Origin of the sequence: Sediminicoccus sp. KRV36 (assembly GCF_023243115.1) — a bacterium.
Taxonomy (GTDB): domain Bacteria; phylum Pseudomonadota; class Alphaproteobacteria; order Acetobacterales; family Acetobacteraceae; genus Roseococcus.
The window spans coordinates 1529820-1643642 of the sequence record NZ_CP085081.1 but is presented as its reverse complement, the minus strand read 5'-3'; the positions used below and the strand labels follow the sequence as shown (position 1 = coordinate 1643642).

97 protein-coding genes and 1 riboswitch (2 of these 98 running past the window's edge) are annotated in these 113823 nt (G+C 69.0%); of the genes, 50 read left to right on the top strand and 47 right to left on the bottom strand.

The window, feature by feature from the left end; genetic code table 11:
• A protein-coding gene (locus LHU95_RS07390; protein ID WP_248710721.1) for a LysR substrate-binding domain-containing protein crosses the window boundary here: on the bottom strand, nt 1-447 show its beginning. Its footprint begins 507 nt before the window's first position; only the first 447 of its 954 coding nucleotides appear in the window; it begins with the start codon at nt 445-447; the stop codon falls past the left edge of the window.
• Between the two features lie 128 nt (nt 448-575).
• On the opposite strand from LHU95_RS07390, the gene LHU95_RS07385 reads away from it, so the two are divergent.
• Together LHU95_RS07385 and chrA are read left to right on the top strand one after the other, a co-directional pair.
• The gene (locus LHU95_RS07385) at nt 576-1391 is read left to right on the top strand and encodes a sulfurtransferase/chromate resistance protein (RefSeq protein ID WP_248710720.1); all 816 of its coding nucleotides are present in this window, start codon (nt 576-578) and stop codon (nt 1389-1391) included.
• Nucleotides 1388-2698 (top strand): chromate efflux transporter, encoded by a 1311-nt coding sequence (gene chrA, locus LHU95_RS07380; protein WP_248710719.1) that lies wholly within the window; start codon nt 1388-1390, stop codon nt 2696-2698. The genes LHU95_RS07385 and chrA overlap by 4 nt, the downstream gene beginning before the upstream one ends.
• Here the strand turns inward: chrA and LHU95_RS07375 are convergent.
• The 7 genes from LHU95_RS07375 to LHU95_RS07345 all read right to left on the bottom strand — a co-directional run bounded on the left by LHU95_RS07375 (nt 2685) and on the right by LHU95_RS07345 (nt 10090).
• The gene (locus tag LHU95_RS07375; protein WP_248710718.1) at nt 2685-3620 is read right to left on the bottom strand and encodes a sterol desaturase family protein; all 936 of its coding nucleotides are present in this window, start codon (nt 3618-3620) and stop codon (nt 2685-2687) included. The genes chrA and LHU95_RS07375 overlap by 14 nt on opposite strands.
• On the bottom strand, nt 3617-4387 hold the full coding sequence (locus LHU95_RS07370; RefSeq protein ID WP_248710717.1) for a polysaccharide deacetylase family protein: 771 nt from the start codon (nt 4385-4387) through the stop codon (nt 3617-3619). Before LHU95_RS07370 ends, LHU95_RS07375 begins: the two co-directional genes overlap by 4 nt.
• A gap of 2 nt (nt 4388-4389) precedes the next feature.
• Complete coding sequence (locus tag LHU95_RS07365; protein WP_248710716.1) at nt 4390-5526, bottom strand: YncE family protein; 1137 nt, start codon at nt 5524-5526, stop codon at nt 4390-4392.
• A 73-nt stretch (nt 5527-5599) separates the two neighbouring features.
• Nucleotides 5600-6019, bottom strand: a complete 420-nt coding sequence (gene msrB, locus LHU95_RS07360) for a peptide-methionine (R)-S-oxide reductase MsrB (RefSeq protein WP_248710715.1) — start codon at nt 6017-6019, stop codon at nt 5600-5602.
• Nucleotides 6020-6022: 3 nt separating this feature from the next.
• Complete coding sequence (gene msrA / locus LHU95_RS07355; protein ID WP_248710714.1) at nt 6023-6577, bottom strand: peptide-methionine (S)-S-oxide reductase MsrA; 555 nt, start codon at nt 6575-6577, stop codon at nt 6023-6025.
• Nucleotides 6578-6852: 275 nt separating this feature from the next.
• Complete coding sequence (locus LHU95_RS07350; RefSeq protein ID WP_248710713.1) at nt 6853-8553, bottom strand: methyl-accepting chemotaxis protein; 1701 nt, start codon at nt 8551-8553, stop codon at nt 6853-6855.
• A 151-nt stretch (nt 8554-8704) separates the two neighbouring features.
• Nucleotides 8705-10090, bottom strand: coding sequence for an aminotransferase (locus LHU95_RS07345; protein WP_248710712.1), 1386 nt, complete (start codon nt 10088-10090; stop codon nt 8705-8707).
• Between the two features lie 172 nt (nt 10091-10262).
• Here LHU95_RS07345 and LHU95_RS23350 point away from each other — a divergent pair, with 172 nt between their 5' ends.
• Nucleotides 10263-10394, top strand: coding sequence for a hypothetical protein (locus LHU95_RS23350; RefSeq protein WP_283094296.1), 132 nt, complete (start codon nt 10263-10265; stop codon nt 10392-10394).
• A 32-nt stretch (nt 10395-10426) separates the two neighbouring features.
• Here LHU95_RS23350 and LHU95_RS07340 read toward each other — a convergent pair whose 3' ends face one another.
• From LHU95_RS07340 to LHU95_RS07320, 5 genes are all read right to left on the bottom strand, one after another.
• Nucleotides 10427-11077: a phosphoribosyltransferase gene (locus tag LHU95_RS07340; protein WP_248710711.1), complete on the bottom strand. Its 651-nt coding sequence runs from the start codon at nt 11075-11077 to the stop codon at nt 10427-10429.
• A 32-nt stretch (nt 11078-11109) separates the two neighbouring features.
• The gene (locus LHU95_RS07335) at nt 11110-18024 is read right to left on the bottom strand and encodes an autotransporter-associated beta strand repeat-containing protein (protein WP_283094295.1); all 6915 of its coding nucleotides are present in this window, start codon (nt 18022-18024) and stop codon (nt 11110-11112) included.
• An 84-nt stretch (nt 18025-18108) separates the two neighbouring features.
• Nucleotides 18109-19281, bottom strand: a complete 1173-nt coding sequence (gene hpnH / locus LHU95_RS07330) for an adenosyl-hopene transferase HpnH (protein WP_248710710.1) — start codon at nt 19279-19281, stop codon at nt 18109-18111.
• A gap of 93 nt (nt 19282-19374) precedes the next feature.
• Entirely contained in the window at nt 19375-20373 is a 999-nt protein-coding gene (galE, locus tag LHU95_RS07325; protein ID WP_248710709.1) for a UDP-glucose 4-epimerase GalE, read from the bottom strand.
• A gap of 55 nt (nt 20374-20428) precedes the next feature.
• Nucleotides 20429-21295 (bottom strand): squalene/phytoene synthase family protein, encoded by an 867-nt coding sequence (locus tag LHU95_RS07320; protein ID WP_248710708.1) that lies wholly within the window; start codon nt 21293-21295, stop codon nt 20429-20431.
• Nucleotides 21296-21391: 96 nt separating this feature from the next.
• Between LHU95_RS07320 and LHU95_RS07315 the strand changes: the two genes are divergently transcribed.
• Together LHU95_RS07315 and LHU95_RS07310 are read left to right on the top strand one after the other, a co-directional pair.
• Nucleotides 21392-23365, top strand: coding sequence for a methyl-accepting chemotaxis protein (locus LHU95_RS07315; protein WP_248710707.1), 1974 nt, complete (start codon nt 21392-21394; stop codon nt 23363-23365).
• 143 nt (nt 23366-23508) lie between these two features.
• Nucleotides 23509-24147, top strand: a complete 639-nt coding sequence (locus tag LHU95_RS07310) for a superoxide dismutase (RefSeq protein WP_248710706.1) — start codon at nt 23509-23511, stop codon at nt 24145-24147.
• 132 nt (nt 24148-24279) lie between these two features.
• Here LHU95_RS07310 and LHU95_RS07305 read toward each other — a convergent pair whose 3' ends face one another.
• The 3 genes from LHU95_RS07305 to LHU95_RS07295 are packed head-to-tail and all read right to left on the bottom strand — an operon-like array spanning nt 24280 to nt 27474.
• Nucleotides 24280-25017 (bottom strand): proteasome-type protease, encoded by a 738-nt coding sequence (locus tag LHU95_RS07305; RefSeq protein WP_248710705.1) that lies wholly within the window; start codon nt 25015-25017, stop codon nt 24280-24282.
• A 37-nt stretch (nt 25018-25054) separates the two neighbouring features.
• A complete protein-coding gene (locus LHU95_RS07300) occupies nt 25055-25993 on the bottom strand; it encodes an alpha-E domain-containing protein (RefSeq protein WP_248710704.1) in 939 nt (312 codons plus the stop codon).
• The gene (locus LHU95_RS07295) at nt 25987-27474 is read right to left on the bottom strand and encodes a circularly permuted type 2 ATP-grasp protein (RefSeq protein ID WP_248710703.1); all 1488 of its coding nucleotides are present in this window, start codon (nt 27472-27474) and stop codon (nt 25987-25989) included. Before LHU95_RS07295 ends, LHU95_RS07300 begins: the two co-directional genes overlap by 7 nt.
• A gap of 174 nt (nt 27475-27648) precedes the next feature.
• Between LHU95_RS07295 and LHU95_RS07290 the strand changes: the two genes are divergently transcribed.
• Nucleotides 27649-29265, top strand: coding sequence for a thiamine pyrophosphate-dependent enzyme (locus LHU95_RS07290; RefSeq protein ID WP_248710702.1), 1617 nt, complete (start codon nt 27649-27651; stop codon nt 29263-29265).
• Nucleotides 29266-29349: 84 nt separating this feature from the next.
• Here LHU95_RS07290 and LHU95_RS07285 read toward each other — a convergent pair whose 3' ends face one another.
• The 4 genes from LHU95_RS07285 to LHU95_RS07270 all read right to left on the bottom strand — a co-directional run bounded on the left by LHU95_RS07285 (nt 29350) and on the right by LHU95_RS07270 (nt 34127).
• On the bottom strand, nt 29350-29766 hold the full coding sequence (locus LHU95_RS07285; protein ID WP_248710701.1) for a DoxX family membrane protein: 417 nt from the start codon (nt 29764-29766) through the stop codon (nt 29350-29352).
• A gap of 67 nt (nt 29767-29833) precedes the next feature.
• The gene (locus LHU95_RS07280) at nt 29834-30580 is read right to left on the bottom strand and encodes an enoyl-CoA hydratase (RefSeq protein WP_248710700.1); all 747 of its coding nucleotides are present in this window, start codon (nt 30578-30580) and stop codon (nt 29834-29836) included.
• Nucleotides 30577-31821, bottom strand: coding sequence for a flavin-dependent oxidoreductase (locus tag LHU95_RS07275; protein WP_248710699.1), 1245 nt, complete (start codon nt 31819-31821; stop codon nt 30577-30579). Before LHU95_RS07275 ends, LHU95_RS07280 begins: the two co-directional genes overlap by 4 nt.
• Nucleotides 31818-34127, bottom strand: a complete 2310-nt coding sequence (locus LHU95_RS07270) for a bifunctional salicylyl-CoA 5-hydroxylase/oxidoreductase (RefSeq protein WP_248710698.1) — start codon at nt 34125-34127, stop codon at nt 31818-31820. The genes LHU95_RS07275 and LHU95_RS07270 overlap by 4 nt, the downstream gene beginning before the upstream one ends.
• Before the next feature lie 73 nt (nt 34128-34200).
• On the opposite strand from LHU95_RS07270, the gene LHU95_RS07265 reads away from it, so the two are divergent.
• The 10 genes from LHU95_RS07265 to LHU95_RS07220 all read left to right on the top strand — a co-directional run bounded on the left by LHU95_RS07265 (nt 34201) and on the right by LHU95_RS07220 (nt 42353).
• Nucleotides 34201-34929 (top strand): SDR family oxidoreductase, encoded by a 729-nt coding sequence (locus tag LHU95_RS07265; protein ID WP_248710697.1) that lies wholly within the window; start codon nt 34201-34203, stop codon nt 34927-34929.
• On the top strand, nt 34929-35411 hold the full coding sequence (locus LHU95_RS07260; RefSeq protein ID WP_248710696.1) for a MarR family transcriptional regulator: 483 nt from the start codon (nt 34929-34931) through the stop codon (nt 35409-35411). The genes LHU95_RS07265 and LHU95_RS07260 overlap by 1 nt, the downstream gene beginning before the upstream one ends.
• Nucleotides 35408-36214 (top strand): enoyl-CoA hydratase family protein, encoded by an 807-nt coding sequence (locus LHU95_RS07255; RefSeq protein ID WP_248710695.1) that lies wholly within the window; start codon nt 35408-35410, stop codon nt 36212-36214. Before LHU95_RS07260 ends, LHU95_RS07255 begins: the two co-directional genes overlap by 4 nt.
• A 147-nt stretch (nt 36215-36361) precedes the next feature.
• Nucleotides 36362-37513: an acyl-CoA dehydrogenase family protein gene (locus LHU95_RS07250; RefSeq protein ID WP_248710694.1), complete on the top strand. Its 1152-nt coding sequence runs from the start codon at nt 36362-36364 to the stop codon at nt 37511-37513.
• Complete coding sequence (locus LHU95_RS07245) at nt 37513-39075, top strand: AMP-binding protein (RefSeq protein ID WP_248710693.1); 1563 nt, start codon at nt 37513-37515, stop codon at nt 39073-39075. Before LHU95_RS07250 ends, LHU95_RS07245 begins: the two co-directional genes overlap by 1 nt.
• A 10-nt stretch (nt 39076-39085) precedes the next feature.
• A complete protein-coding gene (locus LHU95_RS07240) occupies nt 39086-39556 on the top strand; it encodes a thioesterase family protein (protein WP_248710692.1) in 471 nt (156 codons plus the stop codon).
• A complete protein-coding gene (locus tag LHU95_RS07235) occupies nt 39553-39951 on the top strand; it encodes a RidA family protein (RefSeq protein WP_248710691.1) in 399 nt (132 codons plus the stop codon). The genes LHU95_RS07240 and LHU95_RS07235 overlap by 4 nt, the downstream gene beginning before the upstream one ends.
• A 167-nt stretch (nt 39952-40118) precedes the next feature.
• The gene (queG, locus tag LHU95_RS07230) at nt 40119-41129 is read left to right on the top strand and encodes a tRNA epoxyqueuosine(34) reductase QueG (RefSeq protein WP_248711521.1); all 1011 of its coding nucleotides are present in this window, start codon (nt 40119-40121) and stop codon (nt 41127-41129) included.
• Entirely contained in the window at nt 41126-41824 is a 699-nt protein-coding gene (gene queC, locus LHU95_RS07225; RefSeq protein WP_248710690.1) for a 7-cyano-7-deazaguanine synthase QueC, read from the top strand. Before queG ends, queC begins: the two co-directional genes overlap by 4 nt.
• Nucleotides 41802-42353: a VUT family protein gene (locus tag LHU95_RS07220; protein WP_248710689.1), complete on the top strand. Its 552-nt coding sequence runs from the start codon at nt 41802-41804 to the stop codon at nt 42351-42353. The genes queC and LHU95_RS07220 overlap by 23 nt, the downstream gene beginning before the upstream one ends.
• A gap of 24 nt (nt 42354-42377) precedes the next feature.
• Here the strand turns inward: LHU95_RS07220 and LHU95_RS07215 are convergent, their stop codons facing one another.
• The 7 genes from LHU95_RS07215 to LHU95_RS07185 all read right to left on the bottom strand — a co-directional run bounded on the left by LHU95_RS07215 (nt 42378) and on the right by LHU95_RS07185 (nt 51884).
• Nucleotides 42378-43082, bottom strand: coding sequence for a TetR/AcrR family transcriptional regulator (locus LHU95_RS07215; protein ID WP_248710688.1), 705 nt, complete (start codon nt 43080-43082; stop codon nt 42378-42380).
• Nucleotides 43075-46233 carry an efflux RND transporter permease subunit gene (locus LHU95_RS07210; protein ID WP_248710687.1) on the bottom strand — a complete coding sequence of 1053 codons (3159 nt, stop codon included), beginning with the start codon at nt 46231-46233 and terminating at the stop codon, nt 43075-43077. The genes LHU95_RS07215 and LHU95_RS07210 overlap by 8 nt, the downstream gene beginning before the upstream one ends.
• 9 nt (nt 46234-46242) lie before the next feature.
• Nucleotides 46243-47457 (bottom strand): efflux RND transporter periplasmic adaptor subunit, encoded by a 1215-nt coding sequence (locus tag LHU95_RS07205; RefSeq protein WP_248710686.1) that lies wholly within the window; start codon nt 47455-47457, stop codon nt 46243-46245.
• Nucleotides 47458-47647: 190 nt separating this feature from the next.
• The gene (locus LHU95_RS07200; protein ID WP_248710685.1) at nt 47648-48361 is read right to left on the bottom strand and encodes a transporter substrate-binding domain-containing protein; all 714 of its coding nucleotides are present in this window, start codon (nt 48359-48361) and stop codon (nt 47648-47650) included.
• On the bottom strand, nt 48351-49961 hold the full coding sequence (locus LHU95_RS07195) for a thiamine pyrophosphate-binding protein (RefSeq protein WP_248710684.1): 1611 nt from the start codon (nt 49959-49961) through the stop codon (nt 48351-48353). The genes LHU95_RS07200 and LHU95_RS07195 overlap by 11 nt, the downstream gene beginning before the upstream one ends.
• Nucleotides 49962-49986: 25 nt before the next feature.
• Nucleotides 49987-50376, bottom strand: a complete 390-nt coding sequence (locus LHU95_RS07190; RefSeq protein WP_248710683.1) for a hypothetical protein — start codon at nt 50374-50376, stop codon at nt 49987-49989.
• 29 nt (nt 50377-50405) lie between these two features.
• Nucleotides 50406-51884, bottom strand: coding sequence for a D-aminoacylase (locus tag LHU95_RS07185; RefSeq protein ID WP_248710682.1), 1479 nt, complete (start codon nt 51882-51884; stop codon nt 50406-50408).
• A gap of 113 nt (nt 51885-51997) precedes the next feature.
• Here LHU95_RS07185 and dctP point away from each other — a divergent pair, with 113 nt between their 5' ends.
• The 6 genes from dctP (at nt 51998) to LHU95_RS07155 (ending at nt 57729) form a co-directional block, all read left to right on the top strand.
• On the top strand, nt 51998-52975 hold the full coding sequence (gene dctP, locus LHU95_RS07180) for a TRAP transporter substrate-binding protein DctP (RefSeq protein WP_248710681.1): 978 nt from the start codon (nt 51998-52000) through the stop codon (nt 52973-52975).
• An 80-nt stretch (nt 52976-53055) separates the two neighbouring features.
• Complete coding sequence (locus tag LHU95_RS07175; protein WP_248711520.1) at nt 53056-53646, top strand: TRAP transporter small permease; 591 nt, start codon at nt 53056-53058, stop codon at nt 53644-53646.
• Nucleotides 53643-54920, top strand: a complete 1278-nt coding sequence (locus LHU95_RS07170) for a TRAP transporter large permease (RefSeq protein WP_248710680.1) — start codon at nt 53643-53645, stop codon at nt 54918-54920. The genes LHU95_RS07175 and LHU95_RS07170 overlap by 4 nt, the downstream gene beginning before the upstream one ends.
• A gap of 63 nt (nt 54921-54983) precedes the next feature.
• Entirely contained in the window at nt 54984-56228 is a 1245-nt protein-coding gene (locus tag LHU95_RS07165; protein WP_248710679.1) for an ABC transporter substrate-binding protein, read from the top strand.
• Between the two features lie 14 nt (nt 56229-56242).
• Nucleotides 56243-57523 carry a serine hydrolase domain-containing protein gene (locus LHU95_RS07160; RefSeq protein WP_248710678.1) on the top strand — a complete coding sequence of 427 codons (1281 nt, stop codon included), beginning with the start codon at nt 56243-56245 and terminating at the stop codon, nt 57521-57523.
• A 53-nt stretch (nt 57524-57576) separates the two neighbouring features.
• Nucleotides 57577-57729 carry a hypothetical protein gene (locus LHU95_RS07155; protein WP_248710677.1) on the top strand — a complete coding sequence of 51 codons (153 nt, stop codon included), beginning with the start codon at nt 57577-57579 and terminating at the stop codon, nt 57727-57729.
• 53 nt (nt 57730-57782) lie between these two features.
• Here the strand turns inward: LHU95_RS07155 and thiC are convergent, their stop codons facing one another.
• The 5 genes from thiC to LHU95_RS07130 all read right to left on the bottom strand — a co-directional run bounded on the left by thiC (nt 57783) and on the right by LHU95_RS07130 (nt 65079).
• Nucleotides 57783-59588: a phosphomethylpyrimidine synthase ThiC gene (gene thiC / locus LHU95_RS07150; RefSeq protein WP_248710676.1), complete on the bottom strand. Its 1806-nt coding sequence runs from the start codon at nt 59586-59588 to the stop codon at nt 57783-57785.
• Between the two features lie 55 nt (nt 59589-59643).
• A riboswitch (TPP riboswitch) is annotated at nt 59644-59754 on the bottom strand.
• A 26-nt stretch (nt 59755-59780) separates the two neighbouring features.
• Nucleotides 59781-60467 carry an SDR family NAD(P)-dependent oxidoreductase gene (locus LHU95_RS07145; protein ID WP_248710675.1) on the bottom strand — a complete coding sequence of 229 codons (687 nt, stop codon included), beginning with the start codon at nt 60465-60467 and terminating at the stop codon, nt 59781-59783.
• Entirely contained in the window at nt 60460-62124 is a 1665-nt protein-coding gene (locus tag LHU95_RS07140; protein ID WP_248710674.1) for a hydantoinase B/oxoprolinase family protein, read from the bottom strand. The genes LHU95_RS07145 and LHU95_RS07140 overlap by 8 nt, the downstream gene beginning before the upstream one ends.
• 52 nt (nt 62125-62176) lie before the next feature.
• A complete protein-coding gene (locus LHU95_RS07135) occupies nt 62177-64294 on the bottom strand; it encodes a hydantoinase/oxoprolinase family protein (protein WP_248710673.1) in 2118 nt (705 codons plus the stop codon).
• On the bottom strand, nt 64291-65079 hold the full coding sequence (locus tag LHU95_RS07130) for an SDR family oxidoreductase (RefSeq protein WP_248710672.1): 789 nt from the start codon (nt 65077-65079) through the stop codon (nt 64291-64293). Before LHU95_RS07130 ends, LHU95_RS07135 begins: the two co-directional genes overlap by 4 nt.
• A gap of 115 nt (nt 65080-65194) precedes the next feature.
• Here LHU95_RS07130 and LHU95_RS07125 point away from each other — a divergent pair, with 115 nt between their 5' ends.
• Nucleotides 65195-66166 carry a D-glycerate dehydrogenase gene (locus LHU95_RS07125; protein ID WP_248710671.1) on the top strand — a complete coding sequence of 324 codons (972 nt, stop codon included), beginning with the start codon at nt 65195-65197 and terminating at the stop codon, nt 66164-66166.
• 338 nt (nt 66167-66504) lie between these two features.
• Here LHU95_RS07125 and LHU95_RS23345 read toward each other — a convergent pair whose 3' ends face one another.
• A complete protein-coding gene (locus LHU95_RS23345) occupies nt 66505-68766 on the bottom strand; it encodes a methyl-accepting chemotaxis protein (protein WP_283094294.1) in 2262 nt (753 codons plus the stop codon).
• Nucleotides 68767-68942: 176 nt separating this feature from the next.
• Between LHU95_RS23345 and LHU95_RS07115 the strand changes: the two genes are divergently transcribed.
• From LHU95_RS07115 to LHU95_RS07100, 4 genes are all read left to right on the top strand, one after another.
• Complete coding sequence (locus tag LHU95_RS07115) at nt 68943-69578, top strand: flavin reductase family protein (RefSeq protein ID WP_248710670.1); 636 nt, start codon at nt 68943-68945, stop codon at nt 69576-69578.
• A gap of 58 nt (nt 69579-69636) precedes the next feature.
• Complete coding sequence (locus tag LHU95_RS07110) at nt 69637-71298, top strand: iron ABC transporter permease (RefSeq protein WP_248710669.1); 1662 nt, start codon at nt 69637-69639, stop codon at nt 71296-71298.
• 68 nt (nt 71299-71366) lie between these two features.
• Nucleotides 71367-72956, top strand: coding sequence for a cisplatin damage response ATP-dependent DNA ligase (locus LHU95_RS07105; RefSeq protein ID WP_248710668.1), 1590 nt, complete (start codon nt 71367-71369; stop codon nt 72954-72956).
• Between the two features lie 113 nt (nt 72957-73069).
• Complete coding sequence (locus LHU95_RS07100) at nt 73070-73519, top strand: Rid family detoxifying hydrolase (RefSeq protein ID WP_248710667.1); 450 nt, start codon at nt 73070-73072, stop codon at nt 73517-73519.
• Between the two features lie 126 nt (nt 73520-73645).
• On the opposite strand, the gene LHU95_RS07095 is transcribed toward LHU95_RS07100, so the two are convergent.
• Nucleotides 73646-75643, bottom strand: coding sequence for a DUF4139 domain-containing protein (locus LHU95_RS07095; protein ID WP_248710666.1), 1998 nt, complete (start codon nt 75641-75643; stop codon nt 73646-73648).
• Nucleotides 75644-75753: 110 nt separating this feature from the next.
• Between LHU95_RS07095 and LHU95_RS07090 the strand changes: the two genes are divergently transcribed.
• From LHU95_RS07090 to LHU95_RS07055, 8 genes are all read left to right on the top strand, one after another.
• Complete coding sequence (locus LHU95_RS07090; RefSeq protein WP_248710665.1) at nt 75754-76542, top strand: aldolase/citrate lyase family protein; 789 nt, start codon at nt 75754-75756, stop codon at nt 76540-76542.
• A 120-nt stretch (nt 76543-76662) separates the two neighbouring features.
• Nucleotides 76663-77685: an extracellular solute-binding protein gene (locus LHU95_RS07085; RefSeq protein WP_248710664.1), complete on the top strand. Its 1023-nt coding sequence runs from the start codon at nt 76663-76665 to the stop codon at nt 77683-77685.
• Nucleotides 77686-77693: 8 nt separating this feature from the next.
• Entirely contained in the window at nt 77694-77864 is a 171-nt protein-coding gene (locus tag LHU95_RS07080) for a (2Fe-2S)-binding protein (protein ID WP_349292679.1), read from the top strand.
• Between the two features lie 21 nt (nt 77865-77885).
• Nucleotides 77886-78377: a bacterioferritin gene (bfr, locus tag LHU95_RS07075; protein ID WP_248710663.1), complete on the top strand. Its 492-nt coding sequence runs from the start codon at nt 77886-77888 to the stop codon at nt 78375-78377.
• A 104-nt stretch (nt 78378-78481) separates the two neighbouring features.
• Nucleotides 78482-81184, top strand: coding sequence for a DUF3141 domain-containing protein (locus tag LHU95_RS07070; protein WP_248710662.1), 2703 nt, complete (start codon nt 78482-78484; stop codon nt 81182-81184).
• Nucleotides 81184-81963, top strand: a complete 780-nt coding sequence (gene fabI / locus LHU95_RS07065; protein WP_248710661.1) for an enoyl-ACP reductase FabI — start codon at nt 81184-81186, stop codon at nt 81961-81963. The genes LHU95_RS07070 and fabI overlap by 1 nt, the downstream gene beginning before the upstream one ends.
• A gap of 67 nt (nt 81964-82030) precedes the next feature.
• Nucleotides 82031-82963 (top strand): phosphate acetyltransferase, encoded by a 933-nt coding sequence (locus LHU95_RS07060; protein WP_349292677.1) that lies wholly within the window; start codon nt 82031-82033, stop codon nt 82961-82963.
• A gap of 3 nt (nt 82964-82966) precedes the next feature.
• Nucleotides 82967-84139, top strand: a complete 1173-nt coding sequence (locus tag LHU95_RS07055; protein ID WP_248710660.1) for an acetate/propionate family kinase — start codon at nt 82967-82969, stop codon at nt 84137-84139.
• Between the two features lie 23 nt (nt 84140-84162).
• Here the strand turns inward: LHU95_RS07055 and LHU95_RS07050 are convergent, their stop codons facing one another.
• Nucleotides 84163-85179: an AraC family transcriptional regulator gene (locus LHU95_RS07050; RefSeq protein WP_248710659.1), complete on the bottom strand. Its 1017-nt coding sequence runs from the start codon at nt 85177-85179 to the stop codon at nt 84163-84165.
• Between the two features lie 373 nt (nt 85180-85552).
• Between LHU95_RS07050 and LHU95_RS07045 the strand changes: the two genes are divergently transcribed.
• The 4 genes from LHU95_RS07045 to LHU95_RS07030 all read left to right on the top strand — a co-directional run bounded on the left by LHU95_RS07045 (nt 85553) and on the right by LHU95_RS07030 (nt 90752).
• Nucleotides 85553-88063 (top strand): arylsulfatase, encoded by a 2511-nt coding sequence (locus LHU95_RS07045; protein ID WP_248710658.1) that lies wholly within the window; start codon nt 85553-85555, stop codon nt 88061-88063.
• A 76-nt stretch (nt 88064-88139) separates the two neighbouring features.
• A complete protein-coding gene (locus LHU95_RS07040) occupies nt 88140-88679 on the top strand; it encodes a hypothetical protein (protein WP_248710657.1) in 540 nt (179 codons plus the stop codon).
• Between the two features lie 163 nt (nt 88680-88842).
• Nucleotides 88843-89697 carry a hypothetical protein gene (locus tag LHU95_RS07035; protein WP_248710656.1) on the top strand — a complete coding sequence of 285 codons (855 nt, stop codon included), beginning with the start codon at nt 88843-88845 and terminating at the stop codon, nt 89695-89697.
• A 278-nt stretch (nt 89698-89975) separates the two neighbouring features.
• Entirely contained in the window at nt 89976-90752 is a 777-nt protein-coding gene (locus LHU95_RS07030) for a hypothetical protein (RefSeq protein ID WP_248710655.1), read from the top strand.
• A gap of 201 nt (nt 90753-90953) precedes the next feature.
• On the opposite strand, the gene LHU95_RS07025 is transcribed toward LHU95_RS07030, so the two are convergent.
• Nucleotides 90954-93344 carry a cytochrome c3 family protein gene (locus tag LHU95_RS07025; RefSeq protein WP_248710654.1) on the bottom strand — a complete coding sequence of 797 codons (2391 nt, stop codon included), beginning with the start codon at nt 93342-93344 and terminating at the stop codon, nt 90954-90956.
• Between the two features lie 203 nt (nt 93345-93547).
• Here LHU95_RS07025 and LHU95_RS07020 point away from each other — a divergent pair, with 203 nt between their 5' ends.
• Nucleotides 93548-93859, top strand: coding sequence for a hypothetical protein (locus tag LHU95_RS07020; protein ID WP_248710653.1), 312 nt, complete (start codon nt 93548-93550; stop codon nt 93857-93859).
• A 129-nt stretch (nt 93860-93988) separates the two neighbouring features.
• Nucleotides 93989-94960: an alpha/beta hydrolase gene (locus LHU95_RS07015; RefSeq protein WP_248710652.1), complete on the top strand. Its 972-nt coding sequence runs from the start codon at nt 93989-93991 to the stop codon at nt 94958-94960.
• 160 nt (nt 94961-95120) lie between these two features.
• On the opposite strand, the gene LHU95_RS07010 is transcribed toward LHU95_RS07015, so the two are convergent.
• Both LHU95_RS07010 and LHU95_RS07005 read right to left on the bottom strand, forming a co-directional pair.
• Nucleotides 95121-96077 (bottom strand): tripartite tricarboxylate transporter substrate binding protein, encoded by a 957-nt coding sequence (locus tag LHU95_RS07010; protein ID WP_248710651.1) that lies wholly within the window; start codon nt 96075-96077, stop codon nt 95121-95123.
• Complete coding sequence (locus LHU95_RS07005) at nt 96074-97135, bottom strand: alcohol dehydrogenase (protein WP_248710650.1); 1062 nt, start codon at nt 97133-97135, stop codon at nt 96074-96076. Before LHU95_RS07005 ends, LHU95_RS07010 begins: the two co-directional genes overlap by 4 nt.
• A gap of 97 nt (nt 97136-97232) precedes the next feature.
• On the opposite strand from LHU95_RS07005, the gene LHU95_RS07000 reads away from it, so the two are divergent.
• Both LHU95_RS07000 and LHU95_RS06995 read left to right on the top strand, forming a co-directional pair.
• Complete coding sequence (locus LHU95_RS07000) at nt 97233-99515, top strand: fused MFS/spermidine synthase (protein ID WP_248710649.1); 2283 nt, start codon at nt 97233-97235, stop codon at nt 99513-99515.
• A gap of 86 nt (nt 99516-99601) precedes the next feature.
• On the top strand, nt 99602-100312 hold the full coding sequence (locus LHU95_RS06995; protein WP_248710648.1) for a MarC family protein: 711 nt from the start codon (nt 99602-99604) through the stop codon (nt 100310-100312).
• A 7-nt stretch (nt 100313-100319) separates the two neighbouring features.
• Here LHU95_RS06995 and LHU95_RS06990 read toward each other — a convergent pair whose 3' ends face one another.
• Nucleotides 100320-100817: an MOSC domain-containing protein gene (locus LHU95_RS06990; protein WP_248710647.1), complete on the bottom strand. Its 498-nt coding sequence runs from the start codon at nt 100815-100817 to the stop codon at nt 100320-100322.
• Nucleotides 100818-101005: 188 nt separating this feature from the next.
• Here LHU95_RS06990 and LHU95_RS06985 point away from each other — a divergent pair, with 188 nt between their 5' ends.
• The gene (locus LHU95_RS06985) at nt 101006-102010 is read left to right on the top strand and encodes a tripartite tricarboxylate transporter substrate binding protein (protein WP_248710646.1); all 1005 of its coding nucleotides are present in this window, start codon (nt 101006-101008) and stop codon (nt 102008-102010) included.
• 138 nt (nt 102011-102148) lie between these two features.
• On the opposite strand, the gene LHU95_RS06980 is transcribed toward LHU95_RS06985, so the two are convergent.
• Both LHU95_RS06980 and LHU95_RS06975 read right to left on the bottom strand, forming a co-directional pair.
• Entirely contained in the window at nt 102149-103018 is an 870-nt protein-coding gene (locus tag LHU95_RS06980; RefSeq protein ID WP_248710645.1) for a metal ABC transporter permease, read from the bottom strand.
• 120 nt (nt 103019-103138) lie between these two features.
• Complete coding sequence (locus tag LHU95_RS06975; protein ID WP_248710644.1) at nt 103139-103873, bottom strand: metal ABC transporter ATP-binding protein; 735 nt, start codon at nt 103871-103873, stop codon at nt 103139-103141.
• Nucleotides 103874-104051: 178 nt separating this feature from the next.
• Here LHU95_RS06975 and LHU95_RS06970 point away from each other — a divergent pair, with 178 nt between their 5' ends.
• The 6 genes from LHU95_RS06970 to LHU95_RS06945 all read left to right on the top strand — a co-directional run bounded on the left by LHU95_RS06970 (nt 104052) and on the right by LHU95_RS06945 (nt 109586).
• The gene (locus tag LHU95_RS06970; RefSeq protein ID WP_248710643.1) at nt 104052-105320 is read left to right on the top strand and encodes a DUF445 domain-containing protein; all 1269 of its coding nucleotides are present in this window, start codon (nt 104052-104054) and stop codon (nt 105318-105320) included.
• The gene (locus LHU95_RS06965; RefSeq protein ID WP_248710642.1) at nt 105317-105763 is read left to right on the top strand and encodes a MaoC/PaaZ C-terminal domain-containing protein; all 447 of its coding nucleotides are present in this window, start codon (nt 105317-105319) and stop codon (nt 105761-105763) included. Before LHU95_RS06970 ends, LHU95_RS06965 begins: the two co-directional genes overlap by 4 nt.
• Before the next feature lie 218 nt (nt 105764-105981).
• Complete coding sequence (locus LHU95_RS06960; protein WP_248710641.1) at nt 105982-106539, top strand: hypothetical protein; 558 nt, start codon at nt 105982-105984, stop codon at nt 106537-106539.
• 188 nt (nt 106540-106727) lie between these two features.
• Nucleotides 106728-107285: a hypothetical protein gene (locus LHU95_RS06955; RefSeq protein WP_248710640.1), complete on the top strand. Its 558-nt coding sequence runs from the start codon at nt 106728-106730 to the stop codon at nt 107283-107285.
• Nucleotides 107286-107332: 47 nt separating this feature from the next.
• Entirely contained in the window at nt 107333-108277 is a 945-nt protein-coding gene (locus LHU95_RS06950; RefSeq protein ID WP_248710639.1) for an N-carbamoyl-D-amino-acid hydrolase, read from the top strand.
• 193 nt (nt 108278-108470) lie between these two features.
• Nucleotides 108471-109586 carry a hypothetical protein gene (locus LHU95_RS06945; protein ID WP_248710638.1) on the top strand — a complete coding sequence of 372 codons (1116 nt, stop codon included), beginning with the start codon at nt 108471-108473 and terminating at the stop codon, nt 109584-109586.
• Between the two features lie 4 nt (nt 109587-109590).
• Here the strand turns inward: LHU95_RS06945 and LHU95_RS06940 are convergent, their stop codons facing one another.
• The 6 genes from LHU95_RS06940 to LHU95_RS06915 all read right to left on the bottom strand — a co-directional run.
• Nucleotides 109591-110067 (bottom strand): MOSC domain-containing protein, encoded by a 477-nt coding sequence (locus LHU95_RS06940; protein WP_248710637.1) that lies wholly within the window; start codon nt 110065-110067, stop codon nt 109591-109593.
• Between the two features lie 13 nt (nt 110068-110080).
• Nucleotides 110081-111031 carry a tripartite tricarboxylate transporter substrate binding protein gene (locus LHU95_RS06935; protein ID WP_248710636.1) on the bottom strand — a complete coding sequence of 317 codons (951 nt, stop codon included), beginning with the start codon at nt 111029-111031 and terminating at the stop codon, nt 110081-110083.
• Between the two features lie 106 nt (nt 111032-111137).
• A complete protein-coding gene (locus LHU95_RS06930) occupies nt 111138-111890 on the bottom strand; it encodes a hypothetical protein (protein WP_248710635.1) in 753 nt (250 codons plus the stop codon).
• Nucleotides 111891-112021: 131 nt separating this feature from the next.
• Nucleotides 112022-112375, bottom strand: coding sequence for a YnfA family protein (locus tag LHU95_RS06925; RefSeq protein WP_248710634.1), 354 nt, complete (start codon nt 112373-112375; stop codon nt 112022-112024).
• Nucleotides 112351-113499 (bottom strand): DegT/DnrJ/EryC1/StrS family aminotransferase, encoded by a 1149-nt coding sequence (locus tag LHU95_RS06920; protein WP_248710633.1) that lies wholly within the window; start codon nt 113497-113499, stop codon nt 112351-112353. The genes LHU95_RS06925 and LHU95_RS06920 overlap by 25 nt, the downstream gene beginning before the upstream one ends.
• 68 nt (nt 113500-113567) lie before the next feature.
• Nucleotides 113568-113823, bottom strand: partial view of an NAD-dependent epimerase/dehydratase family protein gene (locus tag LHU95_RS06915; RefSeq protein ID WP_349292674.1) — the 3' end only. Its footprint extends 776 nt past the window's final position; 256 of the gene's 1032 nt are visible here — the last part of the coding sequence; its start codon lies beyond the right edge, outside the window; it ends in the stop codon at nt 113568-113570.

Genomic DNA, 113823 nt, shown 5'->3' with positions numbered 1-113823 from the left:
CAGCGCATCAAGCTCCCCTTCCTCCAATTGCCGGACCAGGGCGCGGGTATGCCCTTCGGTCAGCAGCAGCTTGAGCTCCGGGTAGCGGGCGCGCAGCGGCTTCAGCAGGAAGGGCACCAGATAGGGGCCAAGCGTGGAGATCACGCCCAGGCGCAGCGTTCCGGTCAGCGGCTCGGCACCGATGCGCACCACCTCGAACAGGCGGCGCGCCTCGCTGATGATGCGCTTGGCCTGGGCCACCACTTCGGCGCCGCGGCGGGTGACCAGCACGCCGCGCGGGCTGCGCTCGAAGATTTCCACGCCGAGGAATTCCTCCAGCTTGCGCAGCTGGCCCGAGAGTGTCGGCTGGCTCACCCCGCAGGACTGCGCGGCGCGGCCGAAATGCAGGTGCTCGGCCACCGCCGTGATATATTCCAGGTCGCGCAGGCTCAATCCGGCGAGGTTCATGCGAGTCCCCAAAGGCGTTGCTTGACAGGCAGCATTCGCGCCCGCAGGCTGAATCGCAAGGGGGCTGCGCGATCTCCCCGTGAGGTTTCGGCCCAAGCATCGCATCCTGTCTGACCGGATGCACGCCCATGCCCTCCCCCGATATCATCACCCCGAGCCAACTCTCCCGCCGCATCGGACTGCCCGATGCGCCCGCCCTGCTGGATGTCCGCACGGCCGAGGATTTCGACGCCGATCCGCGCGCCCTGCCCTGCGCCCTTCGCGCCTCCCACCGCGATGTCGCGGCCTGGGCGGAAAGCTGGCGGGGGCGCGATGTGGTGGTGATCTGCCAGAAGGGGCTCAAGCTCAGCCAGGGTGTCGCCGCCTGGCTGCGCCATCACGGTGCCCGGGCCGAGGTGCTGGAGGGCGGCTTCCTCGCCTGGGCCGAAGCGGGGCTGCCGCTGGTCTCGCCCGCGCATGTGCCGCCGCGTGACGCGCAGGGCCGCACGCTCTGGGTCACGCGCGCGCGGCCCAAGGTGGACCGGATCGCCTGCCCCTGGCTGATCCGCCGCTTCGTGGACCCCGCGGCCGTCTTCCTCTTTGTCGCCCCCGCCGAAGTGGCTGCCGTGGCCGAACGCTTCGGTGCGACACCCTTCGACATCGAGGGCGTCTTCTGGTCGCATCGCGGCCCGCTTTGCACCTTTGACGTGATGATCCAGGAATTCGGCTTGGCGCTGCCCGCGCTGGATCACCTGGCGCTTCTGGTGCGCGGCGCCGATACGGCCGAGCTCAGCCTGGCACCCGAGGCGGCGGGGCTGCTCGCCGCCTCGCTCGGCCTCTCGCGCATGTACCGGGATGATCTGGCGCAGCTTGACGCGGGGCTTGCCCTGTATGACGCCTTCTTCCGCTGGTGCCGCGATGCGGGCCAGGAAACCCATAACTGGCCGACGGGACGCCCCGCATGACTGGATTGCCGAGCTTCAACGAGGCGCTTCGGGTCTGGGCCCGCATCGGCTGCCTCTCCTTCGGCGGGCCCGCCGCGCAGATCGCCATGATGCAGCGCGAGGTGGTGGATCAGCGCCATTGGGTGAGCGACCGGCGTTTCCTGCATGCGCTGAATTTCTGCATGCTGCTGCCAGGGCCCGAGGCGATGCAGCTGGCCACCTATCTGGGCTGGCTGATGCATGGGGTGAAGGGCGGGCTCGCGGCGGGGTTGCTGTTCATCCTGCCCGGGGCGCTCGTCATGCTGGTGCTCTCCTTCATCTACGCGGCGCTGGGCGATGTGCCGCTGATCGCGGGGCTGTTTTTCGGGTTGAAATGCGCGGTGCTGATCCTGGTGGTGGAGGCGCTGCTGCGGGTGGCGAAGCGGGCGCTGAAGGGCGCCCTGCCCTGGACGCTGGCGGCGGCGGCCTTCGTGGCACTCTTCGTCTTCGGCCTGCCCTTTCCCGTGGTGGTGCTGGCCGCGGCCGCCATCGGCTATGCGGCGCCGGGCGCTTTCGCGGCCGGCGGCCATGGCAAGCCGCGTGAGGGCGCGCCGGCGGCCCTCGATGCCGCATTGGCGGCGGACCCCGGCCGCATCGCCGCCATGGCGCCCATGGCCCGGCGCGCCGGGCTGATCGCGGTGGCGCTGTGGGTCTGGCCGGTGGCGTTGCTGATGCCGCTGGGCGGAGTCTTTGCCGATATCGCCTGGTTCTTCTCCAAGATGGCCATCGTCACCTTCGGCGGCGCCTATGCCGTGCTGGCCTATGTGGCGCAGGAGGCGGTGGAGAATTACCGCTGGCTCTCAGCCCCTGAAATGCTGGCCGGGCTGGGCCTGGCGGAAACCACGCCCGGGCCGCTCATCCTTGTGCTGCAATTCGTGGGCTTCCTGGCGGGCTGGCGGGATTCCGGCGCTCTCGGCGCCGTGGCCGGTGCCACGCTGACGCTCTGGGTCACCTTCCTGCCCTGCTTCGCCTGGATTTTCCTGGGCGCGCCCTATGTCGAGAAGCTGCATGACGTACCACGCCTCAAGGGCGCGCTGGCGGGCGTCACGGCGGCCGTGGTCGGCGTCATCGCCAATCTGGCACTGTGGTTCGGGCTGCGGGTGATCTTCGGGCGGATGGTGGATGGCCCCTTGGCCCTGGCCCTGCCGGATGTCTGGAGCCTGCAACCCACGGCCCTGCTGCTGAGCCTGCTGGCAGGAGTGTGCCTGTTCCGCTTCAAGCTCGGCGTGGTGCCGGTGCTGGGTGTGACGGCCGCGGCCGGCCTCCTGCTCTCGCTTATCGGGCTTTGAGGGCGCGCCACACTTCGCGCAGCCCCACCACCTGCTGCGCGAACCAGCCGCCCGAGACATAGGCGGCGGGCGCGCCGGGGTCCCCGGTGCGGGGATAGCTGCCCCGGTTGAAATCCGCCGTGCCGAAGAGCCAGTCCCAGACCGGCAGCAGCACCCCGTAATTCTTGCCGGAATTGCCCACGCTCAGCACGCCGTGATGCAGCCGGTGGAAGCGCGGGCTGACCAGCAGCCGCTCTCCCAGCCGGCCGAAATCGAGCCGCACATTGGCGTGGCTCAGGCTCTCGGCCAAGCGCAGCACCAGCAGGATGACGGGGAATTGCCCCGGCGGCACGCCGATCAGCACGGCGATCACGCCGAACCAGGCGGCGGCGATCACATCATCCAGCACATGGTTGCGGTCATCGGTCCAGAAGGTCATCTGCGTCTGGGCGTGATGGATGGAATGCAGCGCCCACCACCAGCCGACGCTGTGCTGGAAACGGTGCCGCCAATACTCCGCGAAATCCAGGATGACGATATAGAGCGCCAGCGCCACCAGCGGCCATTCGCGCAGCCAGGGCAGGAAGGTCTCCAGCGTGGGGGGCACGAAGCCGGAATCGGCAATCCAGCCCTCGATGCGGGCCGAGGCCGCGAAGAAGACCAGGAAGCCCAGCAGCGGCAGGATGCCAAGCCGGGTCAGCAGCGTGTAGATGACATCGGTCCAGACGCGGCGCTGGCTGTCCCAATGCTCGACGGGGCGCCATTTTTCGAGCGGCAGGCAGACCACCGCCACGACGATCACCTGGATCACGCCAAAGACGAAGAAATCCATCCATTGGAAGGCCTCATCGGCCCAATCCATCAGCCCGGCCTCATACATCAGCGGCTGCAGCAGCGCTTCAAACAGCCAGCCGGTGAAGCGTTCATAGGCGTCGCTGATCATCGTACGCCCTCCGGCGGGAGGGGGGCGAAGCAGAAGCCGCGCTCCAGCAAACCGGTGATGAGCTGCTCGAAGATCAGGCCAAAGGGCTCGCGGCGGGAGCGCACGCCCCAATGCATCACCAGCACCTCGCCCGGGCGGATCCGCGCCAGGTTCTGCCGCAGCAGGGCAGCGTTGGACTGCGCTTCGGAGGCGAGTTCGTCACCCAGGAAGCCATTCGCCGTCCAGCCCTGGTGACGCAGGCCGCAGGCGGCGGCCATGCGCACCGCCCCCGGCGTCACGATGCCGCCCGGCGCGCGCCAGAGCGGCAGCACCTGGGCCTGGGGCACCATGGCGCGCAGCGCCTCGATGGGGCGCGAGAGTTCGGCGCAGAGCCCGGGCTGGTCCAGCACCTCCTGCCCCTCATTGCGGCGTGAGGCATAGGTGACGCGGCCGGGTGCGGGATCGCCACGGAAATACCAGTGCCGCCAGGTGTGGCTGGCGAAGGCGTGCCCCTCCGCCGCGCGCGCCCGCCAGAAGGGCGCCCAGGATGGGTCGAGGCTGCGATCCCCCCGGAAGGTTGGTTCCTGCGCGATGAAGAGCGTGGCGCGCACGCCATGCCGGGCCATGGCGGCGGCGATCACCTCCGCCTCGCGCGACCAGCCGGTATCAATGGTGAGGTAGAGCGTGCCCGTGCAGCCGCGCGCGATGGGCGGGCGGGCCAGCTGTGCGGCGGCAGGGCTGGCCAGCGCCGCCAGGGCGCCCAAACCCGCGGCACGGCGCGCGAACATGCTCAGCGCAGTGAGGGGCGGGCCGGATAGCTCGCCGGGTGCCCTGCATTCACACGCACCGCCATGTCACCACCCAGGCTGGGCAGGGGCGCCGGGGCCACGCGCGCCACGGCCCCGCCGCCGGCCACGGGCTGCGCCATGGGCCGGCTGCCACTGACCGCACCGGCCGAGGCAAAGACGAAATCAGCCCCCAGGCCCGGCCGTCGCGGCATCACGAAAATCCCGTGCGGGCTGCGCCCCACGCGGATCTGCGCCTGCTCCCCGCTTTGCGGATCCAGCACGAGGACCCTGCCCACCCAGCGCAGCGTGGCGTAGATGCGGCCATCGGCGTCAAAGGCGATGCAGTCGGGCCCGCCTGGAACGTCGAACACGCGCCGCACTTCAAGCGTCTCGGCATCCACCTCGGCGATGCGGCTATCCACGCGGGAGGTGGCATAGAGCGTGCGGCCATCCGGGGCGGGAAACACGTTATGCGCGCCCCGGCCGACCTGGAAGGCGCTGCGCACCTCACGCGTTTCGGGGTCCAGCGTCACGAAATCGGTGCGGCCCATCAGCCCGATCAGCAATTTGCCGCGATGCCAGATGATGCCGGCCGGTTCCGGGCCGACCTCCTGGATCCAGAGCGTGGCGCGCGTCACCATGTCCACCGCGGCCACCTGCCCGGTGCCTTGCAGCGTGACATAGACGAAGCGGCTATCCGGGCTGAAGGCGACGTGGCTGGGCTTGTCCGGCTGGCGGAAGCGCTGCAGCAGCGCCAGCGTCGCGGCATCATAGATGTCAATCTGGTCCCGCCGCAGGGAGGCCACCACGAGGTAGCGCCCATTGGGGCTGTATTCCAGGTGATAGGGGTTGCTGATGCGCTCCCGCCGGCGGATTTCACCGCTTGCGGGGTCGAGGAAGAACAGCTCGTTGCCGCCGCTGTCGCCCACCACCAGGTCCCGCCCATCGGGGCTGACCACCATGTGATGCGCCTCCCGCAGCAAGGGGATGCGGCGGGTTTCCGCGCGCGTCACCGCATCCACCACCGAAATCGAGGCATCCCCCGAATTCAGGACGTAAACCGTGTCGGAATGCGCCGGCAGGGTGGTGCTGAGCAGTAGAAGCAGGGCGGCGCGCCACATGGCGGAGGAGGCTTTCACGGGAAGGGTTACAGACTGCAATCAACTCCAGAAACCCGACCATTTCAAGGCGATACGCAGGCCCCGCCACAAATCACGCCGGCTTGAAGGCCAGCGAGACGCCGTTCATGCAGTAGCGCAGCCCGGTGGGTGCGGGCCCGTCGGGGAAAACATGGCCCAGATGGCCACCGCAGGCCGCGCAATGCACCTCGACCCGGCGCATGAAGAAGCTGTTATCCTCCGTCTCGCCCACATTGCCGGGGATGGGGCTGGTGAAGGAGGGCCAGCCCGTGCCGCTCTCGAACTTGCTGTCGGCGTCGAAGACCGGTGTGTCGCAGCCAGCGCAATGAAACACGCCCGGCCGCTTCTCGGCGTTGAGGGGCGAGGTGCCGGCCCGCTCCGTCCCGTGTTCGCGCAGCACCTTGTAGGCGGCGGGGGAAAGCTCCGCCCGCCATTCCGCCTCGCTGCGCTGGATCGGGAAATCCGTGGCGCTGGCCTTCTTGCCGAAGAACATGGCTCAGGCCCCCACTTTGTGGGTGGCCGCGCCGCGCAGGCGGTCCGCGAAGCTCTTGCGGAACTTGCTGACCTTCGGCGCGATCACGGCGCGGCAATAGCCGGACCAGGGGTTGAGCGCGAAGTAGTTCTGATGCTCGGCCTCGGCCGGGTAGAAGATGCTGGCCGGCACGAGTTCCGTCACCAGCGGCGCGCCCCAGATCCCGGCTGCCGTCACCTCGGCCATCACCTCGCGCGCCGTCTGCATCTGCGCCGGCGTCTCGGCCATGATGATGGAGCGGTATTGCGGGCCGACATCCGCCCCCTGCCGGTCCTTCGTCGTGGGGTCATGCAGCGTGAAGAACATCCGCAGCAGATCGGCGTAGCTGACCACGGCCGGGTCGAAGCCGATGCGCACCACCTCGGCATGGCCGGTGCGCTTGGCGCAGACCTGCTCATAGGTCGGGTTCACCTGATGCCCGCCAGCATAGCCCGAGACCACCTCATGCACGCCCGCGACGTCGCGATAGGCGCCATCGAGGCACCAGAAGCAGCCCCCACCCAAAGTTGCGTATTCCATCCGACCGCGCTCCCTGCTTTGTGCTGACACAGATAGGGCGCCGCACCGTCTTGCAGAAGATGGGCCTTGCAGAAGATGGGCCTTGCAGAAGATGGGCCTTGCAGAAGATCGGCCCTGCAGAAGGTGCCGGCGCGCCCCGCATGGAGGTTTCGCGCCGGGCGGCGAAAGGTAACGCGGGGGGCGCCCCTGGCGGGCCTCAATCCGTGGTCTGCCCCGTCATCGCAGAGAGGGGCGGGTCACCGGCTTTCCCGCCGGAGGCCCGCCGCCAAGGACTGCTAAGCGTTGCGCTGCCGCGCCGCGAGGGCGGTCACTTCCTCCCGCAGGAAGCGCCCCGAAGCATCGAGCTCGCCCGCCAGCCCGCGCAATTCCCGCGCGGCGCTGTCGGTCTGCGCCACATCATCGCTCAGCGCATGGGCGCCGCCCGAGACACCCGTGGTGGCCGCCGCCGCCTGGGCCACGCCCCGGGCGATCTCACGCGTCGCATCGCCCTGCTGGGCCATGCCGTCGGCGATGGCACTGGAGATGGCGTGCAGCTGCTGGATCGTCTCGCCAATGCCGCCAATGGCCTGGGCCGCACCTTCCGTCGTCGCCTGAATGGCACCGATCTGGCTGGCGATCTCCTCGGTCGCCTTGGCGGTTTGCAGGGCGAGGCTCTTGACCTCGCCGGCCACCACGGCGAAGCCCTTGCCCGCCTCGCCCGCCCGCGCCGCCTCGATCGTGGCATTGAGGGCCAGCAGGTTGGTCTGCGCCGCGATCGTCTCGATCAGCCGCACCACCTCGCCGATGCGCTGCGCCGCCGTGGACAGGCCGCGCACCGTCGCATCGGTCTGCTGCGCCTGGGTCAGCGCGCGGTCGGCAATGTTGGAGGCATCGGTCACCTGGCGGGTGATCTCCGCGATGCTGCCGGCCAGTTCCTCGGCTGCCGCGGCCACGGCCTGGACATTCGCGGTCGCTTCCTCGGAGCCGGAGCCCAGGGCCCTGGCCTGCCCCGTGGCGCGCTCAGCGAGTTCGGAAAGACGCGTCGCGGCCACGAGCGTGAGGGAGGCGCGCTCGCCCAGCTTGGCCGAAGCCTCGGCGAGGGCTGCCTCCAGCGCCGCCGCATTGGCCAGCGCCGCCTCGCGCCGGGCCAGTTCCATGCGGCCACGCTCCGCCTCCGCCTCGGCCCGGGCGGCGCGGGTTTCCAGCCGGGCCTGGCGCAACGTCTCGATCGCCTGGGCCATGGCGCCCAATTCATCGCGGCGGCCGGCGTGGGGCACGGCCGATTCCACATCGCCGGCCGCGATGCCGGCCACGCGGCGGCACAGGTCATCCATCGGCCGCAGCATGCGCCGCATCACCCACCAGCCGAGCAAGCCCATGACCAGCAGGGCGGCACTGCCCGCGATCAGCCCCTCCCGCACCAGCCGGGCCTCGATGGCGGCCAGCACGGCCAGCGACTGGCCGACGAAGAGGAGGCCGATCTGCTGGCCGGCGGCATCGCGGATGGGTTGGTAGATGGTGACGTGGTTGGTGCCGAGAATGACATTCTCGCCCCGGTAGGTCTGTCCGCCGGTCACCGCGGCGCTGTAGGCGGAGCCGGGGGCCAGCCGCGTGCCGGTGGCGCGCGTGCCGTCGGGGCGCACCACGCTGGTGGCCACGCGCTCATCGCCCTTGAACAGGGTCGCCACCCCGCCCCCGGCGCGGGAGACCATGTCCACCACATCATTGGCGCCATCGAGGACGCGCTCGCCCCGGGCGAGCTGGCCCGATGGCGTCAGCCGCCAGGCGGCGCCGCCCGAAAGCTGCGCCGTGACCGATTCCAGCAATTGCAGATCCCGCTCCAGCCGCTGCTGCAACCTGGCGGATTCGGTGGCGTGGAAGCTGTGCACGGACCAGGCCTGCAGTCCGAGCACGGCCAGCCCGATGGCAAGAACACCCGCGGCCGCGATGCGCGTCGCGAGAGTGAGCGCCGGCAGGCGCTGAAGGAGCGTTTTCATGCCCGCATCTTCGCCCGACCACATTACCGGCCGGTAAAGATGCGGCGATCGGGAACCTTTTCACCGATAGCAAAGCCGGTGAAACGCCCCCAGCGCCCTGTCCTGACGCAGCCCCGAACCGCCTTGCCAGGCCGCAAGGCGGGACCACGGCTTACGCCGGGACGCTGGCTTCCTCGCGCATCGCCATCCAGGCCGCGTCCAGCCCCTGGCCAAAGCGGCGGCACATCTCGGCGATCTCCGCCTCCGTCATGATGAGCGGCGGGGTGAAGGCGATGCGGTCGCCGATGGCGCGCACGACGAGGCCGGCCTCATGGCATTTCTGCTGCACCAGCACGCCGATCTTCTGGCCGGGCGCGAAGGGCGTGCGCGTCTTCCTGTCGGCCATCAGCTCTACGCCGGCGATGAGCCCCACGCCGCGCACATCGCCCACCAGCGGATGATCGCGGAAGGCGGCGAGGCCATTGAGGAAAGCGGGCGAGACGCGCCGCACATGCCCCACCATGTCCCGCTCGGCATAGATGGCCAGCGTTTCCAGCCCGACGGCGCAGGCCACCGGGTGGCCGCCATAGGTGAAGCCATGGCCGAAGCTGCCATGCTTCTTCGAGCCCTGGATCAGCGCCTCATGGATCGGGCCCGAAATCAGCGTGGCCGAAAGCGGCTGGTAGGCCGCCGTCAGCTGCTTCGCGCAGGTGATGATGTCGGGTGTCACGCCATAGGTGTCGCAGCCCCACATGTTGCCGGTGCGGCCGAAGCCGCAGATCACCTCATCGGCCACGAACAGGATGTCGTGCTGCTTCAGGATGGGCAGGATGGCCTGGAAATAGCCCTCGGGCGGGGTGATGGCGCCGCCGCCGCCCTGCACCGGCTCGGCGAAGAAGGCGGCGATGTTGTCCGCCCCCTCGCGCTCGATCAGCGCTTCCAGCTCGGCCGCGCAGCGCCGCGAGAATTGCAGCTCCGTCTCGCCTTCCTCATGGAAGCGGTAATAATTGGGGTTGGAGACGTGCAGGAAGCGATCCCCCAGCGGCAGGTCAAAATCCGCCTGCATGTGCGGCTGGCCGGAGAGCGAGGCGGTGGCGACGGTATTGCCGTGATAGCCCCGGATGCGGCCGATCAGCTTCTTCTTGGCCGGCTTGCCGCGCTGGTTGTTGTAATACCAGATCAGCTTGATCGCCGCGTCATTCGCCTCCGAGCCTGAGCACTGGAACAGCACATGCGTCAGGCCGGGAGGTGCGAGTTCGATCAGCTTTTCCGCCAGGCGCACGGCGGGCTCATGCCCCTTCTGGAAGAAGGTGTGGTAATAGGGCAGCGAAAGCAGCTGCTTGTAGGCCGCATCCGCCAGCCGCTTCTCCGAGAAGCCGAGCGAGGCGCACCAGAGCCCCGCCATCGCCTCGATATATTCGCGCCCTTCCGTATCGAACACATGCACGCCCTCGCCACGGGCCATCAGCACCGCGCCATGCTCGCCGTGATCGGCGAGGTCGGTCTGCTGATGCACGAAATGGGCGATATCGGCGGCGTGCAGGGAATTGGGGCGCATGGCGGGGAACTCCTGGGGAGGGGCGATGCGGCAGCTTACCGCTTTCGGCCGCGCGCGAAACGGCCAGGCTTTCAGGAATTATTAACCAGCGCATGTTGATTGAATGCCTATGACTGAAAATATGGGCTAGGCTGCGACCTGCCCCCCGGACAGACGAGACAGGACCCCGCGCATGGTGCTCCCCCCGAAAGCCAGCCCTCCCCCGCGCGGCAAAGGCCCCGATTGGGGCAGCATCATCGCCTATGGGCTGATCGCGCTGATGGCAGCACTCGCGCTGACGCCGCTCTTTTCGGCCCTGACCTAGTCAGGTGGGGAGCTGATCCGATGGGAGCGTGATCAGCCAGGCCCGGGCCACCATCCGGCCGGGGTCTGGCGAAAGCCTGGCGTCTCGCACACGCTGATCACCGGAATCTCCCGGGGCCAGGCCGCTGCCCAGGCGCGGGTCTGTACCATGGCCACGCAAAGCCCCACCGGGCGCAGCCCCGCCGCGGCCAGCAGCGCAAGCCCGGCCTGCGCCGAAGAACCGGAGGAGATCACATCATCCACCAGCAGCACGCGGCGCCCGGCCAGGCGCGGCAGCATGCGTGGATCGAGCCAGAGCCGGCGCTCGGCCGTCGTGGTGATGGAGCGCATGGGCACGCTCAGCCGCTCCTCGTACCAGAGCTTGCGCGAATAGCCGGCGGCGACCCAGTTCGCATGGCCCAGCCGCTCGGCCAGCAGGGGGGCGAAGACATGGCCGAGGGTGGGCAGGCCCAGCACCATCTCGGCGCCCAGGGGGGCCGCTGCCTCAGCCATCCAGCCGGCCAGCGCATGCACCACGGGAAAGCTCGCCTGGGTGGCGATCAGCCCGGCCACGCCGATCGGGCGGATGGGCAGATGCAGGAAGCGGCCATCCGGCATGCGCGCGGGGTAGCGGGCGCCGAAGGGCGGGCCCGGATCAGCGGCGGCGTCGAAATCCTGCCAGGGGTCCCATGCGAGGTCGGTCACACGGGATGCACTCCCATGCGCAGCGCGCGGCGTCAAAATTCATAGCGCAGCCGGGCCGTGCCGCCGAGGAGCGAGGTGCTGGCCGAAAGCTCCGCATCGAGCCGCCCGGTCAGGCTCCAGGCCGCATTCAGCCGCCAATCCAGCCCGGCGGAGAGCAGCGCCGCATGCGCGTCGGGCCGCGCCCCCGTGACCTGGAAGCCCGAGGCCGGCAGGCCCGCGAAGCGCGCGCCGATGGTCGCATCGCGTTGCAGATAGGCGGCCCAGGCCACCCGGCCGAAGGCGGAAAGCTGGGCCGAAAGCGGCGTCTGCGCGCGCAGGCCGAGCTCGATGCGCGATTGCGCCTGGGTCCGGCCGGAGAGATTCAGGGCGGCCGGCGCCAGCGGCCCCGTGGCGCGCTCGGTGAAGCCCGGCGTCTCGAACCAGCCGCCCTGGAAAGCGAGGCCGGGGGTGAAGGTCACCCCCATCGGCCCGGCCCATTCCCAGCCGGCCTCCAGCCGCATCGCGAGCCCGTGGGAGGTGTAGCGCCCATTCAGATTGCCCGCCCCGAGGAAGCCGGCCTGCCGCCGCGTGGTGACATCGGCGCCGCCATAGGCCAGCGCGGCGCCCAGCCGCAGCGGCCCGCGCGCGCCCGTCATGTAGAGCGCGCCATGCACCTGGCTGGATTCCGCCCTGCCCAGCCCGCCCGCCAGGCTCATCTGGGTGCCCGCGCCGGCCATGGCGAAGCCGGCGCTGAGCCCGGCGGCGAGCCGGATTTCCGCCCCCGCCGCCACGCCGCCGCCGCCCCCGGTCACGGCATTGCTGCCGGTGCCGCCATCGCCGCCGCGGCGCCCGCCGCCACCAAAGCCGCTGGCCCAGACCCGCATGCGCCCCGCTGCCTCGCCTTCGGCCCGCCAGGGGTCCAGCAGCAGGCCCAGCAACTGCGCCGAGGTCTCGATCGCCGCGCGCGTGCCGGATGTGTGCACCTGGCCCGAGAGCTGATCGAGCCCGCGCGGCATGGCGCCCGCCGCAAGATTATAGAGCGGGAACAAGGCCGAGACATCCGCACCACTGGCCACCGCCGCGTCGAGCCCCCGCGCCACGGCCCGCTGATTCGCCGTCCCGCCTGACAGCGTGGGTGCCGAAGCCAGCGGCGCGGGCGTCAGTTGCAACTCCACGGCATCGGCTGTGCTGGTCACCCGCGTCGTCACCCCCGCGCCGAAGCTGCCCTCGGTGCTGACCGTGGCGAATTGGCCCGTGACCGCGCCCGCCCGGATCAGCACATAGGGCGCGTTGAACACATAGGGGCCGCCCAGCGGCACCAGCCGCAACGCGCCCCCGAGCGTGGCGAGGCCAGCGACCTGGATGCGGTCGGCCCGGGCACCCTCCACCTCGATCACGGTGGTGGAACCGGCGGAGAGGGTCAAGTTGCCGGCGATGCTGATCGTGCCGATGGAATTCCCGGGCGAGAGGCTGCCCCCCGCCGCCACCATCAGCCCCGGGATCTGCCCCGTGCCGCCCAGCGCCCCGCCATTCACGATGACGCCGCTGGAACCGGCGATCGAGCCATTCACCGAGAGTGTGCCGGCATTGACGATGGTCGGCCCGGTATAGGTGTTCGCGCCGGCCAGGATCAGGTTGCCCGTGCCGTTCTGCTGCAGGCCGCCCGGGCCGGAGATGACGCCCGCGAAGGTCACAGTGTCGCTGCGGGCGAAGGCCAGCGTGCCGTTGTTCACCACGTTGCCAGCCAGGCTGCCCGTGGTGCCGCCATTGCCGATATTGAGCCGCGCGCCCGCGCCGATGGTCGTGCCGCCGGTATGGTCGAGAGCACCCGTCGCGGTCACCGTGCCGAAGTTCAGACGGAGCGCGCCCGTTCCGCTCATGGCATTGGCAAAAGTGACGGCATCGATCCGCTCAAAGACCAGCGTGCCATCGTTGATGACGGCACCACTGCCGAGCGAGCCCGAGGGCGTCAGCGCGCCGATCTGCAGTGTTCCGGCCGCGATGGTGGTCGTTCCCGAATAGCTGTTGGTGCCAGTCAGAATCAGCGTCCCGGGACCCATTTGGACCAGGTTTCCGGTGCCGGAGATCGAGTTGCCCGCGCCGGCGATGCCGCTCAGGTTGAAGGCCAGCGTACCGTTGTTCACGATCGCGGTCAGCGGCCCGAGCGAGCCATCGGTGCCTCCATTCCCAATCTGCAATGTGCCGGCGGAAATCGTCGTTGTGCCCAGATGCAGGCTGTTGCCCGTCAGGATGAGCGTGCCGGGCCCCTTCTGCGTGAGATTGTTGAAGCCATCGAGGGCGATATCGCTGGTCACCGTGTCCGAACGGTTGAAGGCCAGGGTGTTGCCGAAGCCGATCATGGTCAGCCCCGGCTGGATGCTGCCGGTGGTGCCGCCCAGGCCCAGCTGCAGCGTCGCGCCATCCTGCAGGACGGTGCCGCCGCGATAGGTGTTGTCAGCCCCGAGGGCGAGAGTTCCACCGGACACGACCAGTCGCCCGGTGGCGCCGGAGATCGGCCCCACGACGAAGCTTTCCTCCGAGCCGGACGCAACCTTCAGCTGACCAGGTGCCTCCGCCGTACCGCTCGGCAGGTTCAGCCGACCAAAGGCCCGGAGCGAGCCGATATTCGAGGTAACCCCACCGGTGATGCCGGAGAGGTCGAGCGTGCCGCCCGTTTGAATGATGACGCTGGTCCGCTGCGTGGCGAAAAGACTGTTGTTGGTGAAGGCCAGCGTGCCCGCCACGACCTCGGTCGGGCCGGTATAGCTGAGCTGGCCGGTGAGAGTGGTGGTCCCGCCTCCGCTGCTGCCCTGGATCAGCCGGCCGGTTCCGGAAATTGCGCCGGCAAAAGTGACCGAATCCTGGCGGTTGAAAAGGAGTCTTCCGTTATTCACGACATCGCCGGTGCCCAGCGTGCCCGAGGTCCCGTTATTGCCAATCTGTAGCGTGCCAGCGGCAATGGTTGTCGTGCCCGAGTAGGTGTTGGCGCCGGTCAGGCCGAGGATGCCGCCGCCCATCAGAGTGAGGTTGCCGGTGCCGGAGATGGCGTTCGCCACCGTCATCCCGCCGCTGGTGTTGAACACCAGCTGCGCGTTGTTCACCACAGCGCCCGTTCCCAGGCTGCCCGGCGCGCCGCCATTGCCGATCTGCAAGATGCCGGCGCTGATGGTCGTAGTGCCGGAATAGCTGTTGGCGCCGGTCAGGATGGTGGTGCCACCGCCCACCTGAACCAGCTGACCGCTGCCCGAGATGGCCCCCGGAACGGTCAGGATACCGGACCGGTTCAGGATGAGGCTGCCATCATTCACGATGGCCCCGGCGCCCACCGTCGCCGAACCCCCGCCATCGCCGATGCGCAGCGTGGCGCCCGCGCCGATCTCGGTAGATCCGGCATAGCTGTTCGCTCCAGTGAGGGTGACGTCTCCCGCGATCCGGATTTGACCGGTCCCACTGATCACGCCGCCAAAGGTCACAGGATCGCTACGGTCAAAAAACAGCGTGCCCCGGTTCAGGACATCTCCGCTCACGCTGCCGCTCGTACCGCCCCTGCCCAGTCTCAGGAGGCCAAACTCCGTGATGGTCGTACCACCGGTATGGGTGCCGGCGGCCTCCCAATACACCATGCCCGAGACGACGACGCTGCCTGAGCCACTGACCAAGCCCGACTGGGTGGTAAAGGAGTTGCTCTGGCGCGCGAAACGCAGCACACCCTCGTTGGCGACATCGGCGAACAGCCTCGCAGGCCCGCCACCGCGACCGAGCCCGCTGACCACCAGCTCAGCGCCGGTCGCAATCGTCACACCCGCGCCAAAACGGGAATCCAACAAAAGCGTCATGGAGCCCGAGGCCACGCGCAGCGCGCCCGGCCCTTCCACGCTTCCCGAAAAGAAAGTGCTGTCACTTCGGTTGTAGATCAGCGTCCCGCCATTCGTGACGAACAGGCTTGGCGGAGCGCCGCCGTCATTGCTTCCCAGGTAGCCCGCTCTTCCGCCGTCGCCGATGCGCAGGGCGGCACCTGCATCAATGGTGACCCGGTCCAACGCGTTGTCGCCCGTCAGAACGAGTTCGCCCGATCTGACTCGCAACGAGCCCTCGCCGGAGATGTCGCCGGATTGCACGTAGCGGTCGCTGCGGTTGAAACTCAGTGCGCCGGCAACATTCACCGGACCGCTGCCCAGCGAGCCTGTGCTCCCCCCCGCCCCCACCTGCAGCGTGCTGCCGGCCTGGATCGTCGTCCCGCCCGTATAGCTGTTATCCCCCGTCAGGATCAGCGTCCCCGGCCCCGCCTGCGTCAGGCTGCCCGTGCCGGAAATGGCGTTGCCCAAGGTGACCGCATCACCGCGATTCACCACCAGCGCGCCATTGTTCAGCACGGCACCCGCGCTGATCTGGCCCGAACCACCGCCATTGCCGATCTGCAGCGTGCCGCCGGCGTTGATCGTGGTCAGCCCGGTATGGGTGTTGGCGCCGGTCAGGATCAGCGTGCCGGCCCCCGCCTGGGTCAGCGTGCCGCTGCCCGAGATGGCGTTGCCCAGGGTGACCACATCATCCCGCGCGAAGACGAGTGCGGCGTTGTTGGTCACGCCGCCGCCACTCAATTGCCCGCCCGGGCCGATGCGCAGCGTGCCCTGGCTGATGGTGGTGACCCCGGCATAGGTGTTGGCGCCAGTCAGCGTCAGCGTGCCCGCACCCACCTTGTCGAAGCCGCCCGTGCCCGCGATCACCCCGGCGAATTGCCCCGCGGAAATCTGCGTGGGCGCCGTGCCGGTCAGCGTGCCCGCCCCCTGCAGGTTGCCGATGGTGCCGATGAAGCCGCCAAAATCCAGCGTGGCGCCGGCCGCGATGGTCACACTCGCCGCCCCTTGCGTCAGCTGGTTCAGCACCAGGTTGCCCGCCCGCAGCGTGCCGCCGGCGACGTTCAGCGCCAGCGTCGCGGGCGAGAAGAAATCCGACGCGGCAAGGCTCGCCACCACCGTGCCCGTCTCCGTCGCGGAGCCGATGGTGAGCGTGGAACCAGGCCGCAGCGACAGCCCGCCCGTGAGGGTGAGGGTCTGCCCGGTGGCCGCGCCGATCATCGCCGTCGCGCCATCTGTCAAGCCGATGGCATTGGCCAGGCTGCCCGTCACTTGGGAGACCAGGGCGCCATTGCTGATGCTGACCGCGCCGCTGCCCAGCGCGCCGATATTGCCGAGCGTGATGGTTCCGGCGGTGATCGCGGTACCACCCGTGTAGCTATTGGCGGAAGCGAGCGTCAGAACGCCGCCCATCTGCGTCACGCTGCCACTGCCGGAAATGACATTGGCGACGGTCACCGCATCAGCGCGGTTGAACACCAGCGCGCCGTCATTGATCACGGCGCCGCCTCCCAGCGTCCCGGTGGAGCCGCCATCGCCGATGCGCAGCGTACCGCCGCTGATTTCGGTGGTGCCGGTATAGGTGTTGGTGCCAGTCAGGGTCAGCGTGCCCGCGCCGAATTTCTCCAGGCTGCCGCCCGCACCGGTGATGGCGCCGGCGAAGCTGCCCGCACCGATGCGCACCAGGTTCGTATTGGTGAGCGTGCCGGCCCCCTGGAGGTTGGCGATGCTGCTCATCTGGCCGTTCAGGTCGAGCGTGGCGCCCGCACGGATCGTCGTGCCGGCGGCACTGGCGATGAGGGCGTTGAAGGCGAAGCCGCCCGCGGTCACCGTGCCGGCCGCGATCACCAGGGCGGCACTCGCGGCATCGGCCACATCCACGGTGTTGAAGCCGGCGATGATGTTCCCGGCCAGGCCGGCCGCGCCAAAGCTCAGCGTGGAGGAACCCGCGGGCGTGAGTGCCCCGGTCAGTGTCAGCGTGGTGCCGGTGGCGGCCGCGATGGTGGCGCCGGCGCCGAGGTTGATGCGCAGGTCATTGGCCAAGCTCGCGTCCAGATCGGCGCGCAGCGTGGCGTCGCCCAGCGTGACCAGGCCCGTGCCCAGCGCCGCCGCGTCACCCAGCGCCAGGGTGCCGGCGAGCAGGCTGGTGCCGGCGGAATAGCTGTTGGCACCACTCAGGGTCAGCGTGCCGGCAGTGACCTTGCTCAGCGAGCCCAGCCCCGAGATGACGCCGGAAATCGTGGCATCGGCGGCGGCCGCCACGTCCAGCGCGGCGAAGCCGCTCAGCGCAATGCCGCCCTCAAGCGCGCCCCCCGCCCCCAGGATCAGCAGGTTGGCCCCACCGGTCAGCTCCAGCGCGGAGGCCCGCAGCAGCCCATCGCCCGAAAGCCCCCCCGCGAGGGTGGCGCCGAGCGTGATGGTGAGGCTGCTCCCCTCGATGCCGGCGCCGCCCAGGCCGGGCGCGCCCGGCGAACCGCCCCCGGCGCCGGCCGCCCCACCCTGGCCACCGCTGACATTGGCCTGGATCTGAACGCTGATGCCGTCCGGCGCGGTGAACACGATGCCCGTGCCGCCCCGCCCCCCCTGGCCCCCCTGGCCCGCGGCGGTCGCACCGCCGGCGCCGCCCGCACCGCCGGTGATGCTGTCGAACAAGGTGCCGGCATTGCCGAAGGGGATGAAAACCAGGCCCGCGGCACCCGCGCCGCCGCCGCCACCACCGGCGCCAGCACCCGTGGCCGCGCCACCGGCCCCGCCAGCCCCGCCCGTGACCGCGCTGGTCGGCAAGGCGAAATCCACGAGGCCATGCGCACCGCCGCCGCCGCCCGCACCCGCATTGGTGCCCGGGGCACCCGCCGCACCGGACAAGCCGGGGCCCGTGCCGCCCGCGCCACCTGGCCCATCGCCCGCGCCGCCCGCACCACCGGTATCGCCCGCGCCGCCACCGCCGCCACCATTCAGAGCGTCATTCGTGCCGGGCGCACCCGCTGAAAAATTGCTGTTCGCCCCACCGGCACCGCCCAGCCCGGAGCCACCCGCCCCGCCCTGGGCCAGCGCGGCCCCGGCCCCGCCGATCAGCGCGGTGGTCGTGAGCAACGCAAGCAGAAATCGAGGCACGGCGACTCCTGCGATCATCCGGGTTGCATGCAAGCGCACGCAGGCTACCCAGGATGCCCGCTTTGTTACCAGCCCCTTAAGGGGTCATTCCGCCGCGGCAACAGGCGGTGCGGTATCGCCATGCTTGGCGCCCTTGCGCTTTGGCTCATGCGCCATTTCGCCCATCGCCTTCTGCACATGGGCGGAAAACACGAATTCCGCCGGGCGCTGCCGCGAGAGATCAATCTCGGGCGCCATCGGACCCTCGGTGCGCGGGCCCCGCAACTGGGCGGCCACGGCCTTCCAGGGCTTCTTGATGGCATCCAGCGCCGCCGTCGCCTCGAAGCCGGAATGCACCATGCAATCGGCGCATTTCTCGTAATTGCCGACGCCGTACTTGTCCCAGTCGGTGGTTTCCATCAGCTCGGTGAAGGACTTCGCGTAGCCCTCGCCCAGCAAATAGCAGGGGCGCTGCCAGCCGAAGACATTGCGCGTCGGGTTGCCCCAGGGCGTGCAGTGATAGGTCTGGTTGCCGGCCAGGAAATCCAGGAAGAGCGGGCTGTTGCCCATGCGCCACTTCTTGGTGCCCTTGTTCCGCGAAAACACGTCGCGGAACAATTCCTTGGTCTTCTGGCGATTGAGGAAGTGCTTCTGGTCCGGCGCCCGCTCATAGGCATAGCCGGGCGAGAGCATGATGTTGTCCACACCCATCGCCGTCACATCGTCGAAGAATTTCGCGGTGCGCTCGGCATCGGCATTGTTGAACAGGGTGCAGTTGATGGCGGTGCGGAAGCCCAGCGCGCGCACCTTCTTCAGCGCCTCGACCGCGCGCTCATAGACGCCTTCCTGGCTGACGGCCCAGTCATGCTGCGCCTTGTCGCCATCCAGATGGATGTCCCAGATGAAGCGCGGATGCGGCTTGTAGGCCTCCATGCGCTTTTCCAGCAGCAGCGCATTGGTGCAGAGGATGACGATGCGCCCCTGCGCCAGAAGCCCCTCCACGATCTGCGGCATTTCCTTGTGCAGCAGCGGCTCGCCCCCTGCGATCGCCACCACGGGTGCTCCGCATTCCAGCGAAGCCTCCAGGCATTCAGCGACCGAGAGGCGCTTGTTCAGGATCTCATCCGGGTAATCGATCTTGCCGCAGCCGGCGCAGGCCAGGTTGCAGCGGAACAGCGGCTCCAGCATCAGCACCAGCGGGAAGCGCTTGCGGCCGGCCAGTTGCTGCTTCACGACGTAAGCGGCGACCTTCGCCTGCTGCGCCAATGGAATACCCATGCCGAATCCACTCCGAACTGCACGAAGCCCGAGCGCTTAGCACGGGATAAAGCGTGACGCGAATGAGCTTGGCTGCCCCCTCAGGCCGCCCCCTCAGGCCGCCTCGCGCGCGCCATAGCCCTGGGGGTGCGCCGCATGCCAGTCCCAGGCCGTGCGCACGATCTCATCCAGCGCCGCATGCCGGGGCCGCCAGCCCGTCTCCGCCCGGATCAGCGCCGAGGACGCGACCAGCGCCGGCGGATCACCCGCCCGGCGCGGCCCGTTTTCATGCGGCACCGGCCGGCCCGAGACGCGTTGGATCGCCGCCATCACCTCGCGCACGGAATGCCCCGCCCCATTGCCGAGATTGTAGCGCACCGAGCCCTGGTCCAGCCGCGGCAACACGGCGATATGCGCGGCGGCGAGGTCCATGACATGCACATAGTCGCGCACCGCCGTGCCGTCCGGCGTGTCGTAATCCGTGCCAAAGACGTGCAGCGGCGGGGCATGGCCCAGGCTGGCCATGATGGCGCGCGGGATGAGATGCGTCTCGGGGTCGTGATCCTCACCCGCGCGGCCGGCCGGATCGGCGCCGGCCGCGTTGAAATAGCGCAGCGAGGCGGAGCGCAGGCCATGCGCGCTCTCGGCCCAGGCCAGGGCCTGCTCCATCATCAGCTTGGACAAGCCATAGGGGTTCACCGGGCAGGTCTCGGCCTCCTCCGTGATGGGCACGGATTTGGGCACGCCAAAGACGGCGGCCGTGGAGGAGAGCACGTATTTCAGGCAGCCCGCCTGCACCGCGGCTTCCGCCAGGTTCACGCTGTTGGAGAGGTTTTCCCGGCAATAGCGCAAGGGCTGCTGCATGCTCTCCCCCACCAGGGAGAGTGCGGCCAGGTGAAAGACGGCGTCGAATTTCCAGGCGGCGAAGATCTCGCCAAGCCGCCGGCGCTCACCCAGGCTCGCCTGGATGAAGGTGGCCCCCGGCGCCACGGCGCCGCGATGCCCGGTGGAGAGATCATCCACCACCACCACCTCATGCCCGGCATCGAGCAGGGTGAGGACAAGATGGCTGCCGGCATAGCCGGCTCCGCCCGAGACAAGATAACGCGCCATGTTTCACCTGATCCGATCGGGTCAGTGTCTGCACCCGGAATATGGCATGAATTCGTTACCGGCGGGGCATTTGCGCCGCAAGGATCACGGCCAGACGGTCCATCAAGCCGCGCCGCACCGGCTTGCCACGCGCAAGACGCCGCAGATCGCGCTGGGCCAGCACGAGCGGCAGGCCGGCGGCCTGGGCGGCGCGCGGCAGGCCGCTGAGATCGGGCTGGGCCGGCGCCTCGGCCGCCAGCCGGCGAATGACCGGTGCCGCGGCCTCGGGGGCGGCGATCACCGCCTCGGGCGGGATCAGCTCGCGCGGCAACAGGCAGCGGCCCTGGCCAGCAAGCACCGGGACCGCGCGCAGCACCCCCGCCAGGCCCTGGAGCATCCCCGCCTGCTGCAAGGCAGGCAGCAGCGCCACGGGCGCGCCCAGCAGCCGCCCGGCCACCACGGCGAAGCCACCTGCCGTGCCGCGCAGATAGGCGTGCAGCGCCGCGATGCTGGCAATACCCTCCTCCTCCGCTTCCATCTCGCGCGCTTCGGCCATGGTGATCAGCCCGGCGGCATCGAGTGATCCCGCCTGGATGGCGGCATGCAGCGGCGCCGCCACCTCATGCTGGCGGGCGGGCCGGCCTTCGGCCGCGTGCTCCACCACCTCCCGCCACCAGGTCATGCGCATCAGGGCGATGATCGGGTTGCTCGCGGCTTCGCGGGCGCGGGCCAGTTCGTGGTTGAAGGCGATGAGGGTGAACAGCGCCTCGCGCTTCGCCGGCGGCGCAAACAGCGCGCAGAGGAAGCGGTCCGGATCATGCCGGCGGGCGATGGCGCCGCAGGCCGAGAGCTGGGGGGCGGTTGGTTCGGGCACGCGCCAGCCCATGGCGTCATCCGGACCGTGGCGCAAGCGGCCTGTGGTGAGCCCGTCGGTTACCGCCACGGCGCGAAAATCATCACGGAGCGGGGTCAGCTTCAGGGTCCGGCAAGGATTGGGCAGGCAGAAGGGCGGAACTGGAGCCAAAATGGAGAGTGTGTCATGCAGAGATTCCGCTCACTTCAATCACGCCTGATCCTCGCCTTCGGCGCCATCGCGGCCGGCGTCGCCGGGGGCGTCATCAGCCTCGCCGTCCATCAGAAATCAGCGCAGGAGGAGGTGGCACTTCAGGCGGCGCTGGCGCGCACCGCCGCGACCACCACCTCCTACCTCAATGCCGAGTTGCTGCGGCTGGAAAGCCTCGGCCTGGCCCTGGCCGCCCAGCCCGCGATGGTCGAGGCGGTGCGCAACGCGGATCGCGCCGCCATGGGCGCGGTGATCGCCCCGATCTATGACGCGTTGCGCGCGCAGCGGCAGATTTCCACCTTCGTCGTCGTGACCCCGCCCGGGCTGCTGCAATACCGCGCGCATGAGGCAGTGGCCGCACCCGAGGACATCACGCACCGGCGCGGCGATGCGATGGCCGCACTGGCCGGCCGCACCGCGCGCGGGATGATCATGGCCGCCTCCGGGCTGTCACTGGCCACCGCGGTTCCGGTGATGGCCCAGGGCCGGCCCATCGGCACGCTGTTCGGTCAGTCCCTCGCGAATGAGGAGCTGCTGGGGCGGATCAAGGCCTCCGTGAATGCCGATCTGGTGGTTCACGCGGAGCGCGCCGGCCAGATGACCCGCATCGCCGGCACGCGCGCCCAGGGGCAGCTGGACGCGGCGGCGTTGCGGCAGGGGCTGGCCGGCCCGACACCGGCCATGCGCTCCATCCTGCCCTCGGCCAGCGGGGAGCAGCATTTCGTGGCCTTCGCCATCCCGCTGCTGGACCATGCCGGCCGCCCGGTGGCCGTGGCCGAGCTGATCCTGGACCAGACGGCCGTCGTGTCGGCCTCTCGCGCGAGTTTCCTCGCCCTGCTCGGCATGTCCGGGGCGGCGCTCATCGCCGTCATCATCATCAGCCTGCTGATCGCCCGCGGCATCGCCCGCCCGATCAACAGCATGACGGCGGCGATGAGCGGCCTGGCCGCCGGCCGGCTGGAGACGGAGATTCCGGCGCGGGACCGCAAGGACGAGATCGGCGCCATGTCGGCCGCCGTGCAGGTCTTCAAGGACAATGCACTGGCCGTCCGCCGGCTGGAGCAGGAAACCGCCACCCTGGCCGCCGCCACCGAAACCGAGAAGAAGGCAGCGATGGACCGCATGGCCCATGACTTCGAGGCGACCATCGGCGGCATCGTGGAAAATGTCGCTTCCGCCTCCTCGGAGATGGAAGCCTCGGCGCAATCCCTCACGCGGATCGCCGAGCGCACCAGCGGCCAGGCCGGCATCGTCCTGACCGCGACGGAGGAAGCCTCGGCCAATGTGCAGACCGTGGCCGCCGCGAGCGAGGAGCTGGCCTCCACCGTCAATGAGATCGCGCGGCAGGTCTCGGCCAGCAGCGACATCGCGCGCCGCGCGGTGGAGCAGGCCGAGAGCACCAATGGCCGCGTCCAGGGGCTGAGTGCGGCCGCGCAGGAAATCGGCGAGGTGGTGCGGCTGATCAACGATATCGCGGCCCGCACCAACCTGCTGGCCCTCAATGCCACCATCGAGGCGGCGCGTGCGGGGGATGCCGGCAAGGGCTTCGCCGTGGTGGCGGGCGAGGTGAAGCAATTGGCCGCGCAAACCGCGAAGGCGACGCAGGAGATCAGCGGCAAGGTGCAGGAAATGCAGACCGCCACCACGGCTTCGGTCGGCGCCATCCAGGCGATTGGCGAGACCATCGGCGAAATGAGCCAGATCGCGCTGGGCATCGCCTCCGCCGTGGAACAGCAGGGGGCCGCCACGCGGGAAATCGCCCGCAGCGTGCAGAACGCCGCCTCCGGCACGCGGGAAGTGGCCAGCAATATCGCCGATGTCAGCCAGGCCTCGGGCGAGACGGGGTCGGCCGCGGGGCAGATGCTCTCGGCGGCGGGCGGGCTGTCCCGCCAGGCGGATCAGCTGCGGCGTGAGGTCCAGGGCTTCGTGGCCAAGATCCGCGTCGGCTGAGGGGGCTGAATCACGGCCTGCGCCGGGGGGGGCGGGGCGTCGGGGCAGGTCAGCGGGAGGGGAAAGCGGGCCGGCTTGGTTGACGCTGGGCCCATCGCTGCTTAGCTCCCACTGACTAGATCCCCACCCACGGAGAAATCGCCATGGCCTTCAGCCTTCCCCCCCTCCCCTACGCCACCTCCGCCCTTGCCGCCCAGGGCATGTGCCAGGAGACGCTGGAGCTGCATCACGGCAAGCACCACAACGCCTATGTCACGGCGCTGAACGGCCTGGTCGAGGCCAAGGGCCTGGCCGGCAAGTCGCTGGAGACCATCGTGGCCGAAGCTGGCAAGGCCGGCGCCGATGGCCTGCCCGTGCTGAACCAGGCCGGCCAGCATTGGAACCACATGCTGTTCTGGCAGGTGATGTCGCCCAATGGCGGCGGCGACAAGCTGCCCGCCAAGCTGGCCGCCAAGATCGACAGTGACCTCGGCGGCCTCGCGGCCTTCAAGGAGGCTTTCAAGGCCGCCGGTGTCACGCAGTTCGGTTCGGGCTGGGCCTGGCTGATCATGAAGGCCGACGGCAAGCTCGCCGTCACCAAGACGCCGAATGGCTCCAACCCGGTGGCCACCGGCGAAGGCACGCCGATCCTCGGCTGCGACGTGTGGGAGCACGCCTATTACCTCGATTTCCGCAATGTGCGCCCGAACTACCTCGACAATTTCCTGAACAAGCTGGTGGATTGGAGCGTGGTCGAGAGCCTGATGGACCAGGGCGGGCTGAGCTCGGGCCAGAGCGCCTGAATCAGCCGCAAGGCTGAATGAAACGGGGCGCGGTCCAGCAGGGCCGCGCCCTTTTTTGTGCCCACCGCGAGAGAGCAGCGCGCGCGCCTGGCCGCCAGGACATGCGCTGCGTGGAGGTGCCGCTGCCCGCCCTCAATGCGGCACGAAATCCGGCCGTGGCAGTGCCTGATACGCATCCCGCAGCGCCTGGGACCAGCCATCGCGGATGGTGCGGTAATAGGGATCATCATCCGTGATCCGCCGCCGCGTGCCGATCCGCAGCTCATCCGTGCGCACCACCGCCAGATCCAGCGGCATGCCGACCGAGAGGTTGGAGCGCAGCGTGCTGTCCATGCTGATCAGCGTCAGCGCCACGCCCTCGATGAGCGAGGTCTGCGGCGTCAGCACGCGGTCCAGGATGGGCTTGCCGTATTTATGCTCGCCGATCTGGAGGAAAGGCGTGTCATCGGTCGTCTCGATGAAATTGCCGGCCGAATAGATCAGGAACAGCCGCGGCGGGCCGCCGGCGATCTGCCCGCCCAGCAACAGGCTGCAATCAAAGGAAATCCCCTGCCCCGCCAGGGCAGGGCCATCCTGCTGGGCCACCAGGCGCACGGCGGCCCCCACCAGCTGCGCCGCACTCACCATATCCGGCACATCGGTCAGCCGCTGCTGCAGCCCATTATGCCAGAGGCCGGCCTGCAAATGATTCCACACCGCCTGGGTGATGGCGAGGTTGCCCGCCGTCATCACCACCAGCGCGCGCTCGCCCGGCTGTTCCACCGTGAACATCTTCGAGAAGATCGAGATATTATCGAGCCCGGCATTGGTGCGCGTATCGGAGAGCATCACGATGCCCTCCTCCACCGAAAGCCCCACGCAATAGGTCACCGCTGCACCTCCGCCCTTTGAGGCGCAGGATGCCCGATCAGGGGCGGATGTAGAAGCTCTCCACCGCCTGGCCGAGTTCGGCGGCGCTGACGATCATCCCGGTCAGGTATTCGTGCAGCCCGGATGCCATGATGTCCTCGATGCGGCTCAGCTTCAGCCGCGCCTGGATATCGCCCGCCATGCGGTGCGGATCGCCCCGCCTTCCGCCCTGTTCCATGGCGATGCCGTCCAGCACCTCACACACACGGTTGTAGCAGGCGGCCAGGCTGCGCGGCAGTTCCGGGCGAAGGATCAGCAGCTCGGCGATGCGCGCGGGGGAGAGCCGGTCCCGGAACACCCAGTGATAGGCGCGCAAGGCCGAGACGGATTGCAGCACCGCCTGCCATTGGCCATGCGCCACGGTGTTGTCGGCCTCGCTCTCCAGCAGCTCGTGCTTCACATCGAGCAGCCGGGCCGTGTTGTCGGCGCGTTCGAGCGAGGTGCCGAGCTGCACGAACAGCCAGGCCTCGCCGCGCAGCATGGTGTCCATGGCGGCGCCATTGAACAGCAGCACCCGTTCACGCACCCATTCGAGGAAGCCGGGCAGCTTCTCGCCCTGGAAATCCCCGGGCTCGATCTGCCGCAGGTGGTTCCAGCTATCCGACATCGCACTCCACATATCCACCGTAAGTGCTGTGCGCACCGTGCGCGCATTGTGCCGGGCGGCGGCGAAGCAAGGGATGATACCCGAAGGGTTGTCCGGGTCCCGCACCAGGAAATCAATCACCGCTTCCTGGGTGACCACGTCGTATTTCTCAAAGAAGGCGGGCTCGCAGCCGGCGGCCACCAGCAGGGAGCGCCATTCATCGCCCTCGGCGTTCAATTCGGCGGTCAGCCCCGCCATGCGCGACGCCACGGCAAGGCCACGGGCGACATTGGCCGCGCGCTCGGTGTAGCGGCCCAGCCAGAAGAGGCTATCTGCGGTGCGGCTCAGCATGCGCCGGCACTCCCGGAGGACTGCCACTGGGATTGCGATTGGGACTGGGATTGCGGGGCGGGGTCGGCCTCCAGCACCCAGGTATCCTTGGTGCCGCCCCCCTGGCTGGAATTCACGACGAGCGAGCCTTCGCGCAGGGCCACGCGGGTCAATCCGCCGGGGACGATGCGCACCGCATCCTTGGTGCTCAGCACGAAGGGTCGCAAATCCACATGGCGGGGTGCGATGCCCTGGTCCACCAGCGTCGGCACCGTGGAGAGGGCGAGGGTGGGCTGCGCGATGTAATCCTGCGGCCGCGCCCGGATGCGCGCCGCGAATTCCTCGCATTCGGCCTTGGTCGCGTGCGGGCCGATCAGCATGCCATAGCCGCCCGAGCCCTGGGCCAGCTTCACCACCAGTTTGTGGATATTGGCCAGAACCTCCTTGCGATCCGCCTCACGCTCGCACAGCAGGGTGGGCACATTGGCCAGGATCGGCTCCTCGCCCAGGTAGAAGCGGATCATTTCCGGCACATAGGGATAGATCGCCTTGTCATCGGCGATACCGCAGCCCGGCGCGTTGCACAGCGCCACATTGCCCGCGCGATAGGCGCTGATCAGGCCAGGAACGCCCAGCATGCTGTCGGCGCGGAATGCCTCGGGGTCGAGGTAATCATCGTCAATGCGGCGGTAGATCACATCCACGCGCTTCTTGCCCGCAGTGGTGCGCATATAGACGATCTTGTCCTCGACAAAGAGGTCGGGGCCTTCCAGCACTTCCACGCCCATCTCATCGGCCAGGAAGCAATGTTCGTAGTAGGCGCTGTTGAAGGCGCCGGGGGTGAGGATCACGACGGTCGGGTTCGGGCCGGCGCGCTCGGGGGCGGCGGCCATCAGCGTGGTCAGCAGATCCTCGGGGTAGCGATTCACCGGCGCGATGCGGTGGCGCGCCAGCAGGCGCGGGAAAAGCCGCAGCATCGCCTCGCGGTTTTCCAGCATGTAGGAGACGCCCGAGGGGGTGCGGGCATTATCCTCCAGCACATAGAACTGGTCGGGCGCGGTGCGCACGAGGTCAATGCCGGCGATGTGCGTGTAGATGCCACCGGGCGGGGAAAACCCCTGCATTTCCGGGCGAAACTGGTCATTGCCCTGAATCAGGTGGGCCGGGATCTTGTCGGCGCGGATGATGTCCTGCTTGCCATAGACATCGCCCAGAAAGGCATTCAGCGCGCGCACACGCTGCGTGAGGCCGGCGGAAAGCCCCTCCCATTCGGCGCGGGCCAGGATGCGGGGGATGATGTCGAAGGGGATGAGGCGCTCGGGGTCGCCGCCCTCGCCATAGACGGCGAAGGTGATGCCGACGCGGCGGAACAGGACCTCCGCCTCGGCCCGCTTGGCCATCAGGTCGGCTTGAGGCGTCTGCCGCAACCAATCCGCGATGGCCGCATAGGCCGCGCGCAGCGATTCTCCCGAACCCATCTCGTCGAAGGCTTGGCCCGTCATGCAACCCGATCCCGGTCTTCCATGCCTGCTTTGCCAAAGCACAGCGTCCGGCACAAGCCAGCACAGCGCGGAAAGCGGGGCGGCGGGGTGGCGCCTGCACAAGCCCAAGGCAGGCCTCCCCGTCTTGGCGCATTTCCTCGCGCCCCTATGCTCGGCCCATCAAGGGAGAACGCCATGAACGACCAGCCGCATCTGACCACCGGCGCCGAGGCCATGGTGCAAAGCTTCGCCGAGGCCGGGATGCCGGCGATTTTCGGCGTCCCCGGCGGGGGTTCCAGCCTGGACCTGATCGCCGCGGCCAAGGTGGCGGGGATCCCCTTCCTGCTGACGCGCACCGAGAATGGCGCCGGCATCATGGCCTCCGCCCTGGCCGAACTGACCCACAAGCCGGTCGGCCTGCTGACCACGCGGGGGCCGGGTGTTTCCAATGCGGCCAATGGCATGGCCAATGCGGCGCTGGAGCGGGCGCCGGTGATCCTGGTCGCGGATGGCTTCGCGGCGCGGGAAAGCCGCTATGTCACGCATCAGCTGTTCGACCAGGCGGCGATGATGGCGCCGGTGACGCGCGCCCGGGGTGTGGGCGCCAGCGAAGCCCCGCGCGTGCTGGCCGCCGCGATGGGCGCGCCGCGCGGGCCCGGATACCTCGAACTGGCCGGCGATGCGGCGCGCGCCCCCGCGGCACCCGGCCCCGCCTGGGCGCCGCCCAGCCTCGCCGCCCCCTCGCCCTCCGCGCTGGCCGAGGCGCGCCGCATGGTGCTGGCGGCGGCGCGGCCCGTGCTGATCATCGGCCTGGAAGCGACGCACCCCGCCCGCGCCTCGGCCACGCGCCATCTGGTGGAGGCGCTGGGCTGCCCCGGCCTCGTCACCTACAAGGCCAAGGGCGTGCTGCCCGACTCGCATCCGCTGTTCGGCGGCATCTTTACGGGCGGCGAGGCGGAGGCTCCCCTGCTGCATGAGGCAGACCTGATCATCCTGGCCGGCGCTGATCCGGTGGAATTCGTCGGCCAGCCCTGGCGCTATGCGGCCCCCATCCTCGATCTCGCCTGTGCCGCGCGGGAGATGGTGTATCGCCAGCCCGAGCTTGCCATCATCGGCGCCTGGGAGATCGCGGCCGCAGCCCTGGCCGAGGACGCGCCCCGCCGGCCCTGGCCCGAGGGGCGGCTCGGCGCGCTGCGCTCGGCCTGGCTGGCCGGGCTGGAAAACGCGCCTGGCGGCAATCGCGGCATGGCCCCCTCCGACATCGTGCGCGTGACGCAGGATGCCTGCCGCCGCCTGGGCGCCGACCCGCGCGTCGCCGTGGATGCGGGGGCGCATATGTTCGCCGCCACCACCTTCTGGCAGGCGGAACGCCCCTGTGACCTGCTGATTTCCAACGGCCTGGCCAGCATGGGCTACGCGCTGCCCGCCGCCATCGCCGCAGCCTGGCATGATCCCGGGCGCGGCGCCGTGGCCTTCACCGGCGATGGCGGCCTGCTGATGGCGGTCGGCGAATTGGCCATGGCCGCCGCCATGGGCCTGAACCTGACCGTGGTGGTGTTCAATGACGCGACCCTCTCGCTGATCGACATCAAGAAGGGCGAGCGGGATTTGCCTGAGGGCGCGCTGGATTGGCCCATGGTGGATTTCGCGGCCGTGATGCGCGGCATGGGCGGCATGGCCTGGCGCGTGGGTGACGCCGATGCGCTGGATGCGGCCCTGGCCGAGGCCATGGCCAGCCCCGGTCCGCGCCTGCTGGATGTGCGCACGGACCCTTCGAGCTATCCGGCGCAGATCAAGGCCTTGCGCGGGTAGCGCAGGTCAGGGCCGCGCGCGGATGGCGCGGATTGGGGCCACGCGCGGGTAGCGCAGACCGGGGCCTCGCGCGGATGGCGCCGGTTACGCGCCGGCGCGCGCCCCGCCGCCGATCCGCCAACGATCCGCATCGCGCAGCAGATAGAGCGCGAAGAACGCCGCCAGCACGGGAACGCCGGCGATGAACAGATGGTTGCTCACCGGATTCCAGGGCGCCAGCAGCCGCGGGATCGTCACCAGCGTCGTCACGCTGTGCAGCAACAGCGCCACGCCATAGGTGACGCGCGGCTTGAGGCCCAGCAGCAGCGCGAGTGCCAGCAGGATCTGCAAGGCGCCCAGCACCGGCGGTGCCAAGGCGCCCGGATCAAAGCCGTAGAAGCTCCGGAAGATCGCCAGCGTGGTGCCGGGGACGACGAATTTCTCGACGCCCCATTGCAGGAGGAACAGGCCCAGCGTGAGGCGCAAGACCAGCAAGGCCAGGGGAAGCCGCGTTTCGAACATGGGTCAGGGAAACTCCTGCCGCCGGAATGGCAGCGTCATCCCCGCTTCGCCCGCAACCGGTCTATGGTTAGCGCTTGCGGCTGAGAAAATGCCCCATCATCGCGCCCGGCTCCTCGGTCTCCCAGGATTTGGCGAAGGCTGGAATGCCGGCGGCGATGGCCTGGCTCATGGGCAGATCCTCCCATTGGCGGATCAGCGCCTTCTGGTTGGCGATGGCCACCGGCCCCGCCTCGGTCAGCAAGGCCACCCATTCGGCCACGGCGCCATCGAGCGCATGGACCGGCACGACGCGCTCCAGGAAGCCCCAGGATTCCATCGTGGCGGCATCCAGCGTCTCGGCCAGCAGCAGCAGGCGGCGGGTGCGGCCCCAGCCGATCAGCCCCGGCAGCAATGCCGCCTCGACCACGGAAGGAATGCCGACGCGCACCTCGGGCATGCCGAATTTGGCGCCCGTCGCCGCCACGCGCAAATCGCAGGCGGCCGCGATTTCCAGCCCGGCACCCAGGCACCAGCCCTGGATGCGCGCAATCACCGGCACGCGGCAGGCGCGGATGGCTGCACAGGCGCCATGCACCCGCTCGATGAAGGCCTGGCCCTGCCCGGGCGTGGTGACGGCGCCCATTTCGCGGATATCGGCACCACCGATGAAGGCGCGCTCACCCTCGCCGGTCAGCACCACGGCGCGGATCTCGGGCTCCACGTCGAAGCTGGCCGCGAGCTGCAGCAGGAGTTCCGAGTTCAGCGTATTCAGCTTGGCGTGGTTGGCGACGGTGACGCGCCGCACATCGCCCTCGCAGGTGATTTCGATCTTCATCGAGCGAAGCCTGCCATCTGCGCATAGCCGCGGGCAATGGCGGCGAGTTCATCCGTCGCGATCACATCCTCCAGCCGCTCGAAGCCATTGGGCGCGCGCTCGCTGACCACATCCACCACGCGCTCCGGCCCGCCGCGCCGGTTGGTGAGCACGAGGTCGCGCGTGGCGGGCAGGCGCTCGGCCTCATAGGCGGCGAAGGCGTCCTCGATCGGGTGCGCCGCCAGCAGCCGGGCCAGGGCGCGCGCATCCAGGATGGCCTGGGAAGCGCCATTGGAGCCGACCGGATACATCGGGTGCGCCGCATCGCCCAGCAGCGTGACGCGGCCCTGCGTCCAGAAGGGCAGCGGGTCACGGTCGCACATCGGGTATTCCCAGAATTCCGGCGTGGCGCGCACCATCGCCTCGACATCCAGGCCCGGCACGCGGAAGCGCTGCACATGGGGCAGCACGTCCTCCAGCGTGCCCGGGCGGGACCAATCCTCGCGCCGGGGCGGCGGGCGCGTGGCATCGCCGATCTGCGCGCAGATCACCCAGTTGGTCAGGCGGGTTTCCGGCGTGCTGCCCGCGCCGATCGGGTAAAAGACCAGCTTTTCCGCCATGTCGCCGGCGATCAGCATGACATCGCCGCCCTCATGGGCCGGCCATTCGATGGCACCGCGCCACATCTGGATGCCGTTCCAGCGGATGCCGCCATCCTCGGGGTGCATGGCGTTGCGCAGCACGGAATGGATGCCATCGGCCCCGATCAACGCCGAGCCGCGAATGCTGGACCCATCGCTGAAATTCGCGGTCACGCTGCTGCCCGATTGCGCGAAGCCGACCATGCGCATACCGGCGCGGATCACCTGCGGCCCCATGCGCTCCAGTGCGGCCTGCCAGAGCACGCCATGCAGCTTCCCGCGATGGATGGAGAATTGCGGCGTGTCATGCCCTGCGTGCAGGCCGCGCGCCTCGGTCCAGATGCGGCTGCCGAAGCGGTTCAGATAGCGCAATTCGCGCGTGCGGATGCCGATGGCATCCAGGGCGGGCAGCAGGCCGAGTGCGGCCAGTTCGCGGATCGCATGCGGCAGGGTGTTGATGCCCACACCCAGCTGCTTCACCTCCTTCGCCGCTTCCAGCACGACGCAGGGAATGCCCCGCTCATGCAGCGAAAGCGCCAGCGTCAGCCCGCCCACACCGCCGCCGGCGATGAGAATGGGCGCGGGTGGCGCTGGCCTGCGGCGGCGGCGATGGTCGCTCATGTATTGTTGGCGCCTTGCGGCGCGTGGCTTGCGGGCTTGGCTTTGCGGCGCAGTTCCATCAGATCCTCCCGGCTGCGCTTCGCCATGCGAAACAGCGCATCCTTGCCATAGCTGTATTGCACGGGCGTCTTCACCCCGCGCGCGCCGTATTCTGCGGCGGCGTGCAGCGTGAAGGAAGGGTCCGTCAGATGCGGCCGCGCCAGGGCCACGAGGTCGGCCCGGCCGGCCGCGATGATGGTGTTCACCTGGTCGGCCGTGGTGATGGAGCCCACGCACATCACGGCGATCCCCGCCTCATTGCGCAGCATGTCGGCCCAGGGGAGCTGGAACATGCGGCCATACATGGGCTGCGCATCCGCGACCGTCTGCCCGGTGGATACATCGAGCAGATCGCAGCCCGCATCGCGGAAGGCCCGCGCGATGGCGAGCATATCCGCATCCGTGACACCCCCCTCCGCCCAGTCCGTGGCCGAGACGCGCACGGATATGGGGCGCTCCGCCGGCCAAAGCGCACGCAGGGCGGCGAAGACCTCCAGCGGGAAACGCAGCCGGTTCTCGACGCTGCCGCCATATTCATCGGCGCGGTGATTGGTGAGTGGTGAGAGGAAGCTGCCCAGCAGATAGCCATGGGCGCAATGCAGCTCCAGCATGTCAAAGCCGCAGGCGATGGCGCGCCGGGTGGCGGCCAGGAATTCCGCCTTGACGCGGTCCATGTCGGCGCGGTCCATGGCGCGCGGGATCTGGCTGTGCGGGTAATAGGGCAGCGCACTGGGCGCGATGATGGGCCAGGCGCCGCTCTCCAGCGGCTGGTCCATCCCTTCCCACATGAGCTTCGTGGCGCCCTTCCGCCCGGCATGGCCGAGCTGGAGGCACATCTTCGCCCCCTGGGCATGCGCATTGCCGACGATGCGCGTCCATTCCGCCTGCTGCGCGTCATTCCACAGCCCCGCGCAGCCGGGCGTGATGCGGGCCTCGGGCGCCGGGCAGGTCATCTCGGTGAAGATCAGCCCCGCACCGCCCATGGCGCGGGCGCCGTAATGGATCAGGTGAAAATCATTCGGCACACCCTCCGTCGCCGAATAGAGGCACATGGGCGAGACGACGACGCGGTTGGCAAGCTGCATCCCGCGCAGCACGAAGGGCTGGAACATGGGCGGGTTGCGCGCATCGCCGCCGGGCGCTTCCTGCGCCACCACATCCTGCACCTCGCCCACGAATTCGGGCGCGCGCAGCAGCAGATTGTCCCAGGTGATGGCCTTGCTGCGCGTCATCACGCCAAAGGCGAAGCGCGCGGGGTGGAAATTCCAGAAGCGCTTCACCTGCTCGAACCAGACGAGCGAGACATCCGCCGCATGCTGGATCTTCTCGACCTCCTCGCGCCGCCCCGTTTCGAAGCGGGCGAGGCAGGTGGCCACACTGCCGCCCGCCATGAAGGCGCCATGCAGCGCGATCGCATCCTCCATGGCGAGCTTGGTGCCAGAGCCGATGGAGAAATGCGCCGAGGCCTTGGCATCGCCCAGCAGGACGATGTTGTCCTTCACCCAATGCGCGCAGCGGATCATCGGGAATTGCCGCCAGAGGCTGCGATTGGTGATGAGCTTGTGGCCCTGCAGCGCCTCGGCGAACACGTCTTCCAGATAGGCGGCACTTTCAGCCTCGCTCATGGCACCCAGCCCGGCGCGGTCGAAGGTCGCGGGGTCGGTTTCCAGCACCCAGGTGCTGGCGCCCGCCTCATATTGATAGGCGTGGGCGATGAAGATGCCCTCCGCGCGCTCCTGGAAGAAGAAGCTGAAGGCATCGAGCGGGCGCGTGCTGCCCATCCAGGCGAAGCGGTTGGGGCGCAGATCCACCTCGGGCTGGAAATGCGCCGCATGCCGCGTGCGGATCGGGCTGTTCACGCCATCGGCGGCGATGATGAGGTCGGCGTCGGGGAAATCCTCGGGGCTCGCTTCGCGGCGGAATTCCAGCACCACGCCCAGTTCCCGCGCGCGCGCCTGCAACAGCCGCAGCAGCGTGCGGCGCGAACAGCCGCAGAACCCGTTGCCGCCGACGCGATGCTCATGCCCGCGCGCGATGATCGCGATGTCATCCCAATAGGCGAAGCTTTGGGTGATGGCGCGGTAGGAAGGTTCATCGGCGTCGCGGAAGGCATCCAGGGTCGCATCCGAAAACACCACGCCGAAGCCGAAGGTGTCATCCGCCTGGTTGCGCTCGACAACGATGATCTCGGCCGAGGGGCGGTCGCGTTTCATCAGGATGGCGAAGTAAAGGCCGGCGGGGCCGCCACCGATCACTGCGATGCGCATCAGACACTCCATCAGGCTGCATCGTCAAAATATGCTTGAAGAGGGGGCCTCCGCAATGCTTTAAGCTTAAAATATGCAGAACCTGGCCGGACAGTTTGCCCTGGTGAGCGGTGGTGGCACGGGCATTGGCCTGGCCTGCGCCCGCGCGCTGAAATCGGCCGGCGCACATGTCACCATCATGGGCCGCCGCGCCGAGCCGCTCTGGGCCGCCGTGAACCGTGGCGACGCGCATGAGGTGCTGCTCGGCAATGCCACGCGCCCGCCGCCTTTGCCGCGCATCAATATTCTGATCAACGCGGCCGGGGCCGCCAGCAGCGCGCCTTTCCTGAAGACCACCGACGCCGATTTCCGTGCCGCCCTCGATGCCAATCTGATGTCGGCCGTGGTGCTCACCCGCGCGGCCCTGCCGGACATGCTGGCGCTGGGGGCGGGGCGCATCGTCAATATCGCCTCCACCGCGGCGCTGAAGGGCTATCCCTATGTGGTGCCCTATGTGGCGGCCAAGCACGCGCTGCTCGGCTTCACCCGGGCGCTGGCGCTGGAGATCGCCGGCAGGGGTGTTACGATCAATGCCATCTGCCCGGGCTTCACCGAAACGCCGCTGCTGGCCGAAAGCATCGCCCGGATCACCGAAAAGACCGGCCTGGATGCGGAGGCCGCCCGCGCGCAGCTGGCACAGCACAACCCCCAGGGGCGGCTTTTGCAGCCCGAGGAAATCGCCGCCCTCGCGGTGTTCCTGTGCGGCGATGCGGCCCAGGGCATCCATGGCGCGGCGCTGCCGGTCAGCGGCGGCGAAATCTGATGGATGCCGAGACCGCCCTGGCCGATGCGCCCCCCGGCACCAAGGACTCGCTGCGCCTCTGGTTGCGGCTGCTGACCTGCACCACCCTGATGGAGACCGAAATCCGCCGCCGCCTGCGCGAGGAATTCGGCACCACCCTGCCCCGCTTCGACCTGCTCGCCGCACTGGACCGCAATGGCGAGGGCCTGACGCTGGGCGATGTCTCGCGCCGGATGATGGTCAGCAATGGCAATGTCACCGGCCTGGCCGCACGGCTTGAGGCCGAGGGGCTGGTCGAACGCCGCCTGGATGCGGGGGACCGCCGCGCCTTCCGCCTGCGCCTGACGGCCAAGGGGGCGCGCGAATTCGCCCGGCAATCCCGCGCGCATGAGAGCTGGATCGCTGAACTCCTCGGCGCGCTCTCGCCGACGGAGCGGGCGCAGCTGCACCGCCTGCTCGGCCGCACCAAATCCTCCATCCGCGAGAGCCTCGACACGCCATGACACCGCTTGCCCGATACCAGGCGCAGCATCTGCAACTGACCGAGGCGGCGGGCGTCATCACGCTCACGCTGAACCGGCCGGAACGGAAAAACCCCCTCACCTTCGAGAGCTATGCCGAGCTTTCCGCCATCTTTCGCGCAGGTGCCGCGGATGATGCGGCGAAGGTTTTCATCGTCACCGGGGCGGGTGGGAATTTCTGCTCGGGCGGGGATGTGCATGAGATCATCGGCCCGCTTCTGCAACGCGACACCAGGGGGCTGATGCGCTTCACCGCCATGACGGGCGAATTGGTTAAGGCCATGCGCGCCTGCCCGCAGCCCATCATTGCCGCCGTGGATGGTGTGGCGGCGGGCGCTGGCGCCATCATCGCGATGGCGAGCGACATCCGCCTCGCCACGCCCCGCGCGCGCGTCGCTTTCCTGTTCAATCGCGTGGGCCTGGCCGGCTGCGACATGGGCGCCTGCGCCATCCTGCCGCGGCTGATCGGCCAGGGGCGGGCCAGCGAATTGCTCTTCACCGGGCGTGCCATGCGCGCCGAGGAGGGCGAACGCTGGGGCTTCTTCAACCGCCTGACCGAGACGCTGATGGAAGACGCCCATGCCCTGGCCGCCGAGATCGCCGCGGGCCCCGGCTTCGCGCATGGCATGACCAAGCGGATGCTTGCGATGGAGTGGGCGATGGGCGTGGAACAGGCGATCGAGGCCGAGGCGGTGGCCCAGGCGCTGTGCATGACCACGCAGGATTTTCGCCGCGCCTATGAGGCGTTTGCGGCGAAGCAGACGCCCGTGTTCCAGGGAGATTAGGATGGCGCGGGCAGCCTTGCGAGGGGGCTTTGCCCCCTCGCGCTCCCCCAGCAGGGAACCCGTTCCCTGCACCCATGTTTTATCGGAGATGCAAGAAGCTGAGGTTCTTGCCGGGGAGCGCGAGGGGCAGCGCCCCTCGCAACCCTAATGCCCGATACCTCCTTCCTCGCCTGGCCCTTCTTCGAGCCCCACCACCGCGCCTTCGCCGCCGAGGTCGAGGCGTGGGCGGCCGCACATGCGGAGCGGCTGACCGATCATCACGACGCCGATGGCAGCACCCGCGCCCTGGCGCAGGCCATGGGCGAGGCGGGCCTGCTGCGCGCGGCCGTGCCGGAATCGGGCAAGCTCGATGTGCGCAGCCTTTGCCTCGCGCGTGAGATCCTGGCGCGACATTCCGGCCTCGCGGATTTCGCCTTTGCCATGCAGGGCCTCGGCAGCGGCCCCATCACGCTGTTCGGCGGCGAGGACCTTCGCGCCCAGGTGCTGCCTGGCCTGCGCGCCGGCACCACGCTGGCCGCCTTCGCCCTCTCGGAGCCTGAAGCGGGCAGCGATGTCGCGGCCCTGGTCACCACCGCAACGCGCGACGGCAACGCGCATTGGCGGCTGAATGGCGACAAGACCTGGATCAGCAATGGCGGCATCGCCGGCAGCCACGTCGTCTTCGCCCGCACGGGTGAGGCGCCGGGGGCCCGGGGCCTCACGGCCTTCTGGGTGCCGGGCGACGCTTCGGGGCTGATCACCGCCGAGCGCATTCAGGTCTCGGCGCCCCACCCCCTGGCGCGCCTGCGCTTCGAGGATGTGCGCGTGCCCGACGCGCACCGCATCGGCGCCACGGGGGATGGCTTCAAGATCGCCATGGCCACGCTGGATGTGTTCCGCGCGACGGTGGGTGCCGCGGCACTCGGTTTCGCGCGGCGCGGGCTTGATCTGCTGCTGCACCGGGCCACCACGCGCAAGCTCTTTGGCGCGCCGCTGTTCGACCAGCAGATGACGCAGGCCGCCATCGCGGACGCGGCCCTGGATGTGGAGGCGGCCGCCCTGCTCGTCTATCGCGCCGCCTGGCTGAAGGATCAGGGAATGCCGCGGGTGACGCGTGAGGCCAGCATGGCCAAGCTGCACGCGACGGAAGCGGCGGGCCGCATCGCCGATGCCTGCGCGCAACTGCATGGCGGCTTGGGCGTCGTCACCGATTCCGCGCCCGAATTGCTGACGCGCGAGGTGCGGGCGCTGCGCGTCTATGAGGGCGCCTCGGAAATCCAGCGCGTGATCATCGCGCGCGCCGAACGTGAGCGGATGTGATGGACCATTTCGCCGCCAACAACCTTCCCCCCCGCGCCGACTGGCCGGATTTTCTGCCCATTCCCTATCCCGCGCGGCTGAATTGCGCGACGGAACTGCTCGACGCCAATCTCGCCACCCGGGCCGATCACCCGGCGCTGGTGACCCCGGCCGAGACGCTGACCTATGCCGAGCTGGCCGCCCGCGTGAACCGCATCGCGAATGTGCTGACGGGTGAGCTGGGCCTCATCCCCGGCCAGCGCGTGCTGCTGCGCTCGGCCAACAACGCCTGGATGGTGGCGGCCTATTTCGCGGTGCTGAAGGCGGGCGGCATCGTGGTGGCGACCATGCCGCTGCTGCGCGCCAAGGAGATCGGCGAGATCGGCCGCAAGGCGCGCATCACCCACGCCTTGTGCGATGCGCGGCTGGTGGATGAAATCCGCCGCGCCGATGCACCGGACCTCATGCAGGTCATCACCTGGGGCGATGGTGATCTGGAAGCCCGCTGCGCAGGCGCCAGCGCCGATTTCACTGCGCATGACAGCGCGGCGGACGACACCTGCCTGATCGGCTTCACCTCCGGCACCACGGGCGAGCCCAAGGGCACCATGCATTTCCACCGGGACATGCTGGCGATTTGCGACGCCTATTCCGCCCGCGTGCTCAAGCCCCGCGCCGAGGACCGCTTCATCGGCTCGCCGCCGCTCGCCTTCACCTTTGGCCTGGGTGGCCTTGTGTTGTTCCCCTTCCGCGTGGGCGCCACCGCCATCCTGCTGGAACGCGCCAGCCCGGAGGATCTGTTGCCCGCCATCGCGGCCCACCGCGCGACCATCTGCTTCACCGCCCCCACCGCCTATCGCGCCATGGCCGCGCATGTGGCGAGCCATGACATCAGTTGCCTGCGCAAATGCGTCTCGGCCGGGGAGGCGCTGCCCAAGCCGATCTTTGATCTCTGGCAGGACAAGACCGGCCTCAAGCTCATGGACGGCATCGGCGCCACCGAGATGCTGCACATCTTCATCGCCGCCCCTGAGGAGGCGATCCGCCCCGGCAGCACCGGCCTTGTCGTCCCCGGCTATGAGGCGCGGGTGGTGGATGAGGCGGGGCGCGAAGTGCCGCGCGGCACGCCGGGCCGCCTGGCCGTGCGCGGCCCCACCGGCTGCCGCTACCTGGCCGATCCGCGCCAGCGCAAATATGTGGAAGGCGGCTGGAACATCACCGGCGACACCTACATCCAGGATGCGGACGGATATTTCTGGTATCAGGCCCGCAGCGACGACATGATCATCTCCTCCGGCTACAATATTGCCGGCCCCGAGGTGGAGGCCGCGCTGCTGACGCACCCGGCCGTGCGTGAATGCGGCGTGGTCGGCACGCCCGATCCGGAGCGTGGCATGCTGGTGACCGCCCATGTCGTGCTGCATGCGGGCTTCACCGCCGATGACGCCATGGCCAAGGCCCTGCAGGACCATGTGAAGGCCGAAATCGCCCCCTACAAATACCCGCGCCGCATCATCTTCGCGCCCGCCCTGCCGCGCACCGGGACGGGCAAGCTGCAACGCTTCGCGCTGCGCCAGGCCTGAGCACCGCCCGATGAGCCGCCCCAGCCCCCTGCCCGCCGCCGCCTTGCCGCCCGCCGCCGCGCGGATTCCGGGCCGCATCCGCTTCTCCGATTGCGATCCGGCCGGCATCGCCTTCTTCGGCGCCTGGTTCACGCTGGCCAATGCCGCCATCGAGGATTTCTTCGAGCTCACCCTGGGCCTCGATTTCCATCACATCCACGGCGAACGCCGCACCGGCACCGGCTTCGTGCATGCCGAGGCCGATTGGTTCGCCCCCGGCCGCATGGGCGATCGCGTCACCTTCACGCCGCTCATCACCCGCATCGGCGGCGCCTCCTACGCCACCACGCTGCATGCGCATCGCGGCGAGGTGGAACTCGTCCGCTTCCGCTTCGTGAATGCGACGACGGACCTCGACACCGCCCGCCCCCAGCCCGTCCCGGATGATCTGCGTGCCGCCCTTGCGCGCTACGCCGCCGCCTGCGAAAGCCTGATCCCATGAGCCTCACGCATCTCCAGCCCAAGGGCTGGCCCGCCCCCAAGGGCTATTCCAACGGCCTGATGGGTGAGGGCCGTATCGTCATCATCGGCGGGCAGATCGGCTGGGATGCGGCCGGGCGCTTTGCGCCGGATTTCGTGCCGCAGGTGCGGCAGGCCCTGGCCAATATCCTCGCCGTGCTGGCCGAAGCGGGCGGCAAGCCCGAGCACATCGCGCGCCTCACCTGGTTCGTCACGGATATCGGCGAATACCGCGCGAGCCTGGCCGAACTCGGCCCCGCCTACCGTGCCGTCATGGGCCGCAACTTCCCGGCGATGACGCTGGTGCAGGTCGGCGCCCTGGTGGAGGAGGAGGCGAAGGTCGAGATCGAGGCCACGGCCATCCTGCCGAAGGTGTGACCGCGCCCGATGACCGCAGGGCAAAGCCCGGAGGTCTGAGTCGGCCGCACAGCATCGCGCCCGATGACCGCAGGGCAGAGCCCGAAGGGCTGAATCGGCCGCGCAGCCTCGCGTCCGATGACCGCAGGGCGCAGACTGAAGGGCTGAATCGGCCGCACCGCGAATCCATTCGCGCGGAAGCCCTGCGCCTTGGCTTTGACCTTGCCCGCTTCACCCAAGCCATCCTCCCCGAACAGGCCCGCGCGCGGCTCGATGCCTTCCTCGAAGCCGGCTCCCATGGCGGCATGGGCTGGTTGGAAACCCGCCGCGAGCAGCGCGCCCAGCCGCGCGCCCTCTGGCCCGAGGCGGTGAGCGTCATCTCCCTGGGGTTGAACTACGGCCCGGCGCATGACCCGCTGGCCAGCCTGGCGCAGCGGGACCGCGCCACCATCAGCGCCTATGCCCAGGGGCGGGATTATCACGATGTGGTGAAGAAGCGCCTGAAGGCGCTGGGCCAATGGATGGCGCGGGAGTTTCGCGGCCAGCCGCTCAAGGTCTTCGTGGATACAGCCCCCGTGATGGAGAAGCCGCTGGCCGCGCAGGCGGGGTTGGGCTGGCAGGGCAAGCACACCAACCTCGTCAGCCGCACGCATGGCTCCTGGCTGTTCCTCGGTGAAATCTACACCACTCTGGCCCTGGAACCGGACACGGCCGAGACAGACCATTGCGGCCATTGCCGCGCCTGCCTCGATGCCTGCCCGACCGCGGCCTTCCCCGCCCCCTACCAGCTGGATGCCCGGCGCTGCATCTCCTACCTGACGATCGAGCATCACGGCCCCATCCCGCATGAATTTCGCCGCGCCATGGGCAACCGCATCTATGGCTGCGATGACTGCCTGGCCGTCTGCCCCTGGAACAAATTCGCCCGCACCTCGGCCGAGATGCAATTCGCGCCGCGCGCGGAAGTGGCCCCACCGCTCGCGGAGCTGGCGCAGCTGGATGATGCGGGCTTCCGCGCGCGCTACGCCGGTTCGCCCATCAAGCGCATCGGGCGCGATCGCTTCCTGCGCAATGTGCTGATCGCCATCGGCAACAGCGCCGACCCGGCCCTGCTGCCCACCGCGCGCGCGCTGTGCGATGATCCCGACCCCGTGGTGGCCGAGGCCGCCGCCTGGGCCGTGGAGCAACTCGACCCATGAATGACGGCGCGCTTGTCCTGTTTTCCGGCGGCCAGGATTCCGCCACCTGCCTCGCCTGGGCGCTGGCGCGCTTCGGCCATGTCGAGACGCTGGGCTTCGACTACCGCCAGCGCCACGCCATCGAACTCACCTGCCGGGACGCGCTGCGCCGGGGCATGGCCTCACCCAGGCTTGGCCCGGACCATACGCTCGACCTCGGCGTCCTCGGCGAATTGAGTGAAACCGCCCTGACGCGGGATGCGGAAATCGCACTGCGCGAGGATGGGCTGCCCAATACCTTCGTCCCGGGCCGCAACCTGATCTTCCTGACCTTCGCCGCCGCACTGGCCTATCGGCGGGGGCTGCGCCACATCGTCGCCGGCATGTGCGAGACGGATTACTCGGGCTATCCCGATTGCCGGGATGACACGATCAAGGCGCTGCAAGCGGCCATCAACCTTGGCATGAACACGCGCCTCGTCCTGCACACCCCGCTGATGTGGCGCGACAAGGCGGCAACCTGGCGGCTGGCCGAGCGGTTGGGCGGGGCCGCGCTGGTGGAGCTGATCCGCGTCGAGAGCCATTCCTGCTACAAGGGCGAGCGCGCCGCCCTCCATCCCTGGGGCCATGGCTGCGGCGAATGCCCCGCCTGCGACTTGCGCGCCCGGGGCTGGGCAGCCTATGCGAGCGCCCATGATGTCCCGCACCCGCCTTGAAGGCTTTGCCTTCCTCCTCGCCTTCGCGCTCTGCATTCCCGCGGCCAATTGGCTGATCGGCCATGCCGGCACGTTCTGCGTGCCCAATGGCCCCTGCCTGATCCCCGTGGCGCCTGGCGTGATGGCGCCCTCGGGCGTGTTGATGATTGGCCTGGCGCTGGTCCTGCGGGATCTGGTGCAGCGGCGGCTGGGCGTGAACTGGGCGCTGGGCGCGATTTTCGCGGGTGCCGCACTTTCGGCATCGATCGCGCCGCCCGCTTTGGTCATTGCCTCCACCCTCGCCTTCCTGCTCTCGGAGCTGGTGGATCTGGGCATCTACACCCCCTTGCAGAAGCGCGGGCTGGTGCTGGCCGTGGCGGCCTCCTCCGTGGTGGGGCTGCTGGTGGATAGCGTGATCTTCCTGTGGCTCGCCTTCGGCAGCCTGGACTACCTGGCCGGCCAGGTGATCGGGAAGGCCTGGATGGTGCTGCTGGCGCTGCCCATCGTCGCCCTGCTGCGGCGGCGCGATGCGCGGCTGGGACTGGCCTGAGCCCGGAGCAGGCAGTCCGGAGCCTCAGCAGACCGCAAGCGGCAGCGCGCTGGACCGGGCGCCCTGCCAGACCTCCTGGCGCCGCGCCCCGTTGAGGAAGATCTCCACCGCATCCCGCGCCAGTGCGGCGATTTCCTCGCCGGTCGGCACCTTGCGAACGCCCAGCAGCAGCCGGATCTGGGTTGAGCCGAAGGCCATCCCATAAAGCATGCGGCCGGTGGCCTCCGGGTCGCCCGGCCGCAGGCGGCCGCGCTCCATCTCCGCCTTGATCAGCCGCTGCAAGGCGGTGGCGCCGCGCCGGACCAGCACGCGATGAAACGTCTCCGCCAGCTCCGGCGAGCGCCTAGCCTCGGCGATCACCAGCTGGAAGATGCCGATGGGGCGCAGCGCCAGAAGATGCCGGCCCGAGGCCTCCAGGATGCCGGCCAGTGCCACCTGCAGCTCCGGCTCGCGCGCCAGGGCGGGGTCCAGGTGAAGCGGGGCCAGAGAATCATTGATGGTCGCCTCGAAGAGCGCCGCCTTGGACGGAAAGAGGCGATACAGCGTGCGCTTGGACATCCCGGCTTCATGCGCCACCTTGTCCATGCTGCTCGCCGCATAGCCATCGCGCAGGAAGACCGCCGCGGCGGCTTCGAGAAGGGCGTGCCGCCGCTCCTCCTCCGGCATGGGGCTCGGGCCGGGCCGGCAGCGTGGCCGGCCCTCGGCGTTGGGGCCTACCCTTTCACTCACCGGGGTGCGGCTCGGCCCGCGCCGGCATGCTGACGGGAACCGTCTTGTCGGCCGCGGAGCGGGCGCGGAACAGGCGCAACACCAGCACGAAGAAGAGCGGCACGAAGAGCACCGCCAGCACCGTGCCCGCGACCACGCCGCCGATCACGCCGACGCCGATCGCGTTCTGCGCGCCCGAGCCAGCGCCGCTGGAAATCGCCAGCGGCACGACGCCCAGCGTGAAGGCGAGCGAGGTCATGATGATGGGGCGCAGGCGCTGGCGGGCGGCCTCGGTCGCGGCCTCCATCAGCGAAAGGCCGCGGTCGAAGCCCTCGCGTGCGAACTCCACGATCAGGATGGCGTTCTTCGCCGTAAGCCCGATCGTCGCCAGCAGCCCCACCTGGAAATACACGTCATTCGCCATGCCCTTCATGAGCGAGGCGACGACGGCGCCCAATACGCCGAGCGGTACGGCCAGCATGACCGCCGTGGGAATGGACCAGCTCTCATAAAGGGCCGCGAGGCAGAGGAAGACCACGATGAGCGAGATCGCATAGAGCGCCGGCGCCTGGCCCGAGGATTGCCGCTCCTGGAAGGAGATGCCGCTCCATTCATGCCCGAAGCCAGGCGGCAATTGCCGCATCAGGCGCTCCATCTCATCCATCGCCTGGCCGGTGGTGAAGCCCGGCGCCGGCCCACCCTGGATCTCGCGCGAGGGGATGCCGTTGAAGCGCTCGAGCCGCGGCGAACCGAATTGCCATTCGGCGCGGCCAAAGGCCGAGAAGGGCACCATCTGGCCCTGCGCGTTGCGGACATACCATTTGTCGAGGTCGGCCGGGACCATGCGCGACTCGGGCTGGCCCTGCATGAAGACGCGCTTGATGCGCCCACGGTCCATGAAGTCATTGACGTAGGTGGCGCCCCAGGCAGTGGAGAGCGTCTGGTTGATGTCGGTGATGGTGAGGCCCAGCGCGCTCGCACGCTCCCAGTCGATGATGAGGCGGAACTGCGCCTCGTCATTCAGCCCGTTGGGCCGCACGCGGGAGAGGATGGGGCTGGCCTGGGCCAGGCGCAACAGCTGGTCCCGCGCCTCCATCAGCGCCGCATGGCCCTGCGCACCGCGGTCCAGCAGCTGGAAGGAGAAGCCGGTCGCGTTGCCGAGTTCGCGGATGGCAGGCGGCGAGGAGGCGTTGATCAGCGCGTCCTGGTAGGTGCCGAAGCGGCGGTTGATGCGCTCCGTCAGCGCCCCCACCGAATTCTCGCGGCCCGGCCGCAGATCCCAGTCCTTCAGGGTGATGAAGCCAAGGCCGGAAGCCTGCCCCCGCCCACCGAAGCTGAAGCCATTGATGGCGAAAAGGCTGTCCACCACGCCGGCCTCCTCCTCGCGCAGGTAGCGGCCCACCTCGTCCAGCGCGCGCTGCGTGCGGTCGGCCGTCGCACCAGGGGGGGCGGTCACCTGCACGAAGGCGATGCCCTGGTCCTCGTTCGGCAGGAAGCCGCCGGGCAGGCGCAGGAAGGCATAGCCGAGCGCTCCGAGCAGCGCCGCATAGACCATCAGCATGCGCGCTGGCCGGCGCAGGCTGGCGCGCACGCCCCAGAGATAGCCATTCGTCGTGCGGTCGAATCCGCGGTTGAACCAGCCATAGAAGCCGCGCGTCCCCTGTCCCGGCTTGTGCGGCTTCAGCATCGTGGCGCAGAGCACCGGCGTGAAGAAGATCGCGACCAGCACGGAAAGCCCCATGGCGGTGGCGATGGTCACCGAGAACTGCCGGTAGATCACGCCGACCGAGCCACCGAAGAAGGCCATGGGCAGGAAGACGGCCGAGAGCACCAGGCCGATGCCGATCAGCGCGCCGGTGATCTGGTCCATGGATTTCCGCGTGGCTTCGAGCGGCGAGAGATGCTCCTCCGCCATCACGCGCTCGACATTCTCCACCACCACGATCGCGTCATCCACCAGGAGGCCGATGGCCAGCACGATGCCGAACAGGGTGAGCGTGTTGATGCTGAAGCCCAGCGCCGAGAGCACCGCGAAGGTGCCGAGCAGCACCACCGGGATCGCCATGGTCGGGATCAGGGTCGCGCGCAGGTTTTGCAGGAAGAGGAGCATGACGAGGAAGACGAGAGCCACCGCCTCGATCAGCGTCATGATCACGCTCTTGATGGAGCGCTGCACGAAGGGAGTCGTGTCCTGCAGATAGGTAACCTCGAGGCCGGGCGGGAAGCTCGGGCGCAGGCTGTCAATCGTGGCTCGCACCGCCGCCGCCGTATCCAGCGCGTTGGCGCCGCTGGCGAGCCGGATGCCGATACCGCTCGAGATGCGGCCATCGAGCTGGGTGGAGATGGCGTAGTTCTCGCCGCCGATCTCCAGCCGCGCCACATCCCGCAGCCGCACCTGGGAGCCATCGGCGCGCACGCGCATCAGGATGGCGCCGAATTCCTCGACCGTCTGCAGATAGGAGGGGCCGATGATGGTGGCGTTGAGCTGCTGCCCGGGCACGGCCGGCAGGCCACCCATCTCGCCGCTCGAAACCTGGACGTTCTGCGCCCGCACCGCGGCAGCGACGTCCGCGGGCGTCAGGCCGAAATTGATGAGCTTCGCGGGATCGAGCCAGATCCGCATGGCGAATTGCGCGCCGAAGACCTGGAAATCGCCCACCCCTGGCGTGCGGCTGATCGGGTCCTGGACGTTCGCCGCCAGGAAGTCGGTGATGTCGAGGCGCTCCATGCTATTATCGGTGGTGTAGAAACCCACGATCAGCATCCAATTGCCGGCGGACTTTACGACGCGGAGGCCCTGCTGCTGCACCGTCTGCGGCAGGCGGGGCACGGCGAGCTGCACACGGTTCTGCACCTGCACCTGCGCCGTATCGGCATTGGTGCCGGGCGCGAAGGTGAGCTGGATGCGCGCCTGGCCGTCCTTCGTCGTCTGGCTGTCGAAAAACAGCAGGTTGTCGATGCCGGTGAGCTGCTGCTCGATCACCTGCACCACCGTCGCCTGCACCGTCTCGGCCGAGGCGCCGGGGAAGGTCACGTTGATCGCGATGGTGGGCGGCGCGATGGCCGGATATTGCGAGACGGCCATTCCGCGCAGCGCCAGTGCGCCGGCCAGCATGATGCCGATGGCGATGACCCAGGCGAAGACCGGGCGGTCGATGAAAAACCTTGCCATCGCGCGGGCCTAGCTCCCAACGGCCGGGGTGGCGCCGCGCTCGGTGGCACGCACCCGGGTGCCGGGGCGGATGCGCTGCAGCCCCTCCACCACCACGCGGTCACCGGGGGCGAGGCCCTCGGTCACCATCCAGTCATTGCCGATCGCGCGGTTGGCACGCAGCACGCGGCTTTCCACCACGCCTTCCGCATTCACCACGAAGGCCATGGGCTCGCCACGCGGGGTGCGCAGCACGGCGCGCTGCGGCACAAGGATCGCGCGATCCGTCACCCCCTCCTCGACGCGGGCGCGGACGAACATGCCCGGCAGCAGCAATTGATTGGGATTGGGGAAGACGGCGCGCACGGTGACCGAGCCCGTGCCCTGGTCCACGATCACCTCGGAGAACTGCACCTCGCCGGCATGCGGATATTCCGAGCCATCCTCCAGGATGAGGCGTGCCGCCGCGCGGTCGGCCGAGGGCCGGCGCAGCGCGCCGCTATCCACGTCACGCCGCTGCTGCAGCAGCACCGCACTCGGCTGGGTGAGGTCCACCAGGATCGGGTCCAGCTGCGCCACCGTGACCAGTGGGGTGGGCTGGTTGGCGGTGACGAGGGCACCCGGCGTGACCGTGGCCCGGCCCGTCCGGCCGGTGATCGGCGAGGCGACGCGGGTGTAGTTCAAGTCAATCCGGGCGGTTTCCAGCGCCGCGCGCAGCGAGATGATGTCCGCCTGGGCCTGGCGCAGCGTCGCTTCGGCATTCTCCAGGTTCTGCTCGCTCACCACCTGGGACCGCGCGAGGGAGCGCAGCCGGTTCGCGGTGCTCAAGGCCACGCGCTCGGTTGCTTCCATGCGTTGCAGCGCCGCCTCGGCCCGGCGCACGGCGGCTTCTAAAGGGGCCGGGTCAATCTGGAAGAGCGACTGGCCGACCGTCACGGATTCGCCCTCGGTGAAGAGGCGTTCGCGCAGCAGGCCGCCCACCTGGGGGCGGATTTCCGCGACACGGAAGGGCGCGGTGCGGCCGGGCAACATCGAGGTGACGGGGATTTCCCGGCGTTCCAGCGTGACCACCGTCACCGCGACGGGCGGTGGCGGCGCGGGGTTCGCGGCGGCGCGCGTAGGCTGTTCATCGCAGCCGGCCAGCAGCAGCGCCAATGCGCCCGCCGGGGCCGCGCGCCTCAGCAGCGCGGGCAGCCAGGAGGCTGAAGGAACCGGCGGAAGGGCCAGCGCGGTCACATGCTTCATGTCGGTCACCCAGAGACGATCGTTGCAGAAACTGGTAAGTTTCCAAACAATGTCAATGAAGCAATCACCGATCTTTTTGAGGAACCCTGCGTCAGGGGATACAAATTACTGATTACAAATAAAGTTTTTATGCTGCGCTGCGGAGGAAACGCCCCACGCGGCCAGGAACCGGCATGCGCCTGGTTCCCCCTCAGCGCGCGACCGTGAGGCCGCGCACCTGGTGCTTCGCGATCAGGCTCGCGATCAGCCCACTCGCCTTCGCCTCCTCCACGAAATCATGCAGCCACGCCGCCGCGGCCAGATTGGCGCGCGCCGTGCCGATGGCCTGCTGCACCGTGGTGAAACTTCCCTCAAGGATGCGCGCGCCGGGCAGCGCCTCGGCATCGCTCAGCAGGCGCGGCTTGAGGCCGGCCAGCACCTCCAGGCCCTCGCGCTGGAACAGCTCGAAGGCGCCATCCAGGCTCTCCGCGCGCAGCAAGGTCGCCGAATGGATATTGCGCTCCAGCCAGAGATCATAGGCGGCGCGCGCCGTCACCGCGATGCGGATGCCAGGCCGGTCCACCTGCGCCAGCGTGGTGATGGGAGAATCGCCGCGCACCAGATAGGTCGCCTCGATCTCGGCATAGGCGGGGGTAAAGGCGATCTTTTCCGCCCGCTGCGGCTCGGCGCCGATCAGCCCGATATCCCATTGCCCCACGGCATCGGCCAATTCGCCGGGGCGCGGATAGGGCATGTAGCGCACCGGCACGCCGAGCCGTTCAGCGATGGCCCGCGCCATGCCGGGGGAGACCCCTTCCGGATCGCCCGCGGCATCGCGCCCGATCACCAGGAGGAAATTGCTCATATTGATGCCGGCGCGCAGCACGCCGGTGGGCGCCAGCTGCGCGAGAATATCAGGAGACATGGGGCAGCACCGCCTGCATCGAGGTTTTCACGAGAATCGCGGCCGGCCCAGGTGCCGCGATGGCGGCCTGCATGGCGGCGAAGTCATCGCGCGCATTCACCCGCGTGACGGGCAGCCCGAAGGCCTGCGCCCAATGGGCGAAATCGGGGTTGGCGAACATGGTGCCACTGACCCGCCCCGGATGCTCGCGCTCCTGATGGATGCGGATCGAGGCGTAGCCCAGGTTTTCCGAGAGCAGCAGCTTGATGGGCAATCGCCGCTCCAGCGCCACCGCCATTTCGCCGCCTGTCATCAGGATGCCGCCATCGCCCACGCCGCAGACCACAGTCCGGCCGGGGCAGCGAAGTGCCGCGGCGACGGCGGCCGGCACGCCGAACCCCATGGCGCCCGAGACCGGCACCAGCAGCCGCTGGCCCGGCCGCCAATTCACCTTGCGATAGAAGGGCGCGCCGAAGGTGCCGGCATCCAGCGTGATGATGCCATCCGCCGGCAGCGCCGCATGCACCGCCTGCGCCACCTCGGCAAAGGCCAGGCCATCCGGCCAGTCGCGCGGGATGACGGCGCAATCGGCCACATGCAGGGCACGCAGCCGGGCGATCCACTCGCCGCGTGGCGGGCGCTTGCCGGGGGCGCCGAGCACGGTCATCAGCGAAACAGGGTCCGCCGTGGTCGCGACCTCGGCCGGGAAGTGCCAGTTCAGGTGCTTCGGATCGGCGCAAAGATGCACGAGGCGCTGGCCAGGTGCCGGCCAGGAATAGCCTTGCGTCGTGATGTCCGTCAGCCGCGTGCCGAAGGCGAGGATAAGGTCCGCCTCGGCAAAGGCCGCGCGCTGCGCATCGGGGTTCCGCAGCCCCAGATCGCCGGCATAGAAGCGGCTGGCATTGTCGAACAGATCCTGCCGGCGGAAGGACACCGCGACCGGAATCTCCCAGGCGGCCGCGAAGCGCGCCAGCGCCGCGCGCCCCGCCTCGCTCTCGAAGCCATGGCCAGCGAGCAGGATCGGCCGCTCGGCCGCGTGCAGCAGATCGGAGATGCGGGCGACCTCGGCCGGCGCCGGCAGGGCGGGCCGCGCGGGCGTGATCGCGGGTGCGGCGGCCCCGCAGGCCATCGCCAGCACATCCTCGGGCAGGGAGAGCACCACAGGGCCGGGCACGCCCTGCATCGCCGCCGCATAGGCGCGGGCGATGAGTTCGGGCACCTGGTCCGGCCGCGTCGCCTCGCCCACGAATTTGCAGAAGCCGCCGAACATCTGCAGGTAGTCGATCTCCTGGAAGGCGTCGCGCCGCAGGTCGCGCGCTTCCACCTGGCCGATCAGCAGGATCAGCGGCACCGCATCCTGCTCGGCCGTGTGCAGCGCGATGGCAGCGTTGCAGGCGCCGGGGCCGCGGCTGACCAGCACCACGCCGGGGCGTCCGGTCAGCTTCGCGTCCGCGATGGCGGCGAAGCCGGCCCCGCCCTCATGCCGGCAGACCACAAGATCCATCGGCGCGTCATGCAGCGCATCCAGCAGCGCGATGTAGCTTTCGCCCGGCACGCAAAAGGCGCGGTCCATGCCCTGTCCCACCAGGAAGGCGACAAGGCGTTCAGCGGCAGTGGTCAAGGGCTGTTTCCGTTCGGGTTGGTCGTCAACGGGCACCCTGTTCCCAGATGCGCGCCGTGCTCTCCGTCACATTGCCGCGATCCACGCGGAGAATGACTTCCATGGACAGCATCTGCCGGTTTTCCAGCGGGCGACGCATGGTGCAATTCCACTCGCCGGTCGCCCCGGCGGGGGCCGTGCAGCTGAAGCCCAGCGTGTTCAGCCGCTGCACCGCCGGGCCCGGATCGGCCCCGCGTGGCGAGAGCTGGTCCACATCACGCTTCAGCGCATCCGTCGCCTGGCGCGTGCCCTGGCGCAGATAGATCTCAAGCGGGGTCACCGGCCGATGATCCGGCCAGACGGTGGCAACAACCGCAACAGCCGCCAGGATGCCCACCCCGACAATTGCGGCCCGCCTGATGGTTCCCGGTTGCATGACCACCGAATCCTCTGGATGCGCCGCCATCAGGCGGCTTTGAGCCTGGGATTGCCCAGGAATCGGCCAGGTGCCGCATGGCCCGGCCCCTGCCCTTCGACATGCGTCCGCACCCCGTTGCACCACACCTGCGCGATCCCGTCCGAGACCAGCATGGGCTCGGCATAGGTCGCGTTGTCCCGCACCCGGGCGGGATCGAACAGCACGAGATCGGCAAAGGCGCCGGCGCGGATCACGCCGCGATCGGGCAGGCCGAAGACCTGCGCCGCGCGGCCGGTCATCTTGTGGACCGCGCTCTCCAGCGTGAAGAGCTTGAGGTCCCGCGCATACATCCCCAGGACGCGCGGGAAAGTGCCCCAGAGCCGCGGATGCGGCTTGGCGTCATGCGGGATGCCGTCACTGCCGATCATGGCGCGCGGATGCGCCATGATGCGCCGCACATCCGCCTCATCCATCATGAAGGTGATGGCACCCGCCGGCAGCAGGCGATCCGCCGCCGCGCGGCGCGTGACACCCCATTCCTGCGCGATGTCATCGAGGTTGCGGCCCGCCATTTCGGGATGCGGGATGGACCAGGTGATCTGCACCGGCACATCCTGGCGCAGCTTGTCGGGCATCAGCACAGTCGAGCCGGCCGGATAGGGATAGACGTCATAGGCGACCGGCTGGTCCTGCCCCATGCGGTCCATCAGCGCCAGCGTATCGCGCGAGCGGCCAAAATTCTCGCTCATGCTGCATTTGTGATGGCTGATGACGACTTCGAGCGGCTGCTCCGCCGTGCCCGCCTCGCGGCCCACGCGCAGCGTCTCGCGGATGCTTTCCATCACGAAATCGGCTTCGTCGCGCATGTGGGTGGCGTAGAGCCCGCCTTCCTCGCGCAGGACTTCCGCGATGGCGATGACCTCCTCGGTCGGCGCCTGGGCGTTGGGGGGATAGTAGAGGCCGGTCGAGAAGCCGCCGGCACCCTCCCGCAGGGCGCCGCGCAGGCGCTCCTGCATATGGGCGATCTCGCGGTCATTCGCGGCGCGATAGACATCGCCCGCCATGGCTTCCACGCGCAGCGACATGTGGCCGCAAAACGCGAAGGTGTTGACCGAGGTGGGCTTGCGCGCCAGCGCCTCGGCGTATTCGCCGAAGCCGCCCAGGGTGAACCAGCTTTCATCGCCCAGCAGATCGAGCGGCGGCGGCGGGCGGTTGGACAGGCGCAGCGGTGCGAGGCTGACGCCGCAATTGCCGACCACCACGGTGGTGACGCCCTGGCTCGTCTTGCAGTGCATGCATTCGGGGCCGCAGATCACGGCGCGGTCATCATGCGTATGCGCATCAATGAAGCCGGGGGCGAGAGCGAGGCCCCGGGCCTCGACTTCCTCCTGGCCGGAGGCACTGCCCAATTGCCCAACGGCCACGATGCGGTCCCCCTCCACCGCGACATCGGCGGTGAAGCGCGGCGCGCCGGTGCCATCCAGGACGGTGGCGTCCCGAATCACAAGGTCACAACGCAGCGTCATGGACATTCCCCCAAAGCGATCATTGGCATCATGGAACAGGATGACGGCAAAAGCCATGTTGCGCCGAGGCACCCTAATAACGTATCCGGGAAACAGAAAGTCTGGAGGAAAACATGTCCCTGTTCCGTCGTTCGGCCCTTTTGGCCGGCTTCGCCGCCCTGGTTGCCGCCGCACCCGCCCGCGCGCAGACGCAAATCACCATCCATCATGCTTTGCCCCCCAACAGCCACACCGGCGCTGGCCCGATCGCCTTCAAGGAAACCTTCGAACGGCTGACCAACAACCGGTACCGCGTCGTCGTCCAGCGTAACGACAACGAGCGCGAGATGATCGAGAGCGTGCAGATCGGCACGATTGACTGCACCTTCACCTCGACCGGTCCCGTCGGCAATTTCGTCCCTGAAGTGCGTATCTTCGACGTGCCCTTCCTGTTCCGTGACACGGCCCATGCCCGCGGCGTGCTGGACAGCGAGATCGGCCAGCAGGTGCTGGGCCGCTTCTCGGCGCGCGGCCTGCATGGCGTGATCTGGACGGAAAACGGCTTTCGCCACCTGACGAATTCACGGCGCGAAGTGAACCTGCCGGCCGATATGCGCGGCCTGAAGGTCCGCACCATGGAGAACCAGGTGCACATGCGGGCCTTCACCCAATTGGGCGCGCTGCCCACGCCCATGGCCTTCTCCGAACTCGTCCCCGCCTTGCAGCAGGGCACGGTGGACGGGCAGGAAAATCCCATCTCCGTCATCGTGGCGAACAACCTGAACCAGGTGCAGCGCTACATGACGCTGACCAACCACGTCTATTCGCCGGCCGTCATGATCTGCAACCCGGCCACCACGCAGCGGCTGCCCGCCGCTGACCGCGCGCATTTCATGGCCGCCGCCAAGGCGGCCCAGGATGCCAACCGCGCCCGCGTGACCGCCGATGAAGCGAGCGGCGTGGATGAACTGCGCCGCCGCGGCATGACGGTGATCACCACCGTCAACACCTCCGCCTTCCAGGAGGCGCTGGCCCCCGCCTTCGCCGAATGGGAGCGCACGATGGACGCCGCCCTGCTGCGCCGCATCCGCGACTGGCGCCCGGCGCAATAAGCCGCCGCATACCAGTAACGTCAGCCGCGGGATGACCCTCCCGCGGCTTTTTGCTTGAGGGGCCATCGCGCGTGAATCCCATGAACATCCTGCCGCTGATCATCGTGCTGGGCGGCACATTCGCGCTGGTCTTGGCCGCCATATGGGTGGGCCAGGAAGCCTATGGCCCGCGCGCGCAAATCCGCCGCGCCCTGCTGATGGCGGACCGCATCACCACCGGCATCGCTACCGCCATCGCCATTGCGGCGTTGCTGGTCGCGGTGTTTGCCGGCTTCTGGCAGGTGGTGGCCCGCTTCGCCACGGAAACCCCCTCCATCTGGTCCGAGGCACTGGTGCGCACGGCGCTGATCTGGATGGCTTTCATCGGCCTCGCCGCCGCGATCCGCACGGGCTCCCTCGTCTCGATCGACATGGCGCATCGCTATTCGCGCGGCAGGATCCGGCGCGGGATCGAAGCCGCGGTGCTGGCCGGCAATCTCTCACTAATGGGGGTGCTGTTCTGGTTCGGCTGGATCATGGCCGAGCGGGTGAAATTCCAGGAGATGGCCGGCCTCGAAGTCTCCATCAGCTGGGGCTACGCAGCGCTGCCGATCGGGGCCGCCTTCGCCGTGCTGGGCGCGCTGGGGCAATTCCTTGATCGCCAGGCCGAAGAGCTGGAGATGGCGGTATGAGCTCCTTCATGCTCACCGCGATGCTGGTGCTGTTCGCAGCCAGCATCCCGGTCGCGGTCGCCATCGGCATCGCCGCCGTCGTCGGCGTGGCGGGCTTCACGAATTTCCCGCTGATCGTCGCCGCACAGCAGCTTTATGTCTCGCTGGACCGCTTTCCCCTGGCCGCGATCCCCTTCTTCATCCTGGCCGGCAACCTGATGGATGTGGGCGGCATTTCGCGGCGGCTGGTGGATTTCGCGAAATCCATCGTGGGCGGCGTGCAGGGCGGCCTGCCGGCCACCTGCATCGTCACCTGCATGATCTTCGCGGCCATCTCAGGCTCCTCCGTCGCCACCACCTTTGCCATTGGCGCGGTGATGATCCCGGCCCTGATCAAGGCCGGCTATCCGGTGGCCTTCGCGGCTGCCCTGATGGCGACCGCCGCTGAACTGGGCGTCATCATCCCGCCCTCCATCCCGATGATCCTCTACGGCGTCACCACCCAGACGAGCATCCCCGAATTGTTCATGGCGGGCTTCGGCCCGGGCTTCCTCATCGGCGGCGCCTTGATCGTGACCGTCCTGGTCTGGTGCCGCATCACCGGCTGGGGGAAGAATGACGGCGAGGGCCGGCTGCCCTTCCTGACGGCCACCCGGCAGGCCGGCTTCGCGCTGTGCATGCCCTTCGTCGTGCTCGGCGGCATTTACGGCGGCATCACGACGCCGACCGAGGCGAGCGTCATTGCCGTGGTCTATGCCGTGCTGGTGGGCATGTTCCTGCACCGCGAGATAGGCCTGCGGGACCTTTACCCGATCCTCAAGAAATCCGTGATCAGCTCCACCGTCATCATGTTCATCATCGCCTGCGCCGGACTGTTTTCCTGGCTGCTGAACCGGCAGGGCGTGCCGGATGCGGCGGCGGAGCTCATCGTACAGACCTTCGACGGGCCGATGTTCTATCTGCTGGGCGTGAACCTGTTCCTCTTCGTCGTCGGCATGTTCGTCGAGACCTCGGCCTCCATCATCGTTCTCGCCCCGATCCTCGCGGAAGCGGCGGAGCGGCTGGGCATCAACCAGGTGCATTTCGGCACGGTGATGGTGGTGAACCTGGCCATGGGGATGATCACGCCGCCCTTCGGCGTGAACCTCTTTGCCGCCGCCCAGGTGGCCGGCACCAGCATTGATCGGATGATGCGCTATCTGCCCATCTTCATCGGCGTGATCTTCGCCTGCCTCATGGTCATCACCTATGTGCCGGCCATCGTGATGTTCCTGCCCGACCTGCTGTTTCGCTGAAGACGCTTGCGCGGGGCGAAAACCCCGCGCAGCATCCCTGGAAAATCAGGGATGGAAACCGCCATGAGCCACCTCACCCGTCGCGGGGCGTTGACCGCCGCCCTTGCGGCAGCACCGGTCGCCGCACACGCGCAAGCGCGCGACAACACCATCCGCATCGGCGTGCTCGCGGATATGAGCGGGCCTTACCGCGACACCTCCGGCCCCACCTCCGTCGCCGCCGTGAGCCAGGCGATCGAGGATCTGGGGCTCGCCGCGCGCGGCATCCAGGTCGAGGTGCTGTCGGGCGATCACCAGAATCGGCCGGATGCGGCCCTGGCCCTGGCGCGGCGCTGGATTGATACCCAGGGCGTGGACATGATCTGCGAGGTGAACAACAGCGCCATCGCACTCGCCATCGCCAACCTCGTGCGGGAGAAGGACAAGATCCAGCTGGCCTCGGGTGCGGCTTCCAGCGCGCTCACCGGCCCGCAATGCTCCACACACACCATCCAATGGACCTATGACACCTGGATGTTCGCCAATGTGGTGGGCGGTGCGACCGTCCGCTCGGGCGGCGACAGCTGGTTCTTCATCACGGCCGACTACGCCTTCGGCCACCAGCTGGAGCGGGATACGACGCAATTCGTCACGCGCTCGGGCGGGCGGGTGATGGGAAGTGCCCGCTACCCCTTCCCCGGCACCTCCGATTTCAGCTCCTTCCTGCTCCAGGCGCAGGCCAGCCGCGCCAAGGTCATCGGCCTCGCCATGGCGGCGGCGGACATGCAGAACTGCGTGAAGCAGGCCCATGAATTCGGCCTGACCAGGCCCAGTAGACAAGGAGGGGGCCAGCAACTCGCCGGCATGATCATGTTCGTGCAGGACATCCGCTCCATCGGCCTGGAAGCGGCGCAGGGCATGGTGATGAGCGAGGTCTTCTACCACGACCTGAATGACCGCACGCGCGGCCTTGCTTCCCGCATCCTGCGCCGCACACCGGACAACATGCCCAACCAGGAGCATGCGGGCACCTATTCCTGCGCCATCCATTACCTCAAGGCCGTGGCGGAGGTCGGCGTCGCGCGGGCCAAGGCCTCCGGCATCGAGGTCATCAACGTGATGAAGCGCATGCCCACCGATGATGACGCCTTCGGCCCCGGCCGCGTGCGCGAGGATGGCCGCAAGATCCACCCGGCCTATCTCTTTGAAGTGAAGGCGCCGGCCGAAAGCCGCGGCATGTGGGACTTCTACAAGCTGCGCTCCACCGTCCCCGCCGAGGACGCCTTCCGCCCGCTGGCGGATGGCGGCTGCCCCCTGATCCGCACCTGAACCGGAGAACCGACATGACCCCACGCCGCCACCTCGCCCTGCTTTCGGGCTCTGCCCTCCTCGCCCCCGCCGTGCTGCGCACGCCTGCGCACGCCCAGGAGGCGGAGCGCCGCGAAGACCTGATCCAGGGCTTTTCGCGCACGCGCCTCGCCCGCTTCCAGCCCGCCATGGAACGCGAAGTCGAACGCGGCAGCTTCAACGGCGCCGTGGCGCTGATCGCCCGCAACGGCCAGGTCATCCACCACGAAGCCTATGGCCACCAGGACAATGCGCGCCGCGTGCCGATGACGCGCGAGGCGATTTTCCTCCTCGCCTCGATGACCAAGCCGCTCACCAGCGTCGCCGCCATGATGCTCATCGAGGAGGGCCGCATGAAGATCGGCGACCCGATCACGCAATGGCTGCCGGAGCTGCGGGAGTTGAAGGTGCTGACCGCGCAGGGCGAGGTGCCGCTGGCGCGCCCCATCACGGTGCAGGATCTGCTGCGGCATTCCTCGGGCTTCGTCTATGCGGCCTCCTCGCCCTTCCCGCGCATCCGCGAGATGTATGAGGAGCACGACATCGAATCCCGCCGCGCCCCGGTGCCGGGCGATGAGATGCTGCGCCGCCTGGGAACCATCCCGCTCGCCTTCCAGCCGGGGGCGCAATTCTTCTACTCGATCAGCACGGATGTGCTCGGCCTGCTGCTGCAACGCGTGGCGGGCCAGCCGCTGGACCGGCTGATCGCCGATCGCATCACCGGGCCGCTCGGCATGACGGATACGGTCTGGTGGGTGGACCCGGCACGGCGTTCGCGCGTGGCCGAGAGCATCACCTCAGACCCACTCTCCGCCTCCATGTGGCAGAGCTACCGCATCGAGCAGAACCCAGTGCCGGCCGGGCATTTCAAGGGCGGTGCGGGCATGGTGGGCACCAGCGCCGATTACCACCGCTTCGCGCAGATGATCGCCAATGGCGGCACGCTGGAAGGCAAGCGCTACCTCTCCACCCCCACGGTGAACTGGATGCTCTCCGACCATATGGGCAGCATGGGCGGCACGCCGGCCGCCAGCACCGGGCCTGGCTATGGCTTCGGGCTGGGCTTCGCGATCCGGCGCGAGCAGGGCATCGCCGTCGCACCGGGCTCGCCCGGGGATGCGATGTGGGCGGGCGCCTGGGGCACCAGCTTCACCATTGACCGGGCGGAAAAGCTCGTCGGCGTCTTCATGGCACAGGGGCCGTCCAGCCGGACGCATACGCGGATGGTGTTCAAGAACCTGGTCTATGGCGCCATGGTGGAGAGCCTGCGCGGCTGAACTTGCGGCGCAGCGTTTCAGGGCCATTTCGCCTGTATTCGAGGAGATGACCGATGGTCCTGAAACTGATCTGCGCCCAGGTGATGCTGACGAAACTGGCGGTGCGCGGCGCCTTTACGGCGGGTGCCGTGGCCGGCACCGCCGGGGTGATTGGGCTTTGCGCGCTTCGTCAGGCGGTGAAGAAGGCAAGGGGCGCTGCCCCTTGAACCCCGGCAAAGGACTTGTCCTTTGCAATCCGCGCTACTGAGGCCAGGGCGCGCTACTCGCCCGCCGGGACTGGGGGCAGGTAGATCTGGCCGCCATTGCTGCGGAAATCCTGGCTCTTTTGCGCCATCGCCGCCTCCCGCACCTCCTGGCTGATTTTCATCGAGCAGAATTTCGGCCCGCACATCGAGCAGAAATGCGCGAGCTTGGCGCCCTCGGCAGGCAGGGTCTGGTCGTGGAATTTCTCGGCCGTCTCGGGGTCCAGGCCCAGGTTGAACTGATCCCGCCAGCGAAATTCGAAGCGCGCACGGGAGAGCGCGTCATCGCGCAATTGCGCCGCCGGATGCCCCTTGGCCAAATCCGCCGCATGCGCCGCGATCTTGTAGGTGATCACACCCGTCTTCACGTCATCACGATCCGGCAGGCCCAGATGTTCCTTGGGTGTGACGTAGCAAAGCATGGCGCAGCCGAACCAGCCGATCATCGCCGCACCAATGCCGCTCGTGATGTGGTCATAACCCGGCGCGATATCGGTCGTGAGTGGCCCGAGCGTGTAGAAGGGCGCCTCGCCGCAGGCCTTGAGCTGCTTTTCCATGTTCACCTTGATCTTGTGCATCGGCACATGGCCGGGGCCCTCGATCATCACCTGCACATCCTGCTTCCAGGCGACCTGGGTGAGCTCGCCCAGCGTCTCCAGCTCGGCGAATTGCGCGGCATCATTGGCGTCGGCGATGGAGCCGGGGCGCAAGCCATCCCCCAACGAGAAGGACACGTCATAGGCGCGCATGATCTCGCAAATTTCGGAAAAATGCTCGTAGAGGAAGCTCTCCTTGTGATGCGAGAGGCACCACTTCGCCATGATGGAACCGCCGCGTGACACGATCCCCGTCACCCGCTCCGCCGTCAGTGGCACATAGGCCAGGCGCACCCCGGCATGGATGGTGAAGTAGTCCACCCCCTGCTCGGCCTGCTCGATCAGCGTGTCGCGGAAGATCTCCCAGGTGAGCTCCTCGGCGCGGCCCTCCACCTTCTCCAGCGCCTGGTAGATCGGCACGGTGCCGATGGGCACGGGCGAGTTGCGAAGGATCCATTCGCGTGTGGTGTGGATGTTCCGTCCGGTGCTGAGGTCCATCACATTGTCGGCGCCCCAGCGGATGGCCCAGACGAGCTTGTCCACTTCCTCCGCGACGGACGAGGACACCGCGGAATTGCCGATATTGGCGTTGATCTTCACCAGGAAGTTGCGGCCGATGATCATCGGCTCGCTCTCGGGGTGGTTGATGTTCGCGGGGATGATGGCGCGGCCGCGGGCAATCTCGCTGCGCACGAATTCCGGCGTGACATGATCCGGGATTTCCGCGCCGAAGCTCTGCCCATCGCGCGGCTTGCCCAGGCCGGCGGCGCGGCCAAGATTCTCGCGGATGGCGACGTATTCCATCTCGGGCGTGATGATGCCGGCCCGCGCATAGGCCAACTGCGTGACGGCGCGGCCCGGCTTGGCCCGCAGCGGCATGCGCCCAGCGCGATCGAACAACGGAACGCGCCGCGCTTCGCCGGGCTTGAGGCCGTCATCCTCGGGCTTCTGCGCACGGCCCGCGATGGCCTCCACATCGCCACGCGCCGTGATCCAGTCTTGCCGATGCGGGGCCAGGCCACGGCCGATATCGGTCCGCACCGCGGCATCGGTATAGGGGCCGGAGGTGTCATAGACGCGCAAAGGCGGCTCCCCGCCCGAGACGGAGATCTGCCGCATGGCGACGCGGATTCCGGGATGGATCTGTCCCGCCACATGGATTTTCTGGCTGGCGGGCAAGGGACCCGTGGTGATGGCGGGGTGTTGCGGTGGCAGATTGTCAGGCATTTTTGATCTCCCTCGAAAAATTACACGAAGGAAGGTGACGCCCAAGCCTCGAAAACCGGCGCCCTTTGCCCATCCCTTCGCCGGCATGACCCGGATCAGGTTCGAAGGGTCACCGCGTCGCTCGCGGAATCTCAGCCCTGCGGAAGGGGCTCCCCTTGGATGGGTGGATGCTGCGTCAGCCGGCGCGGCTTGTCAAAACTTCTCGACCCAGGGGCGCAAGGCCATCTCGCTGCTCCAGGCCGAGCGCGGCTGCGCCAGCACATGCAGATAGGCATCGGCGATGGCGTCCGGGTCGAGCAGCGAATCAGCCCCTGGCGCGGCCACGCGCGTGGCCGAGGCGATGCCGCCATCAATCACGAAATGGCAGATATGGATGTTCTTGGGGTGCAACTCCCGCGCCATGCTCTCGGCGAGGCCGCGCAGCGCGAATTTGCCCATGGCGAAGGGGGCTGATTCCGGAAAGCCCTTCACCCCGGCCGAGGCGCCGGTGAAGAAGATGGTGCCGCGCCCCGCCGCCAACATGCGGCTGGCCGCCTGTTGCGCGGCCAGGAAAGCCCCGAAGGCGCAGACTTCCAGCGTGCGGCGCACCTGCTCGGGGTCGAGGGAGGCCACCGGGCCGCGCACACGGAAGCTCGGGTTATAGATCACCAGGGATGGCGTCCGCCCCGCCGCGTCCAACCCGGCAAACAGCGCCGCTACACCCTCGACATCGGCTGCATCGCAGGCGTGCAGCGTGGCACGAGTTTCAGTGGCGAGTGGTGCCAGCTTATCCGTGTTGCGCGCGGCCAGCGCCAAATCCCAGCCAGCGGCAGAGAGCTTGCGCGCGAGCGAAGCCGAGAGGCCTGAGCCGGCGCCGATGATGAGGGCCGTCTCAGTCATGCCCATAAAGGCGCTTAGCCTCCGCAGCACTCACCAGCCCATCCGCCACGTCACGCGCGACCAGCGCGGGGTCACGCTCCTTCGGGTCGCCCATGCCGCCGCCACCGGGCAGCAGCAGCAGCAAATGCCGCCCCTTCGGGATCACCTGGAAGCCCTTGGTGCGCAGCACCGTGCCATTCGCATCATCCAGCCCGACCCAGCCACCAGCGCCCATGCCGCCGCCGAAGCGGCCCTTGGGTGGGTTGGCCACGCGGTCAAAGATCGCGTTCACGGCAAATTCCGCGTTCTTCTTCGCGCCGATCTCCATGATCTGCCCGAAGCCGCCGCGCGTGCGGCCAGCGCCTGCGGAATCCGGGCGCAACTCCTTCCGCCAGAAGATCACGGGCGCCACGTTTTCCGTGGCTTCCACCGGCATGGTCCGCACGCCCGAGGGGAAGGCGATGCCGTCCAGCCCATCCTTCGTCGGGCGCGCGCCGGTGCCGCCGGAATTGAAGGTGATGATCTCGAAATCCTCCACCTCCGCCTCCTGGCCGCTCACCTGGGAACCACCGCGCAAGGGCGGGTTCCACAGGGCCGAGGAGCCTTCGGCATTCACCCGGTCCGGCACGGCCTGGCCGAGGCAGCCCATCATCAGATCCGGAATCAACTGCCCGATGACGTGCCGCACACTGACCGGATAGGGCCGTGGCGCGTTGAGGATGCAGCCTTCGGGAATCTCCATCCGGAACGGCAGAAGGCTCGCCCAGTTATTGGGGATTTCCGGCGCGATCACGCATTTCAGGCCAAAGCAGGCATAGGCGCGGCAATAGGCCGGCGGCACATTGATGCCGCGCGTGGAAAGCCCACTCGTGCCGGCGAAATCCACGATGATCTCCCCCGCCTCGGCCCGCAGCGCGGCATGCAGCGTGACCGGCGCCTCATAGCCATCCGAGCGGATTTCGGAATGCCAGATGACGCCCTGCGGCAGCTTCGCGATCTCGGCCTTGGTGGCCGCCATGCTGCTGTCGAAGATGAAGGCGGCGAGGTCGTCCAGCGCCTCCATCCGGTATTCATCCATCATCTCGACCAGGCGCTTGGCGCCCGCGTCGTTGCAGGCACAAAGCGAGTAGATATCGCCTTCCAGCTCCACCGGCGTGCGGGAACCCACGCGGATAAAGTCGAAAAAGGTCTCGTTCGGCACGCCCTGGTCGAAGCATTTGACGATGGGGATGTAGAGCCCTTCCTCAAACACCGAGCGCCCCTCGGGCCCCATGCCGAGCCCGCCGATATCAATGATATGCGCGGTATTGGCGAAGAGGCCGACGATCTTGCCGCCGCGGAAGGCGGGGCTGACGACGGTGAGGTCATGCAGGTGGCCGGTGGCGAGCCAGGGGTCATTGGTGATGTAGTGATCACCCCGCTTCATCGTATGGGCCGGGAATTTCTTGAGGAAATGCCCCACCGCCTCCGCCATGGAATTCACATGGCCCGGCGTGCCGGTGACGGCCTGCGCCATCATCCGCCCTTCGAGGTCGAAGACCCCGGCCGAAAGATCACCCGCCTCGCGCACCGTGGTGCTGAAGGCGGTGCGGATCATGGTCTGCGCCTGCTCCTCGACCACCGCGATGAGGCGGTTCCATTGGATCTGGCGCTGGATTTTCTCGAGTGCGGCGTTCATGCCAATTCCCCCGATCGCTGAAGCGAGCAACGGAAGCTTGAATCGGTGAACATCAACTTTCTCCCCGCGTCAGTTCCAGATACCCCAGCCCATCCATCCGGCAGGTCCAGCCTGGCCCCACCAGCGTGCTCGTCTCATCCTCTGCGATGATGCAGGGCCCCGGCACTTCGGCCCCCGGCGCCATCTGCGTGCGGTCATAGACCTGCCAGGTGGCCACCACGCCGGTTGCCGTATCGCGCACCTGCTGCGCACGGATTGGCTGGGGCGGGGCCGCATTTGCCACCTCGGCCGCCGCCTGGACGGCATCCACCACAGTCGCCACGGTGACGGCGAAGCTCAGCACCTCGACATCGCTGCCCGGCACCGGGCGGTCATAGAAGCGCGTATACTCCGCATCATAGGCGGCGCGGATTTCGGCGATATCCGCTTCCAGCAGCGGGCGCACCGGCAGCGCCACGGCAATCTCATGCCCCTGGCCCACATAGCGCATATAGCCGATGCGGTGCTCCACCGTGGGCGCGCCGAAGCTGCCCTCGGCCACCACCGTCATGGCCTCGGCGCTCATCGCCGCCAGCAGCGTGTTCACGCTCGCCACATCGAAGCTCGCGAAACGCGTGTAGAGGCTCTTGACCACCTCATACCCCACGGGCGCGCGGAGGAAGCCGATGGCCGACCCCACACCCGCGCCGGACGGCACCAGCAGCTTCTTCACGCCGATCTTCTCGGCCACGCGATAGCCATGCACGGGTCCGCCGCCGCCAAAGGCGATGATGGCGCGGCCCTCATAGGATTTCGCACTCTCGATGGCATGGACACGCGCCGCATTGGCCATGTTTTCATCCACCATCTCGACCACGCCGAGTGCGGCCATGCCGGCTTCGAGGCCCAGCCCCTTGCCCACATGCTCGACCAGCGCGGCCTCGGCCGGCGCGGTCTTCAGCGGGAAGTTGCCGCCCGCGAAGGCCGCCGCGTCATAGCGGCCGAGTGTCAAATTCGCGTCCGTCACGGCGGGCTTGGTGCCGCCGCGCCCGTAGCAGGCCGGCCCCGGATCGGCGCCCGCGGATTCCGGCCCCACCTGGATGCGCCCCATGCTGTCCAGATGGGCCAGCGAACCGCCGCCCGCGCCGATTTCCACCATCTCGATCACGGGGATGCGCAGCGGCAATCCGGAGCCCTTGCGGAAGCGGCCCACGCGCGCAACCTCGAAGGTGCGGCTCGCCTGGGGCGCGAAATCGTCAATCAGGCACACCTTGGCCGTGGTGCCGCCCATGTCGAAGCTCAGCACCTTCGACCAGCCGCGCTGCTTGGCCACATGCGCCGAGAAAATCGCACCACCGGCCGGCCCGCTTTCCACCAGGCGGATCGGGAAGCGGGACGCCGTCTCGATGGTGGTCAGCCCGCCGCCCGAGAGCATCAGGAACAGTGGGCAGGTCATCCCGCCACCGCGCAAGCCAGCCTCAAGCCGCGCCAGGTAGCTTGCCATCAAAGGCTGCACATAAGCATTGGCGACGGTGGTGGAAAACCGCTCCCACTCACGCATCTCGGGGCTGACTTCGCTGCTCAGCGAGATCGGCAACTCCGGCCATTCGGCGCGGATGATCTCGGCCGCGCGCCGCTCATGCACCGGGTTCACGAAGCCGTGGATGAAGCCGATGGCCAGGCTCTCAATCCCCTCCGATTTCAGGAATGGCACCCAGCCGCGCACCGCATCCTCATCCAGCGGCACCAGGACCTGGCCGGTATTGTCCAGCCGCTCCGCGACGGGCAGGCGCCAGCGGCGCGGCACCAAAGGCTGCGGCAATTCGATGTTCAGGTCATACTGGTCGTAGCGGCTCTCATTGCCGAGGGCCAAGACGTCGCGGAAGCCCTCGGTCGTGATCAGCGCGGTCGGCGCGCCCTTGCGCTCGATCAGCGCATTGGTGGCCAGCGTGGTGCCATGGATCAGCAGCGTGATGTCACTGGCCTGCATGCCGGCACGCGCCAGCACGGCCTTCACGCCCTCCAGTACGCCCAGTTCCGGCGCGTGCGGCGTGGTGAGGACCTTCACCGTCCAGCGCTGGACCTGGTCCTCGCCCGTGGTCGCCTCGATCGCGACATCGGTGAAGGTGCCGCCGATATCAACGGCGAGGCGTGCGTTGCTGACGCTGCTCGGCCGATCGGACGCGGTCACCACCCCCGCACCATCCCGCCATCGGTGCGCATGATGCTGCCCGTGATGTAGGCGGCCTGCTCGCTGCACAGGAAGGCCACCAGCGGGCCGTATTCGCTGGGCAGGCCGTAGCGGCCGGCCGGGATGGTCTTGCTGCGCTCGGCGATCACGTCATCCACGCTCTTGCCCTGGCGCTTGGCGAGGCTCGATGCCGTCTCCAGGCTGCGGTCGGTGCGGATGGCGCCGGGGGCGACGATGTTGCAGGTGATCCCCTCATGCGCCACCTCGGCCGAGAGGGTCTTCATCCACCCCATGATGCTGGCGCGCAGCGTGTTGCTCAGCACCATGTTGGGCAGCGGCTGCAGCATGCCCGTGCTGCCCACATTGATGATGCGGCCATATTTCTGCGCGCGCATCGCCGGCAGCAGCCGGTTGGTGATCCGCACGGGCGAGAGGACGATGGACTGGAACCAGGTGGTCAGCAGCGCTTCCGTCACTTCCAGCGCCGGCCCGGGCGGCGGGCCGCCGTGATTCTGGATCAGGATGTCCACGCCCCCCATGGCCGCCACCGCGCCATCGGCCAGGGCATCCATCTGCTCACCCTGGGAGACATCGGCCGGGATGCCGACGCAGGAGGCGGCACCCAGCGCCACCAGAGCCTTCGCCGCCACATCCAGGCTCGCCTGGTCACGCCCGCTGATGACCAGCGCGGCTCCCTCCGCCGCCAGCGCATCCGCGATCGAACGCCCCAGGCCCTTCGAGGCCCCCATCACCAGCGCGCGCTTGCCCTTGAGCCCGAGATTCATCGTCCACTTCCCTTGGAAAAACCTGCCTCGACCCTGCCGCGCCGCGCCCCCTCTGGCAAGCCGGCCCGGGGTCGTTATGTTGCAGTTGCTCCAAGCGAATGACCAGGAAACGAACATGTCCAAGCCCGTGCTGCTCCTCACCCGCAAGCTGCCCGCAGCCATCGAGGCCCGCGCCGCGCGTGACTATGATGTGCGGCTGAACCCCGATGACGCCCCCTGGTTCCGCGATGGCGCCGAGATCGCCCGCCGCGCGGCCGGCGCCGCCGGCATTCTCTGCGCCGCCGGGGACCCGCTGAACGCCGCCACCATCGCGGCCCTGCCGGCTTCGGTGAAGTGCATCGCCACCTTCAGCGTGGGCTATGACCATCTGGATGTCGCGGCCGCCAAGGCGCGCGGCATCACCTGCACCAACACGCCCGAGGTGCTGAGCTTCGCCACCGCCGAAACCGCCATGACCCTCATGCTCATGGCCGCCCGCCGCGCCGGCGAGGGCGAGCGCATGGTGCGCGCCGGCAAGTGGGAAGGCTGGGCGCCGACGCAGCTCATGGGTGTCACGCTGGAGGGCAAGAAGCTCGGCATTCTCGGCATGGGCCGCATCGGGCGTGAACTCGCCGCCATGGCGCGCGGCTTCCGCATGGAGATCCATTACCGCGACATCAACCGCCTGCCGCCCGAGCTGGAACTGGGCGCCATCTATCACGATGATGACGACAGGTTCCTGGCGACGATTGACGTGATCTCCATGCATGTCCCGGGCGGCGATGCCACCCGCAAATGGCTGAACGCCAAGCGTCTGGCGAAGATGAAGCCGGGCCACCTCGTGGTGAATTCCGGCCGCGGCGGCAGCGTGGATGATGCGGCACTCGTCGCCTCGCTCACCACCGGGCATACGCGCGCCGCGGGCCTCGATGTCTATGATGGCGAGCCTGTGGTCTTCCCCGGCTATTTCGGCCTGGAGAATGTCGCCCTCCTGCCGCATCTGGGCTCCGCCACCATCGAGGTGCGGGATGCGATGGGCCATCGCGCGCTGGAGAATCTCGATGCGGTGCTGATCCACGGGAAGCCCGCGCCGCACGCCATCGGCTGAGACAGGGTTCGGGCTGTGGGCGGCGAAGGCGGCACGAGAGGCATTCGCGCCAGCGAGGCGCCGGGCTTGCCGGTGCTGGTTACATCGGCAAGTCCATCAACACGGCGAGGGCGGAATACACCAGCACCGGAAAAGCCGCGCCAGGGCTGCCTCCTGACGCGCCGGCTCCCGCGCCGCGACCAGGGGCGCATGCACCTCGCGCGGCGCGCGAATACGCCCATGACCGGGCGATCCAGTTCGCGGGCCTGACGCATCGGCTGGATGAAGCCGCCGCGCACGGCTGCCGTATCGTCTCCCTGCGCGAGCATTGGAGCCGCATCCTCCCCAGCCGCTGAACCTCAGCTTGCCCGCACCTGCTTGAGGAAGTCGGTGGATTTCTCGCGCAGCATCCCGGCCTGACGCGCCAGGTCATTCGATGCCTCCAACACCTCCCCCGCCGAACGGCCTGTCTGCCCGGAGGCCACGCGCACATCGTTGATCCGGCGCGTCACAGCGCCCGTGCCCTCCGCCACCAGGGCCGCGCTGCGGGCAATTTCCCGCGTGGCCGCCCCCTGCTCCTCGACGGCGGCGGCAATCGCCGTCGTGACTTCGTTCATCCGCTCGATGGTGGCGGTGATGGATTGCAGCGCGGCCACCGCCTGGCCGGTGCTGCCCTGGATGCCGCCGATCTGGGCGGCGATCTCCTCGGTGGCTTTCGCGGTTTGCGCGGCCAGGTTCTTCACCTCGCTCGCCACTACGGCGAAGCCCTTGCCGGCATCGCCCGCCCGCGCGGCCTCAATGGTGGCGTTGAGCGCCAGCAGATTCGTCTGGCCCGCGATGTCGCTGATCAGCCGGACCACGTCGCCGATCCGGGTGGCGGCCTGGGCCAGGCCCTGCACCGTGCCATCCGTGGCCCGCGCCGCATCGGCGGCGGAGCGCGCCACCTCCGCCCCTTCGGCCACCTGCCGCGTGATCTCCGCGACACTGGCGGCGAGTTCCTCGGCACTGGCGGCCACCGCCTGCACATCGGCCCCCGCCCGGCCCGAGGCCTCGGCCACGGCATCCGCCTCCCGCCCCGAGGTCGCGGCCGAGCCGGAGAGCGCATGGGCGGATTGCTGCATCTGCCCGGCGGCGGCGGCCACCGCATCCACCACGCCGCCCATCTCCTGCTCGAAATTGTCGGCAAGCTTGGCCTGCGCCGTCACCAGGTTCCAGACCAGCATGGGCGCCACATATTCGCCCGCGCGGTCACGAATGGCGGTGATGCTGAGGTCCAGCACCTCGCCGCCCGTGGTGATGCGGGTCCGGTGCGGCAGGCGCGACGGGTCGGAGAGCATGTTGCGCTGGTGCGAAGGATGCTTGTGGAAGATGTCGATGCTCTGGCCCAGCATCTCATCGGCCTTGACCGGCAGCACATGCTCGATGCGCTTGATGAGGCGATGCGTCTCAGGATTCATGTAGCTGATCCGGAACTCGTTCTTCGGGTCGGCGATCATCACGCCCGCGGGCATCTGTTCCAGCATCTGCTGGCGCGCAAAGGCCTGCTCCACCTCGCCCCGCAGTTCCTCCAGGGCCACCGCGATCTGGCCGATCTCATCGCGCCGGTCCTGTTCCGGCACGGCCTGCGCCGTATCGCCACCCGCGATGCGCCGCACCGAACCCGCGATCCGGCGCAGGGGCAGGCCGATGGCACGCGCGGTCAGCCAGCCGGAGACGACCAGCATCAGCGCCACCACGGCGCCGATGATCAGCACGCTGCGCTCCATCCCCACCATGGCGGCGGCGGCCGAGGCGGCATTGGCCTGGGCCCCGGCTTCCAGCGCGGAGTTCGCGGCACTCAGGGCAGCCAGGCTGCGCTCCCGGGCGGGCGTGTTGCGCGTGTTGCGGATCTCATGGACGCGCGCACCCAGCGCCATCACCGCTTCCGCCTGCTCCGCCAGATTCTGGCCGGCGCCAGCCAGGCGCTCCATATCGGGCCGGACCGGGGCCGGCGCCGCCGCGGCCAGGCGGCGGGCATGCACGCGGCTCTGCGCGGCCGCGCGGCGCACCCGCGCCGCGGCCGAGGCATCATCCGTCGCGAGATAGCGCTGGATGCTCATCCGCACCTCATTGATGGCCTGGACATAGGTGGTCATGACATCCCGCAATTCGTCGCGCGCATCGCCCTCGACGCCGAAATGCAGACCGGCATTGGCCGCCTCCAGCGCCTGGTCGAACTCCGCGAAGCGGGGAAAGAAATCGGCGTCGCGCTTCTGGATCAGCTCGCGGCGCGCGGCGACGACAGCCAGCATGGAGGCACGATATTCCGCGAATTCGCGGATGGTGGTCTCCAGCGGCTGGATCGCCGCCGGGGCCGTGGCCAGGCTGCGCGCCTGCTCCAGGTGGCGCAGCGCCTCGGCCAGGCTGCGTTCCATCACCACGGCCTCGCCTTGCAGGCGCTCGGGCTGATTGGCCAGCAGCACGCCGCGCTGGGCATTGTTCGCGTCCATCATGAGGTGCGCGGCCTCGTAGGAGGCAAGGCGCGCTGCGGCGGCACGGCGCTCGGCCGCCTGCTCGGCCGCCACCTGCGCGTTTTCCCGGCTGACCAGGGCGACAAGTCCGCCCAGGAGAATCAGGGCCACGCCGGCGCTTAGCGCAAGCTTTCGGCCAACCGACAAATCACGAACGAAACGCATGGGGTGGATTCTCCTTGTCGCCGCCACCCTGCCCGCGTGCCCGTTAAGGCCGGGTGAATCCCCCCTCGACAGAAGCCCGCCCCACCCGCAATTTGCGCCCATAACCCATGAGGCCGCGCCCGATGTTCTTCGATTTCGAAACCCTTCCCGCCAGTGACCGCTACAAGCTGGTGGTCTCCACCGTCGTGCCGCGCCCCATCGCCTGGGTGGTGACGCAGGATGCGGCGGGGGTCGTGAATGCGGCGCCCTATTCCTTCTTCAACGCCTTTTCCGACGACCCGGTGGTGATCGGCATCGGCTGCGGGCCGAAGCCCTCGGGCTCGGCCAAGGACACGCTGGCCAATATCAAGGCACTCGGCCAGTTCGTGGTGTGCCTGGTGCCGCAATCCCACCTGCCGCACATGAACATCACCGCCACCGATTTCGGCCCCGAGGTGGATGAACTGGAGGAGGCGAAGCTGACGAAGATCCCCTCCAGCAAGATCAAGGTGCCGCGCATCGGCGAAAGCCCGGTGGCGCTGGAATGCGAGACCTTCCAGCTGGTCCCGGTGGGCCATCACACCATCGTCCTGGGCCGCGTGCTGGCCATGCATGTGCGCGATGATGCGGTGATGGATGTGGACAAGAAATACATCGATACCCCCAAGCTCGACCTCGTCGGCCGCATGCATGGGCGCGGCTGGTATGCCCGCACCACGGACCGGATCGAGGTGCCGCGCATCACCCTCGCGGAATGGGAAGCCGGCAAGAAGGGCTGACCAGCCCGCGGCTTTGGTGTAGAGCTGCGCCGCAAATGAGAATGCGTCGCAACTCACCATGAGCGCCATCGCCGAGCCGGCCCTGACACAACGCGCCCCGCCCAGCCGCCGCCCCGTCTGGGCGCGGCTGACACTCGGCGTGGCCGCGCTGATCCTGCTGCCCATCGCCGCCGTGCTGGCCGCCGCCATCACCCCCCCGGGGGAGGTCTGGCTGCATATCTGGCGCACCTCCCTGCCCGAGATGCTCGGCACCACGGCCGCACTTGCCCTGCTGGTGGCCGTGATGGCGGGCAGCGCCGGCGCCATCACCGCCTGGCTGGTCACCGCCTGCGAGTTTCGCGGCCGCGCCTTCCTCCAGGTGGCGCTGCTGCTGCCGCTGGCCATGCCCGCCTATGTCAGCGGCTATGCCTGGACCTGGCTGATGGATGTGGCGGGGCCGCTGCAATCCTCGCTGCGGGGCGCCACGGGCTGGCGCTTCGGCGCCTACTGGTTCCCCGAGATGCGCAGCCTGCAGGGCGCGGCCCTGGTGCTGGCCATGGTGCTCTACCCTTATGTCTATCTGTTGTGCCGCGCGGCCTTCCTCGCGCAATCCACCTGCCTGGTAGAGGTCTCGCGCACGCTGGGCCATTCCCTCTCGCGCTGCTTCTGGCATGTGGCGCTGCCCCTGGCGCGCCCGGCGCTGGTGGCGGGGCTGGCGCTCGTGCTGATGGAGACGCTGGCCGATTTCGGCACGGTGCAGCATTTCGGCCTGCGCACCTTCACCACCGGTATTTATGAGGCCTGGTTCGGCATGGCCGATCGGGGGGCGGCCAGCCAATTGGCCGCCGCCCTGCTGCTCTGCGTCGGGCTGCTGCTGGCCCTGGAACAGGCCAGCCGCGGCGGGCGGCGCTTCCACCCGATGACGACGCGCCACGCCCCCTTCCGCCCGGTGGAGCTGCGCGGCGCCAAGGCGGCGCTGGCCATCCTGGCCTGCACAGCGCCCCTGCTGCTGGGCTTCGTCATTCCGGGCGGCGCGCTGCTCGTCCTGATGATCGAAGCGGGCGACCCACTTTCGCCCGGCCGCTTCCTGCCCTTCCTGACCCATTCGCTGACCCTGGCCGCCATCACGGCCCTTTTGGCCGTACTGATCGCCGCCTGGCTCGCCTGGGCCGCGCGGCTTTATCCGAGTGTCACGGGCCGCTGGGCCAATCGGGCGGCGGGGCTGGGCTATGCCGTGCCGGGCTCGGTGATCGCGGTCGGCACGCTGGTGCCCTTCGGCCTGTTCGACAATGCGCTGGATGCCTGGCTGCGATCGAGCTTCGGTGTCAGTTCCGGGCTGTTGCTCTCGGGCACGGTGGCGGCGTTGATCTTTGCCTATCTGGTGCGCTTCCTGGGTGTCGCGCTCTCCTCCGTTGAAAGCGGCCTCGCGCGGCTCAAGCCGAGCTTCCAATCCGCCGCCCGCTCGCTGGGCTGCGGGCCTGGCGAGGCGGTGTGGCGGGTGGAACTGCCACTCTCACGCGGGGCGCTGCTGACGGCGGGCATCCTGGTCTTCGTGGATACCATGAAGGAATTGCCGGCCACGCTCATCGTGCGCCCCTTTGATTTCGATACGCTGGCCGTGCGCGTCTACAACCTCGCTTCCGATGAACGCCTGGCCGAGGCCAGCACCTCGGCCCTGCTCATCGTGCTGGCCGGCCTCCTGCCGGTTTACGCGCTGACGCGTGCGATGAAGCGCAGTTGAGCATGGCGGACGCAAAGCGCCGGCGGGCCAGGACGACTCCCGCGCTCAAACGGCGCTAAACTGCGCCGATGAGCCTTCCTGCCTTTGCCGAATTGCTAGAGCGCCTGGTGTTCACGCCGGGCCGCCTGGGGAAAATCGCGCTGCTGCGCCAATGGTTCGCCGCCCAGCCGGACCCCGATCGCGGCATCGGACTCGCGGCCCTGGCGGGGGAATTGGTGTTCCGGACGGCCAAGCCCGGCCTGCTGCGCGAACTCATCGCCACGCGCACCGACCCCACGCTGTTTGCGCTGAGCTATGATTATGTGGGTGACCTGGCGGAAACCATCGCGCTGCTCTGGCCCGAGGCTTCGGGCAGCGATGCCGCCCTCAACCCAAAACCCCCGGGCTTGGCCGAGGTGATCGAAACGCTGGAGACGGCACCCAGGTCAGCCCTGCCGCAGATCATCACCGCCTGGCTGGATGCGCTGGATTCCGGCGCGCGGCTGGCGCTGATCAAGCTCATCACCGGCGGCCTGCGCGTCGGCGCCTCGGGCCGCCTCGCCCGGACGGCCCTGGCCGAATGGGCCCATGTGGATGTGAGCGAGATCGAGGAGGTGTGGCACGGCGTGGCACCCCCCTATGTGCCGCTCTTTGCCTGGCTGGAGGGCCGCGGGCCGCGGCCTGATCCCAATGGCGCGCCGGTCTTCCGCCCGCTGATGCTGGCCCATCCGCTGGAGGATGCGGATTACGCCCGGCTGCACGCGCCCGATTGGCGGGCCGAGTGGAAATGGGATGGCATTCGCGTGCAACTCACGGCGGGGCCTGGCGGGGCCAGACTCTGGTCCCGCTCGGGCGAGGATATCTCCGCCGGGTTTCCCGAAATCCTGGAGGCGATGCGCTTCCACGGCGTCGCCGATGGGGAGTTGCTGGTGGTGCGCGAGGGCGAGGTGGCACCCTTCGGCGACCTCCAGCAGCGGCTGAACCGCAAGAGCGTGACGGCGAAGCTGCAGCGCGACCATCCGGCGCATGTCCGCCTCTATGACCTGCTGTTTGAGGGCGAGGAGGATCTGCGCCCCCTGCCCTTCGACGCGCGCCGCGCCCGGCTGGAGGCGTGGCACGCGCGCGAGGCGCCGGCGCGCATGGACCTCTCGCCGCTCATCGCCTTCGCCAGCATGGAGGAACTCGCCGAGATCCGCGCCGGCACGCGCGCCGCTTCGATCGAGGGGCTGATGCTGAAGCGTGGCGACAGCGTCTATTCCCCTGGCCGCATCAAGGGGCCCTGGTGGAAATGGAAGCGCGACCCGCTGAATGTGGATGCGGTGCTGATGTATGCGCAACGCGGCCATGGGAAGCGCAGCAGCTTCTATTCGGACTACACCTTCGGCCTCTGGCGGGGGGAGGAGCTTGTGCCCATCGGCAAGGCCTATTCCGGCTACACGGATGCGGAGCTGGCCTTCCTCGACAAATGGATCCGCGACCACACCACCGCCCGCTTCGGACCCGTGCGCGAGGTGGAAAAGGCCCTGGTGCTGGAGGTGGAGTTCGACGCCGCGCAATACTCGCCCCGCCACAAATCCGGCGTGGCACTGCGCTTCCCCCGCATCGCGCGGCTGCGGCGCGACAAGCCGGCGGCCGAGGCGGACCGGCTGGAAACGCTGGAGGCCATGATCAAGCGCTGAAGCATGTTGACGCCGCGCGGCTTCGCTTCCGGCGAGGCGCCTCCAGGCAGAAGCGGATTGCGGAAGCGAAGAAGATGTCCGTAAGCTTACCGGCCCGCCATGGAGAGCCCCGCATGACAGCCCGCCTCGCCCTGCTTCTGCTTGCCCTTGCCACGCCCGCCCTGGTGCAGCCTGCGCGGAGCCAGCCACAGGTGATTTCCACGCCGGATTCACCCGCCGCCATCGGCCCCTACAGCCAGGCCCTGCGCGTCGGCAACACGCTTTACCTCGCCGGGCAGATCGCGCTGGACCCGGCCACCAACCAGATGATCTCCGACCGCAGTATCGAGGCCGAGACGCGCCGCGTGCTGGACAATCTGAAAGCCGTGGTCGAGGCCGCCGGCTTCCGCATGAGCGACATCGTCACCACCACGGTCTTCATGGCCGATCTCAATGAATTCGCGCGAATGAACGCCGTCTACGCGACCTATTTCCCGACCAATCCACCCGCCCGGGCCACCGTCCAGGCCGGCCGGCTGCCGCGCGATGCGAAGGTGGAAATCGTCGGGATCGCGGCGCGGTAGCCTGCCGGCGCCGGGGCGGAACGCTGCCCCGTTCACGGCCGCCCGCCAGCATCACGTCGGGCAGTTCCATTCATCGCGCCCCTGCGGTGCCGGCCAGGCGGAGCCGCTTCCCGCGGCGCTGCCGCATCACCGCATCACCACCTTCTGCGCCGCCGCGCGCCAGGCGGTCCATGCCTGATCCGCGGCCGTGCCGGCCCGCTCCACCGCCAGGGATGCCGCGTTCAGCGCGCCTGCCGCGCGCTCCTTTTCGGCGCCGCTGCGGTCCTCCAGCGCCTGGCGGGCGCGGGCCAGATTGGCTTCCGCCGTGGCATAGGTGCGGGCCACGCCACGGAATTCATCCATCAGGCGCCGCGCCTCGGTGAAATCGGCCACCAGGGCAGTGAGTTCGGCCCGCCCCGTCGCCTCCGGCGGAAGCTGGCCGAGCACCAGCCGCAAGGCTTCCAGCCGGTCATTGCCGCCCGGCAGCCGCGCTGTGTCCCGCTCCAGATTCAGCTCCCGCCAGAGCGGCGGCAGCGGCTCGGGCAGGGCCGTGTCCCAGAGCGGGATCTGCTGCGTCTGCATCCGCTCCCACGCGTAGTCCAGGCGCGTCGGTGCGGCATCGAGCACGGCCTCCACGCGCAGGCCGAAATCGCCCTCGCCGATGGGCGTGAAGCGCGGCGTCTCGCCCCGCCGCGCCGGCAGGTCGAGCACCATGCGCCCACGCGCGGCGCCGGGCTCCACAGCGAGGCTGACCTGATGCACGAGGCGCTGCGTCACCAGCACCAGGCCGCGCCGCAGCACCACGCCGGTGGGTGCGGCCGTGCCGGCCTGGGATGCGGTGAATTGCACCCCGGTATCCCGCGCGAAGGCGAGCAGCCGTGTCTCGCCCGGCGGCATGCCGCGGATTTCCGCATCGCCCAGGAAGCCGCCCGCCTCCGCCCCCGCGCTGCCATAGATGGTGGCGAGGCCGCCGGGCAGCACATGCGGCGTCTCATTGCGCAGCCGCACCGCCTGCAAGGGATAGCGCCCCTCCAGCCCCTGCACCCACCAGACGCGCTCCGCCGCCAGGCGCAGATCGAGGAAGGGAAGGTTGGCCGTCTCGCCCGAGCGGATGCTCACCGGCTCGCTCAGGGTGAAGGCGACACGGCCGAGGGAGACGCCGGCGCTCGCCTGGGTGGCGGGTGGCGGCGCTTCCATCGCCGCCGCGCCTCCCGCCGCCCGGCTGGCCAGCATGGCGGGTGCCGGGGCGGGCATGGGCACGGGGGGCGGCGGTGCGGGCCGCGCGCCGGTATCGGCGCGGGCGGTGACGGGCGCGCTGCCCTCCACCGGCAATTCGCGCCGCGGCAGCAGGATGGGCGCGTAGAGCCGCTGGCGGAAGGCCGCCGCCTCGCCCGAGACGAGGGAGAGGCTGACATGGTTCCAATCCGCCCCGGTGCGGTTCTCCACCACGGCCCAGCCCATCAGCCGCGCCTCGCCCGGCATGCCGAAGCCTGGAACGCTGAGCCGCCAGGAGGGCTTCCACAGCGGCGCGCCGGCGACGTAGGTCAACGTCACCTCCCGCTCCGCCGCGGCACCCGGGCGCAGCGCCACCGCGATCTGCCGCGTATCGGCCGAGCGCGTCTGCGCCAGCGCTTCCGCCGCGCGGGCCAGGCGCTGGGCGAGATCCCCATCGAGCGGGCGCACCTCATCCTGGTCGCGCAGGGTCACGCTGCGCAGGCCGGATGCAGTCAGCAGGGAAAGGCGGAGAAAGCCGTTCACCTCGCTCGCATCCGCGATGCGTCCCTGCACGGCGCCGGCCTGCACGCGCTGCCCTCGCAAGGCGTTGAGCAGGCTGACACGGCTGGCGAAATCCTCGGGGCGCAGGGGCAGGCCGCGAAACGCCTCGGCCGCCAGGTCCTGCGCGGGAAGCCGCACGCCCTCCAGCCGCCCGGCCGGGTCGGCGATGATGAGCGAGCGCAGGATGTCATCCACATCCTCCAGCGGCACCCGGAAGGTGAGGCCCGCCGCATCGGCCGGAACGCCCCCGCCCCGCTCAATCTGCGCGAGGCCGGCCGAGGAGAGCGTCACCCCCCGCACCGGCAGCTCCTGCGCGGCCAGCGGGGTGGTCATCAGCAGCCAGGCTGCGAGGCAGAGGCGGGCTTTCATGGCAGCGTCCTTCTTGCTGGCGCACAGCATCGGCGATCCGCGGGGCGCGCGTCCAGTTGACCCTTGCAGCCCCGCATGATGCGCTGGCGCCGCAGTCCGGAGGAAACACCATGCCCATCGTGCAGAACCTCGCCAAGCAGGCCCTGGCGGAGGGCAGGCTCTCACTCGGTTTCGGCGTGCACCATCTGCGTGGCTCGGCCGTGGGCGCGCTCGGCGCGGCCACCGGCTTCGACTGGCTCTTCATCGACATGGAACATGGCGCGATGAGCGTGGAGGAGGCCGCGCAGATCTCCATGGCCGCACTCGGCCAGGGCTGCACGCCGATCGTGCGCTGCTGCAAGGATGCGCTGTTCGAGGGCACGCGCTGCCTGGACAATGGCGCCATGGGCGTCGTCGTCCCGCATGTGGATACCGCGGCCGAGGCGCGGCAGGTGGTGGAGGCGTTTCGCTTCCCGCCCCTGGGGATGCGCAGCTGGGGCGGCCCGCCCATCCTCTACGGCTTCCAGCCGCCCGATGCCGCAACCGCCCAGCGCGAGAGCAATGAGCAGGTGCTGATCGCCTGCATGGTGGAAACCGAGGAGAGCGTCGCCCATGCCGATACCATCGCCGCCGTGCCCGGCGTGGATGTGCTGATGTTCGGCACGAGCGACCTGACGGCCACCATGGGCATCCCCGGGCAGATCGGCCATCCGCGCGTGCGCGCCGCCTATGCCAGCGTGGCCGCCGCCTGCGCCCGGCACGGCAAGGTGATGGGCATGGGTGGGGTCTATGACGAGGTGGTGGCGCGCGACTACGTGGCACTCGGCGCGCGCTTCATCCTGGGCGGCTCGGACCACGGCTTTGTGATGGCGGGCGCCGGCGCGCGGGCAGAATTCCTGCGTGGGTTGGCGGCGGGTTGAGCAGGATCAAGGCGCGTCGGCCCTGATCGGCCAAAGATTGAGAACCATTCGCAGCTACACTTGCGAATGGTTCTCAATCGCGCTAACTCTTGCCGACCGATCAGCCCAACAGGGACGCCCATGAACCGCCGCCAGATTCTGACCGCTGCCACCGCCACCCTCCTCGCGCCGCGCATCCTGCGCGCCCAGGAACGGGTCGTGAGCCTCTATTCCTCCCGCCACTATGACAGCGACCGCCAGCTCTATGACGCCTTCACCCAGGAGAGCGGCATCCGCGTCCGGGTGATCGAGGCGAATGCGGACCAGCTGCTGGAACGCGTCCGTGCCGAAGGCGCCAACAGCCCGGCCGATGTGATCATCACCGTGGATGCCAGCCGCCTGGCGCGCGCCCAGGAGATGGGCCTGACGCAGCCCATCGGCTCGGCCGTGATCGAGGCCCGGATCCCAGCCGCCCTGCGCGGCGCGGGCGGGCATTGGATGGCCGTCTCACGGCGCGCGCGCATTATCATGTTCGACCGTGCACTGGGCGCGCCCGAGGGCATCGCCCGCTATGAGGACCTGGCGGCGCCGCGCCACCGGGGGCAGCTGCTGATCCGCTCCTCCGGCAATGGCTACAATGTCGCGCTCGCCGCCAGCGTGCTGGCCGCCGATGGCGCGGAAGCGACCGAGGCCTGGGCGCGTGGCATCGCGGCGAACCTGGCCCGCCCGCCCTCCGGCGGCGATACCGACCAGATCCGCGCCATGCTGGCCGGCCAGGGCCGCATCGCGGTCGCCAACACCTACTATCTCGGCCTGCTGGCCATCTCGCAGCGCGCCGAGGATCGTGAGGCGGCGGCGCGCGTCGCGGTGGTGTTCCCGAACCAGGCGGACCGGGGCACGCATGTGAACATCTCGGGTGCCGCGCTGGTCAAGACCGCCCCCAACCGTGCGGCCGCGGTGCGCTTCCTGGAATTCATGACGACGCCCGCGGCACAGCGCATCTTCGCGCTGGGCAATATGGAATACCCGGCCGTCACGGATGCCGATGTCCACCCCTTCCTGCAAAGCCTCGGCGGCTTCCGTGAGGAAGCGCCGGACGGGCCGAAGCTGCTGGCCAATTCGCCCGAGGCGCTGCGCCTGATGCAGCGCGCCGGCTGGCGCTGAGCCCGGCCATGGTCATCTGCCTTTGCAACGCCATGAGCGATGGCGATGTGCGCCGCGCCATCGCGCAGGGTGCATCCCGCCCGCAGGAGGTGTACGCCTGCTGCGGCGGGCGGGCCCAATGCGGCAATTGCGCGCCGACCGTGCTGCAAATTCTCAGGGACGTCCCAGGGAAGGCCTGATCACGCAAGGAGCCACGTCCCATGCCCAAGGGCGATGCGAAAGTGCTGGAGCACCTCAACATCCAGCTCACCAACGAGCTGACGGCCATCAACCAGTATTTCCTGCACGCCCGCATGCTGGATGACTGGGGTGTGACGAAGCTCGCCAAGCACGAATATGCTGAGAGCATCGAGGAGATGAAGCACGCCGATGACCTCATCAAGCGGATCCTCTACCTCAATGGCCTGCCCAATGTGCAGCGCCTCAACCCGATCCTGATCGGGCAGAATGTGCAGGAGGTGCTGGAATGCGACCTCAAGCTGGAAGTCAAGGCGCTGGCCGACCTGCGCGACGGCATCGCCCATTGCGAAGGCATCCGCGACTACGTCAGCCGGGATCTTCTGAAGGCCATCCTCGCCAATGAGGAAGAGCATGAGGATTTCCTGGAAACCCAGTTCGAGATGATCCGGCAGATGGGCATCGAGAACTACATCCAGCTCAACAGCGCAGCGGCACCCGAACAGCACGGCTGACAGGGGCGCCAAGGCCGCCCTGACCGGTTCTTGTTGCACTGCATCAAGGACTGCGCGAGAACCCTGCGCTACGGCCCGAGGCAGGGCTGTCGCAGGAGTGCACCATGGCGGATGATCTTTCCTCACCCAGGCGCTGGGCGCTGCCCCACCTGCCCTTCCCTTCGGCCGAGCAGCCCTCTGCCGCACCGATTTTCTGGCCCTTCGGCGCGATCCAGGAATACTGGCTGGATGCGGCACAGCGCAGCATCCTGCTGCTCGATGCGCTGCGCCAGCGCGGTGACACGCAGATCACCCGCAGCCAGAGCGTGGCCCCCAACGTGCTCAGCTTCGAGGTCGAGCTGCTGCTGGATGGGCGCAGCCTCCCGCGGCCGGTGAATTACGGGCTGGTGCGTATCGTCCCGCCGGCCGGTATCGCGACCGACCCCGGCAAGCGCCCCTTCATCGTCTTCGACCCCCGCGCCGGCCATGGCCCCGGCATTGGCGGGATGAAGCAGGAGAGCGAGATCGGCGTCGCCATTGCGGCCGGCCATCCCTGCTATTTCGTGGGCTTCCTCCCCGAAGCCATGCCCGGCCAGACCATCGAGGATGTCTGCGAGGCCGAGGCGCATTTCGTGCAGGCCGTGATCGCCCGCCACCCCGATGCCGAAAGCCGCCCCTGCCTGATCGGCAATTGCCAGGCCGGCTGGCAGATCATGATGATGTCGGCGATCCATCCGGAGCTTCCGGGGCCGATCCTGCTGGCCGGTGCGCCGCTCTCCTATTGGGCGGGCGTGCGCGGCAAGAACCCGATGCGCTACACCGGCGGCCTGCTGGGCGGGTCCTGGCTGACGGCGATGACGGGCGACATGGGCCATGGCACCTTCGACGGCGCGCATCTCATCGCCAATTTCGAGAGCCTCAACCCCTCCAACACGCATTGGACCAAGCTCTACAACGTCTATTCCAAGGTGGACACGGAGGCCGCGCGCTTCCTCGATTTCGAGACCTGGTGGGGCAATCCCGTCACGCTCAACGCCACCGAGATGCAGTTCATCGTGGATGAGCTGTTCATCGGCAACAAGCTCTCCGCCGGCGCCATGACGACGCGCGACGGCACGCGGATGGATCTGCGCAACATCACCTCGCCCATCATCGTCTTTTGCTCCTGGGGGGATGACATCACGCCGCCGCAGCAGGCGCTGGGCTGGCTGACGGATCTCTACGCGACGGATGCGCAGATGCTCGGCGCCGGGCAGACCGTCATCTACACGGTGCATCAGACGATCGGCCATCTGGGCATCTTCGTCTCGGGCAAGGTGGCGTCGAAGGAACACGGCGAATTCACCAACTGCATGGACATGATCGAAATGCTGCCGCCCGGGCTCTATGAGGCGGTGATCACCGAGGTGGCCGAGGGCACGGCCCACCCCGAGCTGATCCACGGCAAATACCTGTTCCACCTGGAGCCGCGCGGCCTCGACGACATCCGCGCCCTGGGCGGCAACAGCCCGGCCGATGAGCGCCGCTTCGAGACGGTGGCGCGCGTCTCCGAGATCAATCGCGGGCTGTATCAGCAATTCCTGGCCCCCGTGGTGCGCGCGATGAGCAGCGCGGAATCAGCGGAATTCCTGCGCAAGACCCACCCGAACCGCCTGCGCTTCGAGATGTTTGCCAGCAAGAACCCCATGCTCGCCGCCATTCCGGCGATGGCCGAGGCCGTTCGCCAGGATCGCCGGCCAGTGGGCGAGGACAACCCCTTCCTCTGGCTGGAGCGCCAGTTCTCCACCGGCATGGTGACGCTGCTGAACGCGTATCGCGACTCGCGGGACATGATGATGGAGGCGATGTTCCTCGCCACCTATGGCTCTCCCCTCGTGCAGACGCTGGTGGGGCTCGGCGCGGCGGGACCCACGCCAGGCCGGCGCGAGCCGCGCGACCTGCTGCGCGATGCCGCCGCCGCCGAGGCCGCCGTGGCGCTGGAACGCAACCTGGCCCAAGGCGGCCTGCGCGAGGCGCTGCTGCGTGGCCTGATCTACATCCTGCGCGCCGAGCGGCGCTTCGATGAACGCTCGGCCAGCGTGATCGAGACGATGCGCCTCGCTCAACCGCGGGAGGCGCGCCTCACCCTGCCGCAATTCCGCGATGCGGTGCGCAGCCAGGCGCTGCTGCTGCGGCAGGAGGAGGCGCGCGCCATCGCCGCCATTCCGGCCATGCTGCCCGAGGATAACGCCGCCCGGAGCAAGGGCTTTGCCGCGCTGCGCGAGGTGGTCCTGGCGCAAGGGGCGCTTTCCGAGGCGGGGCAGGCGCGGCTGGATGAACTGGCCGGTCTGTTCGGCATCCCGCCAAAGGCCGAGGCGCCGCGCGTGATCGAAGCACCGCCGGTGGTGGAAGCGCCGATTCTTCGCGCCCGGCCACTGGCCAGGGCGATGGGGTCCGTGTCGGAAGCCCCCGCGGCGCCGCTGGCCGTGGCGAAGGCGGCCGTAGCGAAGCCCAGCGCGCCGAGGGCCGTGGTGCCGAAGGCGCCCGCTTCAAAGCCCGTGGTGCCGAAGGCGCCCGCGGCAAAGCCTTCGCTGCCGAAGGTGCCCGTGCCGGAGCCCGTGGTGCCGAAGGCGCCCGCTTCAAAGCCTGTGGTGCCGAAGGCGCCCGCGGCAAAGCCTTCGCTGCCGAAGGTGGCCGCGCCAAAGCCCGTGGCGGTGAAGGCGGCCGCTTCGAAACCCGTGGCGCCGAAGCGCCCGGCATCCAAGCCGCCCGCCCCAGTCGCGCCGGCGCAGCCCAAGCCCGCCAGCAAGCGCGCTGCCCCGGCCAAGCCCCGCGCCGGCCGCCGCTGATGGAACAGCCCGTCAGCCCCGTCCTCAGCGGCATGAAGGCGCTCGTCGTCGGCGTCGCCAATGACAGTTCCATCGCCTATGGCTGCGCCAAGGCCTTTCACCAGGCCGGCGCCAGCATCGCGCTGACCTATCTGAACGAAAAGGCCAAACGCCACGTGGCACCGGTCGCCGAGGAATTGGGGGCCGAGATCTTCGCCCCTCTCGATGTCTCGGAGCCTGACCAGCTGGAGGCCGTCTTTGATGCGGTGCGGCAGCGCTGGGGCAGCCTCGATATCCTCGTGCATTCCATTGCCTTCGCGCCGAAGGAGGATCTGCAGGGCGGCTTGCTGAACTGCTCGGCCGAGGGCTTCGCGAAGGCGATGGACATCTCCTGCCATTCCTTCGTGCGGATGGCCAAGCTGGCCGCACCCTTGATGACCAGGGGCGGCTCCATGTTCGCGATGAGCTATTACGGCGCCACGCGCGTCGTGCCCAACTACAATGTGATGGGCCCGGTGAAGGCGGCGCTGGAAGCCTCCTGCCGGTACCTCGCGCATGAGCTGGGGCCGCAGGGGATCCGCGTGCACGCGATTTCGCCCGGGCCGCTCAAGACGCGCGCGGCCTCGGGCCTCAAGGATTTCGACCTGCTGCTGGTCGAGGCGGCGGAGCGCGCACCCCTCGGCGCCCTGGCCGACATCATGGATGTCGGATTCACCTGCGCCTATCTGGCCACACCCTTCGCGCGGCACGTCACGGGCGGCACCATCTATGTGGATGGCGGCGCGAATATCGTCGCATGACGCCAGCGAAACCGGCCGATGCGCAGCCAAATGGGCCAGGCCGCTCATCCGGCCATGGAGACCGTGCATGACCTCCCGCTATGACCGCCTGATTGCCGCCTGCGCCGATCTGCCGCCCACCAGCGTCGCCGTGGCACACCCCTGCGATGCGACATCGCTGGAGAGTGCGATGGCAGCGATGCAGGCCGGCATCATCACGCCCATCCTCGTCGGCCCCCGCGCCAAGATCCTGGCCGTGGCCGAGGCCGCCGGCATCGCGCTCGGCGCGGTGGAGATCCTGGACGCGCCCCATAGCGACGCCTCGGCCGAGATGGCCGTGGCGCTGGTGCGCGAGGGCCGCTGCGATGCCCTGATGAAGGGCAGCCTGCACACGGATGAGCTGATGCGCCCCGTGGTGGCGCGCGATGGGCTGCGCACCAAGCGGCGCGTCAGCCACTGTTTCGTGATGGATGTGCCGGGCCATGCGGATGCGCTGATCATCAGCGATGCGGCCGTGAACATCGCCCCCAGCCTGGCCGAGAAGATGGACATCGTGCAGAACGCGATCGACCTCGGCCATGCGTTGAAATTCCAGCAGGTGCGGGTCGCGATCCTTTCGGCAATGGAGACGGTGAATCCGGCCGTGCCCAGCACGATCGAGGCCGCGGCCCTGTGCAAGATGGCCGATCGCGGGCAGATCACCGGCGCCGTGCTCGATGGCCCGCTGGCGCTGGACAATGCGATTGATCCGGCGGCAGCGGCGATCAAGAAGATCGTCTCGCCCGTGGCCGGGCGGGCCAATGTGCTGATCGTGCCGGATCTGGAGGCGGGCAACATGCTGGCCAAGAGCCTGACCTTCCTGGCCGGAGCCTCGGCCGCCGGCATCGTGCTCGGCGCCCGCGTGCCGATCATCCTGACCAGCCGCGCGGACAGCCTGACGACGCGCATCGCCTCCTGCGCCATCGCGGCACTGGTCGCGGCGGCGCGGCGGGCCGATCCGGTCCGTGCCGCGGGGCCATGAGAGATGAGCCAGGCCTTCGTCGTGCTCAATGCCGGCTCCTCCAGCATCAAATTCGCGCTGCATGAGGCGCGAGCACCCTTCGCCGCCGCACGGCGCGGCCTGATCGAGGGCATCGGCACCGCGCCGCATCTGCGCCTGCGCGATGCGGCGGGTGACACCGTGCTGGAGCGGCGCTGGCCGGCCGAAGGCTTCGACCACGCGCGCGCCATGCAGGAGACGATGGCCCTCGGCCCCGATATCCTGGCCGGATCCGCATTGGTCGCCGCCGGGCACCGGGTGGTGCATGGCGGGCTGGAATTCGCGGGGCCGGTGCGCGTGACACCCGCGATCCTGGAGCGTCTGGCAGCACTTTCACCGCTGGCGCCGCTGCACCAGCCGCACAACCTCGCGCCGATCCGCGCCCTGGCCGCGCTGACCCCCGAGCTGCCGCAGATCGCCTGTTTCGACACGGGGTTCCACCGCAGCCAGGCCCCGGTGGCGCAGGCCTTCGCGCTGCCGCGCCGGATGAGCGAGGCGGGCATTCGCCGCTACGGCTTTCACGGCCTCTCCTACGAGTTCATCGCCACGCAGCTGGAAAGGCTTGACCCGGCGCTGGCGCAAGGGCGCGTCATCGTCGCGCATCTGGGCAATGGTGCGAGCCTCTGCGCCATGCGCCACGGACAGAGTGTCGCCAGCACCATGGGCTTCACCGCCGCCGATGGGCTGATGATGGGCACGCGCTGCGGTGCCCTGGATGCCGGCGTGCTGATCCATCTGATGGACACGGAGGGGATGGATGCGCGCGCCCTGGAAGCCCTGATCTACAAAGAATCCGGCTTGCTCGGCGTTTCCGGCATTTCCTCCGACATGCGGACCCTGCGCGCCTCGGCCGATCCCCATGCGGCCGAGGCGGTGGCGCTGTTCATCTATCGCATCATCCGCGAAATCGGCTCGCTCGTGGCGGCCATGGGCGGGCTGGACGGGCTGATCTTCACCGCCGGCATCGGCGAGAATGACGCGGGCACGCGCGCGGAAGTCGCGGCAGGCTGCGGCTGGCTCGGCCTCACGCTGGACGCGGCGCGCAATGCCGCGGGGCAGCAACGGATCAGCGCCGAGGCCTCACGCGTTTCGGCCTGGGTGGTCCCGACGGATGAGGAGGGGATGATCGCTCGGCACATGGCGGAAATCCTCGCCTGAGACTGGCCCGGCCTGGCCTTTGCTCAGCCTTGCAGCGCATTCGCCCGCCGCCAAGCGCTGGGGGCCACGCCCGACCAGCGCCGGAAGGCGCGGCTGAAGACCGCCTGCTCGGCATAGCCGATCGCCGCGCCGATGCGCCCGAGGCTGAGCCCCGTGGCACTCAGCAGCTGGCATGACACTTCGAACCGCGCTTCGTCGCGCAGCGCGGCGAAGCTGGTGCCGGCCGCCTGCAGCCGGCGCTCCATCGCCCTGGGGTGAAGGTCAAACAGCCGCGCCGTTTCGGCCAGGGTGCAGCGGTTCCAGGCGATGCGCGACACCAGCGCGTGCCGCACGCTCTGGGCGAAACTCGGCAAGGCGCCCATGGGCGCGTAGTTGAGAATGAGTTTCTCCAGCTCCGCCCGCTTCGTCGGATCCGCGCCTATCACGGGCAGGCGGAGCTGCGCACGCGGGAAGGCGAGGGCCGAGATCTCGGAATCGAACTGGACCGGCGCGCCCAGGCATCGCGCGTAAAGCTGGCGCAGCGCCGGATCGGCCGGGGCGGCCTGGGCGAGCATGACCGCGCGCGGGGCGATGCCGGTCAGCTCCGCCACCAGGCGCATGCCGCCGGCCAGGGCGCCGGCCTGGATCTGGTCCCGTCCCGGCGTGCCTGGCTGGTAGCTCACATAGCCGAACATGAACTCCGCCTCGGCCCGGAACAGGAAAATGGCGGCCCCGCGCACATAGCGCGGCTGATGGGTGACCAGGTCCGCCATGGCGCGGCCGAGGTCCGGCGCGTTGCGCATCAGCGCGCCCACCACGCCCAGGGCGGCGGTCGTGGCGCGCAGGCCCACCAGCAGGCCGAAATGCGCGAGGCCGGTGCGCCTGGCGCAGGCTTCCACATAGCGGCCCATGGCGGTGTAGGGGATGAAGGCATCCGGGTTGCGCAGGGCGGCGGGGTCCAGCCCCAGTTCCCGCGCCAAGGCATCGGCATCCACGCCATGCTCGGCCAGGATGTCCGGGCCGCTACACAGCACGCCGACCCGCTGGAGCCCCTCCGGCATGACCTGCATATCCCTGCCCGTGCTGCATGATCCGGGCCGCGCCAGAGCCTCAAAACATGCTGAATAAAACATTGCCAGTCTGTTCAGCATGTCGGGGAAAGTCAAACGCTGGAGGGAGCGCCGTGCTTACCTGTGAGGGCAGGTGTGGAGATTCGGCTTGCCGCATGGCAGCGATGAGCTCGCCTCCGGCCGACCGAATTTGGCACTCCGGCCGGCAGCTTGGGGGCGTTCACCCAGGCGGCCGCTCACCACGACTGAAATGATTGGCCATCGGACGCCCGGCGCGCATATCGTTCCGGGGCATAATCAGAAAAACAAGGTTCCCCCGGCGCAGCCCGCCGGATGAGGGAGCTGAGGCAATGGAGGAATCAGTATGAGTTTTCGTGCCATCCTGACACGAAGCATCGCCATGGTGGCGCTCTCCGCGGCCATCGCGCCCTGGGCGCAGGCGCAGGTCCGCGGCACGCCGGGTGCCACCGACTCGGTGATCTTCCCCGACAGCCGCCAATTGCCCATACCGACGCCGCCCTTCGCCGGCGCGATCATGCCCTCCGTGCGGGACAGCACGCCCGCCTGGCCGCCGCAGGTTGCAGCACCCGAGGGCGCGCCGAATGTGCTGCTGATCCTGACCGATGATGTGGGCTTCGGCGCCCCCGCCACCTTCGGCGGCGTGGTGCCCACCCCCGCGCTGGACCGCGTGGCGCAGGCCGGCCTGCGCTATACGCAGTTCCACACCACCGCCTTGTGCTCGCCCACGCGCGCGGCGCTGCTGACCGGGCGGAACCACCACTCCGTCGGCTTCGGCAACATCTCCGAGCTTTCGACCGCCTTCCCCGGCTACAACTCCATCATCCCGCCCGAGACGGCGAATGTGGCAGCGACGCTGCGCCAGAACGGCTTCTCCACCGCCTGGTTCGGCAAGAACCACAATGTGCCGCCCTGGGAAGCCAACCCCGTCGGGCCCTTCACCAATTGGCCGATCGGCCAGGGCTACGACTATTTCTATGGCTTCGTCGGCGGCGATACGAGCCAGTGGCAACCCGGCAACCTGTTCCGCAACACCACGGCGATCCATCCCTATATCGGCCAGCCGGGCTGGAATCTCAGCACCGCCATGGCGGATGACGCGATCCAGCATATCCGCACGCAAAGCTCCGTGGCGCCAAGCCGGCCCTGGTTCATCCATTACGCGCCGGGCGGCACGCACGCGCCGCACCAGCCCCCACCCGAATGGATCGCCCGTTTCGCCGGGCAGTTCGATGGCGGGTGGGAGGTGCTGCGCCAGCGCATCTTCGCCAATCAGCAGCGCCTGGGCGTGATCCCGGCCAATGCGCAACTCCCGGCCTGGCCCGATTTCCTGCCCAGCTGGGAAAGCCTGACGCCCGATGCCCGCCGCCTCCTCACCCGGCAGGTCGAGGTCTATGCCGCCTTCCTGGCTTACACCGACCACGAGATCGGCCGCGTGATCCAGGCCGTCGAGGATCTGGGCCAGATCAACAATACGCTGATCATCTACATCAGCGGCGATAATGGCGGCAGCGCCGAAGGCTCGATGAACGGCACGATGAACGAGGTCGCCTATTTCAACGGCGCGGCGTTCACTGTCGAGCAGATGATGCCCTTCCTCGATGCCTGGGGCGGGGACCGCACCTACAACCACATGGCCGTGCCGTGGACCTTCGCCTTCAACACGCCCTATCGCTGGACCAAGCAGATCGCTTCGCATCTGGGTGGCATCCGCAACGGCATGGCGATCTCCTGGCCGGCGCGCATCACCGACCGTGGCGGCATCCGCACCCAGTTCCACCATGTGATTGACGTGGTGCCGACGATCCTGGAGGCGCTCGGCGTGCCGCAGCCGGACCAGGTGAACGGCATCGCCCAACGCCCGATCGAGGGCGTGAGCATGGCCTATAGCTGGGACCGCGCGAATATCGCGGCCCCCTCCCGCCGGCGGACCCAGTATTTCGAGATCCTGGGCAATCGCGGCATCTACCATGATGGCTGGATGGCCAGCACCACGCCGCCCTCGCCACCCTGGGATTCCACCTCGCCACGGCCGGCTGATGTGGTGAATGGCTACCAGTGGGAGCTCTACAACCTCACCGAGGACCCGACGCAGGTGAACAACCTCGCCGCCGCGCAGCCCGCGCGGCTGCGCTCCATGCAGGACATGTTCCTGATGGAGGCGACGCGCTACCAGGTGCTGCCGCTCGACAACTCCCTGCTGACGCGCATGATCGCGCCGCGGCCGGGGCCGGCGGCGGGGCGCCGGCAATTCGTCTATTCCGGCCCCGTCTCGGCCATCCAGGCCAGTGCGGCACCGAATATCCTCAATCGCTCATACCGGATCACGGCGCAGGTCGAAGTGCCGGCGGGTGGGGCGAATGGCATGGTGGTGACGCAGGGCGGCCGCTTCTCGGGCTGGGGGCTTTACCTGCGGGAGGGGCGGCCGGTCTTCACCATGAACCTGCTGGGCCTGCACCGCCCGCAATGGGTCAGCCCCACGGCGCTGCCGCCCGGCACGCACAGCATCGTCTTCGACTGGACGATGGCGCCGCAGGGCGGGCCCTTCGGGCGCGGCGGCAGTGGCACGCTCTCGGTCAATGGGCAGCAGGTGGCGCAGCAGGCGCTACCGCAGACGCTGCCCTTCACCTGGGCCTGGGATGAGACCTTCGATGTCGGCAGCGATACCGGAACCTCGGTGCATGATACCGACTACCAGTCGCCCTTCCCCTTCACCGGCCGCATCCAGCGCGTGACGGTGGATCTGGGCGAGAGCACCATCACGCCGGAAAGCCTGCGTGCGGCGGCCGAGGCCGCGGCACGGGCGGCCGAGGCTGCACGCGCGCAACCCGCGGCAGCCCCAGCCCGCCGGAACTGAGCGCGCCGGAACTGAGCCACTGATCATGTCCGGGCCGCGATCCTCGCGGCCCGGCACCGCCAGCCAGGAATTCGCCATGACAACGAGACGCCTCCTCATCGCCGCCGCCACGACGGCCAGCGCTGCCACCCTCGCCCAGGCCCAACCTGCCCAGGCCCAACCTGCCCAGGCCCAGACCGCACCGGCTGCGGGCATGGCCGAATTCCTCTTTGTGCAGACGGCCCGCCGCATGAGCTTCGACCGCGCCAGCAACCGCCTGACGCTGCATGAGGTGAGCCCGATCACCATCATGTTCGCCGACCGTCCCGACCGGATCGCCGGCCACATGCAGACGGCCGCCTTCGTGCCCTTCTGGAGCCGCGGGAGTGACAGCTTCCTCAAGGATCCGCCGAATGCCGATATTTCCATCGTCGAGGGGGATACGCTGCGCCAGGTTGTCGTTGTGCTGCGTGACCCCGTGCTGGAGGGCGATGCGCTGCGCTACACCGTCCGCGTGCTGGAGGGCGCCATGCCCGAGACCGGTGGTGCCGTCTCGGTGTTCATTGACATCATCGGCATGCCGCGGACGCCCATGTCCTTCGCGGGTGCCGCCCGCCGCCGAGCCTTCATCCGGTGAGGCGGGGCCTGGCAAGCCAGGCGGCTTGCCGGCGACCCCTTTCGCTCGATAGCCTCTCGCCTGACTTCCAGCCTGACAGTTCCGGAATGGGCCGGGCGCAACAGATGATTTTTTGCGGCGAACCGACGGGAACGCCGCGCCCTGGTTTGAATGGGAAAAGAGCATGACCAAGTTCCGGATTGCCTGCCAAGCGGCTTTGCTTGGCACCACCCTCATGCTCACGGGCGGCATCGCCCAGGCGCAGACCGTGCCCTCGGGCAGTGATACGGGCTGGCGCTTCGCCGTGACGCCCTATGCCTGGGCGCCCAGCGTCAGCGGCCAGTTGCGCTACGGCCCGCCGGCCAATGGCGGGGCCAGCGGCGTCAACGTCAAGCTCGATGCGGTGAATGTGCTGGAGACGCTGAACTTCGCTGCCCTGATCGCGGCGGAAGCGCGCTACGGCCGCTGGTCGCTGGCGACGGACTATATCTACATGGACCTCGGCAACCAGGGGAGCCAGGTGCGCCATGTGGATTTCGGGCCGGCTGGCCGGGTGGCCGCCGGGGCGAATCTGGGCACGCAAAGCTCGCTCACCACCAACCTCTGGACGCTGGCGGGTGGCTATACGCTGCTGCAGGGCAATTGGGGCAATATTGACGTCCAGGCCGGCTTCCGCCTGATGACGCTGAACACCGCGACGAATGTGCAGCTGGCCGCCAACGTTACCGGGCCGCGCGGCAATGGGCAGAGCTTCGCGCGGACCGGGCGCCTCAGCGAAAATCTCGATCTCTTCAGCGGTATTGTCGGCTTGCGCGGGCGCGTCGTGCTCGGCAGCGGGTTCGACGTGCCCTTCGCCGCGGATGTGGGCGGCGGAAGCTCCAACTCCACCTACCAGGTCATGGCGGGTGTGCGATACCAGACGGGGTGGGCCGGCGTGACGCTCGGCTATCGGCGCTTGAGCCTCTCGCAGAATAATGGCGGGCTGGTGAAGGACCTCAACCTCAGCGGGCCCTTCATCGCGATGAACATGACCTTCTGAGCGAGGCCATCAGCCGGAGGGGGGCGGCAACCCCTTCGGCTGAGACGCCGGCCCAACCGCACTTGCCAGGCGAGGCTCAGGCCATGATCTGGCGCAATGCGTCAGGCGGCCTGCCGGGGCCAAATGGTGTCATGAGCGGCAACCACGCATCCACACCGAAACGCGCCGGACAGGCCATCGCAGAGGCAGGCGGTGCCTGGGGGATGTGCGCCTTTCCAGCCCTACGGGAAACGCACGCCGCGCGGGGCGGCGGAAAGACTCGATCAAAAGGATTCGGAATGACCGCAAAGTTTCGCCACGCAACCGCATCGGCGCTGGCCGGCGCGCTGATGCTCCTGACGGCCCCGGCCTCGGCGCAGACGCCCGCGCCGACATCGGACGCCTGGGCCTTCTCGATGTCGCCCTATGTCTGGTTTTCCGGCCTCAGCGGGGAGGTCTCGGTCCCGGCCGGATCGGCGGATTTCGGCGCCAGCTTTGGCGACATCTTCAGCAGCCTGAAATTCTCCGCGATGGGATTGGCCGAGGCGCGGCGGGGCCATCTCAGCCTTGTCATGGACACGCTCTATCTGAACCTGCAGCAGGGCGTTCCGGTCCCGGGCGCGCATGGCGCCTTCAGCGGCGGCAGCGTGCGGACGCAATCGGCCGAGGTCTCGGCCATCGCGCTCTACACCCTCGCGGAAGGGCAGAGCGGCCGCATCGACCTTGGCGGCGGGGTGCGCGGCTGGTGGTTCAACACGGCCCTCACCTACAGCCCGGGCCGGCTGCCCGGGCGCAGCGCCGACAGCACGACGAGCTGGGTTGATCCCATCATCTCCGTGCGCGCAACCTTGCGGTTGAATGCCAGCCTGTCCTTTACGGCCTACGGCGATGTGGGTGGCTTCGGGGCCGGCTCACAACTCACCTGGCAGGCCATGGGCACGCTCGACTGGCGGATCAATGAGAGATTGAGCGCCTCCATCGGCTACCGCCATATCCACATTGACTACGAGAAGGGGCGCGCCAATCTCGCTGTCGATCTCTCCGGGCCGATCATTGGCGCGACCTATCGCTTTTGAGTCACCCTGGCCGAGCCAATCCCGGGACAAGTGACGCAGGGTATTGGCGTTCCCACCAGGGGCGATGAGCGTCTGACCGGTTGCTGAAACAGGCCCGGATGAAGGTGCAGGAAACTGTGAAAACCACGCAGGTTTTCACCCTGCCGGGGAGTTCGAGGGGCTGGCCCCTCGACCCCATCACCAAACTTCGTCAGCACCCCACTACCGCGAATTCGGGCCGCGTTGCCGCATGCCGCGCAGTTGCGCCAGCAGGGCGGCGGCCTCTCGGTCGGCCGGGTTCAACGCGGCCGCGGCCGCGGCCAGCCGCTCGGCCTCGGCCAGATTCGCGCGGTCCCGCTCCATGGTGGACAGCGCGATGAGGCTGTCGCGGTGGCGCGGGTGGAGGGCCAGGTTCGCCTGCAGCACGGCCATGGCGTCTTCGCTCCGCCGCAGCTGGTTCAGCGCGATGGCCTGGACATAGGCATAGCGCGGCTCCTCCGGCCGCAAGGCGGCGGCCTGCGCCAGCGGGCCGACCGCGTCGCCGGCACGCCCCTGGCGGGCGAGTGCGAGGGCCAGCGCGTAATGCGCCTCCGCCTCGCGCGGGTGTGCGGCGACGGCGCGGCGCAAGACATCCTCCGCCGCTGCAGGCCGCCCACGCTGCGCCTCGAAATCCGCGAAATTCACAAGCGCGCCGAGATGCCCCGCATCGCGCGCCAATGCGTCGCGATAGGCGGCCTCGGCGCCAGCCATGTCGCCACGCGCCGTCAGAAGGGCCGCGATGTTCACATGCGCCTCGGGCCGTTCGGCCGCGACGCGCTCGCTGGCCAGCAACTCCTCCCAGGCCCGCGCGAAGGCGGGGCGCGCCGCCTCGGGCAGGGAGGCCAGCGGCACCGGGGCCAGGGTGCGCGCGGCCTCGATCCGCACGAGGCGCGTCTCATCGGCCAGGAAGCGCGCGGCGTGGATGCGGTTGCGCGGATGCAGCCCCTCCAGCGTGCGCAGGGCGGCGGCACGCACCAGCGGCTCAGGGTCGAGCAGGGCGGCGCCGATGGCCTGCGCCGTGGCCTGTGACGGCGGCATGGGCAGCAGCGAGACGGCCGTCGCCCGCAGGATCGGCGCCTCGGCGCGCTGGTTCACGAGGGCGGCCAGCAGCGCATCGGCCCCCGGGCGCCCTTCCCGCCCCGCCGCGATGGCGAGGCCCGGATGCGGATCATCGCGCCGGCGCGGGCCGAACCAGTCCAGGATCCTCTGCGCCGCCCAGGCTTGCGGACGGTCCGTGTGGCAGGATGTGCAGGTATCCGGGGCATTGATCTGTGCCGCCACATCCGGCCGCGGCAGGCTGAAGGCATGATCCCGCCGCCGGTCCACGCCCATATAGGTCACGGCCGGCATGTGGCAGGACGCGCATTGCGCGCCTTCGCTGCCCGGCGCGTGGCGATGGTGGCTGGCCACGTCAAACCGCGCCGGCAGGTGGCATTGCGTGCAGACGGCGTTGCCCTCCGCCCGCAGCGTGCCGCGATGCGGCTCATGGCAATCGCCGCAGACCACGCCGGCCCGGCTCATGCGGGACTGCGCGAAGGAGCCCCATTCAAAGACCTCGCCCTGGATCTGGCCATTGGCGTGGTATTCGCCGCGCTCCAGCAGCATGGGCGCATGGGTGTCGAGGAAGCGGGTGCCGGGCAGCGGATCTGCGACCAGCGGCCGCGCGCGGGAATGGCAGGGGGCGCAGGTCTCGACCTGTGCCGCGGTGGATTGGCGCGGCGGCCCCTCCCAGCGGGCGATGCCGCGTGGGTCATTCTCCGCGAAGCGCCAGGCGCCGCCCGAGCCATCGCGCAGCCAGACGGAGAGGCCGCGATGCGCAATCTCCGCCGGCGCGCCGCGCTGCGCCCAGGCCACATGCCCGGCACCTGGCCCGTGGCAGCTTTCGCAACCCACGCTGATCTCGGTCCAGCTGGTGTCATAGCGATGGCGCGCCGCATCGTAGCCCCGCACCAGCCCGGTCGAGTGGCAGGAGGCGCACATGAAGTTCCAATTCTGTTCACGCCCGGTCCAGTGCAACGGATCACCGGCGGGCAGCGGATCATCGGCCATCAGGTGATACCAGCGCTGGCCGCCCTGCTCACGCGGGCGGCTATCCCAGGCCCAGGGCAGCGCCTGGCGGCGGCCATCGGGGAAGAGCACCAGGTATTGCTGCAAGGGATCAACGCCGAAGCTCTCGGTGATGGTGAAATCCGCCACCTCCCCGCCGGGGCCATCGGTGCGGATCACGTAGCGGTCGCCCTCGCGCCGGAAGGTCGCGGTGTGGCGGCCATCCGTGGCGGTCACGCCCGAGAAATCGCCGAGGATATTCGCCGGAATCGCGGGGGCCATGGCGCGCGCATGGTCACTCTCGCGCCAGGCGGAGGCTTGCGTGGAATGGCAGGAGGCGCAAGTGGCGGAGCCCACGAAGCCCTGCCGCTCACGCTCCGCCGCGCGCGGGGCTGACGGCCCGGCGAAGAGTGCCGCGAGCAGGAAGGGCAGTGCAAAAAGCACCGCCAGAAGGGCCAGTGGCGCGGCGCGCGATGGCAGGGCGGGCTTCATCGGGAGGGGACGCTGGATATGATCAAGATGCAGCATATTCCCATGCGATGCCGCGTCGTGGCGAGCCCTGTTTCAAGCCGCAAGGCGGGGTCAATCCGGCGCGCAGGATGACCACGCATCCTGGCCTGCGGCATGGGGTTGCGACCACTGATGTGTCGCAAGGCGCATGCGTTGCAATTGCGCGAAGATGGTTGTCCTGTAGGGGCCGGAATGGCCCCTCATTCCAGGGAGTGACCTTGATGAAATTCGGCACGGCTATCGCTGCGATCCTGCTCACGGCCACCACGGGATGGACCGGCCATGCTGCGCAAGCGGCCGTCTATTGCAGCTATGTTGGCGTCCCGGCGGGCTGCATCGCGCGGCCGGGTGTGGCGCTGCGCGCGGCACCCGGCGTGGGTGCCCCGGGGCTTGGCGTAGCGCCGGGCGTGGGTGTGGGCGCGCCTGGCGTGGGCGTGGCCCCCGGGGTCGGCGCGGGCGCCCCTGGCGTGGGGATCCGCCCTGGCACGCCGGCCAATCGTGGTGGGCCGGTCAATCGGGCCGGTCGCCGTTAAGGGCACGCCGCACCGCCTTGAGCCCGGCCGGATGTCAGGCGGCCGGGCGCTTTACAGTGGGTAATGCCCCTTGCGCTCAGGCCCATCCCGCGCTGCCCTGACGCCACAAACAGGTGGAATGAGACGAGCATGCCGGACGACCCACGCATGGACCCCGAAATGGCGCGCTTCAACGCCCATATGGCCAGCCAGCTCGCCGCCTATCCGCCCATCATCCTGCCCAATCCGCCGCGCAGCGCGCCCTTCGACGAACCCCGCCGCATCAATGACGCGCCGCAAATCCCCCTCAGCGAGGGCGGCCCGCGCATGGCCAGCAGCCAGGATATCTGGCTGCCCATCCGCGGCCGCCGCATGCAGCTGCGCTTCCACCGCCCGAGCGATGATCCCAATCTCCCTGTCCTGATCTATCTGCATGGCGGCGGCTGGGTCTGGGGCAGCATCGACACGCATGACCGGCTGATGCGCAGCTACGCCGCCGCCAGCGGCTGCGCCGTCCTTGGGCCGGATTACGCGCTGAGCCCTGAGGCGGTGTTCCCCCAGGCGATCGAGGAATGCGCTGGCGTGCTGCGCCATGTGGCCAGGCATGGCGCTGATCTGGGCCTGGATGGCCGGCGCATCATCCTGGGCGGTGACAGCGCGGGCGCCAACCTCGCCACCGGCCTCGCCCTGCTCAATGCCGAACAGCCCGATCCGGTGCCGCTGGCGGGGCTGCTGCTCAATTACGGCGTCTTCGACCATGACCTGGACACGCCGAGCTATCGTGAATTCCGCGACGGCTACGGCCTGACGCTGGCGAAGATGCGCTTCTACTGGGACGCCTATTGCCCCGATGCGGTGGCCCGGCATTCCCCCTTCGCCTCGCCGATGCGTGGCAACCTCTCGGTCCTGCCGCCCTGCTTGCTGCACATCGCCGAACTGGATGTGCTGTGCGCGGAAAACCTCGCCTTCGCCGAAAAGCTGCGCGCGGCCGGCGTCAGCCTGGAATGCCGGACCTTCCCAGGGACGGTGCATGGGTTCCTGCGCGCCTTGGGCCGCGTCGGCGCAGCGGATCGTGCGGTGGAGGCCGCGGGCGCCTGGCTGCGGGCGCGCTTCGGCAGCTGAATCGCGCGGCTGATTCGCGCCTTTGGCAAAGCGCCAAAGGCGATCAGACGTTCAACCAAGAGGCTGATTCACGCCTTCGGCGAAGCCGCCGAAGGCGATCAGACGTTCAACCAAGAGGCTGATTCACGCCTTTGGCGAAGCCGCCAAAGGCGATCAGACTCTAGCCAGTGATATCCATCCGCCGCAGCAGCGGGCCCCAACGCTCACTCTCGACGCGCATGAAGCTGGCGAATTCCTCGGGCGTACTGCCGATGGCGAAGATGCCCTCGGCCAGCATCCGCGCGCGGAAATCCTCGGTGCGTATGGCCTGCACCGCAGCGGCGTTGAGGCGCTGGACCATGGGGGCGGGCGTGCGCGCCGGCACCAGCAGGCCGAAATAGGTCTGCGCCTGCAGGCCGGGGCGGAAATCCGCCACCAGCGGCACTTCCTCATTGCCGGGCATGCGCCGATCCCCCGTCCAGGCCAGGATGCGGCCGGACCCCGCGCGATGCTGCGCAAGGCCGGTGCTGCCGCCCACCATCAGCAGATCCAGCCGCCCGCCCAGGAAATCCGCCACCTGCGCCGCGTCACCGCGATAGGTCACATCCTGCATGCGCACGCCGAAGGCTTCATTCACCAGCAGCATGGCGATGTTGTTGAAGCTGGACGGGCCATTGGTGCCATAGGTGACGCTGCCTGGATTGGCCCGGGCCCGCGCCATCAGCGCCTCCAGCGTCGGTGGTCCGTCGGGCCGCGCCACAATGGCGAAGGGCAAGGTGGAAATCAGCGTGACGGCCGCGAAATCCTCGGCCCGATACGGGATATTGCGCACGATATGCGGGTTGATGGTCAGCGTGGAGCCCGAGGCGATCAGCACCGTATGCCCGTCCGGCGCCGCGCGGGCGACGAAATCGGCACCGATCACCGTGGCCGCCCCGGGCCGGTTTTCCACCTGCACCGGCAGGCCGAGCGGGCCGGCCATGCGTTCGGCCAGGATGCGGGCGGTCACATCGGTGGAACCGCCCGGCGGGAAGGGCACGGTGATGGTCACCGCCCTCGCCTGGCCCTGGGTCGGGGCCTGCGCCAGGGCCACACCCGGCAGCAGCGCCGGAGTGGCCAGCAATGCGCGGCGGTTCACGTGGCGACCAGGATGGTACGCCCGGTCACCTTGCCGTCACGCAGCCGCATCAGCGCGGCATTGGCGTTTTCCTGCTTCTCCAGCGTGATGGGAATGCCGGGGACCTTGCCCTTCTGCGCCAGCGCCACCAGCGCGCGCAATTCCTTCAGGCTGCCCACATAGCTGCCCTGGATGGTCAGCGCCTTGATCGGCATGAGGGGCAGCGGCACCCGCATCTCGCCGCCAAACAGCCCCACCTGGATCAGCTTGCCGCCCTTGGCCAGCGCGTCGAAGGCGGCCATGGCGGTCTTGGTGCCGTTCACCAGGTCAATGATGCCCAGCACCGGCCCGCCGCAGGCCTTGATGATGTGCTGCGCCGTATCGCCGCCGGCCAGCACCGTCTCCGTGGCGCCCTGGTCCCGCGCGGCGGCGAGCTTCGCCTCATCGAGGTCCACCGCGCAGATCCGCTTGTGGCCCATGGCCTTCAGGATGGCGATGGCGTTCAACCCGAGCCCGCCCGCGCCGATCACCACGATGGGGTCGCTCTTGCCGATCGGCGCCAGCTTGCGGATCGCCGAATACACCGTGACGCCGGAGCACGCGTAGGTTGCCGCCAGGGCCGGATCAATGCCGTCAATGGCGATCAGGTGCTTCCAATGCGTCGCCAGCACATGCGTCGCGTAGCCACCATTCTGATAGACGCCGAGGGCGCGCGGCTTCACCGCGCAAAGATTCTCCTCATCCGCCTTGCAGCGTGCGCAATTGCCGCAGCCGACCCAGGGGAAGACCAGCCGGATCTGGCCTTTCTTCAGCCCCTGCCCCTTCGCCCCCGGCCCCCATTTCACCACCCGGCCGACAATCTCATGCCCCAGCGCCAGCGGCAGCTTCAGCCCGCGATCGGCCATCTTCAGCTTGCCCCGGGTGCCGAGGTCGTATTCGCCCTCCCAGATGTGCAGGTCGGAATGGCAGACGCCGGCATGCGTCACCTCCAGCAGCACCTCATCGCCCACGGGCTCGGGGGTGGGCAGCTCGATCTCCTGGAGCGGCTTGCCCAGCTCGGTGATGGCCCAGGCGCGCATGGTCTTCTCTCCCTTGTCTTGTTGGCGTCATGGGAAACCCTTGCCGGCCGGCGGTCAATCGCTCATTGGATGGGCGATTGGACATGAATCCGCCATATTGGCGCTGCCTGTTGCCACCCTTGTGCTGGCCTTCCTGGAGTGTGTTCCGCCGATGACACGGCTGATGGTGGCTTTCTTCTGCTCGGGCTTCGCCGCCCTGCTGTGCCAGATCATCTGGCAGCGCATGCTGGGGGTCTTTGCCGGCTCGGACACGGTGTCCGCCGCATTGGTGGTGGGCGCCTTCCTGGCCGGGCTGGGCCTCGGCTCCATCATCGGCGCGAAGCTGGCGGACCGGCTTTCGCCGCACCGCGCCCTCCTGGGCTTCGCCCTGTGCGAGGCGGGGGTGGCGGTCTGCGCGCTGCTGTCGAAATTCTTCCTCTATGACCTGATCGCCATGGGCCTCGCGGAATCGGTCGAGCAGCCGGCGGCCATCTTCGCCCTCTGCTTCGCCGGGCTGGTCATCCCGACCACCATGATGGGCGCCTCCCTGCCGCTGCTGGCCCGCGCCGTGGCCACCGACCTCGCGACGGTGGCGAGCCGCATCGGCACGCTCTACAGCCTGAACACGCTGGGCGCCGGGTTGGGCGCGCTGATCGGCGGCTGGTTCATCGTCGGCAGCCTCGGCTTCGTGGCGGCCCTGATCTTCGCCGCCGGGCTCGACCTCATCGCCGCGGCCCTGGCGCTCACCCTGCTCCCCGGCCTTTCCCGCGCGGTGCCGCCCCCCCCGGAGCGCCGCGCCGCAGCACCCACCGAGCCCTTCGGCGGCCTCGCCCTGTGGTGCCTGCTGGTGTTTCTCTCGGGCTATGTGATCGTGGCGCTGGAGATCATCTGGGTCCGCATGCTGGGCCAGGTCGGGCAATATCACGCCTATCTGTTCCCCACCGTGCTCGGCGTGTTTCTGCTGGCCGATGGGTTGGGCATGTCGCTCGCAGCCCGCATGGTGCGCCACATGCCCGACCCGCGGCCCGCCTTCTTCCTCACCCAGGGTGCGGGCTTCGTCCTGGGTGTGGCTCTGCTCGGAATGCTGTGGTGGCTGATGGGCGTCGCGCCGTTGAGCGACGTCATGGCCGTGGATTTTGATCGCTTCGGCCAGCGCGAGATCATGATTTCCACGGCCATCATCGTGGCGGTGGTCGCACCGCCCTCCTTTGTCATCGGCATGACCTTCCCTTTCGTGCAGCGCGCCGTGCAGCAGGATCTGGCGAGTGTGGGTGCCAGGGTGGGTTGGGTGCAGCTCGCCAATATCCTGGGCAATGCGGCGGGCTCCATCGCCACGGGGCTGCTCACCTTCCATCTCTTCGGCACGATGGGCACGCTGCTGCTGCTGGCGATCCTGTCGCTGCTGCTGCTGGGCTTCTGGGTGATGCAGGCGCGGGCCTCGCGCCCCGCCACCCTGGCGCTCGGTGGGCTGACGGCGCTGATCGCCCTCGCCATCCCCGGCAACCAGGCCTTCTGGTCGCGCATGCACGGGCTTCCCGCCGACACCGAATCCGCCTGGGGCGAGGACCGCTCGGGCATCGCCTTCTGGCGTGAGCGGGGCGAGGGGCAGGGCCGGGCACCGGGCCGCTTCTTCATCATGGGCCATGGCCAGGGCTTCGTGCCCTTCCTCGACACGCATATCCTGCTGGGAATGCTGGGGCCGATGATCCACCCCGACCCGCAACGCGTGCTGACAATCGGCGTGGGCTCGGGCGGCACGCCCTATGGCGCCACGGTGAACCCGGCCACGCGCGAAATCCGCTCCATCGAGCTGATCAAGCCGGTGCTGGATGCGCTGGAGGAAATCGCACGGGAAAGGCCGGCATCAGGTGTTGCGGCCCTGGTGGCGGACCGGCGCGTCAGCCTCGAATATGGCGATGGCCGGCGGGCTTTGACACGTGGCGCCGGGCTTTACGACGTGATCGAGGCCGATGCGATCCGCCCGCAATCCTCGCATTCCGGCCTGCTCTACAGTGCCGAATTCCTGGAGCAGGTGCGCGGGCGCCTCGCCCCCGGCGGGCTCTACGTGCAATGGGCGCCCACCTGGCGCGTGGTGGATACCTTCGCCGCCGCCTTCCCGCATGCCGTGCTGCTGCGCCCCGTCAACGTCATGATCGGCAGCGACCAGCCCATCCCGCTGGACCAGCCGGCCCTGCTGGCCGCCCTGCGCCGGCCGGACATCACGGCCTTTGCCCGCCGCGGCAACCCCGAGGCGGCGGACCTCACGAAGCTGGTGGATGGCGAGGTGACGGTCTGGACGCCCGAGACGCCCCGCGTGGCCGCCCCGCTGACCGACATGTTCCCGCGCGACGAGTTCTTCCTCAATCACGCACAGCTCAACACCTGGGCGCCGCGGCGGTAAACGACAGAGGCGCGCCTGCCTTCAAGCGCCTTGGCGAGAAACCAGGGTCCTTGCATCACCGCTTCAATCGGGGGCAAGCATGCAGCATGAAGCTGCGTGTCCTCCTCCTCCTGGCCCTTCTTGTCGCGGCACCCGGCCTGGCGCTCGCGGAAACGACAGCCACCCTCCAGCACGCCGTGCCGGCCAAGAAAATCTTCGCGCTGCTCTTCCTGATGATTGGCCCGATGAAGATCATCGGGCCCTTCGTCATGCTGACGCGCGGTGCGGATGCCACCTTCCGCCGGCAGCTCGCCACCCGCGCCATCCTTTTCTCGGGTGCCGCCCTCGCGATTGCGGGGCTGCTTGGCCAGCGCATGCTGCAGAATTTCAACATCCCGCTGCAGGTGCTGGCGCTGACCGGCGGCCTCGTGCTGTTTCTCGTGGCGCTGCAAACCGTGCTGGAGCAGTTCAAGCGCCCCGACCCACCGCGCGGCGATGCGCCCAAGCCCGACCTCGCGATGGCCATCAACCCCCTCGCCTTCCCCACCATCGTCACACCTTACGGCATCGCCGCGATGATCATCTTCGTCTGCCTGGTCGAGGGCGATCCGGCGGCGCAGCTCACCATCGCGGGGCTCGTCGGCACCATCCTGTTCATGAACTGGCTGGCGATGCTCTACGCGCATGTCATCCTGAAATATGCAGGCACGGCCTTGCAGGTCTTCGCGGTGGTCCTCGGCGTCACGCAGGTGGCGCTGGGGCTGATGATCATCCTGCAAAGCCTGAGCAGCATCGGCCTGTTCACGCTGCGGGTCTGAGCCGCGGTCAGGCCGCGCGCCGCAACGCATCGCCCAGCCGGATCATGCCGCCCTCGATCACGCGGGCGGTGATGCCGCCATGGCCGCGCACCGCATTGTAGCCGCCTGGCCCCAGGATTTCCTCCATGCGTGAGCAGGGGTGGCATTCGCCGCTGCATTCCAGCAGCGCCTCCCCCAGGGTGAAGCGCCGCCCCTTCAACGCCAGGAGATTCACGCCCGAGACCACGAGGTTGCGGCGCAGCGCTTCCGGCGCGACCGGTTGACGCCCCAGGAAGCCCCCCATCGCGATGAGATGCTCGGCCGCGATCAGGGTCACCTGCCGCGCACCCGTCACGGCCCCCCGCCAGCGATCCCCAGCCAGGCCGCGCCCGGGTTCCAGCAGCGCCTCGGGCACCGCGAGCATCGCGGCCCGCCGCTCGGCGCGCAGGCCAATCCAGCGCAGGCTTCCGGGCTGCAGGGGCCCGTCCAGCAGGCGGGCGAGGGGCGATTCGGGCGGTGGCTTCATGCCGCCAGCCATACGCCATTGTCGCGGCGGGGGGAGCCAGCGAAGCGACTGCCCTGGCTCCATGCAACATCCCGGTGGCCCAGCGGCACGGCGCTTGCTCTCTCCGCCGCCGTCACCGCCTATCCCGCCCCCTGGACGCAAAAGCGACCCTGCGGCGGGCAAGGCCACACCCCGGGAGCCCAGTTTCAATGCAGCGTCGCCTTTTCCTTGCCACCCCTGCCCTTTTGGCCACCACCGCCGCCGCGATCAGCCGCCCAGCCATCTTCCCCACAGCCTGGGCCCAGGCGCCCTGGCCGAACCGCCAGACCATCCGCTTTGTCGCGGGCTTTCCGGCCGGTGGCCTGGCCGATGCGATTGGCCGGCTTTACGCCGCACCGCTGGGCGAGGCGTTGGGCACCTCGCTCGTGGTGGAAAACCGGACCGGCGCCTCGGGCACGCTGGGGGCTGATGTCGTCGCCAAATCCGCGCCGGACGGCCTGACGCTGGCGATTTCGCACGCCATCCCCTTCGGTTTCGCCCCCGGCGTGCTGCCCAGCATGCCCTATGACCCGGTGGCGGATTTCACCCACCTCGCCATGCTGGCCGAAGCCCCGACCATCACCGTCGTGCTCGGCCGCTCACCCTTCCAGAGCATGACGCAATTGCTGGAAGCCGCCCGCACGCGGCCCGTGCGCTACGGCTCCTCCGGCGTCGGTTCGGCCGAGCACATCATGGGGGCCGTGGTGGCCCGTGCCGCCCGCGCCACGCAGCTGGATCACATCCCCTATCGCGGCACGGCCCCTGCCCTGCAGGACCTGCTGGGTGGGCAGATTGACGCGCTGAACGCGCCGATCACGACGCTGGTGGGGCAGTTGCGGGATGGCTCGCTGCGCATGCTCGCCACCTCCTCCGAGACGCGCGTGGCGGGCTTTCCCGATGTGCCCACCCTGGCGGAGCTCGGCTATGGCCAGGCGACGCACACGCAATGGATCGGCATCAGCGCGCCGCGCGCCCTGCCGCCGGCCATCGCCGAGCGGATCATCGCGGCCGTCCCGCCCATCGCCGCCACGCCTGCGATCCAGGCGCGGCTGACGGAATTCGCCTCCGCCCCGCGCAGCCCGGCGCTGTATGGCGCGGACTTCACCCGCTTCGTGGCGGGCTTCCGCGACCATTGGGTGGCGATGGCCCGCGCCGAAGGGATCGTGGCGGGATAGGCGGCGGCTGAACCAGGCCGGGGAGCGAGAGGGCGTTGCCCTCTCGCGCTCTGCCACCAAGAGACGGAGTTCCCTGGGTCTTCGAGGATGTGGATCCCCGAATGAAGGTGCAGGAAACTTTCAGCACGCGGCCGCGCCCTACCCCTCCAGATGCCGCCGCGGCCGGTGCCGGGCCAGCAGCCCATCCACCGGCCCCAAAACCAGCGCCGCGATCCAGATGCCGGACGCCACCAGGACGATGGCCGGCCCGCTCGGCAAATCCAGATGGTAGGAGGCGAGCAGCCCCGTCACCGTCGCCACCAGCGCGATGCCCACCGCGAAGACCACGATCCCGCCGACATCCCGCGCCAGGTGTCGGGCGGCGATGGCCGGCAGCATCATCAGCCCCACCGCCATCAGGCTGCCCACCGCCTGCAGGGCCGCCACCAGGTTGAGCACCACCAGCGCCAGCAACCCCAGATGCCAGACGCTGCCGCGCACACCGACCGCCTGGGCAAAGCTCGGGTCGAAGCATTCGAGAATCAGCGGGCGCCAGGCGATGGCCAGGAAGGCCAGCGTGGCGCTGGCAGCCCCGCCCATCAGCAGCAGCGCCGCGTCATCCACCCCCAGCACCGAGCCGAACAGCAATTGCGTGAGCTCCACCGCCGAACCACGCCAGGAGATGAGCGTGACGCCGGCCGCCAGTGCCGTCAGATAGAGCCCGGCCAGCGCCGCATCTTCACGCCCGCCTGTTGCCCGGGCCAGTGCGCCAGAGCCAAGCGCCACCACAAGCCCGGCCAGCAAGCCGCCCAGCGCCAGCGCCGGCATCCAAAGCCCGGCCACCACGAAGCCGAGCGCCACACCCGGCAGGATGCCATGCGCCAGCACATCGCCGGTCAGGCTCATCCGGCGCAGCATGAGGAACACGCCGAGCGGCGGGGCGGAGAGGCTGACGGCGATGCAGCCGACCAATGCGCGGCGCAGGAAGCCGAATTCGGCGAAGGGGGCCAGCAGGGCTTCGTAGAACATGGGGGGTCAGCGGGCGGGCAGGAAGGTTGAGGGGCGCTGCCCCTCAAACACCCAGGCAGGAACCTCAGGTTCCTGCACCTCCGGGGCCGGGTGGGGGGGCGCCGAGGGAGCAGGCACGCGCTAGGCGGCTTCGCGGCCGCAGGCTTCGGCATCCTCTGCCCAGGCCTCGGACATCATCCTGGCGCGCAGGCGGTTCTCGGCGGAGAGCACCTTCTCCGTCGCGCCGCAGGCCACGGCCTCCCGCGCCAGCAGCAACGTCTCCGGGAATTCGCGGCGCACGAGATCAAGGTCATGCAGCACGGCCAGGATGGTCCGTCCCTCGCCATGCCAGCGGCGCATCACGGCCAGCAGATCAGCAGCGGTGCGGGCATCCAGCGCGTTGAAGGGCTCATCCAGCAGGATCACCGGCGCATCCTGCAACAGCAGCCGTGCGAACAGCACGCGCTGGAATTGGCCGGCCGAGAGCGAACCCACGGGCCGCCGCGCAAAGCCATGCAGCCCGACCGCGTCCAGCGCAGCCTCGATCCGGCCCGGCGCGGGCGTCGCGCGGAAGGCGCCGCTTTCGCCCCAGAGGCCAAAAAGCACCGCGTCACGACAGCTCAGCGGGAAGCCGCGGTCCAGCATGGCCTGCTGCGGCAGCAGCGCCACCTCGCCGGCGGCGAACCCCGCTATGCGCCCTTCGGCCGGCTTGTGCAGCCCGGCGATGGCGCGCAACAGGCTCGATTTCCCGGCGCCATTCGGGCCCACCACAGCCATCAACCCGCCCGGCTTGAGCGCGAAGCTCACATGGTGCACAGCCGGGTGCCGGCCATGCGTGACGGTCAGGTTCTCGACCCTGAGGCCAGCGGTGTTCATGCAGAGATGGCCCAGGCGATGGCCAGCCACAGCACGGCCAGCAGCCCCGCGGCCCAGGCGCCGCGAAGGCCGGCCGAGGCCGCGAGATCAAGAGGATGGGACCAGCTGGGCATGATGTTATCGCATAACATGGCGCCTCCAGGTCGCCAAGCAAGCCGGGGCCGGGGTATGAAGCGGCATGGCCTCACCCGATGATGATCTCCGACGGGCGCTGACGCGGCACCGTGCCTTCGCCACCTTCCTGCTCATCCTCATGGGTGGGTTGGTTTACCTGGCTTATCAATTGCCGCCGGGCTTTCAGACCGATCTCCTGGCGGCCTCGGCCGAGGCCGGCGTGGTGGGGGGCCTGGCCGACTGGTTCGCCGTCACGGCACTGTTCCGCCGCCCGCTGGGCCTGCCGATTCCGCACACCGCCATCATTCCCCGGCAAAAGGAGCGGCTGGGCCAGGGCCTCGGCAGCTTCGTCGCGCGGCATGTCTTCACCGAGGCCGAGCTCCGCCGCGTCATCGCGCGGCTGGATGTGGCGGGCATCATCGCGGGCTTCCTGAGCGACCGCGAGGCGTCCCGCCCAGCCGCCCAGGCGCTGGCCGCGGCCCTGCCCCGCCTGCTGGTGACGCTGGAGGATGGGCGGGCGCGCAAGCTCTTCGCGCGGCTGCTGCCCCGCGTGGCGGGCGGGCCGGGCGCTGTGCCCATCGTGGCACGTGCCCTGCGCAGCCTGCTGGCCGGCGGGCAGCACCATGCGGTGTTCGACCTGGCGCTGACCCAGATCAAGACCGCCCTGGCCGCGAAGCAGGATGAGCTGCGCGACGCCATCAAGCGCCGCGTGCGCGAGACGGGCGGCGCCGTGGTCGGCTGGGCCGCCGGCGCCTATGTGGCGGACCGCGTGCTGGCCGTGCTGAACGCCGAGCTCGACAAGCAGGAACCCGGCGACAGCGACCTGCGCGCCGCCTTCGAAGCCTGGATCGAGGCCGAGATCACCCGCCTGGAAACCGAGCCCGAGCGCGCCGCCGCCCTCGGTGCCGCGATCCGCCGGGCACTCAGCCATCCGGCCGTGAATGACTGGCTGGGCGATGCCTGGTCCCGGCTGCGCGGCGCACTCGCGGCCGATGCGGTGAACCCCAATGGCCGCACCGTCGCCATCCTGGAAGGCGCCTTGGCCAATACCGGGCAATTCCTGGCCGAGGATTCGGCTGCCCGCAACAAGCTGAACGGCGCGGTGGAGCGCACGCTGGCCGCGCTGCTGCCCTCCGCCCAGCAGCGGCTTTCCGACTTCATCGCGGGTGTCGTCAAAGGCTGGGACACGGCGCAGGTGACGGAAAAGATCGAGCTGCGCGTCGGCAAGGATCTGCAATTCGTGCGCATCAACGGCACGCTGGTCGGCTTCCTGGCCGGGGGCGCGCTGTATCTGCTGATCGCCTGGCTGACCGGCGGGAGGGTGATCCATTGAAGCCGCTGCAATCCTTCGATGAGCTCGCGGTGGGCCAGCGCTTCACCTTCGGCAGCTTCACGCTGACCGAGGCCGAGATCATCGCCTATGCCGAGAAATTCGATCCGCAGCCTTTCCACACCGACCCCATCGCCGCACGTTCGGCCCCGCTGTTCGGCGGCCTGGTGGCCAGCGGGCTGCACACGATGGGCGCCTGTTTCAGCCTGATCCTGGGCAGCGGCCTGTTCCGCGAGATCAGCCTGGGCGGCAGCGAGATCAACACGAAATGGCCCGCCCCGCTGCGCCCGGATGAGGCGGTGGCGGTGGAAAGCATCGTGGAAAGCCTGAAGCCATCCCGCTCCCGCCCGGAACTGGGTGTCGCCGTCCTGCGGCATCTCGGGACGCGGAGCCGTGACCAGCAGCTGGTGATCGAGATGGCGGCGACGCATTTCCTCAAGCGGTAGAGTTGCGCCGGGTGACGTCCCAGCCACGCCCGGGGTCGATCCGCTGGCAAAAAGTTAATGTGCATGCCGTCTCAACATACCTCTGGCGGGTTGTTCTCCCCTGGGCATCATGCTGACATGCTGCGCCATGAATTTCCGCCGAATGGGCGCGGATGACGGGCACTTCGGCGAACCCGCTCGGCCCATCGAGGGGGCGCCCAAACAAATGGAGAAGAACCATGCAACGCCGTAGCCTCCTCGCTTTCCCGATGACCCTTCCCTTGCTCGCCGCCTGCGCCTCGGTGGATACGGAGCAGACGACGATCCTGCGCGGCGTCGTCGAGACGGTGGATGTGCCGACGCGCGAAGTGCTGGTCCGTGGCTCGGCCGGCGCGCAATCGGGCGCCCTGCTGACCATGGTCGCCGGCCGCGCCGTGCAGCGCCTCAACCAGATCCGCCCGGGCGACAATGTGACCGTGGTGTATTTCCAGGCCATCGCGGCGCGTGTGGCCCGCCCGCTCTCCACCGCCCGCCCGACCTCCATGACCATGACGGCCGAGCGCGATGCGGCCCGCCCGGGTGGCGAGGTGACGCGCGTGCGCAGCGGCCGCGTGACCATCACCGCCGTGAATGCGGCGACCAACACGGTGAGCTTCACCGGGCCTGGTGGCCTGAACCGCACCGTGACGGCCACCAACCCCGAGCTGCAGCGCTTCATCAGCCAGCTTCGCGTCGGCGAAGAGGTGGACATGACCTATGAAGAGGCGCTGGCCATCGAAATCACCCCGATGCGCTGAGCGCAAAGGGCGCCGCCGGGGGGCGGGATGCCTCTCCCCCCCCCGGCGAAACTTCCGTGCTTTGGGGACAGGCCGGTTTGATCCGGATCATGCCCCACCCTGCGAATTCCTGACATGAATGCTCCGCTGCATGTCACCCGAGCCTGGGTCCTTCGCCCGGGACGGTACAAATCCAAGGAGCAATCCCCGTGAAACGCCGCAACCTCTTCGCCCTGCCGCTCGGGCTTTCCGCCCTCGCCGCCTGCGCCTCGGTCAATACCGAGCAGACCACCACCCTCGTCGGCGTGGTCGAGACGGTGGACCCGACCTCGCGCGAGGTGCTGATCCGTGGCTCGGCCGGGGCGCAATCCGGCCGGCTGCTGACCATGATCGCCGGCCGCGCCGTGCAGCGCCTGAACCAGGTTCGCCCCGGGGATCGCGTGACGGTCACCTACTACCAGGCCATCGCCGCGCAGGCCGTGCGCCCCCTCTCCAGCGCGGCCACGCCCTTCGCGGGCATGAGCATCGCGCGTGAGGCGGACCGGCCTGGTGGCGAGGTCACCCGCGTGCGCAGCGGCCGCATGACCATCACGGCCGTGGATGCCGCGACCAGCACGGTCAGCTTTACCGGCCCGGCCGGCCTCAACCGCACCGTGACCGCGACAAACCCACAGGTGCAGGCCTTCATTGGCCAGCTCCGCGTGGGGGAACAGGTGGACATGGTCTATGAGGAAGCCCTGGCCATCTCGATCGAGCCGATGCGCTGATCGCGGGGTCCTTGACGCGCCGGGCGTGAGGCCATGAAGTGCGGCGCATGTCCCGCATCCTCACGCTCGCCGGCGCACAAACCGGCCCCATCCAGCGCGCGGATACCCGCGCCCACACGCTGGACCGCTTGATCGCGCTGCTCGAATCCAGCGCGAAGCAGGGCGCGCAGCTCGTTGTCTTCCCAGAGCTGCCGCTCACCACCTTCTTCCCGCGCTGGTTCATCGAGAACACGCAGGAGCTGGACACGTACTTCGAGCGGGAGATGCCCAACCCCCATTGCCAGCGCCTGTTCGACCGCGCGCGGGAACTGGGCGTGGGCTTCCACCTGGGCTACGCCGAACTCACCCCCGCGGGGCAGCGCTTCAACACCGCCATCACGGTCGGCCCCGATGGGGCGATCCTCGGCAAATACCGCAAGGTGCATCTGCCCGGCTCGGTCGAGCCCCGCCCCGGTGCGCGCTTCCAGCAGCTGGAAAAGCGCTATTTCGAATATGGCGACCTGGGCTTCCCGGCCTTTCGCGGACCCGTGGAATGGCACCGCGCCATCATGGGCATGCTGATCTGCAATGACCGCCGCTGGCCGGAGGCCTGGCGCTGCTACGGCCTGCAGGGCGTGGAGCTGATGGTCATGGGCTATAATTCGGCGGCCTATGACCCGAATGGCGGCGAAGGGGAGAGTGCCGAGCTCCGCACCCATCATTCCACCATGGCCGCGCAATCCAACGCCTATATGAACGCCACCTGGGCGGTCAGCGTGGCCAAGGCCGGCAATGAGGATGGCTCGGGGCTGATCGGCGGTTCCTGCATCATCAGCCCGAACGGAATCATCGTGGCCCAGGCGAAAACCCTCGGCGACGAGGTGATCCTGGCCGAGGCGGATCTGGATGATTGCCTGCAGGGCAAGGAGAAGATGTTCAACTTTGCGCAGCACCGCCGGCCGGAGCATTACCGCCGGATCGTGGAGCAGGTGGGGGCCGAACCGCCGCCCTAGGTGTTTGCCGCGGCTGGCCGCCAAACGGGCGCCGCGTCACGGCCCAAGCCTGCCTTCCCGGGCCAGGGTGAACGCGCAGCATTGCCGTCCCCTGGCATGAATTTGGGACGCCCAGCCATGGCCCATGCCGGCTCCGGCGGTCTAATCCTGCCGCCCATGAGCGCCCATCAAGGGAACGCCATCGGAGGTTGCCATGCTTCATCTCGACATCCCGACACCCGAGGAATTCCGCCTCCTGGCCCATCGCCGGGCCGATGCCTGCCTGTCCATCTACCTCGCCACCACGCCGCTCAGCCAGGAAAGCGGCGCCGCGCGGATCGAGCTTGGCAACATGTTCCGCGCGGCTTCCGCCCAGCTCGAAGGCCTCGACAAGCGCCGCATGGCGCTGCTGGAGGAACATATCCACGACCTGATGGATGATGACGGCTTCTGGGCGTTCCAGGCCAATAGCCTCTGCATCCTGGCAACACCGGATGACATCCACACCTACCGCCTGGCCAATCACCTGACGCCGATGCTGGAAGTCTCCGGGCGCTTCCACCTCAAGCCGCTGCTCCGCGCCATCACCTTCCCGCATGCGGCCCTCGTGCTCGCCTTGTCGGAGAACAGCGCGCGGCTCCTGGAGGTGCTGCCCGAGGGCGCGCCAGTCGAGATCCGCATCCCCGGTATGCCCAGTGACGCGGCGAGTGCGGTCGGCAAGGCCAGCATCAATGACCGTTCGCATAGCGGGCGCGTGGTTGGCTCCGAGGGCAAGAAGCTGCGCCTCACGCAATATGCGCGCCGGGTGGATGCGGCGCTGCGGCCCGTGCTGGCCGGGCGGCATACCCCGCTCTTTCTGGCCGGCTCCGAGCCGCTGGCCTCGATCTTCCACAGCGTGAACAGCTCGGCGCATCTGGTGCGCGAAACGCTGACCGGCACGCATGACCGCACGCCCGATCTGGAACTGGCGGCCGCCGCGCGCGAGGGGCTGGATGCGTTCTATGCCAGGCAGGTGGCCGATTTCGCCGAGCTCTTCGCCAGCCGTGCCGATCAAGGCCGCGCCACGACCGATGTGGCCCAGGCGGCCCGCGCGGCCGCCTTCGGCGCGATCGACACGCTGCTGGTGGATATTGACGGCGTGATCCCCGGCACCTTCGACGAGAATACTGGGGCCATCACCTTCGCCACCGAGGCCGGCCCCACCAATTACGGCGTGGTGGATGCGATCGCGAGCCAGGCCATCGCCACGGGTGCGCGCGTGCTCGGCGTGCGCAAGGGCGACATCCCCGGCGGGGCTGATCTGGCGGCGGTGCTGCGCTATCCGGTCTGACCGACTATAGCGGCGTGATCGCGTCCCCCGGACGGATCACACCGCCCTTGGTGATCATGCAGTTCAGGCCCGAGCGATTGGTCAGCGGGCCGAACAGGGGCTTGCCCAGCAGCTTGTCCAGATAGACGCAGGGCACGTTCAGCCGCCCGCCGAACAGCTCCACCTCGCCCACGCGAAACGCCTTGCCCACCAGGTGGTTCAGCGGCACGCCGCGCGTCAGCAGGTTGCGGCGGGTCTCCACCGGCGGAAGTTCGATCTTGTGGTCGCGCTGGATGGCTTCCAGCGTCTCGATCTCGATCAATGTCACCTGGCGCTCGGGCTGCGGCTTCTTGCTGTAGGTGCCGCGGCCGGTAGCGTAGCGGTCGCCCTCGATGCCGACGCCCGCGATCAGCTTTGCCTCCGGCAATTCCTGCATGTCGGCCGCGGCCTGCTCGGTGATGTGGATCGCCAGCAGGCGTCCGGCCCAGATGAATTCGCTCAAGATCCGTCTCCGTTCAGCCGGGCTGGATGCCAGCCAGCAAGGGGCGCCAGCGCGCCACTTCCGTGTTGATCATGCGGGTGAATTCCGCGCCAGTCCCGCCCAGCGGCACCGTGCCCTGCTGGCTGAGGCGCGCGCGCGTCTCGGGGGCGGCCATGGCCGCGCGAAACCCCTCGGCGAGGCGCGAGAGCATCGCATCGGGCGTGCCCTTTGGCGCCACAATGGCCGAGGTGGAGCCGTTCTCCAGCCCCGGCAATCCGGCCTGGGCGGCGGTCGGCACTTCGGGCAGCAGGGCCAGGCGCTCGGGTGCCGCCACGGCCAAAGCGCGCAACGTGCCGGCGCGGATATGCTCGGCCACGATCGGCGTGGCCTCCGCCGTCAGCGCCACCTGGCCCGCGATCACCGATTGCACGCTGGCGGCACCGCTGCGGAAATGCACCGCGAGGAATTGCGCGCCAGCCAGGGATTGCAGCAGGATCTGCGTCAGATGCGGGCTGCTGCCCGCACCCGCCGTGCCCCAGCTCAGCGCCTCGGGCCGGACGCGCGCGGCGATGAGCATCGCCGCCAGATCCGCGCCGACACTGCCCGGATGCGCCACCACCACATGCGGCGTGCTGGCCGCCAGCGCCACGGGCGCGAAATCCACCAGGGGGTCGTAGGTCATGCGCGGATAGATCACTGGATTGACCGCGAACATCGCCAGCGAGGCCATCAGCAGCGTGGTGCCATCCGGGGCGGCGCGGGCCACATATTCGCCCGCGATATTGCCATTCGCCCCGGCCCGGTTCTCGGCCACGATCGGCACGCCGAGTTCGGCCGATGCGCGCTCGGCCAGGATGCGCGCCACAAGATCGGTGATGCCGCCCGCGCCAAAGGGAATCACCAGCCGGATGGCCCGGGATTGCGCGCGCAGCGCCGGGGCGGCGAGCAGCAGCGGAGCGATGAGGGTTGCGCGTCGTCTCAGCATGGCCGGCCCTTTCGGATCAGAGGCGTCAGGCTGCGGCCTGCGGCGCCGCCGCGCCAGCCGGCCTCACGCGCCAAAAGGCAGCCGGAACGATGCGATTGCCCAAGGATCAGGCGTCCGCTGCCCGCCGTGGGTATTGCAGGATGAGACATTCCGCGCCCTCCGCGCCGGCCATCGCCGTGCGCGCGGCATCCTGGGGGTTCACGAAGATCAGCGACAGCGGCGGCATGCCATCCAGGCGGCCGCCCGTCACCACCCAGAATTGCCCCATGCCCTGAGCCGGGTCAGGCCCGGTCAGCGCGGCATGGGGTGGCAGGATATGGCGCCAGGCGCCCAGGCCATCGGCGCGTGGCTCCAGCATCTCCTCCATCCGGGCCGGCCCTTCGATCACCGGGCCAGGCTCCACCGGGGCGGTGGTGGTCTGCCAGGGCGTGCGGCCGGGCACGGCCTTCAGCGCGGCCGCCTCCTGCGGCACATAGCGGGCGCCAGGGTCATAGCCGTTGCGGAGGGTGAAATAATGCAGCCCCGCCTCGCCCGCCGTGATCGGGCCATAGGCGGTATGGGCATTGGTGTAATGCACCGTCACCGGCCGCACCGCATGGCGCCCGAGATGCCCGCCGCCCGCCACGACGACCTGGAACTGGTCGGCCGCGTGGAAATGCGACTGCACGACGGAGCCGGGCGGCTGCTCCACCAGGAAGGCCATGGGGTAATAGCTGCCAGGCTCCGGCGGGGGCGGGCTTTCGGCGGTGCGGTTGGTCCAGTTGGTGCCGATGAAGCTGGTGGTATGGATGGGCACGCCATTGGCGTTGACGGGCCGGCGCGTGGCGCGGGCCGCATCCGATGAGGCGGCGATGGACATGGTGGAACTCCCCGAGGCGCTGGGAATCTAGGCCCGCGGCGCGACGACGGCAACTCCTCCGGACAAATTTCGAATGGCTCGCAGCCAAAGCCAAGGCCCAGGAAAGGACACCCGGCCCAGGCAATGCCGGCTCAGACCTGGCGCGCGGCGCCCAGCAGGATCACCGCGGTTCCCGCCAGGCACAGCGCGACGCCGGCGAGATCCCAGCCGGTGGGGCGCAGGCCCTCCACCAGCATGAGCCAGCCCAGGGTCGCCGCGATATAGACCCCGCCATAGGCGGCATAGGCCCGCCCCGCCGCGACCTCCCCCGGAACCAGCGTCAGCAGCCAGGCGAAGGCCACGAGGCAGGCGACACCGGGGATCAGCCAGAAGGCCGAAGCCCCCTGGCGCAGCACCACCCAGAGCGCGAAGCAACCGGCGATCTCGACCACCGCCGCCAGCGCGAAGATCAGCCCCGCCGTCAGAGGCTGGTGAGCGCGTCGCACACCCGCGCCACATGCTCGTCGCTGAGCTCGGGATACATCGGCAGGCTGAACACCTCCTGCGCGGCGCGCGCCGTCTCGGCGCAATTGGCCGGGCCGAGCGGCACGCGGCCCTCATAGGCGGGCTGGGTGTGCACCGGCATGGGGTAGTGAATGCCGGTGCCGATCCCGCGCGCCTTCAGCGAGAACATCATCTCGTCCCGCTTGGGGTGGCGCAGCACATAGAGGTGGAACACATGATGCGCGCCAGGCCGCCGGGCCGGCGGCGTGAGCCCCGTGCCGGCCAGGGCGGCGTCATAGGCGGCGGCGATCTGCCGCCGACGGTCATTCTGCCGGTCCAGATGCTGCAGCTTCACGCGCAGGATGGCGGCCTGCACTTCGTCGAGCCGGGAATTCACGCCTGGCATGTCGCTGATGTAGCGGCGCTTCCAGCCATATTGCCGGATGGCCGAAATCCGTGCCGCCAGCTCGGCGTCGGGTGTCGCCAGGATGCCGCCATCGCCCAGCGCGCCAAGGTTCTTCGTGGGATAGAGGCTGAACGCCGCCGCATGGCCGATGGTGCCGAGCTTCACGCCGCCCAGCGCCGCCCCGTGGCATTGCGCGCAATCCTCGATCAGCGCCACGCCCGCCTCGTCGCAGGCGGCCTTGATCGGCAGCAGATCCACCGCCTGGCCGTAGATATGCACGGGAATGACCGCGCGGATCGGCGGCAGGCCGGGCGGCGGATCAGCCAGGACGGAAGCGAGCTCGTCGGGGTCCATCGTGTAGGTGTCAGGGTCGATGTCGAGCAGCAGGGGTGTGGCCCCCACCATCTCGATGGCGGCGACGGTGGCCACCGCGGTGTGGCTGACGGTGACGACGGTGCTGCCCTCGCCAATGCCCATTCCACGCAGGATGAGCATGATGGCATCCGTGCCATTGGCGCAGCCGACCGCGTGCATCACCGGCGCGCCCGGCTGGTTGCCGAGCCAGGCGGCGAATTCAGCCTCGAAGGCCTCGCCCTCCCGGCCGAGGATATACCAGCCCGAAGCGAGGGCCCGCGCGACCGCGGCATCGATCTCGGGCTGCAGCGCGCGGTAGCCCGCACCGGGATCGGCGAAGGGCAGGATGGTGGGGGCGATGTTCATGTGCGGGGCTCTTTTGGCTTGCCGATTCAGACCTTCGGGCCGGGCGGCCCTTGGGTCATCGGCGGCGGTCAGGCAGGTGCGTCGGTGAAGATGTAGTCGCTCATCCGGTCCCGATACCAGTCGAGACTGAGGCGCAGGCCGTCCGGCAGCGAGGTCAGCGGCGCCCAGCCCGTGGCGGTGCGGAAGGCGTGATCATCGGCGTGGTAGCTGCCGATATCAATCGGCGCGCGGTCGGCCGGGAATTCCCGCGTGGTGAAGCTGCCCTGCCCGCCATTGGCGGCGATGACGAGGCCCGCAAGCTCCAGGAGTGAGACGGGCGGGGCG

What these genes read in the sequence shown, in the direction of transcription:
- LHU95_RS07385 (WP_248710720.1), top strand. Translation starts at nt 576, where the DNA reads ATGCCCTCCCCCGATATCATCACCCCGAGCCAACTCTCCCGCCGCATC.
- chrA (WP_248710719.1), top strand. Translation starts at nt 1,388, where the DNA reads ATGACTGGATTGCCGAGCTTCAACGAGGCGCTTCGGGTCTGGGCCCGC.
- LHU95_RS07375 (WP_248710718.1), bottom strand. Translation starts at nt 3,620, where the DNA reads ATGATCAGCGACGCCTATGAACGCTTCACCGGCTGGCTGTTTGAAGCG.
- LHU95_RS07370 (WP_248710717.1), bottom strand. Translation starts at nt 4,387, where the DNA reads ATGTTCGCGCGCCGTGCCGCGGGTTTGGGCGCCCTGGCGGCGCTGGCC.
- msrB (WP_248710715.1), bottom strand. Translation starts at nt 6,019, where the DNA reads ATGTTCTTCGGCAAGAAGGCCAGCGCCACGGATTTCCCGATCCAGCGC.
- msrA (WP_248710714.1), bottom strand. Translation starts at nt 6,577, where the DNA reads ATGGAATACGCAACTTTGGGTGGGGGCTGCTTCTGGTGCCTCGATGGC.
- LHU95_RS07350 (WP_248710713.1), bottom strand. Translation starts at nt 8,553, where the DNA reads ATGAAAACGCTCCTTCAGCGCCTGCCGGCGCTCACTCTCGCGACGCGC.
- LHU95_RS07345 (WP_248710712.1), bottom strand. Translation starts at nt 10,090, where the DNA reads ATGCGCCCCAATTCCCTGCACGCCGCCGATATCGCCCATTTCGTGCAT.
- LHU95_RS23350 (WP_283094296.1), top strand. Translation starts at nt 10,263, where the DNA reads ATGGTGCTCCCCCCGAAAGCCAGCCCTCCCCCGCGCGGCAAAGGCCCC.
- hpnH (WP_248710710.1), bottom strand. Translation starts at nt 19,281, where the DNA reads ATGGGTATTCCATTGGCGCAGCAGGCGAAGGTCGCCGCTTACGTCGTG.
- galE (WP_248710709.1), bottom strand. Translation starts at nt 20,373, where the DNA reads ATGGCGCGTTATCTTGTCTCGGGCGGAGCCGGCTATGCCGGCAGCCAT.
- LHU95_RS07315 (WP_248710707.1), top strand. Translation starts at nt 21,392, where the DNA reads ATGCAGAGATTCCGCTCACTTCAATCACGCCTGATCCTCGCCTTCGGC.
- LHU95_RS07310 (WP_248710706.1), top strand. Translation starts at nt 23,509, where the DNA reads ATGGCCTTCAGCCTTCCCCCCCTCCCCTACGCCACCTCCGCCCTTGCC.
- LHU95_RS07300 (WP_248710704.1), bottom strand. Translation starts at nt 25,993, where the DNA reads ATGCTGAGCCGCACCGCAGATAGCCTCTTCTGGCTGGGCCGCTACACC.
- LHU95_RS07295 (WP_248710703.1), bottom strand. Translation starts at nt 27,474, where the DNA reads ATGACGGGCCAAGCCTTCGACGAGATGGGTTCGGGAGAATCGCTGCGC.
- LHU95_RS07290 (WP_248710702.1), top strand. Translation starts at nt 27,649, where the DNA reads ATGAACGACCAGCCGCATCTGACCACCGGCGCCGAGGCCATGGTGCAA.
- LHU95_RS07285 (WP_248710701.1), bottom strand. Translation starts at nt 29,766, where the DNA reads ATGTTCGAAACGCGGCTTCCCCTGGCCTTGCTGGTCTTGCGCCTCACG.
- LHU95_RS07280 (WP_248710700.1), bottom strand. Translation starts at nt 30,580, where the DNA reads ATGAAGATCGAAATCACCTGCGAGGGCGATGTGCGGCGCGTCACCGTC.
- LHU95_RS07275 (WP_248710699.1), bottom strand. Translation starts at nt 31,821, where the DNA reads ATGAGCGACCATCGCCGCCGCCGCAGGCCAGCGCCACCCGCGCCCATT.
- LHU95_RS07270 (WP_248710698.1), bottom strand. Translation starts at nt 34,127, where the DNA reads ATGCGCATCGCAGTGATCGGTGGCGGCCCCGCCGGCCTTTACTTCGCC.
- LHU95_RS07265 (WP_248710697.1), top strand. Translation starts at nt 34,201, where the DNA reads ATGCAGAACCTGGCCGGACAGTTTGCCCTGGTGAGCGGTGGTGGCACG.
- LHU95_RS07260 (WP_248710696.1), top strand. Translation starts at nt 34,929, where the DNA reads ATGGATGCCGAGACCGCCCTGGCCGATGCGCCCCCCGGCACCAAGGAC.
- LHU95_RS07255 (WP_248710695.1), top strand. Translation starts at nt 35,408, where the DNA reads ATGACACCGCTTGCCCGATACCAGGCGCAGCATCTGCAACTGACCGAG.
- LHU95_RS07250 (WP_248710694.1), top strand. Translation starts at nt 36,362, where the DNA reads ATGCCCGATACCTCCTTCCTCGCCTGGCCCTTCTTCGAGCCCCACCAC.
- LHU95_RS07245 (WP_248710693.1), top strand. Translation starts at nt 37,513, where the DNA reads ATGGACCATTTCGCCGCCAACAACCTTCCCCCCCGCGCCGACTGGCCG.
- LHU95_RS07240 (WP_248710692.1), top strand. Translation starts at nt 39,086, where the DNA reads ATGAGCCGCCCCAGCCCCCTGCCCGCCGCCGCCTTGCCGCCCGCCGCC.
- LHU95_RS07235 (WP_248710691.1), top strand. Translation starts at nt 39,553, where the DNA reads ATGAGCCTCACGCATCTCCAGCCCAAGGGCTGGCCCGCCCCCAAGGGC.
- queC (WP_248710690.1), top strand. Translation starts at nt 41,126, where the DNA reads ATGAATGACGGCGCGCTTGTCCTGTTTTCCGGCGGCCAGGATTCCGCC.
- LHU95_RS07220 (WP_248710689.1), top strand. Translation starts at nt 41,802, where the DNA reads ATGATGTCCCGCACCCGCCTTGAAGGCTTTGCCTTCCTCCTCGCCTTC.
- LHU95_RS07210 (WP_248710687.1), bottom strand. Translation starts at nt 46,233, where the DNA reads ATGGCAAGGTTTTTCATCGACCGCCCGGTCTTCGCCTGGGTCATCGCC.
- LHU95_RS07205 (WP_248710686.1), bottom strand. Translation starts at nt 47,457, where the DNA reads ATGAAGCATGTGACCGCGCTGGCCCTTCCGCCGGTTCCTTCAGCCTCC.
- LHU95_RS07200 (WP_248710685.1), bottom strand. Translation starts at nt 48,361, where the DNA reads ATGTCTCCTGATATTCTCGCGCAGCTGGCGCCCACCGGCGTGCTGCGC.
- LHU95_RS07190 (WP_248710683.1), bottom strand. Translation starts at nt 50,376, where the DNA reads ATGCAACCGGGAACCATCAGGCGGGCCGCAATTGTCGGGGTGGGCATC.
- LHU95_RS07185 (WP_248710682.1), bottom strand. Translation starts at nt 51,884, where the DNA reads ATGACGCTGCGTTGTGACCTTGTGATTCGGGACGCCACCGTCCTGGAT.
- dctP (WP_248710681.1), top strand. Translation starts at nt 51,998, where the DNA reads ATGTCCCTGTTCCGTCGTTCGGCCCTTTTGGCCGGCTTCGCCGCCCTG.
- LHU95_RS07175 (WP_248711520.1), top strand. Translation starts at nt 53,056, where the DNA reads ATGAACATCCTGCCGCTGATCATCGTGCTGGGCGGCACATTCGCGCTG.
- LHU95_RS07170 (WP_248710680.1), top strand. Translation starts at nt 53,643, where the DNA reads ATGAGCTCCTTCATGCTCACCGCGATGCTGGTGCTGTTCGCAGCCAGC.
- LHU95_RS07165 (WP_248710679.1), top strand. Translation starts at nt 54,984, where the DNA reads ATGAGCCACCTCACCCGTCGCGGGGCGTTGACCGCCGCCCTTGCGGCA.
- LHU95_RS07160 (WP_248710678.1), top strand. Translation starts at nt 56,243, where the DNA reads ATGACCCCACGCCGCCACCTCGCCCTGCTTTCGGGCTCTGCCCTCCTC.
- LHU95_RS07155 (WP_248710677.1), top strand. Translation starts at nt 57,577, where the DNA reads ATGGTCCTGAAACTGATCTGCGCCCAGGTGATGCTGACGAAACTGGCG.
- thiC (WP_248710676.1), bottom strand. Translation starts at nt 59,588, where the DNA reads ATGCCTGACAATCTGCCACCGCAACACCCCGCCATCACCACGGGTCCC.
- LHU95_RS07145 (WP_248710675.1), bottom strand. Translation starts at nt 60,467, where the DNA reads ATGACTGAGACGGCCCTCATCATCGGCGCCGGCTCAGGCCTCTCGGCT.
- LHU95_RS07140 (WP_248710674.1), bottom strand. Translation starts at nt 62,124, where the DNA reads ATGAACGCCGCACTCGAGAAAATCCAGCGCCAGATCCAATGGAACCGC.
- LHU95_RS07130 (WP_248710672.1), bottom strand. Translation starts at nt 65,079, where the DNA reads ATGAATCTCGGGCTCAAGGGCAAGCGCGCGCTGGTGATGGGGGCCTCG.
- LHU95_RS07125 (WP_248710671.1), top strand. Translation starts at nt 65,195, where the DNA reads ATGTCCAAGCCCGTGCTGCTCCTCACCCGCAAGCTGCCCGCAGCCATC.
- LHU95_RS07115 (WP_248710670.1), top strand. Translation starts at nt 68,943, where the DNA reads ATGTTCTTCGATTTCGAAACCCTTCCCGCCAGTGACCGCTACAAGCTG.
- LHU95_RS07110 (WP_248710669.1), top strand. Translation starts at nt 69,637, where the DNA reads ATGAGCGCCATCGCCGAGCCGGCCCTGACACAACGCGCCCCGCCCAGC.
- LHU95_RS07105 (WP_248710668.1), top strand. Translation starts at nt 71,367, where the DNA reads ATGAGCCTTCCTGCCTTTGCCGAATTGCTAGAGCGCCTGGTGTTCACG.
- LHU95_RS07100 (WP_248710667.1), top strand. Translation starts at nt 73,070, where the DNA reads ATGACAGCCCGCCTCGCCCTGCTTCTGCTTGCCCTTGCCACGCCCGCC.
- LHU95_RS07095 (WP_248710666.1), bottom strand. Translation starts at nt 75,643, where the DNA reads ATGAAAGCCCGCCTCTGCCTCGCAGCCTGGCTGCTGATGACCACCCCG.
- LHU95_RS07090 (WP_248710665.1), top strand. Translation starts at nt 75,754, where the DNA reads ATGCCCATCGTGCAGAACCTCGCCAAGCAGGCCCTGGCGGAGGGCAGG.
- LHU95_RS07085 (WP_248710664.1), top strand. Translation starts at nt 76,663, where the DNA reads ATGAACCGCCGCCAGATTCTGACCGCTGCCACCGCCACCCTCCTCGCG.
- LHU95_RS07080 (WP_349292679.1), top strand. Translation starts at nt 77,694, where the DNA reads ATGGTCATCTGCCTTTGCAACGCCATGAGCGATGGCGATGTGCGCCGC.
- bfr (WP_248710663.1), top strand. Translation starts at nt 77,886, where the DNA reads ATGCCCAAGGGCGATGCGAAAGTGCTGGAGCACCTCAACATCCAGCTC.
- LHU95_RS07070 (WP_248710662.1), top strand. Translation starts at nt 78,482, where the DNA reads ATGGCGGATGATCTTTCCTCACCCAGGCGCTGGGCGCTGCCCCACCTG.
- fabI (WP_248710661.1), top strand. Translation starts at nt 81,184, where the DNA reads ATGGAACAGCCCGTCAGCCCCGTCCTCAGCGGCATGAAGGCGCTCGTC.
- LHU95_RS07060 (WP_349292677.1), top strand. Translation starts at nt 82,031, where the DNA reads ATGACCTCCCGCTATGACCGCCTGATTGCCGCCTGCGCCGATCTGCCG.
- LHU95_RS07055 (WP_248710660.1), top strand. Translation starts at nt 82,967, where the DNA reads ATGAGCCAGGCCTTCGTCGTGCTCAATGCCGGCTCCTCCAGCATCAAA.
- LHU95_RS07050 (WP_248710659.1), bottom strand. Translation starts at nt 85,179, where the DNA reads ATGCCGGAGGGGCTCCAGCGGGTCGGCGTGCTGTGTAGCGGCCCGGAC.
- LHU95_RS07045 (WP_248710658.1), top strand. Translation starts at nt 85,553, where the DNA reads ATGAGTTTTCGTGCCATCCTGACACGAAGCATCGCCATGGTGGCGCTC.
- LHU95_RS07040 (WP_248710657.1), top strand. Translation starts at nt 88,140, where the DNA reads ATGACAACGAGACGCCTCCTCATCGCCGCCGCCACGACGGCCAGCGCT.
- LHU95_RS07035 (WP_248710656.1), top strand. Translation starts at nt 88,843, where the DNA reads ATGACCAAGTTCCGGATTGCCTGCCAAGCGGCTTTGCTTGGCACCACC.
- LHU95_RS07030 (WP_248710655.1), top strand. Translation starts at nt 89,976, where the DNA reads ATGACCGCAAAGTTTCGCCACGCAACCGCATCGGCGCTGGCCGGCGCG.
- LHU95_RS07025 (WP_248710654.1), bottom strand. Translation starts at nt 93,344, where the DNA reads ATGCTGCATCTTGATCATATCCAGCGTCCCCTCCCGATGAAGCCCGCC.
- LHU95_RS07020 (WP_248710653.1), top strand. Translation starts at nt 93,548, where the DNA reads ATGAAATTCGGCACGGCTATCGCTGCGATCCTGCTCACGGCCACCACG.
- LHU95_RS07015 (WP_248710652.1), top strand. Translation starts at nt 93,989, where the DNA reads ATGCCGGACGACCCACGCATGGACCCCGAAATGGCGCGCTTCAACGCC.
- LHU95_RS07005 (WP_248710650.1), bottom strand. Translation starts at nt 97,135, where the DNA reads ATGCGCGCCTGGGCCATCACCGAGCTGGGCAAGCCGCTCCAGGAGATC.
- LHU95_RS06995 (WP_248710648.1), top strand. Translation starts at nt 99,602, where the DNA reads ATGAAGCTGCGTGTCCTCCTCCTCCTGGCCCTTCTTGTCGCGGCACCC.
- LHU95_RS06990 (WP_248710647.1), bottom strand. Translation starts at nt 100,817, where the DNA reads ATGAAGCCACCGCCCGAATCGCCCCTCGCCCGCCTGCTGGACGGGCCC.
- LHU95_RS06985 (WP_248710646.1), top strand. Translation starts at nt 101,006, where the DNA reads ATGCAGCGTCGCCTTTTCCTTGCCACCCCTGCCCTTTTGGCCACCACC.
- LHU95_RS06980 (WP_248710645.1), bottom strand. Translation starts at nt 103,018, where the DNA reads ATGTTCTACGAAGCCCTGCTGGCCCCCTTCGCCGAATTCGGCTTCCTG.
- LHU95_RS06975 (WP_248710644.1), bottom strand. Translation starts at nt 103,873, where the DNA reads ATGAACACCGCTGGCCTCAGGGTCGAGAACCTGACCGTCACGCATGGC.
- LHU95_RS06970 (WP_248710643.1), top strand. Translation starts at nt 104,052, where the DNA reads ATGGCCTCACCCGATGATGATCTCCGACGGGCGCTGACGCGGCACCGT.
- LHU95_RS06960 (WP_248710641.1), top strand. Translation starts at nt 105,982, where the DNA reads ATGCAACGCCGTAGCCTCCTCGCTTTCCCGATGACCCTTCCCTTGCTC.
- LHU95_RS06950 (WP_248710639.1), top strand. Translation starts at nt 107,333, where the DNA reads ATGTCCCGCATCCTCACGCTCGCCGGCGCACAAACCGGCCCCATCCAG.
- LHU95_RS06945 (WP_248710638.1), top strand. Translation starts at nt 108,471, where the DNA reads ATGCTTCATCTCGACATCCCGACACCCGAGGAATTCCGCCTCCTGGCC.
- LHU95_RS06935 (WP_248710636.1), bottom strand. Translation starts at nt 111,031, where the DNA reads ATGCTGAGACGACGCGCAACCCTCATCGCTCCGCTGCTGCTCGCCGCC.
- LHU95_RS06930 (WP_248710635.1), bottom strand. Translation starts at nt 111,890, where the DNA reads ATGTCCATCGCCGCCTCATCGGATGCGGCCCGCGCCACGCGCCGGCCC.
- LHU95_RS06920 (WP_248710633.1), bottom strand. Translation starts at nt 113,499, where the DNA reads ATGAACATCGCCCCCACCATCCTGCCCTTCGCCGATCCCGGTGCGGGC.